The sequence below is a fragment of the Robertmurraya korlensis NBRC 107688 genome, assembly GCF_001591645.1.
Classification (GTDB): Bacteria; Bacillota; Bacilli; order Bacillales; family Cytobacillaceae; genus Robertmurraya_A.
The window spans coordinates 115,343-200,174 of record NZ_BCVH01000008.1 but is presented as its reverse complement, the minus strand read 5'-3'; the positions used below and the strand labels follow the sequence as shown (position 1 = coordinate 200,174).

The following is an 84,832-nucleotide window of genomic DNA, read 5'->3' as shown; positions in this document are numbered from 1 at the left end:
CTACGGTATTGATTACTGTGACTTCACCAATACTGCTCCAAGGCGGTAAATGCATCTGCTGCGTTAGGAAGATTCCAGCCCACGTCTTCCCTCTCTGTTAACCGTTCAGTTGCACTCATGTCCTTTTCATTGCAAACGTAATTGTAATTTATTAGTTAATATATAGAATATTTTTCCTTTCGTCAACATCTTTAAGGATTTTTTAAGGTTCACTCGTAATAATGAACCTTACATAAATGCTTTTCATATCGAGGAGGTAAAAGATTTGAAGAAATGGATTTCTATTGGAGTTGTCGTGATTCTATTAGCTGGGGGAGGATTTTGGTTTTATAAAAGCAATCAAACAGTTGCTACAGCTGAAACACAAATCATGACATCAACCGTACAAAGAGGAGACATTGAAGTACAAGTAAGTGGTTCTGGAACAGTTGCTTCCATTAATAGTAACGATGTGGCTGCAGCCTCTGGCGGAGAAGTGGACGAAGTTCTTGTTAGCATAAATGAGGTCGTCGAAGAAGGAACAGAGTTAGTTACTTTTACCGATGGAAGTGATCCGATTACAGCTCCACATACAGGAACGGTTACCACTCTTGATGTGGAAGCGGGAGACAACCTACAGAACGGACAAGTTGTTGCACATATTACAGACTATGCAACTCTTCAAACTGTTATTTCTGTAGATGAATTAGATATTGCTAGTATGAAAGCAGGACAAACAGCAAAAATAACCGCAAGTGCGTATCCTAATGAGACATTTACAGGTACTGTTACAAAGGTCTCTAAAGAAGGGACCTCTACAAATGGTGTTTCTAGCTTTGAGGTAACTGTTCAGTTTGACGATTCTAAGGAGCTTTTAATAGGAATGTCCACTGAAGTAAATATCACAACAGAAAGCAAGCAAAGTGTTCTTTTTGTACCAATTGAAGCTGTAAAAATTAATGGGAATGAAAGGTATGTCATTATCCAAGAGTCTGAGACTAGTGAAAATGAGGAAGCCGTTACGACCCAACAGGCTGTAGAAACAGGAATCAACGATGACCAAAGTATTGAAATTGTTTCTGGACTAGAAGAAGGACAAATTGTTCAGTTAGCTATTACTGTTTCTTCAGGCAGTGACTCTACAACCAATCGTGGTTCAATGAGAGACTTCTCTGGATCAGGCGGAGCAAGTGGCTTCCCTAGTGGTGGCGCGGGTACACCTCCTACTGATAGAGCAGGAAAAGGCGGCGAGTAATATGGGAAATCCAGTCATTGAAATCATTCAAATGTCCAAATCATACGAACTAGGCGGCGAAACGGTCAAAGCACTACAAGAGGTCTCCCTTCTAATTCATGAAGGGGACTTCCTTTCTATCATTGGTCCCTCAGGTTCAGGTAAATCTACCTTTATGAATATGATCGGCTGCCTTGACAAACCGGATTCCGGTGATTATTTACTTGACGGAAAAAAGGTCAACAACATGAAGGAACATGAGCTTGCTGGCATAAGGAATGTAAAAATCGGGTTCATATTTCAGAACTTTAATCTATTAAATAAATTGACAGCCCTTGAAAATGTGGAACTTCCTCTTGTATATCGAGGATTAAGTGTAAAGGAACGTAGGGAAAAAGCAATTAATAGCCTAGAAAGAGTAGGCCTTGGTGAACGAATCCATCATATGCCTACACAACTTTCAGGTGGACAGCAGCAAAGGGTTGCCATAGCAAGAGCCTTAGCAGGAGATCCTCCTGTGCTTCTTGCTGACGAGCCTACTGGTGCACTTGACAGTAAAACTAGTAAAGAGTTATTAGAGATGTTAAAAGAGTTAAACAAACGCGGACAAACGATTGTCATTATTACCCATGACTTAGAGGTTGCAAAGGAAACCAATCGAATCGTTCGAATCCATGATGGACAGCTTTACGAAAACGGAGGTGATTGGTTTGAACCTAGTCGAATCTATCAAAATGGCACTCAAGAGTATCAAGAGCAATAAAATCCGAGCCATTTTAACGATGTTAGGAATTATTATCGGGGTTGCCTCTGTAATCACACTTGTAGGGGTTGGACAAGGCTCCTCTCAGTCTGTAACGGAGGAAATCGGAAGCTTAGGAACAAACCTGATTACCTTGAGTGTAAATGATACGGAATCAGTTCAATTAAAGGACGATCAAATTCTCGAATTTCAAGAATTAAATGGTATATCAGAGGTTGCCCCTGTTGTTACTGGACGTATAAATGCAAAAAATCAGGAAAACACTGCACAAGTATCAATAACAGGTACCACGGCTTCTTACTTATCCGTTAGAAATTTAATCTTAAGTCAGGGTCGATTCATTACCGATATGGATGATGAACTACGACAGAAGGTGGTCGTCCTTGGATCAACTACTGCAGACACTTTGTTTCCATATGAAAACCCAGTTGGACAGAGTGTACAAATTGAAGGTGTATCATTCCAAGTAGTGGGAGTCCTAGAGTCTGTTGGTACCTCTCTCGGTACGAGTGGGGATAATGTTATTATCGCTCCCCTTTCAACCACTCAGAGAATAACACAGAGTACGGCAATTGGAACCGTCTACTTTCAAGCTGAGAGCGAAGACTATGTAAATCGTGCCATGTTCCAAGTACAAGGTGTGATGACTACCCTTTTCCCGAATTCAAGTGACTATTATTCTGTATCAAGTCAGGAGGATTTAATGGAGACAATGACCTCTGTTTCCGATACAATGACCCTTATGCTTGGTGGTATAGCTAGCATCTCCTTGCTTGTAGGCGGAATTGGAATTATGAATATCATGCTCGTTTCAGTTTCTGAGCGAACGAAAGAAATTGGAATACGAAAGGCCATTGGAGCCAATCGAAAATCAATACTATTACAATTTTTAATAGAGGCCGTTGTTTTAAGTACACTCGGAGGTTTAATCGGAGTTGTCATTGGATTAGGAGTATCAAAACTAATGGAAATATTCTCTAGCATCACCATTTCTTACTCCCCATCCGTTACATTACTCGCTTTCCTATTTTCCCTATTAATAGGAGTCGTTTTTGGGGTGTTCCCTGCTAACAAAGCATCAAAACTAAATCCGATTCAAGCGCTTCGTCAGGAATAACCTATCACTGGCTGTGAATAGCATGGCCAGATGATATTTTACGAGAAACTATGAAATGAGGTGCAACATGCATATAAAAAAAGGACTAAACGTAGCAATTGTTGGATCCATGATTACCTTCGCAACTTTTTCTGCTTCCCCAATTAATCACGCAAGTGCCGAGGAAAACATAACAGCAGAAAGCAAAACACAATTGTCAGCACTCGAAATTTCTGAGTTTGAGCTCGATCAGTCATTTTCGAAAGATGTAACGACCTACACAGCAACTGTTTCAAATGATATAAATAGCATGAGTTTACTTCTGGACACTGACATTGATGGCACCCTTTTATCTGTAAATGGAGAAGAAGTTACAAGCAAAGAGCAGCTGATTTATTCACTTAATACAGGTGAAAATATTTTTACCATAACGCTCACAAATGGTAGTGAAGTAACTACATATACCCTAACCATTTTTCGAGCATTAAATGAAAATAGCAGTCTATCTAATCTTACTATTTCTAGTGGAAATCTTAACTTTACTCCTCCTATTACAAGTTACTCAGTTGATGTAGAAAATTCCATAAGCTCGGTAACTATTAAACCAGAAACCTCAGTTGACACATCTACTGTTCAAGTGGCAGGGAGTTCTGTGAATCCCCAGAAAGGACATACCATTGAACTACCTGTAGGCAAAACCACCGTGTCATTCGTTATTACAGCAGAAAACGGAAACGAGTCTACCTATACTGTTACGATCACAAGAGCGGCCAAGGTAAACAACTCTACTAATACGAATACGGCTGACAATACAAAAACCGATACCAATCAATCTTCAACAACAACTAAGGAACAATCAACTATTACCAATCTTGTATCAAATTCACAATCTGGATCTGGATCCGTACGAACATCATCGACTGTTCAGGAAGCTTCGACAAGTAGTACAGGAGCACAAGCGGAAACTTCAACTACTGCTAATCTATCAGCATTAGCAGTTTCATCAGGAACATGGAATAAAACCTTTGATTCAGATACCTACACATACCATATTGCTGTAGGTACAGACGTAACTAGTGTTACGATTACGGCAACAACTGATGAAAGTGATGCAGAGGTTGAAATCGAGGGAAGCACGGGTACAACAGTTGCTCTACCTGATCAAGCAAGAACTGCGATCTCCATATCCGTTACAAATGGAGATGACCATAAAACATATGTATTAGTTTTTGATAAAGAGATTGAAGAAGTAGAAACTACTGAAATCTCTAATACTGATGAGACTACCGAAGCAGCGGTATCAAATACGACCAATTCTACTGCTGCCCAGTCAAACATGTCAGAAAATCAACGAGGACAAACTAAACAAACAATACAAACATCCGATCAAACATCAGAAAGTTCAGGGTCATTTTGGAACTGGATAAAATCTTTATTTAATTTGTAATAAAAAAACGCAAGTGACCCCTAAAAAGCCGCTTGCGTTTTTTGCTATATGGTTGTAACTATTTTTAGCGAATTATGATAATTCTCCACGAAGTTTTTGATATTTCCTCGGAAATTAGCGCCATTTCCCGGCAACAGCTTCAATATCCTTTGGTGATGTTCGACAACACCCTCCAATTAATCGAGCCCCAGCTTCATACCACTCTTTTGATTTCGACTCGAGTGTATTGCATGATTCTTGACCGTGCCAAGTTTTTGTCTCGGGGTCATAGGTTTCCCCAGAGTTTGGGTAAACAATTACTGGTTTTTCTGTGTGGTTACGCAAATTGCTAATGGCCCCTGTCACATAATCTAATGGAGCACAGTTTAAACCAACAGCGGCAATCTGTTCATTTTCATTTGCCAGTTCAGCACATTCTTGTAACAGCGTGCCTTCACTTATTGAATTTTCGTCCTTCAAAGAGAAGGACAGCCAGGCATAAGTATTAGGGAACTCCTTTAACAAAGAAATTAATACTTTTGCCTCCTGAATAGAAGGAATGGTTTCCAATGCAAGGATATCCGCTCCAGCCTCAATAAGTGCTTCCATTCTTTGACGGTGAAAATCTCTAAGTGTTTCATCACTTACCCCGTAGTTCCCAACATACTCTGAGCCATCTGCTAAGTACGCACCATAAGGACCAACGGAAGCTGCAACCAATGGTTTTGGTCTATAAACTTGAAGCTCGTCTTGCCAGAAGTCATCTCTTGCGCTCTTTGCTAGCTCTACCGTCTTCTTTATTAATTCCAATGCTTCTTTTTCCTGTATGCCCCGCTTAGCAAATCCCTCTACTGTTGCTTGATAGCTGGCTGTTATCGCACAATCTGCACCTGCTCGAAAATAGTCTAGATGTACTTGATAGATTAACTGCGGATTCTCAAGTAACACACGAGCAGACCATAAAGGATCATCCAAATTGCACCCGTGTGATTCAAGCTCAGTAGCCATTGCTCCATCTAATATGATAAGTGAATGCTCTTGTAAAATAGCATCTATTGGGTTCATTTTCTTCAATATATATGACTCCTTTCCTTCCCTATATCTGATAGAAATTTTTTCAACCTTACCAATCTATAAAACTATTGTCAAGAAAATTCCGAATAAAAAAAGGGTATTCAAAGTTACTACCGTTACCTTGGATACCCTATGATGATCTTTATAATGTTTTTACTTCTAGAACATCTTCTCCGCGTGCAGCTTTAACTTTTTCAACATATTGCTTTGCATACTCTGTAATAAGATCATAATCTCCAGTCTTGGCTGGTGCTAATAGATTTCCACCTACCCCGACTGCTACACAGCCGTTTTTAATCCATTGATCCACATTTTCTAGGCTAACACCACCAGTAGGCATGATATTCACTTGCGGAAGTGGTGCTTTTACGCCCTTTATAAAATCAGGGCCAAAGTTGTTTCCTGGAAATAACTTTACAATATCTACACCAGACTCAAGAGCTCGTTTCATCTCAGTTATTGTCATACAGCCAGGCATATATGGTACTTGATAGAGGTTACATAGTTTTGCCGTTTCCTCATCAAAGGATGGGCTGACTACAAACTGTGCACCTGCAAGAATGGCTATTCTAGCGGTGGTTGAATCAAGAACAGTCCCAGCCCCAATCACAACATCATTCCGTTCTTTATATAGAGAGGCTAACTCCTTAATTACTTCATCCGCTTCTTTGACAGTAAAGGTTACTTCTATCCCCTTAATTCCGCCACGGACACATGCTTCTGAGATTGTTACAGCTTCTTCCTTCGTATCCGCTCTAACTACCGCTACCACTCCACACTCCGAAACTTTTGATAGAACACTGATTTTGTTCATGTGAATCCCCACTTTTCATCTATTTTATGAAACATTTTTTATTAAATTTACAAAACTCTATAGCTGCCGTATCATATAGTAGAACAGCGTTTTATTTTTATAAAAACATTATTTTACATATATAAACCAAAGAAAGAGGTAACCGACTGTGTCTAACGTCCAATCAGTAGAAAGAGCATTAACTATTTTGAATAAGCTTTCAGATTATCCCGATGGAATTCAAATTGCTCGTTTATCTGAGCAGGTAGGTCTATCGAAAAGTACCGTCCACAGACTTTTAGCTACATTATCGAATATGAACTACGTCGTAAAAGATTCGGAATCTGACAAGTATAAGCTTGGGTTGCAAGTTCTATTTCTCTCAAGGAATATATTAAATAACAATGATATTGTTAGTACTGCTAAACCCTATCTAGAAAAGCTATCACGTGAAGTAAATGAAACTGTCCACTTATGCATTGAAGACCGCGGTGAAATTGTTTATATTGATAAAATTGAAAGTAATCAAACCATCCGAATGTATTCACGTGTTGGTAACCGTGCACCGATGTACTGTACCGCTGTCGGAAAAGTTTTATATTCCGGTATGGAAACAGGGCATTTTGAAGAATTACTATCAAAGGTCAATTTTATCCCTAAAACAGAATCAACCATTACCACTCCTAAGGGACTTCGAGAAGAAATTACTAAGATTAAGAAACAAAAATATGCGTTAGATAATATAGAAAATGAAGAAGGAATACGATGTATTGCTGCTCCAATTTATAACCATACAGGTAAGATTATTGCTAGTTTTAGTATTTCTGGGCCAAGCAATCGTGTGACAATGGACAAGATTAACGATGTGTTAATTGAAAAAATGCGACAAACAAGTTTGGATATCTCTAGAAATCTAGGTTATATTGGTTCTTAATAGTGGTATTCCCTTCCCTTTATAGGAAGGGAATTTCTTTACTACTTTATATTTGTAGTTTTGGTCTCCATGAACGATCTTAACTTTGCTCGATCTGGTAACCCATCATTATCTCCAGGTGACATAACAGCTAATGCTCCTATTGCTGTTCCACGTTGCACAGCGTCTTCCAATTGATGTCCTTCTAATAAAGCACTCATTACACCGACAGCAAATCCATCTCCAGCACCTACCGTGTCAACGACTTTCTCTACGGGGAAGCCTTCTGTATAAAACTGCCTTCCTTCCGTACTAGTGAAAGCACCTTTGGCACCTAGCTTGATGACAACTGTTTTTACACCAGCAGCATGATAAAATTGTGCAATCTCTGCCTCATCAACAAATCCAGTTAATAATTTCCCTTCAGCAATACCAGGAAGAACGATATCCGCCTGACAAGCTAAATCATTTATAACTTTGATCATTTCTTTCTGGTCTGACCAAAGACCTAGTCGTAAATTAGGGTCAAAGGAAATTTGAACACCATTTGCACGAGCTTCTTTTATTAACTCGTAAACGGCTGCTCTACATTCATCTGATAATGCCGGTGGAATACCTGTTAAATGGATAAGATTAAGGCCATTCCAATTTATATTCTTTATAGTATTAACACTCATATGGGAAGCGGCAGAGTTTTTCCGAGCAGAGAACACTTCGGGATCCCCTTCTTCTACCTTTTGCTTCCATTGCATTCCAGTTAGATAGTTTGACTCATATGTGACATACGTTGTATCAATTCCATTCTGTTGAAGGAATTGTTTAATACTTTTTCCAAAAGGGTCCAATCCCAATTGGGTGACATAGGTAACTTCATGCCCTAGTCGTGCCATTCCAATCGAAAAGTTCACCTCTGCTCCCGCAACGTACCGACCAAATTGTTTCACTTCTTCTAAAGAACCACCCTGCTCTGCTACGAAGAGAGCCATAGGTTCACCAATAGTAATGATTTTACTCATACTTATACCTACTCCCCTTTATTGAAAGGAGACATACTGTGTATATGTCTCCCTTGGCTACTTTTAAACAGCAGTTACGTTGATTTCTTCTTCTTTTACATTCCCTTTATTTTTCTTCTTCATATATTTGGACCAATAAGCTGTAATGATTGGAACTAAAATGGAGGTGACAATCACTGAAGCTGCAACCAAAGCAGTAGCTGATTGTGCTACATCCATAAATTCAGGCTTCATATTGGCTATAATCATCGGATTAGCTACTGCTGCACCTGCTGTACTTGAAGCAGCAATACCAGCCGTACCATTTCCTCCGCCAATATACTTATCCGCTAAGATTAATGGAATACCAGTAACTATGATTACAAGAATACCTAGGATAATTCCGCCTAGACCTGTTTTTGCAATGACCGTTAAATCGATTGTGTTTCCTAACGCAAATCCAAAGAAAGGAATCATCGTGTGTGTTGCTTTACTAAAGAAATCTTTTAAATCACTATCTAAATTTCCAAGGACAAATCCAACAAGGAATGGTAATACTGCACCTACGAATACGTGTGGTTCAAATGCAGCTAATCCAGTTGAACCAAGAATTAACATCGTTACTAATGGACCTGATTCAAGTGACATTAAAACGAATGCACCCGCTTCTTCCTTGCTTCCATACTGTTGCATGATTGAAGCGTATAATCCACCGTTTGTCATATCCATTGCTGCTATTAAAGCAAGCACTGAGAACCCTGCAAATAAACCGGTTTGTATACCTCCTGCAGGCATAAACATTGAAGCAATAATGGCAACAACCCATGCAACCGCTATTTTCGTTAATACTAATGTTCCAGATTTTCTTAACACTGTACCCGTTGCTTTTATATTGATTCCTGCACCCATACAGAAAAACCATACGGCTAAAATAGGAACCGTTCCTGTCATTAACCCGTTTGTAAACGATCCAAAATACTCTCCTGAGGTTGGAGCAAGTGTGTGTATAATTGCACCTAAAAATAGAGGAACAAGCATTAATCCACCAGGGATTTTTTCTATTGACTTCATGATTTTCATTTTGCATTACCTTACCTTTTCCATTTTTTATATAGGTAAATTTCAAGCAAAAGAAGTCGAGATGATTGATAAATTGTCAATTTTATGCTATCTTTGAGTTCCAATAAACAATTCGAAATGTTACAGGTGGTCATTCCAAAGGTCTGCCAACCTTTGGCCGCCTTAACGTTTCATCTCATTTTCTTCTGTGTGTATATCCCTATAACTCCACTTTGAGTACTACTTTTCTCACCTTTTGTTTTTCTTGAGCAATTAAGCCTGTCATATGAGAATCCTCTGGGAAGCAAATCATGACATCCCCAGGGTTCATTGTAATTTCAGAGAGAATGCTTCCTTCTAGGAATATCGCATCCTTCTCCGCATCATACTCTTCCTTCACTTGCTGGCGGTCAATATGATCAAACGCAATTTTCTCTTGACCTTCTAAAATAAAATGGATATCTAAAAATTTTCTATGGGCTTCCCAAAAGCAGCTTTCTTCCTCTTTTGTTTCGTATTCATTTAGGAAGAAAAATGAGTCATTTGCCACTTCATGACGTCCAGCCGCATACTGAGTAAAGTCCTCATCTTTTAGGAATTCTAGCTTTGATAGAATCTTTTCATTTATAAGTCCCATTTCTCTCACATTTTCTAACTTGCCTATTATCAAAAATATCCCTCCTTTCTATAGTGATGGTGATGGATGGTCTTATCGAGCTAACCATCCACCGTCAATTGCTAAAATATGTCCATTCATGTAGTCTGAAGCTCTACTAGATAAGAACACGACTACACCCATAAGGTCTGAAGGGTCTGCCCATCTTCCAGCAGGGATACGTGAAAGAATTTCTGCATTACGTTGCTCATCTGCACGAATAGGTGCTGTATTTGCTGTAGCAATGTAACCTGGTGCAATTGCATTAATTTGAACATTGTATTGCCCTAGTTCATTAGCAAACGCTTTCGTTATACCCGCAACGGCATGCTTACTTGCTGTATACGGAGGAACAAATTTCCCACCTTGGAATGAAAGCATCGAGCAAATGTTAACAATTTTTCCACTCTTCTGTTCAACCATAACCTTTGCCACTTCTTGGCTTAGTAAATATACAGAATTTAGATTGATTTCCATTACCGCATCCCAATCTTCCACTTTGTACTCTAGCAATGGAGCACGTCTGATGGTACCTGCATTATTTACTAAAATATCAATCTTTCCATAAACACTTAAACACTCTTCTACGACCTTCTTTAGGTTCTCTCTCTTCGTTAAGTCTGCTTGGTGGAAGTGAACTTTTCTTCCTGTCTCCTCAACAAGTGCTCTTGTTTCATCCCAATCTGTATCATAGGAAACGATGAACAAGTCTGCTCCTGCCTTTGCTAGTGCAGCTGCATATCCTTGACCAAGTCCCGTATTACCTCCAGTAACAATGGCCACCTTATCTGTTAAGCTGAAAAAATCTAATGAAAAGTCTTGTAAACTCATTACTTAGTACACCCCTATAACATATTTTTTTGATTACTAGATTCTTAATCGTTACTAATTATTTCAACTGATCCATGGTCACTTGATCCATGTCATTGTAGGTTTTATTCTCTCCTGCCATTGCCCAGATAAAAGTATAATTACTTGTTGCTGCCCCACAGTGAATAGACCAAGGAGGTGAGATAACGGCTTGTTCATTTTTCATAACGATATGCCTTGTTTCAGTTGGTTCACCCATGAAATGGAACATTCTTGCATTTTCGTCCAGATCAATGTATAGATACGTTTCCATTCTACGGTCATGCGTGTGAGTTGGCATGGAGTTCCAAACGCTACCCGTATTTAATTGAGTCATTCCCATCACTACCTGACAGCTTTGGATTCCCTCATTGTGAATCATTCGACGAATCACACGGTCATTCGCACTCTCAAGTGCTCCTAATCGGTCACCCTCAATTGACTTAAATGAAACATGCTGTACAGGATACTCTTTGTGAGCTGAGGCTGAGAATAAATAATATTTTGCTGGACTATCAGCTGATTCACTAGTAAAAAGAAGTTCTTTTTTTCCTAATCCTACATACAAGCAATCTTTATTCTCCATGTCATAAGATTCACCGTCTACAGTAATTTTCCCGTTGCCTCCAACGTTAAAGATTCCCACTTCTCTACGCTCTAAAAAGTAGTTAGCCTTAATTTGATCGTATCCACCTAAAGAGATTGTTTCATTTGTTGGTGTAATACCACCGATAATGACACGGTCCTCCATTGAGTAGGTAAGCTTGATCTCACCAGGAACAAATAAGTCTTCAACAAGATAATGCTTTCTAAGTTCTTCCGTAGTGAATGTTTTTGCATGATCAGGATGGGTTGAGTATCTAATTTCCAAAGTATTTCATCTCCTCTATAAGTTGTTCCACATCGTGGTATGTTGTTCCATAATTTAATTATAGCGGTTTCAAATAAAAAATGGCAACCTTAATTTGGCGAAAATATGAACATTTTTAAATCCTAATAAAATAAAAAAGAGCCATCCAATTTGGATAGCTCGATAAATCTATATTTTATAATACCTTCTCTAAAAAATCTTTCGCTCTTGCTGTCTTTGGATTACTAAAAAACTCGGCCGGACTTGCGTCTTCAAGTAATACCCCACCATCAAGAAATAATACTCTGTCAGCCACTTCACGTGCAAAGCCCATTTCATGGGTAACGATAGCCATCGTCATCCCTGACTTTGCTAAGTCCTTCATTACATTCAGAACCTCTTTAACCATTTCAGGGTCAAGCGCAGATGTTGGCTCATCAAATAGCATTAAATTTGGTTCCATTGCAAGGGCACGAGCGATGGCAACACGTTGTTTTTGACCACCTGACAGGTTACTAGGAAATGCTTTTTCCTTTTCTGTCAGTCCCACTTTCGCAAGTAGGTTACGCGCTTTATCTTCAGCTACTTGTCGAGATTCCCCTTTTACCTTGATTGGAGCGTACGTTAAATTGTCTAGTACATTTAAATGTGGGAACAAATTAAAGTGCTGAAAAACCATTCCAATTTGTTGGCGAACCTTTAATATATTTGTATTTTTATCTGGAATGCTCTTACCATCTATAGACACTGTACCTTTCGTTGGCACCTCTAGTAAGTTGATACAACGGAGAAAAGTAGATTTACCTGAGCCAGATGGTCCAATGATCGAAACAACTTCACCACTATTAATGTTAGTGGTAATACCTTTTAATACTTCATTATCACCGAATTGTTTATAGAGGTTTTCAATCTTAATCACTGAACTTCATCCTCCTTTCAACAATTTTACCAATGATCGTTAATACCATAACGAGTAACCAGTAAATGAATCCTACAAAAATTAATGGTTCAAAGTTTCGATAAATATCAGCACCCACTACTTGAGCTCGACGCATAAGATCTAAATACCCAATTGTCGAGACAATCGCTGATTCTTTTGTTAATGTAATAAATTCATTCATAAGTGCAGGTAAAATGTTTTTTAAAGCCTGTGGTAAAATAATGTCCTTCATCATCAAACGATAAGGGACTCCAAGTGCTTGCGCAGCTTCTGTTTGTCCCTTGTCAACTGCTTGAATTCCCGCACGAATAATTTCTGATACATATGCCGAGGAATTCAGACCAAAAGCAAGAATCGCTGACAAGAATGGAGAAATGTCGTAACCAGTTAACTGTGGAATCGCAAAATAAATAATCATCAACTGCAAAATTAATGGGGTCCCCCGGAAAATAGATGTATAAGCATCCCCGAACCAGTTTAATGCTTTTATTTTTGATATTTTACATAAAGCTAATCCCGTTCCTAAAATAAAACCAAATATAATTGATATGATGACAAACTGTAATGTAACCCATATTCCTTCTAAGATAAAAGGAATATAAGGCACAATTTGGTTAAAATCCAAATTCATGCCTTACACCTCACTTTAATATTTTTCTATTTCAACTTATTCCTCAGATAACCATTTTTCTTTTAATTCTTCTAGCTTTCCGTTCTCTTCCATTGCCTTTAGGACTTTGTTAACATCGTCCACTAGTTCACTTCCCTTTGGAAAAGCAACCGCCATTCCTGGTGAGCTTGTAGTAGGATCGTCAAATCCTCCTAAACCTTGCTCATTAATATAACCTGTTGCAACTGACTTATCCATGTATGCTACATCAATCCGATTAGCTAGTAATTCTTGAATTAGAATCGTCGCGTTATCAACAGCCTTAATTTCAAACTTCATCGTTTCTTGAAGCTTACGAGCACCTTCTTCTTGAATCGTACCTAACTGTACACCAACTGTTTTTCCTTCTAAATTATCAATCGTTTTAATCTCAGAATCCTTTAGAGTTAAGAACATTTCTCCTGAATGGTGGTATTGGGTAGAGAAGTCTACATTTTGTGCACGCTTTTCAGTAGCAGACATTCCTGATAACACTAGATCCACACGATTCGCTTGTAGTGCACCAATTAGTCCATCGAATTTCATATCTTCAATTTTAAGTTCATATCCTAATTCTTCTGCAATGTATTTTGCTAAATCAATATCAAAGCCTTCTACTTCTCCAGAAGTATTTCTAGATTCAAATGGAGCAAAATCTGCAGATGTTCCCATTGTTAAAACTTTTTTATCAGCTTCTGCATCAGCGTTTCCAGCATCGTTGTTTTGGCCACATGCTGCTAATACTAACGTTAAAATTAATGTAATAAGTAGACCGAACTTTTTCATGTTATTTCCTCCGTTTGTTTATATGATTTATACGAATAATTATTCAACTAAATGTATAATAACACATACGTATGATTATGAAAAGTAGCTTTTTTAATATAAAAATATTCAGATTACTTTACTATTTAAATCAATGATTTTATTATTTCAATGAAATAATGAGCTTATCCATTCTTTCTTTTCGCTTCCTGAAATTCGTTTACCACTTTTTCAAAAACCTCTTTACTCATTAGTAATTCATAACCAGTGGAAGCAAGAGCAAGCGCACCTTTACTCAGGACTTGATGAGAATTTTCAGTAATTGTTATATCTGCAAACTCTTTTGTATGGGCAACGAGGCCAGGTGAGTCTAGTCCTATATAAGGGTGGATGGCAGGAACAACATGGCTTACATTCCCCATATCAATTGATCCATATGTGTCCTTAGCTTTTAATACCTTTTCCACTCCAGTGGCTAGAAGGTTCTCTGTAAAAAGGTCGGACAGTGCTTGATTTGTCACCATATTATCGTAGCTAAGCTCATAGTTCGTAATTTCCACTTCTGCTCCTGTTACCAATGCTGCACCATGGGCAATATTTTTCACTTTCTGAACGACTTCATCTAAATAACTACGGTTTTTCGCACGAACATAAAATTGGGCAACTGCTTTATCAGGAACGATATTCGCTGCAATCCCACCTTCTTTAATGATTCCATGAATTCGGACATCTGATGTCACATGCTGACGAAGTGCATTAATACCGTTAAATAGCTGGAGTACTGCATCAAGTGCATTGATACCTTTCTCTGGTGAAGCCGCGGCATGACTTGACTGACCAGAATAAGCAAATTGAATCGCATCCATTGCTAAGGAATCTCCACTTTCATAAGACTCATCGGCTGGATGCAAAATCATAGCCACGTCAATATCATCAAATATCCCTTGTTCTGCCATTGGAACCTTTGCTCCATTTGTTTCTTCAGCAGGAGTCCCAAGAACAATGACTCGTCCACCCATCTCATCAACCATTTTGCTTAACAAGACCCCAGCACCTACACTCATTGTACCTATCATATTATGGCCACATCCGTGTCCCACACCTGGCAGTGCATCGTATTCCGATAAATAAGCAATTGTTGGTCCCTCTTTTTTGCTGTCGTATACCGCTTTAAAGGCAGTGGGCCGCTCAACAATTCCTGTTTCTACTTCGAAATGATGCTCCTTTAAAAAAGCGACTAGTTTTTGCATGGATTGGTATTCTTGATCACCTAGTTCAGGGTTGCGATATAAGGAATCACTTATTTCCCACAGCTTATTTTGTATTGCCTCTAAGTTTTGTTTAAGTTGATTATTCATAACTAACACTCCTTTATATTGTAAGAGAGATTTATTCATAAAATCACATAGTGTTTAATAATTATGCAAAACTTTTACTATTTTTCTAATATAATATATATCGCCCTAAAATTCTAGTATATTTATAAGTAATTATTACTAAATATACAAAACCCTCTTCCTTTTAGAGGAAAGAGGGTTTTTAATTCCAAGAAACTCGCTTAAAAAAATTTGTATCTAGCTTCCGTAATTTTATTTTGTTGTTCGTTCGTACTGGCGGTGGTAGTTTCATATTGTTTATGACTAGTTTCATTAGAATCAGACTGAAAATAGAAGCATGGAATTAATAATAAGATTAACGCACAAATGAAGATGAGCAAGAAATTTCCCCATTTCAAATGATTCACCCCCTTGACATTAGCCTATTCACGTAGGGGGAAAACCGTTTGGGCGGAACGATACTTTAGACAAACAAAAGGGTATCCCAACACATAAATATGTTGTGGATACCCTTTTCACTAAAAATTCAATTGGTTAACTTTATAAATATCTCTTCGATGAACCAATAACTTAAGCCTGGATGAATGACCATTAGAATCGACCTGATTGTGAACAACTGGAGTTACTCCTAGTACCATAGGGGTCGGCATCTCTTTTTTCAACTGACAACGTATATTTTCAGATTTTAATAGTTTGTATTTATCTCTTATTGCTTCTTCTGAGCGAAGGTCTGAGCTGACCATGATGGTTTTCCATGTCAACTTTGACCAAATCATCCACCCTATTAAAAGGATACTAAGCGACGCAATTACAGTGAGCCCTTCCACTTTAACGCCTCCTTCCTGAGTGTTAAAGTTTTCATACCCGAGTACTATCAGAGGTTAAACCTTATTCTAGAAAGTGTTCAAGCCTAAAAATCCCTTCACTTTTTGAGTAAAGGGATTTTATTTCATCAAATTAGATTTCTGTAATAGCATCTAATGCAATTTTCATTCCTGCATCTATTGCTTTGGCAACTATCTCGTTATGGGGGTTATATTCCTCTCGAAGTTCTGCATCCGCAAATCCATCAATAGCTAAAATAGCTCCTGCTTTGACCGCTTTTAAAGAAGAGATGACGAAAAGAGCAGAGTTTTCCATTTCAACCGCCACAATACCCGCTTTTTTATACAGTTGGTGAGGGAATTCAAGAACACCGGAATAAAACGCATCAAGGGTCAGTGTCATTCCTTCTTTTACAACAAGGTCGTTCACAGTCGATGTTGCCGTTTCAGTTAACGCCTCCACTATTTTGCGATCTGCAACTGCGGGGAAGCCTGGAGGGACAATTTGTCTCGTTAATCCATCACAGCTTACTGCAGCTGTACTGATTACCAGACTCCCAGGCTGTAGTTCTTTTTGATATGAGCCAGCTGTTCCGACCCGAATGATTGATTGCACACCACCCATGATTAGTTCTTCAAAGCAGACGGCTGCACCTGGTGCTCCCACTCCATGACTAACCACAGCTACTTTGGTTCCTTTCCAGAACCCAGCATAACTATGATATTCACGGTTCTCACCTATCTGGGTTGGGGTGTCCATTAGTTCAGCTATGATTTTCGCACGGGCCTGATCTCCACATACAATGACTCGCTCAGGTAAGCTATCACTGGACAATTTAAGGTTCGGTAAAAAGTTAGTCAAAATCTTTTCTCTCCCATTCATCTTCAGGAATAGGAAGATCTTCTCCGGAAAACCTTTCCTCTTTAAATGGATCTCCATTTAGATGAAATCCATTTTGCTCCCAAAACCCTGGCTTATTCTCGGTTATAAACTCTATTCCCCTAATCCACTTTACACTTTTCCAAAAATATAAATGTGGAATGACAAGTCTTAACGGCCACCCGTGCTTATCAGTAAGTGGCTTACCATCAAAAGAATAAGCTAGAAGCACGTCATCACGTAATAAATCCGATAATTTCACATTTGCTGTATAATCATGATCCCCATGCAGCATGACGTATTCACTCTTAGGAGTTACATTTACGTGTCTTAAGAAGTCAGTAAATTTCACTCCTGTGAACTCACTATCAAATCTTGACCAGCGAGTAACACAGTGAATATCAGATGTTAACGTCGTTTCTGGCATTTCCATAATCTGATCAAACTTGAGGACCACTTCTAGATCAACCTCACCAAAGACTTTTAAATCCCACTTTTCCAAATCATAAACAGGAACGTCTCCTTCATGCAGAATCGGAAAACGTTCAGTTAATGCTTGTCCGGAAGGCAGTCGTTTTTCATGCTTTGAATCCGCTATTGGTACTCTTGTTCGTTTAATTCTATCTGCCTTACTTAAGTTCATTTGTTTTCACTCCTTGTTCTATCTAGAACTTTGCTGCCCAGATGCTTGTGAGTCTACCCCACGATCCTTTAGGAAGAACATCGCGATTATGGTAATGACATACGGTAGCATGGCTGTAAATTGCGTCGGCATGGAAAAGCCTTGTAGCCTTATACTCATCGCATCCATTAGACCAAATAACAAGCTCGAACCGATCATGCCAATCGGGTGTGATTGACCTAACATCATAGCTACTAAAGCGATAAATCCTCTTCCAGCAGTCATCCCCTCTGTAAACATGGTGACTTGCCCAAGTGAAAGCTGTGCACCTGCTAGACCGCATAAAACTCCACTTGCAATAATTGCTCCATACTGAAGGGTTGTAACCTTCAATCCTAAGCTTCTCGCTGCTGCTTCATTTTTTCCAACAGCTAAAATTCTGAATCCAAGAACTGTTTTAAACAAGAAAATATATAAAAGAATGGCTGCTATAAAGGCAGTGTACACAAGTGGGGAATGCCCTGAAAGAAACCTTCCAATCATAGGGATGTTCTCTATAAATGGTAGATCCCACTTAGGAAGTCCATTCATATCCTTATCATAAAAGGCTCCCTTAACTTGAAAAATAGCACGGAGGCCAAAAGTAGTTAAGCCAAGAACCAAAAAGTTAATCGCAATTCCAGCTACAATGGGATTGGCCTTAAACTTGATAGTGGCTAGACCAAATAATAAAGAAACAAGAACGGCTCCGAAAGCTCCTGTTAAAACCGCGACAATCACATTTCCGCTATAATAGTTACCTACAATAGCTGAGAAGGCACCTGCTAAAATTAAGCCCTCAAGACCGACATTAAAAATTCCAACTCGAGCACATAACGCTCCACCTAAGGCTGCCAAAAGAATGGGGCTAACCATACGGATAGCAGAAGCAAAAAAGGAATAATCAAACAGCTCCATTTATGTCACTCGCTTTCTTTTTAACTTTCCACCAGTTTAAGGTGAACTTTGCAGTAACGAATAAGATAAGAACGCCTTGAATCACACTTGCAATCTCTAATGGTACTTCTGTGTTCCGTTCCATTCCCATCGCACCCGTTTGTAAGGCTGCGAGCAAAATAGCAGCTGCTGCAGTACCCAATGGATTGGAGTTTGCTAACAAGGCTGCCATGAGCCCAGTCCAAGCGTAGCCTGGTACGGTTAGTGCCCCTTCTACATAGCGGTATTGAGAACCTAAAACTTCAACTGTCCCAGCTAACCCCGATATTCCTCCGCTAAAAAACATGCTAAAGAGGAGAACCTTACTTTTATTAATGCCACCGTATTCAGCAAAGAAAGGGTTTTTTCCTAGCATTCTCACTTCATATCCTGAAGAAGTAAATTGAAGAGCCACATAGAGGACCACAGCGCCAATAACAGCTATTACAAATCCCATATGAACGCTCATTCCTGTGAACAGTTTTGGAAGCCAAACTGCTTGATCAATCATAGGCGTCTGAGCTAAGGCTGCAGAACCCGACTTATCCTGGAAGGGTTCTGCAACCAAATATCCTGCGAATAAAACTGCTACATAGTTTAATAGAAGGGTAGAAATCAGTAGCTGAACTTTATATTTCACTTCCATCCATCCTGCTAATAAGGACCATAATCCACCGGCTAGAAAGCCAGCAAGGAACGCAGATAACAATTTTACGAACCCAGATCCGGGTACATAAAGGGATGCAAGCGCGGCACATACAGCTCCCAATACCATCTGACCTTCCGCACCCATATTGAACACACCGGCACGAAAAGCGATAGCTAACCCCAATCCAACCAATATAATAGGAGTAGCACGAGCGAGAGTAGCTGTTAAAAAGTAGAAGTTTCCAAACGCTCCATCCCACATAACTTTGTACGTATCAATGACAGACTCCCCTATAAGGGCTATGGCAAGTGCTCCAGTGAAAAGTCCAATCAGCACCGCTAGTAACGGTTGCGATAAAGGCTTAAGCAGTTGTTGTATTTTTCGTTGAAGATTCATCTTCTTTTCCTCCTGCCATCAGTACACTTAAACGTTCTTCTGTTGCATCTCTTCTATTAAGAATATCGACGATTTTCCCTTCAAACATGACGGCAATCCGGTCTGATAACAATAGAATTTCTGATAGCTCCGAAGATACTAGTAAAATCCCATCCCCACGGTTTCGCTTTTCAAGAATGGCTTCATGGATATATTCCATGGCCCCTATATCCACACCACGAGTGGGTTCAGCAGCAATAAGAAAATCGGTTTCAAATCCAAGTTCACGAGCAACGATTAGTTTTTGTAGGTTTCCACCCGAAAGATTTCCTGATTTGTCGTCTAGAGATTTAGCCTTTATCTCGAATCGGTCAATCCAACCTTTTACGACCCCACGAAACGATTTTTTCAGTATAAATGAATACTTGTTAAAGGCTTTTTTATTGTAATATCCCATCATTCCAGTTTCTTCTATAGTCGCTTCTTTTGCAGCTCCCCATAAAAAACGATCCTCTGGAATATGAGCCAACCCCTCATTCCTTCTAAACGCTACTGATTTACCAGTTAAATTCGTACTGCCTAACCGTATATCACCCTGATCCACTGATGTTAAGCCAGTAATCGCTTGAATAAGCTCCGATTGGCCGTTTCCAGACACCCCCGCAATTCCGACTATTTCCCCGCGATGAACAGTTAAAGAGAGCTGGTCCAATACAGGTTTTGAGCCCTTTCCTTTTATCGAAATAGCTTCCACCTCTAGCAAAGGCTCTCCCTTTAATTGATTACGCTCTGAAAGCTGTTGGAGCTCTCTTCCGACCATCATCTTAGCCAGTTCATCAATGGATGTATCTACCTTTTTTACGTTCCCGGTGACTCGACCATTTCGTAACACGGTCACATGATCGGCTACCTTCATAACTTCTGGCAACTTATGAGTAATAAGAATAATACTCTTTCCTTGATCAGCAAGATAACGAATTGTTTTTAATAGCTCATCCACTTCAAAAGGGGTTAATACAGCTGTAGGCTCATCTAGAATAATAATTTCCGCACCTTGGTAAAGTACTTTTAAAATTTCAATCCGTTGCTGCTCTCCGACTGAACAATCTCCCGCTTTTTTACTAGGATTAACAGGAATTTTATATTGATCACTCAGCTTTTGAACTTGTTCAGATGCTAATTTTCTATTGAAAAACCCATTATTGATAGGTTCATGACCTATCACAATATTTTCGGTAACGGTGAAATCACTAAATAACATAAAATGCTGATGTACCATTCCTATTCCTTGTTTGATTGAATCTCGAGGACCATAGAATTGGGTTTGATCTCCATTAAGCTTGATTTCTCCACTTGTTGGCTGTTCTAAACCATAAAGCATCCGCATGAGCGTGGTTTTACCAGCACCATTTTCACCAACAATGGCAAGAACCTCTCCTTTTTTAAGTTGAATGGAAATGCCATCATTTGCAAGGAAATCACCATATTTCTTTGTCATTTCCTTCATCTCTAAGCGATAAGTCATTGTTTTCCCCCCTGTAAAAATGGAAACCGACTACACTATGCAGTCGGTTTGATTTTTTCAGTTTTTACTCACTTAATGGATTCTCAACTACTTTATTACCAGCAATGATCTCTTCATAAAGTGCTTTTACTTGATCAATCGCTTCCTGACCAACAAAAGAATGAAGTGGAGTCTTGCTTTCATGCGTAACATATGTCAAGCCAACGCCTTTTTCCTTTAAACCATACTCAACCACTCCAGGTTCAAAGCTACCATTTGCAAAAGCCTTTACCGTTTCATATGCTGCAGCATCTGTACCTTTAAGCTGCGATAGAACCACATGCTCAGGATCTACTTCTGTGCGATCCACATCTTGTCCTGACGTATAGAATCCTTGTTCTTTCGCTGCTTCAAATACTCCTAGATCACCAACTGCTGAAGCTCCTGCAATAAAGTCTGCTCCTTTAGATGCTTGAAGCAAAGCTAGTTCCTTTGCTTTAGCAGGATCTGAGAAGCTTCCCACATAATTTACTAGAAACTCAGCTTCAGGATTCGTTTCTTTAAGCCCCTGTTCGAAAGCTACCGTCCACTTTTTCATTAATGGAATATCCATTGCAACAACCATACCAACTTTGTCTGTCTTAGTTGACAGTCCTGCAGCTGCTCCTAAAAGATACGCTGCTTCATGTTCACGGAAGTTAACACTTTGAACATTTGGTAAGTCTACTACTGTATCAATAATTGCAAACTGACGATCTGGATTTTCTGCTGCTACCTTTTTAAGCGCATCTTCTGATTCAAAAGAAGATGTAATAATCAAATCATACCCTTCAGCAACTGCCACACGAAGATTTTCTTCAATAGCCGAGTGATCAGTTGACTCAATGGTCTTTAACTCCACTGCGAGTTCCTCTGCAGCTAGTTTCGCTCCTTCATCCATTTGTTGGAAGAATGGGTTCACACCCATTTTCTCAGGTAAAACTAAAGCAATCCTTTTCTTTTCTTCGTTAGTTGAACTATTATTATTCTTCGATTCTTCTGCGCCACCACAACCTGCAACTAGTAGAATCAATGCTAAAATTAATACTGAAAATAACTTTTTCATGACGTTCCCCCTGTTTGTTTTCATCATATGCATATTTAATACCTGATTAATAATCTACCAAATTACAACCAAAATAACAACAAAAAATCGAACGTTTTTATATAATTTTATATAATCGTTCGTGTTTTATCCAAATATTTAATTTTCAGACAATTTTTAACAATTAAAAAACACCTTATTTGGTCTTACCCATAAAGGTGTTCTTCAATTACTTATTCTTCAGTATACAAAATTTTTTCAATCTCAGCCACAGGAATAGGTCTACTAAAATGATAGCCTTGCATCAAATGACACTTCATCTTTTCTAATATTTCCTTTTGTTTATCCGTTTCTACCCCTTCAGCAATTACTTCTACCTTTAAACGTTTTCCTAGGGTGATAATGGTTTGTAGAATGGCCTTATATGCTGCATGATGTTCCATTTCTACTAAAAACTCCCTTGGAATCTTCAATTCTGTTATTGGCAACTTCGGTAGATAAGAAAGAGAGGAGTAACCTGTACCAAAATCATCAATCGATAGATTGACACCTAACTTTCTGATGGCTTCTAGTTTGGTTAATGTTTCATTCATATTGCTCATTGCCACTGCCTCAGTGATCTCTATGTTAAGTAGGTCTGGCTTAAGTTTTGTTTCATCTAAAACACGCTTAATCATTTCAACAAGATCAGCTGATTGAAACTGCTTCGGAGAAATATTAACAGAAACCCTTAGTTGCTCCCCCCACTGCTTTCCCTGTTTACACGTTTCTCTTAGCACCCATTCTCCAATTGGGATGATAAGGTCTGTATCTTCCGCTATGGAAATAAAATCACCGGGATACAATAATCCTAACTTAGGGTGCTGCCACCGAATTAATGCCTCCACACCATACATTCGATTTTCTAAAGTATGAAACTGTGGCTGGTAGTGTAATACCAATTCATTATTGTGAATGGCTTTACTAAGCTCACTCCCTAATAAAAACATATTTCTTGAATCGGACTCCATTTTCGGCTCAAAAATTTTGAATTGATTTTTCCCATTGTTTTTTGCTTGATACATCGCTAAGTCAGCCTTTTTCATTAGAGAAATAGCCGTTTCTGTGCTCCCAGGCTCAAAGATCGATATCCCAATACTCGGTGTGGCTAAAAACTCATAATCTCTTATTAAGTAAGGCTCACCTAATACACTGCAAACAGATTCAGCTAAGGTAACAATATCATCACGATTACCAATATTATTAAATAGTATCGAGAATTCATCACCACCTTGCCTTGCGATAATGGCTCGATCTCCGACACAATCCGTAAGACGCCTAGACATATCTACAAGTAACTCATCCCCTGCATCATGACCTAAAGTATCGTTAATATTTTTAAAACGGTCTAAATCAATATACATAACCGCTAACATCTTATTTTCATAAGTATTGTCTTTGATTTCCGAATCTAAAACGTTCTCGAACAAAGCTCTGTTAGGCAACCCTGTTAGGAGGTCATGATACGCCATAAAATTAATTCTATCTATACTTTCCTTTACTTCCGTAATATCTTTACCAATTCCATATATACCTTCAATCTTACTATTAACGACAATAGGCACAAGAGTGATAACTACAGAATAAACACTCCCGGTTGCACTGTTTAAAGTTACGTCGAATACCTGTGGTTCATTTTTAATTTTTGAAAAATGAGTTACCACTCGATTAAGGTCTTTTGGATCGATAAACTGATAAAAAGACTTTCCAACTAGCTGAACCGTTTCCATCCCAACAATATGGGCGCATGACGCATTGGCACTTTGAAAGGTCCCATTCAAGCGGAGCGAGAACACTGCATCTGGATGGTATTTAAATAGAGACATATACCGTTCTGTACTTATAGACAAGTTTTTATTGTTTTGTTCATATTTCAAAAGTAATCGGTTATTTTCTATAAGGATAAGAATAAGTCGAACAATGATTAAAAAAACGATAAAAGTCATACTTAACGTAAAAAGAGTAAATTCAATTTCTTCTATTTTATAAAACAGGAAGAGAAGTGCCAATAAGGAAGTATAGAGAATAATTAATCTCCATAACCCAACCTTTGAAGGGCTCTCTGTATCTGATTGCCGCTTTTCAACTGGCTTCTTATAAAAACTTGAAAATCCAACTAATAATAGAGCTAGCGTAAATAATGGATCAAGTAAGGTACCCGTCTCATATTTTTCTCGAAGCATCAAATAAACGTAACCAGAATCAGCAAGTACTTGAAACACTAAACCCAACAGAATATAAAATAAAGCATTCCTCTTACCAGAATTAGTGGAATCAAAATATAGTATCAGTGCACTAAATAATAAAATTAAATCTCCAATCGGATACCCGAGTGAAACGAAAAGGTAGAAACCTGTTACCTCTGGGTCAACAATCAAGCTTTTCATGATGAAATGATAGCTGAGTGTTGAGGCTGATACCATGAGAATAAGTACTTCAAACACCCACCGCAGTAACCGATGGATTGTATTCACTTTATAAAAGTAATAGCCTAGTGCAATTAAATAAAAAATAATTTGAAGCATATAAAAGATATCTGGAGATCCAGGATAAGGAACATGAACAAACAAGTAACTCTCATAGTACATCCACAGTATTTCGGCTAGAAAATAATTAAACGTTCCCAAACAAAGAAAGAGCCAGAAATAATCCCTTTTCCCCTGACTTCTTAAGAATCTAGTAAACAACCAGATACTAGCAATCATTGGTCCAATCGTGGAAATAAGATTTCTACTAACTACTATCAACCGAATAGTGGGATCTCCGAACAAGATAAGAATATAGTACAAAAGTATGTAACTCAAAATAAAAACGCCAATGGATTTCTGTTGTATTACCTTCATGTATTCACCCCTCTAGGCGTAAAGTCCTGCCTTTTATTATACTCTTAATAGAAGTTCTCTAGTAGGTTCAATATTAGATTTTTTAAATTTTGATCAGAAGTATTTACCAAAAATATAATACTTAGCTAAGAAAGGGGATTTATGGATAACTCTACTTTTGGGTAAACTATAGGTAAAGTGAATGAAGTGTGGTGAACTCATTGTTTTTAATCTTTGATTTTCTAAATCTCCCCATTTTGTATACGGTTTCTTTGGATGAAGTTATAGAGGTGGAGAAGAAATATTTTGAAACTCTTCGTGAATATTGGCGGGACCATAACTACTTAACCTTTGACTGGTGGCTACTCGTCCTATTAAGTATTTTATCGCCGATTGTTTGGTGGAAAACCGTTGATACAAAAAGGATTACCGAAATTACTGCTTTTGGTTTGTTTTACGGTGTTACGGCTATTATCTTAGATTCTATTGGAAGCAGCATGCTTGTTTGGGTATACCCAGTCCGTCTTACTCCTTACCTATATCCTCAATACTATCCTTATGATGTAGGAGTCGTGATCGTCCCATTTATGTATGTGTATCAACGGTGGGGAAATAGCATTAAATCGTTCCTTATAGCAACAGGACTTCTATCTGCATTTCTTGCTTTTGTTGCAGAACCAATAATGGAGTGGTTAGGTATTTATAAAGAATTAAAATGGGAAAATATATACTCATTTCCGATCTATTGGTTAATAGGCCTCATTTGTTGGGTTATTATTAAACGATTTAAAAAACTCGAAAGTAAATCATAAGAACCCCCTCTTAGGAGGGGGTTCTAGACAGTGAACCTTGTATTTAGCTTTATAATTCCTTTGTCATAAATACACTATTTGGATCTTCTTTGTAATCAGCAAAAGGATCACAATACGTAAACCCAAACATAACATACAATCTTTTGGCTGCTTCAAAAGCCTCCATTGAACCTGTTTCTAAGCTTAGTCTTTTATAGCCACGCTTCTTTGCTTCTGCAATAAGGTGTTCAAGCAACTGTCTTGCTACCCCTTTTCTCAAATGTTTGGAAGAGGTCTTCATTGACTTCACTTCCCCATGTTGAGGATCAAGCTCTTTCAGTGCGGCACATCCAAGTAACTCTGTCCCTTCCCACGCACTCCAAAACGTTATATCGGGTTGTCTCAGTTTTTCTAAATCAAGCGCATGAATACTTTCAGGTGGGGAATGTAAAGTCATGCTATGAAGATGATCACCTATTAATTCAGCAATCTCAGAACCTCTTAAATCATCAATTCTAATATCCATCTTTCTCACTCCCTATGCCTAATCTAAATCTCATTATCAACATTAAAGCATAAAAAAGGCCCTTCTTTAAGGGCTATTTCACTTCTCTTCATAAAAAAACCTACCTATTTGGCAGCTAATCATTTATATATAATATCATCTCTAAGTGACGCGACTTTAGTTAAAGCCGTATCGATGTCTTCTTCACTTACCCCAAAATGGGCAAGAGCATCGTGGAGATGCTTTGCAATTGCATCAAAGTGAGCTGGTTGCAGATTCATTCCTTGGTGGGCTTTTGCCATTGATTGCCCCGAATATTGATTTGGACCCCCTAAGGCAAAGCTGATAAATTTGGTTTGATGGCGTCGTTGTTTTTCCATATCAATATCTTTAAAAAAATGACTTACTGAATCATCCTTTAGAACCAACTCAGAATAAAAATAATCTACTACCTTTGCAATAGCCTCTTCTCCACCAACTTTTTCATAAAGTGTTTGTTCCATGAACACCCTCCTTTTTATTCCAACATAGGTATTTTCCATGTAATCTAACAAATTATTCATCAATGGTGATAGGTACTAACGCAGGAAAGACAAAGAAAAAACAAACCCACAAAAATAGTGAGTTTGCCTCCCAAATTAACTAAAGAATAAATCTAATATATTCGATGTTGAGGAAGAATGCTTATTATAAAACTCTGAGTAACCACAGTTTTTACAATACACGACAATGAACTGGTTATGCTGAATATCAAACATCTTCGATAAACCTGTTCCTGTCATAGCAACTTCCTTTTGTGCCGCATCACGGCTCCCACATTTCACACAGCCCTGTCCAGACATACTAAAACCCCTCTCTTTTGCCAGGTTATATTTATTGATACGATTAATTTGGCCTAAGGTTTCAGAAAAAGGATATTATTAAAAAAATGAAAACTTATTCGCTTTAAATAGTTACCTTTAACTCTTTCACGAATACAGCTTGACCTGTGATTTCAATATCATTATTAGAAACAGTTACTACTACCCGACCATCTTTATCTATTTCTTGGCCCTGTTCAACTATTAGTGTTAGAGGCTGTGTCGGGCGATTCTTTATGTATCTAGCATAATAAGCTCCCATTACTCCTGATCCAGTGCCCGTTACTGGGTCCTCAATCGTACCTGAAAATGGGGAGGAAAAATGCCGAGCATGCATATGTGCGTTTTGATCATAGGTTTCTAAGCAAAAAGGATGAACGGATGATGTAGGTAGGTCTTGTAAAACAGAAGGAAACATCTGATTATTGGGTTTCATTCTTTTAAATTCTGCTAATTTTTTTATAGGTACTAACAGAGTCCAAGTTCCGGTACTACCATATAAAATCGGAAGTTCAGTCTCAATATCATCTTCAGTCAATCCAATAGATGCAGCTAGCTCCTTCCTTGAACCTGTAAATTTCAAAAACTGTGGAGGTGCCTGTTTCATCGTTATGGAGATGTCTCCATTGGTTGAAGATTGAATACGTATCGGTAAAATGCCTGCCTTCGTTTCAATTGTTAATTCTTCTTTATCACCTAATAGACCCTTTGTTTTCAAGGCGTATATTGTTGCCATTGTTCCATGACCACATAAGTTCATTTCATGACCAGGAGTGAAATATCGAATTTGGAGATCCGCTTTATCTGAAAGGACTGGAAAAGAGGTTTCATTAAAACCAATTTCCAAGGCGATTTGTTGCATCTCCTCGGTAGAAAGGCCAGTTTCCATAACAACCCCCGCTGGATTCCCCTTATTTACTTCTTTACTAAAAACATCATAGTGAAATGCTATTATCTTCTTCAATTATATCCTCCTAACTTTTACTACTTAATTTGTACCATTCCATCTCCCCATTACTACGGTGTTATAATATTTCCCATCTGAGAGTAGCTTGTCATTCTTTAAAACTCCCTCACTTGTAAATCCGAACTTTTTATATAAATCAATAGCTTTAGAATTCGCTTCTAACACATGAAGAGTTATTTTCTTAATTCCACTTCTGTCTGCCCAACTGATAGACTCCTTTAATAAATTTTTTCCGATCCCATAACCCCAGAAATCCTTTAACACGCATACACCAAACTCTACTTTATGGGCTACTCTCTTTAAATAAGTACCTTCGCATCTAGAATATCCGACAATGCGACCATCTACCAAAGCTACTAAAAAGATGTTTCTGCTATTCTCTGAATCACTTTTTATTAGTTGCTTAAAACCAGTGATACTTATGAAACCCTCTCCCCTTTCTCTATCCATATATTCAGTTTCTCCATCTATCCGTGGCCTTAATTCCGACAAAGTCTCGGCATCCGATTCAATCGCTGACCTAATGGTATATGTTAGTCCATTCACATTGTATTCTTGGTGTTTTATTATCACGATTACCTTCCCCCTGTATATTATTACAAATACATCCTAATAATTGGTTTTTATTTAATATATTCTTAATATGTTATTAACTTCGTGTTAAACAGCATCTTATATAATGACTCTTGAAAGATATTTAAGGAGGATTGAATATGTTTTTAAAAAAGCTATCAGTTAATAAGTTAATTTCAATTGATTATTATTCAAACGGTTCCTTGAAAACAATTAAAGGGCGTGTCTACAAACTCGATCTACTAAAACAATCTCTTTTACTTAAAGATGAGACACACAAACCCTTTACTATTCAATTATCGGGCATCAGACATATTTATTAACTTCCACTACGAAACACCTTCTAAATGACTTAATCCTAGTGTTCACCATAGACCTTACTACCTCGACCTCTTCTTAGAAGAAAGTAGTGGAAGGTTAGCCCTTCCTCCTCTCACTTCCTTTTTCCAGTCTCAAATTTCATTACCCTTTCTCTTAGAAATTTGTAACATGGTATTAGCATTTGCTTAAAACTCATAGGTAACCTGAGCCTTCTTAGCCTCATAGCCACCATATGCCTCGTGCAATCATTTAACTCGTTTTGTTCGGAACCACCTATATCATGAAAACTTTTAGTTTCTTTCCACAATTAGGGAATGTTTTGCTTTTATTCTTAAGACAAGCTTTTTCATATTAAATTTCCATCGGTAATCCAACCTTTACCATAATATAGAAATGGCCACTATTCATCCCCTTGACGAACCTAATAATAAGCAAACGGTTTCTGTATCCAGTCTAATTGAACAATAAAATACTATAAGGAAAAATATACGGAGCATCCCTGTGAAGTTCCTTTTATTCTTTTTTTAGAAAATAGTTAACAGGAAATACTTTGATTCTTTCTCCAACTATACTCCACAAAAAAAACGCACGGTAAGCTAAGCTTTTCGTGCGTCTTATCTAGGACCAAAGATTTCTGCAGGCATACCGTAACGGCATCTAAAGTTACATCGATCTTTTACTGATATCTTTAAATCATGGAGAGGACGACTGAGTTGATCTGAAACATGTGCATTTGTGTTGGTCACTGTTCAATCCTCCAATCTCCAAAGTTTTTAACAATCATTATACTTATAAATTTAATTGGGAAACAAATTATGCACCAATAATACGTTCTTGATGTGTGTATACATTAAATCCATGACCACGAATAAATCCAACAGCTGTAATACCTAGTTCTTCAGCCAAATCAAGCGCTAGATTAGTAGGAGCTGATTTAGATAGTACAATTCCTACTCCAATTTTTGCTGCCTTTAACAATATTTCTGAAGAAATCCGCCCACTAAATACAATAATTTTATCCTTCAACGAAATCCGATTCATTAAGCAATAACCAAAGATTTTGTCTAAAGCATTGTGGCGGCCAATATCCGCCCGTGCAACTACGATCCCATCCTTTGTACACAAAGCCGAATTGTGAACACCGCCCGTTTGCTGAAAGTGTGATGAACTTTCTTGCATAAGCTTCATCAGCTTTTGACAGTCTTGGCCTGTAATGGTGGTCTTACTCAGCACCGTTTTTGCTGTTTTCATATCATTGTAAAAGTAAAACTGACGTCCTTTCCCACAGCATGAACCAATAAAACGTTTGGAGTGATGGTAGTTTTGCATTACCTTCTTGGTAACTAGCTCCACATATGCAAACCCTTTAGAGTCATCAATTGTTAATGATTTTATTTCATCATACCTTCGAATCACACCTTCTGAAGCTAAAAAACCAACAACAAGTTCTTCCATATCAGCAGGGGTACAGACCATGGTGGCAAATTCCTGACCATCTAACATTACCGTTAGAGGGAATTCAACAGCAATATCATCTTCTTCCTCAAAATAATCCTGTCCATCAAATCTCATGATACTCCTTGAGGTGGTCACTTCGTCAAATTCGTTTTCCATTTCTGCCCTCCTAAAAATCAGTTAACTTCTGTTTCTAAATCTGAAATTGATTTCTCAAGGTATTGTGTATCTTTACGTGCATTAAAGCGCTCTGCTTTCTCTACTATTACTGCAATATTATAATCTGGAATTCCAGCAAACTTTTCATATTTTCCTTTTGGCAATAAGAAGTTTCCTTCTGGGAAGTGAACACCTAGGTTACCAGGTGTGATGTCGGCATACTTCGCACGTCCTTGAAACACTCCATGCTTGTTGTAAACAACAATCCCTTCTCCATCTGAAATACGATGTAATCGAGCTTCCTCCCCATTAATCAAGACATCGTAACGGTCAGAACCATTTAAAGGATCCTTTTCGCTAAACACCATTGAGTTGAATTGCTTTCCACGACGGGTTGTTAAAAGAAATTGACCTTCTTTTTTACCCATATCAGGAATATCTACATTAATTAACGTTGCTTTACCATCCGGAGTTGGACAAATCCCATCTTCACAAAGCCATGCGCCACCCCATTGGAACACATCACCTTTTTTCTTCAGGTGTTGGATACCGTCGTAATTTGGATTCGCTAATGCGATTTCGTCTCGAATGGCCTGGGCATCTTTAAAATCTACCAGATGTGCCATAGTAGGATTTATCCGCTTTGCTAGATCAATATAGATTTTCCATTCTTCACGTGCTTCCATAATACGATTCTTGTTTCCTTCAATCTCTGGAGAGAAGTAGACCATTCTTTCCGTTGATGTTGACGTTCCGCCACCTTCTTGTTCATATCTTGTTTTAGCCGGTAAAACGATAACGGCTTCTTGTGCATCTACTAGAGTAGAAGTGTTTAGGATAATATCTTGGTGGACACGAATATCTAACTGAGATAATGCTTTCTCTACAAATATTGGATCAGGCATGGTTTCTAAGAAGTTCCCACCACTTAAATAATATAACTTTACCTTTCTTTCATGATCTTCTGGAAGCATAATATTTTCAAGAGTGACACCAACTATATCCCCTTGCCAACGGGGAAGGTTAAAGCCCCACAGCTTTTCAATACGATCTATATTCTCACCGTAAAAATCTCCACCCGGTAAGACAAATGGATCTGCACCCATTTCCCCAGAACCTTGTACAGAGGAGTGACCACGAAACGGCATTAAACCGGAGTGCTTGCGGCCTAGAAAACCGCGTAATAAAGCTAGATTAGCCACTTGGGAGATGTTGTCAGTTGCAAATGAATGCATCGTTAAACCAAGTGCCCATGCAAATACAGCATTTTTTGCTTTTGCTAAAATTACTGCAAGATCAATGATTCGTTCTTTTGTAACACCGGATGATTCTATGATATGTTCCCACGTTTGCTCTTGTACCTTTGCTTTTAATTCTTCATATCCATTCACATGTTCTTTTACAAACTGATGATTAATAGCAGAACCATGTTGCTTTGCTTCCATATCAAACCAGTGCTTCATAATCCCATGCATAAATGCAATGTCTCCACCGATGTTTACTTGATAAAAATCATCGGCTAGCTTGGTTCCAAATAGAGCTGATTCAGGATTGGAAGGTATCCAATAATTTTCCATTGCCGGCTCACGGTATGGATTAATAACAATAATTTTCGTCCCCTTTTTCTTAGCTTCTAGCATGTATTTCGAAGATACCGGTGAAGCATTTGATGCCACACTACCCCAGAAAAGAAGAACATCCGTACCAATCCAATCTAAATAATTAGATGTGGATGCCCCTACACCAATTGAACGTTTTAACGCCGTTTTACTTGGAGAGTGACAAATTCGTGAAGCGTTATCGATATTATTCGCCCCTAAAAAGCGAGAAACTTTTGCTGCTACATAATAGTTTTCATTGGTGATTCCACGTGATGTTAAGTAGAAAGCATATTGCTTAGGATTTAGCCTTTTCATCTTTTCGGCAATCATATCCATTGCATCATCCCATGTAATACGTGAAAACTTACGCTCACCTTTGCGACGAATCATCGGATATGGGATACGGCCAAGTTTTCGAAGTTCCGTACTGTCATATTTTTTAAGTTCGTCAATATCAGCATGAAGAATCTCTGGTTTAATTGCTGGCATAGTATTTAGTCGCAGGACATTTAAACGGGTCGTACACAGATGTGGACCGGTTAAGGTTTGGTCATATAAGCCAGATACCCCAAGTGCACAGCCGTCACAAACTCCCTCTGTAATGATACGAGTTGCATAACCTAAATTGTCTTTATTATCGTAAGCTACCTTCATCGTATCGCGAATATGTTTCGGTTTAATCTTTCCTAATCCAAATGGAATGGGACTAACCCAGTACTTAGGTGCGGGTAATAAGGCTTTCTTTTGCGGTCCTGGATGTTTTGTTTTCCCCATAACTCTTTCCTCCATTACACTTTTTTCAAATAAAAAACCACCAGAAGAATTCTTCCTCTTTATTAGGACGAAAAACTTCAGGTGGTTAGTCTTTAACAGGTGCGCTGCCAAGTTCCAACAATACAAAACTGATTGTTATAGTTACGATTGATCAAATAGTAAATTTCTCTTCAATGTTATCTTCAAATACAAAGATCGACATACCAATATCTAACTCAATATCTATATCGACAAACACACGGACGAATTTCGTTCCAAGCAACTCTTCCATCTCTGTAGGATGATTTTTTTTATAAATCTCCTTCACCATTTCTGTGCGGGCAGCGCGGAGCATTTGACGACCATCTTCCGCTGTGGCAATGAATTTTTCAATAGGGGACAGATTCCCCTCCAGTTCACAGATGGCCCAGTTTTTTGAGAATTTGGTTCGGACTTTGCTTGGACCCTTTCCCATATGCTTTTTGCGATAGGCTCGAACTATATTGCTAAACTCGGCTTCGTACTTATTCACTCTTTTTCAACTCACTTACCTTTTTTTTCCTATCTTACACTAAATTTATTAGATGTTATACAGCCTTTTGGGATTCGCCTAACTTTCCAGCATTTTCTACTTTTAACCTTTTAATATCAAATCTTATTAAAATGGAAATTACTAACGCTACTACAAATAATCCTGAGAAAAATGTTAGACTTCCTGCATAGCTGCCCGTTGTATCCTTAATCCATGCTGCGAATAGTGGACCAACTAGACCAGCAGCAGCCCATGCTGTTAGGATATACCCGTGGATGGCTCCAAGTTGTTTTGTACCAAACAAGTCTCCGATATATGCTGGAATAGATGCAAAACCTCCGCCATAGCAAGTATAAACGACAATAAGCATGGCCATAAATAACCATTGAATGGATACTTGTGGTAAAAAATAGAACATGATTATTTGTAGAACAAAAAATGCTGTGTAGGTATTCGGACGTCCAATATAATCAGATAATGAAGCCCAACCAATTCGACCTAAGCCATTAAAGATACCGATTGCACCAACTAATGCGGCTGCAGCTGCCATGTCAATGCCGATGCTTTCCATTGCTAGTGGTTTCGCTACTGCTAAGATGGCTATGCCACAAGTTATGTTGATGAAAAGCATGAGCCACAGATACCAAAAACGCTTCGTTTTAACTGCCTCATTTGCCGTTAACTGTGATAATTCCGTTGCAGGCCTTGCTTTACCACTTTCAATTTTCGCTTTAAAACCTTCTGGTAACCAACCTTCAGCAGGCTTCTCTAAATATAATGAAGAAAGAGTCATAATAGCAAAATATGATAAACCTAAAATATAAAATGTGTTCGCTATACCTACAGATTCAATCAATGAGTTCATAATTGGACTTGAAATGGCTGCGGCAAAACCAAAACCCATGATCGCAAGTCCAGTTGCTAAACCTCTTCGATCAGGAAACCATTTTACTAAAGTGGAAACAGGTGCGATGTAACCAACTCCAAGTCCAATCCCACCAAGTGCTCCGTAAAACACATAAAGCATGTACTTTGAACCAATATCCACCGCTAAACCAGAACCCGTTATACCAATTCCAAAGAAAATAGCTGCTAGTAATCCTGCCTTTTTGGGACCATACTTTTCAACAAAGTGTCCCAAAAAGGCAGCTGAGAGACCTAAAAATAGGATAGCAATACTAAAAGTTAGTGCTACCTCTGAATCCGACCACCCAAACATGTCCTTTAAGGGAGCGGTAAAATTACTCCATGCATATACCGAACCAATGGAAATATGTATTCCAACTGCGGATAATGCAATAAGCCAACGATTTTTTGTTGTTTTCATTTGTTTTCCCCCTAGATAGTCGCATAGATGCTCCAAAGAAAACAAAAAACCGTCGTAATTAATCCAATATTAGACTCCTATATAAGGAACCTTCATTGAATCATTACGACGGCTTGCCTTATACAGGAGCGCTGTTAAGTACCAACTGTCATAAAACGAAAAAAGAAATTCTTTAACCGATCAACAGGGTCGCTGTTTTCGTATTAAAGATTAATTGTCATAATTATTATTATTCACAAATATGTCACATATGACTATTTAAACTTATCACGAAAGCGCATCCATGACAATAGTTTTTACCTATTTTTAATTTGTTTATAATGATAAACTACTGGACTACTATTTTATCAATGATATTAAAAAATGCTCCAGGTACACCTGGAGCATCTTTCTAAAAGACCTTCTCGTCTCGATATTTATCTAGAATCATAGTAAACTCTTCCATATGTTCTAAAAACAAATCGGTTAGTACTGGATCAAAATGTTGTCCTCTTTCTTCTTTGAAGAGCTTTACAATACGATCCATTTCCCAAGCCGGTTTGTATACCCTTTGACTAGATAGTGCATCAAAAACATCAGCAATCGCTGTTAATCGTCCGTATAGATGAATCTCTTCCCCTTTTAAACCTTGTGGATAGCCTGTGCCGTTATATTTTTCATGATGCTGTAAAGCAATAATCGCAGCCGTCTTCATAATTTGACGGTTAGAATGCTTCAACATTTCATATCCTACCACAGCATGACTTTTCATAATTTCATATTCTTTTTCCGTCAATTTTCCCGGTTTGTTTAGTATGTCATCGCTAATTCCAATCTTCCCTACATCGTGCATGGGACTCGCCAAACGAATGAGTTCCGCTTCTGCCTCTGACAAACCACATTTTATTGCTAGTAGACTTGAAAACTCAGCCACTCTCTTAACATGGTATCCAGTTTCTTTCGAGCGAGTTTCTGCAATCTCTCCTAAGGTAAATATAATTTCACGCTGCGTGCTTTCAATCTCATCATTCAGTTGGAGATTTTCGAGTGATGCCGCCACATTGGCTACATAAATCTCCATCAAGCTTCGATCCCATTCATTCAATACTCTATCGCAAGAAAGATGCAAACAATAGCTTTGAGTGTCCTTACTTTTCAGGAAAAGAGTACAGGATTGTTCGTTAAACACATGCTTTTGTAAAGTAAATGCTTCTGTTACTTCTAAAGGAACAACAATAGATTTGTCCCCTATTTCAGCAATCGTTCTTACTTTGTCTCCTTTGTAAGTAAACACTGCTCCACTGCAAGTATGCTCTTGTAATTTTAAAATATTCGCTAGTTGTGTCATTGCTTCTCTTGCAAAGATAGGTTGCGTATGAATTTGATTTAGCTGAGCAGACGAATAGATTATGTCTTCCAACCCTCTTTTATTCGCATCAATAATATGTAAATCTCGATACGACCGTAAAGCCACAATCAACGTTGAATAAAGCTTCTGTGATGTAAGCTCTGTTTTTTCCTTATAGTCATTTATATCGTATTCCATAATCACTTGCTTCTCTGGAGCTTGTCCTGGTTGGCCCGTCCGCAAAATGATTCTCATTAACGGGTTACCTAGCTCCTGCCGAATGTATTGAATAACCGTTAAGCCGGAATGATCGTCCTCCATCACTACATCTAGTAAAATTACTGCGATATCTTGTTCCTTTGCAAGTAGATGTTTCGCTTCTTCTGCAGAATAAGCTTGCAGGAACGACAATGGCTTTCCTTCAAACTCTACATCTGAAAGGACAAACTTCGTAACCTGATGTACCTCTTCTTCATCGTCTACGATAAGAATTTTCCACTTATTATCTACATTTTGTTTAACTGGTTCTAAGTCGTCTTCTTCCTGAAATAACAGCTCGTCATGGTCTAGTGTCAAGTTCTTTTTCCCCCAGAGGTAAATTAATCATAAAAGTCGTTCCTTCATTATGCATACTTTCGCAAGTAATCGTTCCACCTAACGTTTGTGTGACAAGATTATAGACAATATGCATACCTAATCCTGTTCCCCCGTTTGCTCGATTTGTTGTGAAAAAGGGATCGAATATTTTCTTCTTCACTTCTGGCAACATCCCTTTTCCATTATCACGATATTCTAAAATAAGCTGGGATGTTTTCGTCACCTTAATGAGGATGGTTCCTTTATCCTTATTAAACGCATGCGTAAGTGAATTTATTATTAGGTTTGTAAATATTTGCGAAAACACACCAGGATAACTAGTAATTAAAATGTCTTCAGATACCTCAAGCTTTACATCTACATGGCTGCTTTTCATGCTCGGGCCTAGACTAAAGATAATTTCCTCGAGATACCCCTTTACACCAAATTCTCTCTTCACTTCACTTGTTTGATCGACAGCTACTTGCTTGAAGCCCTTCACCAGTTCAGATGCCCTCTTAAGATTGTTGGAGATAATTTGAGTGGATTCATTAGCAGCACTTAAATAACCAGTTAAGTCAGATTTTTTCAGCTTATTCTCCTCTAACACGTTAAGCATTTCTTTCGTTTTTTGCTGCAGAAACGAGTTTGCCGTCACACTTACTCCTACAGGTGTATTAATTTCGTGGGCTACACCCGCTACTAATGCCCCTAAAGCAGCCATTTTTTCCGATTCCACTAATTGCTTTTGTGTAAGCTGTAAATCTTCTAATGTCACTTGAAGATTGAGTGTTCTTTCTTGTACAGTCTTTTCTAGCTCCGTAGACCACTTCGCTTGTTTTAACGAAAGTTCTTCAACCGACCTAAATGCCTTTGAAAATTTAATAGATAGCAAGAATGCTTGAGCAAAAATAAAGCTAAACAAGCCGAACTTTGCCATATCAAAGGTCGAGATTACTTGGTTATAGTGTAGGACATCATTGACCACAGTTAATGCAAGAACTAGGAACATCATACAGCTGAATAGAGCTCCTTCTCGTTTCTTGATAGCTGCCTTTATAAAAACAAATACCACATACGGAGCTAAGATAAGTAACATAATATGAGAAAGCTTTAACACATGCGTAAACACAACGGCTGGTGTTAACATGACAAAACCACTCATAAGTATATAAAATGTAACTCCTATTTTCACCATGGTTTTATTGATATCACTAGGAAACAAACACTGTACATAGAGCAGAAACATCGCCGGACCCATGTATTGACCAATGTATTCTAGTTTTTTATATAGTTCAAAAGGGAGATTAGGTATTACTTCATTTATATATACCTCACCTAAAAACAAGGAACGTAATCCAATCAATAAACAAAACGCACCAAAATATAAAGGGGATTTATCTTTTCTTCTAATGACAAAAAGTCCCAGATGATACAAACCAATTATGACAATACTTCCAGCAACAAAAAGTTCCTTTGCTAATCGATTGTTCCAGTATTGAATCAGATCTTCTCCAGATCCCATACTTATCGAATCCCATAATCCTCCTGTTGTCTGAACATAATTGGAAACCTGAATCGTTATCTCGTTCACACGTTTTACCTGGAAAAGCACTACTTTGGGTTCATACTTTCCCTCCATTACCTCACGAGAAATCCCAACCTTACCTGCTGAGGCCAGAAGCTCACCATTCACGTACAATCGGTAGGCTGATTCAATTCCAAATGGAAGGTAAAGCCCCATCGTTCTCCCCCGTTGATCCTCATTTAACACTACCTTCAACCGGTACGTTGCATGACCTTTTCCACTTAATTCATTTTTTCCAACACTTTGATTCCCCCAAAAGCTCGGAACATGGATATATCCTGTTTTTTGTTCACTTTTTATATCAGAAAGAAGCTGTCCCCAATAAAACTCCCATTCCCCGTTCAATTTAATCGTGTCACCATCTGTGAAGGAATATTCACCTAGGTTAATAGTCCCACCTTCCGCTTCGGGCACTTTATTCGTACAACCAGCAAGTATGCAGGTTAGAAAAATAGAGACTAACAAAATCATCCATTTATTAAATGTCATATAGGTAAACTTCCTTAATATTTATAAGACTTTTATACCATACTTATATGTTTTTAGAAAACACAAAATATTGGAGCAACCTAAAAGAGGAACTTCAGTGAATAAAGACCATACTTTTAGAGAACTTTATGCTTTATATCTTCTTCTCTGTCATTGAAATTTTATAATAGGTGATGCAAGTGTCTTTTCGAGGTGATGCTCATAAACTGTACATCAAGCTTACAAAGGTTTGGAAACATGATAAGCCATTAGGCCAAGTAAAGGAATTAGTGGAGATTCAAGAAATTCGATCGTTTTATCAATCGATTGAAACAGCAACTTTACAATTAATATATTATCGTATGATTAAGGAAAAACAGGGATCTGGAATCATCCCTATTTTTGTTACCTCCGTTCCGTGGTTTTTCTTTCTCTTTTCAAAGCAATTACAAGCGTTTCTTTTTAAAGAAGGAAGTTTTCTTTTTCTCACTTTCAGTATTTTCTATATTCTAACTCTGACCATAAGTGTTATTATTCATTTTCGGGAAAAGGCATGGGCAGCGGTACATATTGAAATTATCCAAGATATTGTAGGTGAAAGGAAAGAAGGAGACATTTCATGATTTATTCCCTAAATACCGTAATTCCAACATAAACACCTGCAAGAAAGATGGTCGTAATAACAATAATATGAAACACAATCCAAGCCCAGTTTCCGTACTTAAATGCTTCAGAGTTAATTGGTTTCCTTAAATGGCTGGGGATCATTTTCCCACCTAAAAGCTCAAATAATAAATAATTCAGCCACCATAAAGTGTAACTATCCCATAAGTCCCATTCGGGTTTAAAAGCAAAAATCTCAGTTTGTTTTAAAATCACTTCGGCTAGTACCCCAATGTGGACAATTCCCCAGTAGAACGGTATTTTCCAAACCCATCTTACTGGGCTATACCTTATCCCAAACATAGCAATTAAGGGGAATACAGTTGAAACCAATCCATATGGAATAAGGAACCCTTTATGCAGAATATTATTAGGAAATGTGTAAAAATCTAGGAACGTAAACATGTAACATAATAAATTTCCAGAAATTACACTAATTAAATAAATGGCGCCATATCGCTTCCAGTCCAGTCGTATGAAATATAAACACCCTGCTGCACCCAGTACGATGATAATTAAAAAGATGATTTCTTTACTATTCATTGTCTTCACCAAATTTAGTATTTTAGAATCATTCTACCCCTCTACTAAGTGAAGTAACCGACTGTTCTTAAAATAAAAAGGTTGACACTCCATTAGTGACAACCTTTTACCTCATTACTATTTCCAACGATAATTTGTCTAATAAATGTTCCCTTTTTCACGATACAGCGGTCGACAATTTGGAACCCCGCATGTTCAATAATAGAGTCAATGGGTTCTATTGTGACGATCACGATTTTATTCGCGAAGGAATAGGCACTTTGAAGCAATTCTAGCTGTTCTTGTGGGGAGATAACAGAACAAAGATTATATGGCATATCAATAATCGCCACATCATAGCTTCCCGTTACCTTCCTAATGTCCCTAAATAGAACTTCACAACGGTACCCAAAATGGGCGATATTTTCACGTGTTCCAGGAAGAATAAGGGGATTCACATCACTCCCGACAATATCGATTCCCATAGATAAGGCCTCGACGAGAACCGTTCCAATCCCGCAGCAAGGGTCAATGGCCTTTACACCTTCTGGGTTCGGAACAGCAATGTTGGCAACTGCCCGTGCAACTCGGGTGCTTAACGCGGTCGAATATTCATTTGGCTTTTTTTGGTGCTGTAACCATACAGCTTCACCCTTATGATAATAACCAAATACCCATTTTTCATTAACTCTTACAATTCCGAACGAGATCTCAGGATGTTTTAAGTCCGGCTCTCCTGGCACATGTAGAGCCACTTCTCGCTCTACTCTTCTTCGTTGTTCAAAGGCTACTTTTTTTAATGAAAAAGTCTTTAAGTAAATGACTCTATAGGTTTCAGAAAGTGGAGGTAAACTTTTCACCTTGCTAATTATTTCTTCCAACTCACTGCCTTCAAAAATAATATCTATTCGATCCCGAATAAACGGGCTTCTGCTTGGATCAATTTTAATATTACTTTCTATAATATATTCTTCAGAGTCCTGTCCAAAAAAAGAACGCATTTCTAAGGCACAGAGCTCCACTTCATCTTCTTGACATGAATAATTGTAAAGGTATTTCTGTCCATTCTCGTTAGTATTATTCACGCTTCTCAACCCCTATAAAAAAATAAACAACTCATTTTAGTATACACCTTAATTTAGCCAATGTTTATTTTTGATTAGGAAAGTGTTGTTTTTCTCAACTTTTAAAAATTATTTGCGATTATATACGATTGCGATTTGAATCTATGACCGCCTTCTAAACTGATGTAACTATTATTCTATTGAATACGTCTAAATACTGGGCTACACTTCCATTAGTACATATATTTTACAGAGGTGAATCATTTGTTCAACACTCAAATAAAACAAAATACAAATCCCCCACCTAGTATTGAAAATAAACTAGATACAGGGAAACGACTTGATTATTTAGATACTCTGAAGGTCGCTCTTACCTGCCTTGTTGTTGCCCACCATGCTGGTCAACCTTATGGTGGCTCAGGAGGATTTTGGTATTACCAACCACCAAATGGTCCAGAAATTGAGCTTGGTAGATTCTTTGCTGTTAATGCGGGGTTTTTTATGAGCTTGTTTTTCCTCATTTCAGCATATTTTTTGCCTTCCTCTCTAAGAAAAAAAGGATGGAAAAATTTCCTAAGTGATCGATTTATTCGGCTCGGTATCCCAGCACTTTTTGGTTTTCTTATTATCGTCCCAATTATGATGTACCAGTATTACTTGCATTACCGCCCCTATCCCGATCTTTCGTTTTGGTCATACTACATTAATGTTTATTTCGGATTAAGCGGACAACCTGAGAATTGGTCAGGACCTAGTTGGCCCGACCTACAGTTTGCTCATCTTTGGTTTCTTGAACACCTACTATTTTATGCTTGTATTTATACGATAATTAGCAGATGGACTGGAAAAAGAAATGCTGTGGTTACACCCAAACCACTCAGTCTATTATCCATCTTTTTATTCGCAGTAGTTGTTGCCTTGTTAACTTTTGTTACACGTATTAAATATCCAATTGATCATTGGGAGGGCTTCCTCGGCTTTATTCAGGCGGAGTACGCTCATGTCCCTCAATACGCTAGCTTCTTTATCGCTGGAGTGATAGCATCAAGGAGGAATTGGTTTACCACTCTTTCCAATAAAGTAGGAATAACGTGGTTTATTATCGGGGGGGTTCTGGCAGGAATGTACTATCTTGGTTTCATTACTGTTGCGACTCGATACGGCTTTACAACAGGAAACCTTATTTATTCTTTTTATGAAACCTTTTTGTGTACAGGATTATGTATAGGATTGATCTACCTTTTTAAAATCATTGCTAACCACACGACATCTTTTACAAAGACCTTATCTGCTAACTCTTATGCTGTCTACATTATTCATGTACCGGTCTTGGTTACCTTGCAATACTGGATTGAGAGCTATGATATTTCTATGATTTCACAATTCTTATTCGTTACGTTGTTTGGCATTATCTTCAGTTTTGTTATTAGTCATTTCTTTTTACGTAAGCTCCCCTTAATCAAACAAATACTTTAACAAGAGAAAAACCGCTTCATATTTGAGCGGTTTTCTCAATTTCCTAATAACTCCACAAACTCTTGCTCACCAATTACTTTTATAGCCATGCCTTTTTCGATTAGAGCATATGCCTTTTCTTCCTTGGTACTAATTCCACTAGCTCCTACGATCGTTTTGTCCTGCTTTCCAACGATTAAATAATGAGTTTTACCACTCACTCCACTCTTAATTGTTCCACCAGCATTGACCACTCTTTGCATTGCTTCCTTACGATCAAGCTTCATATCACCGGTAAAAACAATATTTTTTCCGAAAAAAGGATGCTCTTCATTAAAGGTTTGAACATTGGCAGAAATCTCGGAAATAACCACTTTGGTAAAGGTCTTTTTCTTCTTTTTTTGTTTAAAATACGTTTGTGGTTTTAGCTCGGAAAACTTCTTAATGGGAATGCTTCTATATGTTTTGCAATACGATTGAAGTGATTGTTTATTTTTAACTGTTACACAAGTAGCCACTAATTCCGCGCAAGCTCTTGCATCGTGCAAGGCATTGTGATGATTTTCTAAAGTGATATTAAAATGATGTAACCTTTCTACTAAAGAATTCCCCACCTTTTCTCTACAAGACTTCGCACTCAGAGGAATGCTACAAATAAATTCAAACTCAGGGATTTCAAGAGCATATTCCATTAGACAACAATAGAGAACACTCATGTCAAATTGAGCATTATGAGCAACAATTGTCGCTCCTTCGAAGTGGTGTTTGATCTCCTCCCAAATCTCATGGAACTTTCTTTCATTCCTTACATCCTCCACGGTCAAACCGTGAATTTTTGTTGTTTCCTCGAGAAATGTTAAAGTTGGAGGTTGGATTAAAAAATATTTTTCTTCAACAACTTGATTATCCTTTACAAAGACCATTCCTAGTGAACAAGCGCTACTCATCGCATTATTCGCAATTTCAAAATCGATTGCAATAAAATCCACCTTAAAGAACCTCCTTCATATCCATTTTTACTACCATCAATTTTACAGTGTCACTAGCATTTCCTCTACCATAAATGACTTCCTTTTCTATATTATTTCCTTCCATATAATTAACAGAAAAAAGCCCTTTTGGAAGGACTTTTTAAAAAACAAACCTCTTCTGTACATAATAGCTAACCATAAACAGGATTCCTTCCGTAAAGCTCTTACTAGTAAAGAGCGAGAGATTAACTGTGTCGTTAAATATAGAAATCATCAAATAGTTACTGATTAATATAAATCCAGCTAAGCTATAGTATTTGAGAATCGGCTTTGCATGGGATTGCTTTTTCCTATTAAAAACGAGGTTTTTGTTAATTACATAATTGATTAAGGAACTGATCACTCTCGCACCTATAACGGAGAATAATATATTGTTAGTTAGCCAGTGCAATAAGAAAAACAAGATAAAGTCAATTACACCACATGATAGGGAAGATAAACTAAACTTTAGTATAGGGAGATAGATCCGAATAGAATCGTGGATAGGGCGGAAATGGCTACCCTGATTGTTATTTTCATAGACCGTTTGAATGGGCAAGCTAGAAATGCGATAACCAGCAGTTTTCGCCTCAAGTAATTGATTCATCTCATATTCATACCGTTTCCCCTTAATGTCAATCAGCCACGGTAGCATGTCAACGGAAAATCCCCTAAGTCCCGTCTGGGTATCGTCAATTCTATATCCAGCTACAATGGAGAAAATGGTTCTAGTTACTTTATTCCCTATTAAGCTCTTTACTGGAACCTCGCCTAGAAATTCCCTAGCCCCTAATACAATAGTTTGAGGCTGTGCAGATAACTCTTGCGCTACACGCTGAATATCTTCCCATTGATGCTGCCCGTCGCAATCTGCACACACCACCCCTTCTTCATTTGGATAGTTCATTCGAATATAGGCAAAGGCTGTTTTCAGCGCAGCTCCCTTCCCTTGGTTTGTCTCGTGGGTTAACACTATGCAGCCTCTCTCGGCAGCCTGTTCAAAAATACCTTCACACTTACCCGAACTACCGTCATTTACAATTAGTACCTGATAGCTGCTTTTTTGTTGGATTTCTTTTATTAACTGAAGCATTGTCTCGGTTGGCTCATACGCAGGAATAACGATAATCACTTCATTCACCTCTCTTACTGGATATAGATAATATCACTTACGCCACGTTCCTCACCTGTACCTCGTGGATTATTAATGACTTCTCCCATAAAGTACATCGTTGACGAACCGCCACCGTCGAGATTATAGGCTTCAGTAGCCCCTAAATCTTCAAACACTTGAGCAAACTCACCTAAGGTCAAGCCTTTTGAATACCCCTTACTTCTTCCGTCAACGACGACGAACACATAATGATTTTCAGATATGATACCTACCCCTGTTCTCGGGTTTGAGTCTTCAATGGAACGGTTTCCAAAATTCTTATCAATGCTCACATCTCCAAAATCCTCAATCGCCACTGAATTCTTAACGAGAGCAGGTCCAAAAGAGAAGGTTTGCGTTACTCCTTCTGCAATCAATTCTTCTGCAGAAGTTTCTGTCTCCTCATAAATTTCCATAGACCCATCCTCATAAAATGCTAACCCCGTACGTGCCGGATTATCTCGAAAGATTTGCCCATTACGAATCGTTATCCCGTCTTCACGAAATCCATAATAATCACCGTTAATCGCAAAAATCGCGTTATTATTACTTGCAATTTCGGAAGTTACTTGCACGATGTTATTACCAAACTGATTATTAGCAAATGCTGACTTTAAACTACTTGAATCTGTTAAGTGGACGTCCGCTACGTAGTACACAACCTGATCACTTCCTGAACCAGTCACTACTTTCTCAATTTCAATCGACTTTGTATCACTCGTATAACTCATATCATCCGCTTCATAGGTCTCGTCCACCGTTATAGTAGATTCGGTTGTTGAGTTCGTTGTTTCGGAACTCACAAGTGCATTTTCTACCTCAACATGCTCAATTAGATAACGGTTCGCTAATAAATATAGAATTAGTGCAACACTTGTAATGACTATTGAGATGATTACTATAAGTTTTCTCTTTTTCAAGATGAGGACAACCTCCTTTGCTTCTCTTACGCTTTATCTAGGAAAATTATAGTCAGCAAATATGGCGTAACTATGTCCAAAGAAGGAAGAAACGGAGAAACAAATGGTAATAAAAATAGCCCATTCAGTTGTTTACTGAATGAGTCCTTTTCCTTTGTTCTTTGAAATAAATAAATCAACTATGAATCACTTTTTCCCACTAACATACAATGTATAAAAAGTTCCCTAGGAGGTGTTACCACTGATTCATACAGTTAAAGCAGGCGAAACTCTTAATCAAATTGCAAAGGATTATCGTACCCCACTAGCAACCATTCTTCGAGCTAATCCATCCATTAATCCAAATCTCATTTATCCCGGACAATCGATCAATATCCCAGGAGTCCCTTCACCCGAGAGTAGTCCTTATCGAATTGATGTTTCTGTTAATGACCGCATTCTTCGACTATTTAGAAATGGTGTTCTTCAAAAACAGTATCCTATTGCGGTAGGGAGAATGCTTTTTGCGACACCTTTAGGTAATTACATCATTCTAAATAAAGCCCCAAACCCAGGAGGCCCATTTGGAACCATGTGGATGAGCTTATCTAAACAACACTATGGTATACACGGTACAAATGACCCTAGCTCTATTGGGAAAGCTGTCTCAAAAGGCTGTATTCGTATGTACAATAAAGATGTAGAGGAATTAGCGAGGATTGTCCCAAACGGTACGGCGGTAACTATTCACCCATAAGCCAGGGAAAGATAGGACCATAATACAGATAGGGTTAACAGTCTTTAAAGAGCTCTCTTTCGTACCACATATTATATAAATGATTAATATAACCATTTTAAATTATTTGTAGCTAAATATATTAATACCTATACAAGCTTGTACTCCTTACATATTGATATTGTAAGGAGGTGAAAAATAATGTCATCCAGTTGTGAAAGACTAGCTAGAATTATAGGTGGTACTGCTCAAGTCTCAAATGGAGTATGTGTAGTTTCAAGACTAAGAAACATTGATGCTTCGATCCTAGATAGAAGAACAAGATCTCCATTAGCTTTACCGTTTGCATTATCATTTGAGAACCAACAAAATGGGAGAACACTCAATCTAGGTGAAACAGTCATTCTTCAAAAGGAAATTAATCCTTTTATATCAGCTCTCCGAAAGAGAGGTATAATCGTTACAGCTCTACACAACCATTGGTTATTCGATGAACCAAGACTAATGTATATACACTGGGAAAAAATTGATAATCCTTTTGAATTTGCTAGAGATAGCTTTGAGGCAGCTTTAGAAGCAGGCTTATTTTAAATTTTAATTTTAGCTCTCAATTTAGAGAGCTTTTTTTGGGGATAATAATATGGATTTTTGCTTTATGACTTTGGGGGGATTAGTAAGACTGGTAGTTTTTTTGTCGTTCTAAAAAAGAGGATATCTCTTATAGTGCGCACGATATCCTCATACTAGTATGTCTATCGTAAAAAAGTGAGTGACGAGCTAATTCCATATAAATGATTTTGGTCCGCCCATAAAATGAAATAATTATAGAAAGTGTCTCCGATTTGAATCGGCGCTGGATAGCGGACAATTAGCGCGGCTTGCCCTTTCATTTCAGGTGGTTGATCTTCTGACGGAAAAATATAGCAAGCTTCCTGTGTCTGAATGTTTGTTTGTATAATAAGTGGTTTAGTACCGTATGGAAGTAGTTGGTGGAAAGCTTCATTTTGGCAAACATTCTGGATGGTTTCCTCCGAAAGTATCGTGGAAACTTGAAAAAATCCATCAGGTCCCTCATATCTTTCATCGTTCACTCGTCTCCAGCTTGCAGGATACTCAAATTGCACATTGTACGTAGAATTAGTATAGGTCCTCTTTAAGGATGAAAGTGGCATAGGTGACCATTGCAATGAGGAGATTTGAATCCCTTCAAGTAACTTAATAGGAACAGGATGACGTAAATCCATTACCCACATTTCCCTTCCTACTCCTTCCCCGTTACATCCAGATAGAAAGCCAAGTTTCTTTCCATCGGGCGACCAAGTAACAGGTGTTGCATAGCAAGACGATATCGCTCTCGTCCGGTCATTCTCCCCTTTCCTGCCTGTGGTTCGAATGAATGAGAAATAGCCTACATCTTCAAAGGCTGTCGCACTATAAGCAATCGTTGAGGAATCCAGAGACCATACCGGATAATAATTTTTTGCAAGCGGTCCTCCCTTTACCTCGGTAATCTGTCCACTTGAAAGGTCGATCGTATAGATAATAGAAATGCTTACGCCTGGACTCGTATACAAGACAGATGAACCATCTGGGGATAAGCGAACATTGTTCAATCTGCCGCCCGTATTTTCTGTAATTTTCTGTTTGTCGGTACCGTCTGTCCTAATAAGATAAAGCTGACTAATCCCCCTTTCATCAGGTGCTTGATAAAGAAGCTGCCTTCCATTAGGAAACCATTGAACATCAGTAGCATTTACTGCCGCGATTCGCTGAACCTGATTGGTTGAAACTTGGTACAAGATGATTTGATTATTCTTTACATAAGCAAGCCTTTGGCTGTCTGGGGACCAATCTAAAAAGATTCCTTCCCCCTCAGTGAATTGATCAATCCTTGAAATGCCGCCATCCCGAATGTTCAGTATGAACAAGATACCGTCCCTTCCTACAAAGGCAATCTTTCGACTATCCGGTGACCAAAAGGGAGTGCTATAAGATTCTCCTAATCCAGTAGTAAGCTGAACATTCGCTCCGCTCACAAGACTATACACCCAAATATCATAGCTTCCTCCACGATTTGAGGTATAGGCGATCAAACCAGGATTCCCAGGTGGAGCATAAGGAATCCTTAATCGCATTCCTGGAGAAAGATCGTAGTTAGGAAGCTGGTTCACCTGCCGAATCAATTCGTAGTTACTTTGCCCCCTTGTGGTCACGTTATATCTGTTTGCTATTTGATATAGAGTATCACCAGACTGAACGACATAGAATGGGTTACCAGGAGGTACATTTAACAGCTGACCCACTTGTATCGTAAAGGGCGGTTGTAGTTGATTTGCTTGGATAATTACAGACTGTGGTACACCAAACGTTTGAGCGATGCTAAAAATCGTATCCCCTGATTTTCCCCGAACTCTATTCACTCCTGGTGGGACTGAAAGCTGCTGTCCTACATAAATCATGTAGGGTGGCTGTATATTATTTGCGGCAGCAAGAGATTCATAGGGAAGCTTCCACCGACTCGCAATCTGGAAAATCGTATCCCCCGGGCGGACAGTGTAAAATATTTGCATAAACACTCCTCCAATCAACTAATCCTTTACCTGCCTATATGCTATTCATGAATAGAAGTAAAGATTCTTTCTCTTTCTTCTTCTTTTCACGCAAAAAAGCTGGCTGAGAATCTCTGCCAGCTGGATATATTTTTTTTGTAAATTCCCTTCCTTTTAATAACTAGCCGCTTCATCCTTTACGACAAGCACCTTCTTCTCCCATACTCTGCTTCTCCATCTAAAATACATAATAATTCCCCTTAGCCACTCATCAACAATAAAGGCAACCCAGACTCCATAAAGTCCCCATTCGAAGTGAATACCAAGCACATATGCTATTGGTACACCAATGAACCACATCGAGATAACTCCCACTTTTACTGAGAAGGTTGCATCACCTGTTGCCCTCAGCGCATTAATTACTAAAAGGTTAAACGTTCTTCCTGGTTCTAGGATTAAACAAAGCAGCAACAATTGACTCCCAACATAAATGATCTCATTGTTATCTGTAAAAATGCTCATTAATGGAACTCTAAACACTGCAACAAGAATTGCGATAATGATTGTAATAATAAAACTTGACTTTAAGCTCTTTAGTAGTTGACGATAGGCTCCATCGAAGTCCCCCGCACCAACTCGATAACCGATTAAGATTTGGGTTCCTTGTCCCATGGCTAATCCAAATAACAAAATAAACGTCATTATGTTCCAGGTGTAGACTCGAGTCGTTAAGGCTGCTGCCCCCATTAAAGCAGTAATTGCAGTGATTGCCATCTGACTCGTGTTATAACATAACTGTTCACTTGCTGCTGGCACACCAATTCGTAGGATCTTTTTAATCTTAGAAGCATCAAAATGAATATAATCCTTAACCTCCACCTTGATTGGAAGTCTTTTATACATAAGATAAACAGCAATGCCTAACGCAATAGCTCTACTGACTGCAGTTGAAACGGCTACTCCTTCTACCCCAAATACAGGTAAGCCGAATAAGCCATATATAACTAATGCATTTCCTATTAAGTGTATGATGTTCATGATAATGGATACAAACATTGCATCCCTCGTAAACCCGTAAGCTCGTAAAATGGAGGACACAGTGCCAAGCAATGCTTGTAGAAACAAAGTAGCACCAACAATTGAGAGGTAGGAATGCCCTATAGTTGCTAAGTGTTCTTCGAGCTTAAATAGATCGAGCAGTGGCCCTTGAAAAATAAACATTAATCCACTCATTACTAAGCCAATTAATAGGTTTATTGTGATAGAAATACCCGCAGTCTCTTTTGCCTCTAACTTCATTCCAGCCCCTAAGTACTGAGAAATTAGAACAGCCGTCCCAGTCGAGGTAAAGGCAAAAATCAATATCGCAAAGAAAACCAATTGATTCGCCACACCGACTGCTGCAACGGCATCATCAGAAATATGAGCGAGCATAATGGTATCCGTACTTCCCATAATTGTCTGTAAGAATAATTCAATAAAAATCGGCCAAGTGATGGCTCGTAAGGTTAGTTTCTGCAGTTCATTCGATGCAAGTGATTTTCCCATAGTTAATACCTTCTTTTATTTATAATTGGAGTAAATAGCCATAGAAAAAATTCATATCAAAAATGATATGAATTCCTTCCTATAGCCCTATAAAAATTACTCAGGTTTACCAAAGTACGGTGTTCCATCTTCTTTCCATGTAAACACTTGAGCACGTGTATGTCGATTTGGGTCGTACAATGGGTCACCAACAATCTCTGTATAAGTTCTTGCGTGATAAACAAGAATATCTTGAGAGCCATCCTCTGAAACCGTAAAGCTATTATGGCCTGGACCATATTGGCCCGCTTCACGATTCGTTTGAAATACTGGCTTATCTGATTTTGTCCAAGAGTTAGGATCCAATAGATTACTTGTCTCATCTGCTGAAATTAATCCCATGCAGTAGTTTTCATCTGTGGCACTTCCTGAATAAGAAATGAAGATTTTTCCATTTCTTTTAATTACAGCAGCACCCTCATTTACCCAAAAGCCGATCGTTTCCCAATCATATTCTGGTTTCGTAATCATTACCTGAGGACTTTTAATCGTCCAAGGATTTTCAAGAGGAGCAATGTACAAATTCGAGTTCCCTTGAATATTTGGGTCCTTCTGAGCCCACACCAGGTACTGCTGTCCATTATGCTCAAACGAAGTTGCGTCAAGGGCAAAGGATTCCCAATCAGTCTTAATTTGTCCCTTTTCCTCCCACTCACCTTCTAATGGGTTAGCAGACTTGTTTTCAATGACAAACATACGATGATCGAACAAACCGTTGATGATTTCCTTCGATTTTGCTGCTGCAAAATAAATGTACCAGGCACCGTTAATATAGTGAAGCTCAGGAGCCCAAATTAGTGAACTCATCGGTCCAGTCTCGTGCTTTCTCCAAGCTACCACTGGTTCTGCCTCAGCAATACCATGTAATGTCTTTGACCTTCGAACCTCAATCCGGTCGTATTCAGGAACAGAAGCTGTAAAGTAATAGTAACCATCCGTATGCTTGTAAACCCATGGATCTGCTCTTTGTTCTAGAATAAGATTTTTATCTTCTGTTTTTACCATCATGTTCTCCTCCGATTCCTCTACTTTACATCCTTCACTGGTACACCAAAGTTTGGTGTTCCATCTTCATTCCATGTAAAAATCTGTGCGCGAGTGTGTCGATTATGATCCCACAGCGGATCTCCTTCAATTTCTTTGTAATCTCTCGCGTGGTAAATGAGGATATCCTGTGTTCCATCCTCTGAAACAGTGAAGCTATTATGTCCTGGTCCATATTGACCGTTTTCCTCACTGGTCTGGAAAACAGGTTGATTTGTCTTCTTCCATGAAGCTGGGTCAAGTAAATCACTATCTTCGTCTGCTGTTAATAGACCCATACAATAGTTGTAGTCAGTTTTACTAGCAGAGTACGTGATAAAAATCTTACCGTTTCTCTTTAAAACTGCCGCTCCCTCATTCACAAGGAATCCGATTGTTTCCCAGTCATATTCAGGTTTTGTAATCATGATCTGTGGTCCCTCAATTTCCCACGGACTCACCATTTTTGCTATATAAAGATTAGAGTTTCCTTCAATATTAGGGTCACGCTGTGCCCAAACATAATATCTTACTCCCTTGTGTTCGAAAGTAGTGGCATCAAGCGAGAACGACTCCCAGTCTGTCTTCACTTGACCTTTTTCTACCCACTCACCCTCTAATGGGTTAGCAGATTCATTTTCAAGGACATACATACGGTGGTCAAAAATATCGTCCGCTCTTGCAGCGGCGTAGTAGATATACCACTTGCCATCAATAAAATGAAGCTCCGGCGCCCATATATGAGCACTCATTGGTCCTGACTCGTATTTGCGCCAAGCAACAACGGGTTCAGCCTCTCCCAGTCCTTGAATGGTTTTTGCTCTTCTCAATTCAATTAAATCAAATTCAGGTACAGAAGCTGTAAAGTAATAGTAGCCGTCTGTGTGCTTATACACCCATGGGTCTGCTCTTTGTAATAGTATTGGATTTTTTAGTGTATCTACCTTTTGCATCGTATTCACCTTTCCTTTTAAACGAATTGAGGACTAACTTTGGCTACTTCATTCAAAAATTTCAAAGCCGTAAAGCGGTTACGAAGATGGTGTGCATCCTGTAAGCTTTGGTTTACTAATTGTTCACCTATTCCAAGCTCAGCTGGAGTGCTTACTCCACCTAGTTTTACTAATATCTCCCGAAGCACTTCCGGCTGAGGAATTTCCTCATAAACTCTCTTAATCTCATCTAAATTCTGTATTATTTTATTGGTTATCTGCTGCTCTTCTATCTGATCCAAGCTTTCACTGCTATCCATGAAATCCAAGAAATTCCGTTTATAAATTTCTGAGAGTAGGATGGTGGCCACCGATACTTTTGCACCGTGAAGTACAGCTGGTCGACCTTGTTTTAAAAACTCCATCTCCCAGTAATGTGATAGATGATGCTCACCACCAGAAGCAGGGTGTGATTGCCCAAATAATAGCATGGCTAATCCTGACTTGATTAAAGCCTCTATTAATATTCGAACACCAAGAGCATCTCCGGCTTCAATGTCCTCTACATGTTCCACACATGCTTCTAGTGCATCTCTAGTAATTTGTGCAGAAAGGGGACAATACGGTTCTCCTCCTGCTAAGTGACCTAACTTCCAATCGGCAAGGGAGGTATACTTTGCCATCATATCCCCGAATCCAGCAGCAATCATTTCTTTTGGTGCTGCAGTTAGAATGGAAAGATCTGCGAAAACAGCAACAGGTGAACACATTTGAAAAGTTGTTTTTACTCCCCGGACAATTAGTGGTGCACCTAATGAGGTGAATCCATCAACGGACGGAGCGGATGGGACCGAAACAAAAGGAAGCTTCAGTTTGGTTGCACAAAAGCGAGTAATATCATGGATGGTCCCTGCACCAAACGCAATAAGTACATCCGCTTTGGCTGGTATATCAAGCAATGCTTGAACCAAACTTTTCTCATCAGCAACGACATCGTTATTCTCATCTGGTTTTAAAATGGTAACCGAGAAGGCTATCTGCCTTTCCTTTAGAGATTCTGCTAACTGTTCTACTCCTGCCTTATACGTTTGTGCGTCAGCTATAATGACTACCTTTTGAAACTCTTTACTCTTGATATAATGAGCGGCTTCCTTTAATGCATGATTTCCTATTTTAATTACTTCAATGGGGATGGGATTATGATGATTTCCGCAATCACATTGTCGGCTTAAGGTCATGACGTCTGCGATATAATTCTCCATCTTATTTTCCCTCCTATTTGGATATTAAAATGTTCCAAATTTATAAGTGGTAGCCTTTGTTACTTCTACATCTTTTTCAATCCAACAACTAGGGTATTCGGGATGATGAACCGCATCTGGAAGTCCCTGCGTTTCTAAACATAATCCTAAATATTTACGGGCTGGTACACCCCTGATTTCTCCATTCTCCTGAATCTGAGTTCCAGAATATAGAACCACAGCTACTTCATCTGTTTCAATGGTTAAACTACGACCACTTTGTTCTTCCTTTAAAACAATTTCATGATCGTGGTTAGTATCCAAAATAAATGGATGATCATAACCTTCGCCTGCCAGTTTATTTTGTGAAAAGGATGACTCAGCGCCTTCACGAATACTATGTGCAGCTTTGAAATCAAATGGAGTCCCCTGTACGTCAGCTACCCTTAATGGTAAAAGCTCGTCGTTTAACTCAAGATATTTACTGCTCTTTAATTGAAGAGAATGGTCTAATGTATCACGCTGTAAGTTTCCACTTAAATTAAAATAAGAGTGGTTCGTCATATTTAAAACTGTCTTTTGATCTGATTTGGCTGTATAGCGGATTGTTAGCTCATTTTGGTTATTTAATGTATATAGTACCGAAACATTTAGATTTCCTGGGTATCCCTCTTCTCCATCAGGACTAAAATAAGAAAACTGTACGCCGGCTTCACCTTCACGTTCAATAACCTCTGCATCCCAAATCACCTTATCAAAGCCCTTAAGGCCTCCATGTAGGTGATTCCCGTTATTATTTTTAGCTAGAGGATACGTTACACCATCAAGTTCAAAAGACGCACCAGCAATTCTTCCGGCAAATCTACCAATAACAGCACCTAGATAATAGGAGTCTGTTAGATACTCATCTACCGAGTCATACCCGATGACTACATTTTCAAGAGTTCCATCGCGGTCTGGCGTCATAATTTTTGTAATAATACATCCAAGAGTCATACAACTCACACTCATACCATGGTCATTTTCGAGCGTATATAAATCTACTGTTTCTTCATTTATATGACCAAAGAATTCCTTCACAACTTTCATATGTTCCCACCCTTTCTAAGAACGATAAAATAAATGATTCCATATCACCACATAGGATGATATGGAAAACAATCGTTAATTTTTCTTTGCTAGACGGATTACATTCCAAGATAGCTTTGGTAGTATGGTAGAAACCCTACCGTTATTAATGCTAGCGTTTCCATTTGAGTGCGGTGTAACAGGGGTACCTTGAGCAGAGTTCGTCTGCTTAATATCATCATTTTCTAAAACGATATGCTCAATAACCTCATAACCATCGAAATTTCGAATATCGACTTGTAAGTCTAATCCTTCTTCTAGATGACGATTCACAGCAAAAATAGTTAACGTTTCCTCTTCTTCATTATATACTGCTGTAGACTCTAGGAAAGGAACATCTGTGAAATCTTTACTATCATATTTTTCACTAGAAATGATTGGATTTAATGCCACGCCACGACCGTATACAGATGTGTGCATGTAAGGATAGAAAATCGTTTGCTTCCAAGCAACACCGTTGTCTTCCGTCATAATTGGAGCAATAACGTTTACTAGTTGGGCCAGACATGCGATCTTAAGTCGATCTGCATGCTTAAGCATGGTAATTAACATGCATCCTACTAAAAGGGCATCTTCAAAATTATAAATATCCTCTAGCTGTGGTGGCGCAATGCTCCAAGGCTCGATTTTTTTATCAGCCTCATTGCTGTGGTACCATACATTCCACTCATCAAAGGCCAAGTGGATTTTCTTTTTACTATGTTTTTTCGCTTTTATATAATCACAGATTGATATAACCGAACGGATGAAGTCATCCATTTCTAATGACAATGCTAAATAATTGGCAATATCATTATCCCGATTGCCGTAGTACTGATGTAGAGAAATAAATTCTACATGATCATAAGTAAAATCAAGAACCGTTGCTTCCCATTCAGCAAACGTCGGCATGTTTCGATGTGAGCTTCCACAAGCAACTAGCTCAATACTCGGATCCACCCATTTCATTGCTTTGGCTGTTTCTTGGGCAAGTCTACCGTATTCAGCAGCTGTCTTATGTCCAATCTGCCATGGGCCATCCATTTCATTCCCAAGGCACCAAGTCTTTATTTTGTAAGGATCTTTATACCCATGAGAGATACGAAGATCGCTATAATACGAGCCTCCAGGATGATTACAGTACTCTACTAAATTACGAGCGGCGTCAATTCCTCTTGTGCCAAGGTTCACTGCCATATTTACTTCAGCATTCGCAAGCTTCGCCCACTGCATAAATTCATTGGTACCCATTTCATTTGTTTCGGTTGTTCTCCATGCCAATTCTAATCGTCTTGGGCGTTGTTCAACTGGACCGACACCATCCTCCCAGTTATAACCTGAAACAAAGTTTCCGCCTGGATAACGAACTAGTGGTACCTGAAGCTCCTTTACCATTTCTAATACATCTTGACGGAATCCATTTTCATCGGCAGTCGGATGACCTGGCTCATATATTCCCCCGTACACCGCACGCCCTAGATGTTCGATAAAAGATCCATAAATTCGATTGTCAATTTCAGAGATTTTAAAGTCTTTTTCTAAAATCATTTTCGCTTTATTTTTCATGGTATCTATTCCTTTCTGATTTCATACAGAGTATCGGGAATTACATGCTCTTTAAGTACATTGACTATTTAACTAACCTTTTCCCACTTCGGCTTCCCAGCAAAGGGACAGCTTTTGTTTTTAAACTTCGCTCGATAGCGGACAATACATCCGCTATGAGCACAAGTTGAACCATATTGTAAGGAAGGGCATTCTTCACAAATTTGCAGTCGTTCCTTGTATACCTCTTCTGAAACGATGAGTGAAGGTTGCTCTTCTGCTTCTAAAATTAGTTCCTCTATAACTTCCTCGCTAACAATGACGCTTTCGACGCAGCCTTTACATAAGCTCTTCTCGCTCATGAGATGCACCGCCTATTCTACGGATAAAGTAACTACACTCATTGCTGGCAACTTGATAGATAACTTATTATTTTCCACTGTGAAGCTAGTAAACTCTTCTGGTTTTACAACTTCCGGCTGTTCAAATGTATTATGAGCGTCCATGCTAGTTGCAGTAAGAATGGTACCCGCTACTTTTGAAGTTCCAGCATTTACACCACGAAGGTCAAGTTCTAAAATTGATTCGTTTTGATGATCAATATTACATAAGCTCACATGAATCTTCCCGTCAGCATTTTTAGAGGCAGAAGCTGTTACTTGTGGAAGCTTTTCCCCGTTATATTCGTACTCACCGAATGTTGTGTCTACTGCGATACGTTCTGCATCTTGATGAACTTTGTACATATCAAATACATGGTACGTTGGCGTGAGAATCATTTTTTCGCCTTCTGTCAAAATCATCGCTTGTAATACGTTAACGGTTTGAGCGATATTCGTCATTTGAACCCGGTCATTATGCTCATGGAAAATATTAAAATGTAAGCCAGCAACTAGTGCGTCACGAATCGTATTTTGTTGATATAAAAAACCTGGGTTTGTTCCTGGTTCCACATCAAACCATGTGCCCCATTCATCGATGATCATGCCTATACGCTTATCTGGGTCATACTTATCCATAATTGTGCTGTGCTTTGAGATTAATGTATCCATATGAAGAGCTTTTTTCATCGTAATGAACCACTCGTCTTCAGGGAAATCCGTTGCAGAGCCTTTACCTAACCAGAAATCACCAGGAATGGTGTAATAGTGAAGACTTAAGCCGTCCATTAACCAATGAGCATTTTTCATCAATACTTCGGTCCAATTGTAGTCATCTACGTTGGCACCACCGGCTATTTTATAAATCTTGTTTTGGCCATAATTTCTGACGTAGGTTTGATAACGGCGATACAGGTCCGCATAGTATTCTGGTCGCATGTTACCACCACAGCCCCAGTTTTCATTACCGACACCAAAATACTTCATGTTCCAAGGCTCATCTCTACCATTTTCGCGACGCCAGTTTGCCATTGGTGATTCGCCTTCGAAGGTCATATATTCAACCCACTCAGACATTTCTTGTACCGTTCCACTACCCACGTTTCCACAAATATATGGCTCACACTCTAGCAATTCACAAAGGAGCATAAATTCATGAGTTCCGAAGTGGTTGTTTTCGACGACTCCACCCCAATGCGTGTTGACCATACGCTTACGGTTTTCCTTTGGACCAATTCCATCCTTCCAATGGTATTCATCAGCAAAACAACCTCCCGGCCATCGAAGAACCGGAACCTTTAGTTGCTTAAGAGCTGCTAATACATCGTTACGAATTCCCTTTGTATTAGGAATCGAAGAAACTTCTCCTACCCAAATTCCTTCATATATACATCTGCCAAGATGCTCAGCAAAATGGCCATAAATATTTTTATTAATTTTCCCTTTTGTTACGTCTGCATGAACGATTACACGATTACTCATGGATTTACCTCCTAAAGACGTGCCTTAATTTTATTTACGATGCTTTCTGCCGTAAAGCCATATTCTTTTGCAATTTTATCTCCAGGTGCTGATGCGCCGAATGTTGGAATCCCAATGATTAAGCCGTCTCTTCCTACATACTGTGCCCAACCTAATGGAGAACCCAGTTCAATGGCAACATCAAGCTTGCTGTCAGGTGACAAAATTGAATTTTGATATTCTCTTGATTGCTTATTAAACAACTCCCAAGAAGGCATGCTAATCACTCGAGCTGAAATTCCTTCATTGTCTAGTTCTGACTTTACTTGGAGGGCTAGGTTTACCTCAGACCCTGTAGCCAGTAGTTGAACCGTTGGAATCTCTTTGTCAGCATCTGCCGCAATATATGCACCTTTTGCTATTTCTTCGTTCGCTGTATCAGCATCAATATTTACAGTTAGGTTTTGTCGAGTTAACACAAGCACAACAGGACCTTCTTGATTTTGCACCGCATATTTCCACGCTGCTGCCGTTTCGTTTGCATCTGCTGGTCGAAGGACTGTTACATTAGGAATTCCTCTAAGCGCGGATAATTGCTCAATTGGCTCATGTGTTGAACCATCTTCCCCTACAAAAATACTATCGTGAGTAAATACAAAAATAGCTGGAAGATTCATAAGAGCAGATAGTCGAATAGCTGGTTTTAAGTAGTCTGAGAAAACAAAGAAGGTTGAACCAAAAGGTCTTACTCCTCCGTGCAGCGCCATTCCATTGACTGCCGCTCCCATGGCGAACTCTCTTACACCAAAATACACATTACGACCTTCGTAACTTTCGCTTGAGAATCTTCCCAAGTCCTTTAGGTGCGTCATAGTGGACGACTCTAAGTCAGCTGATCCGCCAAATACATTTGGTATTCTTTGGGCTAAACCGTTTAACACCTGACCAGAGGCAATTCGTGTTGAAACAGAAGAGCCTTTTTCATACACAGGGACGTTTTGATCCCAACCTTCTGGTAGCTCACCTTTCAAGTCTCGCTCCAGTTGAATAGCTAGTTCAGGATAAGTTTCCTTATATTGACTCAACAAGGCATCCCATTCTTGATTAGCCACGATTCCACGTTCTTTAACCTCATTCCAATATTCCCTTACTTCTTCAGGTACAAAGAAATCTTCCTGTGGCCAGCCTAGAAATTCCTTCGTTAATTTGACCTCTTCTACTCCGAGTGGAGATCCGTGCGTCCCTTGATGTCCAGACTTCCCACCTTTGTTCGGACTTCCATATCCTAGTGTTGTCTTTACTTCAATCAAGGTAGGTTGAGTTGTATCCTTTTTTGCTTCTAATAAGGCTAGTTCAATCGCCTCTAGATTATTCTCCTCTTCTACTCGAAGCACTTGCCAGCCATACGCTTCAAATCTCTTTTGAACATCTTCGGAGAATGATAGATGCGCCTCTCCATCTAATGTAATATTGTTAGAATCATATATAACAACTAATTTACCTAGCTTTAAATGACCAGCAAGAGAAGCAGCTTCCGCTGAAACACCTTCCATCAAATCACCGTCGCCACAAATGGCATATGTATAGTGGTTAACTAGCGAGAACCCTTCCCTATTATAAACAGAAGATAAGTGAGCCTCCGCCATTGCCATTCCTACACCCATCGCAATTCCTTGACCTAATGGACCTGTTGTTGCATCTATACCTGGTGTATGCCCGAATTCAGGGTGACCAGGTGTTTTGCTTCCCCATTGTCTAAATTGCTTAAGATCTTCCAAGGAAACATCATAGCCACTTAAATGTAAAAGACTATACAACAGCATCGACCCGTGTCCTGCCGATAGGACAAAGCGGTCACGATTAAACCATGTAGGGTTTGCTGGGTTGTAATTCATAATCTTTGACCATAACACATGACCTGCAGGAGCCATTCCCATTGGCATACCTGGGTGACCTGATTTCGCTTTTTCGATTGCGTCAATGGCTAGTGTACGAATCGCATTGACAGCTACATGCTCTACTGTTTGTTTATCAACTGTTTTATTCAAGGGTGTTCCTCCTCTTTCTTACAATTGGAGGCTATTATTTCTAATAGCCCCACCTAGATTTATTAGATTTTTATCGGTAAATAACTTCGTTCCAGCGTAATTCATTGTTAAAGTCATTTGTTTTTGTATCGTTATTAATGACAACCATTTCAATACCTGTTAGCTCAGCAAAGTCTCTTAATTGTTCTGTTGTGACCTTGTAAGAATAGCAAGTATGATGAGCTCCTCCAGCTTGAATCCAGTTTTCAACCGCTTGGCTTAGAGAAGGTTGAGTTTTCCAAAGTACTCGTGCCACTGGAAGGTTTGGCATTTCTTTTTCCAGCTGAACTGCATCCACTTCATTCACTAGAAGGCGGAAACGGTGCCCTAAGTCAATGATAGAAGCATTTAGCGCTAAACCACCCATTCCATCAAACACGATTCTTGCAGGATCTTCCTTACCACCAATACCTAACGGATGAACTTCAATTCTAGGACGTGTAGCAGATATCGTTGGGCATACTTCTAGCATATGTGCACCAAGGACCATTTCATTTCCTGGCTCAAAATGGTATGTGTAATCTTCCATGAATGATGTTTGCTCATTTCCAGCAATAATCTTCATTAAACGTACCAATGCAGCCGTTTTCCAATCCCCTTCACCCGCAAAGCCGTACCCTTGTTCCATTAATCGTTGAACAGCTAAGCCTGGTAGCTGACGCATACCGTGAAGATCTTCAAATGTAGTGGTGAAAGCTGAATAACCACCTTCTTCTAAGAACGCCTTCATTCCTAGTTCAATTCTTGCTTGGTAACGAATAGATTCTCTAACAGGACCATCCGTTAATCCTTCTGGAACGATTGTATATTTTTCTTCATATTCAGCCATTAGTTGGTCAAGTTCTTGTTCAGAGACATCATTCATTCGTTGAACAAGGTCACCTACACCATATCCATTCACTGTCCAACCAAATTTAATTTGTGCCTCAACCTTGTCGCCTTCAGTAACTGCCACTTGACGCATATTGTCTCCGAAACGAGCAACCTTCAAGTTCTGGCTTTCTGAATAAGCTGCTGCTGTTCTCATCCAGCTTCCTACGCGCTCTTTTACCTCTTGGTTTTCCCAGTGGCCTACAACCACCTTACGCTTAACATTTAATCTACTTGTAATGAATCCATGCTCACGGTCACCATGCGCTGATTGGTTTAAGTTCATGAAATCCATATCAATCGAATCCCATGGAATATCACGGTTAAATTGTGTAGCAAGGTGCAGGAATGGCTTTTGTAATGCCGATAACCCTGCAATCCACATTTTTGAAGGAGAGAATGTATGCATCCAAGTGATAATACCTGCACAATTATCGTCCGCATTCGCTTCTAGCATCACTTTACGGATGGCATCTGCGTCTTTTACAACAGATTTAAATACTAGTTTGTAAGGAACATCTGCATCTAAGCCTTCTACAATGGCACGTGAGTTACTTTCCACTGCTTTTAACACTTCTTCTCCGTACAATAATTGACTTCCTGTAATAAACCAAAATTCATAAGCTTTTGTCGTTAACAAGGTAAATCCCCCTAAATAGAAAATGTATTGGTAGAATCATAGAAATAAACAAGTTATACGTACAAGTAATGTTATTTTTGTCCGTAATACGCCTTTGCTCCATGCTTACGTAAATAGTGTTTATCTAGGATAGCTTGTGCAATCGGGCGAACACCTGGGTTTAACTGATACGCTTGCAGTGCCATTTTAGCCACTTCCTCAAGAACCACTGCATTATGTACCGCCTGGTGTGCATCCTTCCCCCAGCTAAACGGTGCATGGTTTGCCACTAGTACCCCTGGAATGGCGACTGGATCGATTCCTCCAACTGCGAAAGTCTCGATAATAACATTGCCCGTTTCCAGCTCGTAGGCACGATCAATTTCTTCTTTTGTCATCTCTCTTGTACATGGAATTTCTCCGTAAAAATAATCCGCATGTGTTGTTCCTAAAGCTGGGATGGAACGCCCTGCTTGAGCCCAACTTGTAGCCCAAGGGGAGTGAGTATGAACGATTCCCCCAATAGAAGGAAATGCACGATATAGCGCTAGATGAGTGGGAGTATCTGAAGAAGGTCGTAAATTACCTTCAACGATATTTCCTTCTAGATCAACAACTACGAGGTCTTCTGCTTTTAACTCCTCGTACGGTATACCACTTGGCTTTATGACCACCAGATTTTCATCCCGATCAATACCACTCACATTGCCCCAAGTGAAAGTTACTAAGCCATGCCTCGGAAGGTCTAAATTGGCCTGTAACACCTCTTGCTTTAGTTGTTCTAGCATACTGTTTCCTCCTTCTTTTCTGAGGAACTAGCATTCTTAAGCTTTTTCAACGTTTTCATGACATTGTTCTCTCCGCGACCGAAGTAGTCATAAAGGCGAGCATACTCGCTGTATAACACATTATAAACAGCTGCATTCTTAAGCTTCGGTTGGTAATACTCATCCTTCACTCGGCCCATTTCATTTGCTGCATCAGTGATGGTGTCATAACCTCCGCGCTCTTTTCCTGCTGCAACGGCTCCAAACATCGCAGAACCAAGTGCAGGTGTCTGAGATGAAGCAGAGATTTTAATATCCATATTTAAAACATCAGAATAAATTTGCATCATCAATGAGTTTTTCTCAGCAATACCACCAGCTGCGTATACTTCATTCACTGGTACACCATTTTCTCTAAATGTCTCAACAATCATTCTAGTGCCATACGCTGTTGCTTCAATTAGTGCTCGGTAAATTTCTTCTGGCTTTGTTAGAAGGGTTGCTCCTAATAAAACACCTGTTAAGTCTGCGTCCACAAGAGTTGAACGATTTCCGTTCCACCAATCTAGAGCAAGTAGTCCACTTTGCCCCACATTCAGCTGGCTTGCCTTTTCAGTGAGCAACTGGTGAATGTTAACTCCTTTTGCATTCGCCTCATCATGGTAGCTTTCAGGTACACAGTTTTCTGTAAACCACTCAAAATGATCACCCACACAAGATTGCCCTGCCTCATATCCCATAAAGCCAGGAAGAACACCATCCTCAACGACACCACACATACCCGGAACAATTCGTTCTTCTTCTCCTAGTAAAATATGACAAGTTGACGTTCCCATAATCATTAATAGTTTTCCAGCTTCCGTGATACCTACAGCTGGGACTGCCACGTGTGCATCCACGTTTGCAACTGCTACAGCTGTGCCAGGTTTTAACCCTGTAAGCTTGGCAGCAGCTTCCGTAATTTCTCCTGCTTTAGCACCAATTGGAAGTATTTTAGTAGATAGCTTTTCTTCCACTACATTTTCTAACCTAGGATCTAGTGCTTTAAAGAAATCCTTCGAAGGATATCCTTCTTGCTTATGCCAGATGGCTTTATATCCAGCCGTACAGCTATTACGGTTAATTTCACCTGTTAACTGGTAAATGACCCAGTCTGTTGCTTCTAAAATTTGATCCGCCGCTTCATAAATATCCGGTGCCTCATTAAGGATTTGCCATACCTTTGGAACCATCCACTCGGAGGAGATCTTTCCACCATAACGCTTTAGGAATGCTTCCCCACGCTGTTCAGCAATTTCATTCAAACGATTGGCTTCATCCTGTGCTGCATGATGTTTCCATAACTTGACATAGCTATGTGGATTTGCACGATATTCTGGCTTTAAGCATAACGGAGTTCCGAATTTATCAATTGGTAATACCGTACAAGCCGTAAAATCAATCCCTACCCCAACTACATCCTCAGGTGAAACTTGAGCTTTCTCTAACACTTCTGGAATCGTAATCTGTAAAACTTCTAAATAATCTGTTGGATGCTGAAGTGCCCAGTCGTGCTCTAACTTCGTCGTTCCATCTGGTAAAAACTCATCCATCACACCATGTGTATAGGGTTTAACAGCGGTTGCTACTTCCTTGCCTGTTCCAATCTCGACAAGTACTGCTCTTCCCGACTGTGTTCCATAATCAACACCAATTGAATACTTAACCATTTTCATCACCCTGCCTTAGAAAGAATGCGTTTACAATAAGGTAAAAAAGATGATCCGAGGTTTGACTTTTCAATCATCATCGGATTAAATTGTAACTTTCCCTGCTTAGAATATAATGTTATGCGTACAAGATGAGTTGGATTTTATATGTAATCCTTTACAATCAACCTTACAAGTTGACTGTTTTTAATCTATTCCCTCTCAACTTGTACGCATAACCTTTAACTTGATTGTACCACCTATCCTTATTTTTTCAATGGTATTTATTAAAAAATATTTAAGTTTATTTGACAAAATTGTTTAAAAATCAGTTCTTTATCATACGGACAGCAAATACTTTCGGCACTTTATAGCCTTCATGTGCCTTAAATTGGATTCGTGCACTTGTCTTGTTCTCTGTTACCGAACGAGGAATCTCATACCGTACAAGTACAAACTTGTTCATTTCCTCTAGTTCTATTACTCCCTCTTTCAACAGATACCCATCTATACTTAAATCAAAGGACCTCTTCGTTTCAATTTCTTGTGTATACATAACAATTAGCGATTGTGATGCCTCGGAATCTACCGTTAATAAGAAAGTAAAATACCCACTTGGCCATGTATCTCTATACTTCCGATTCGACTCAACACCTAATCCAACATGTTCTCCCTCAAAATCATGATCTCGTTCTGGCTGCATTTCACCAGGTTGGAAAAAATCAACGGTTTTTTGCTGAAGTTCACGTTCTTTTTCAAGAGAAGTTTTATATGCTAGTTCGGTCTGTTGCCACTCACTTTCGGAAAAAACATCCCAATATACAGTTGTACTTCGGTCATGCATTAAATAGAAAGGATACAGTTCCACGTTTCTTGGGTAGCCAATTTTCTCCATAATGTACTGATGATTCTTTTCAGCAACTGACTTTACATAATTTGTGATCGTAGAATGATTGGTCACAAGCACAGGTGTAAACAGCAAGTCCTTCGATTTTCCTTCCTCATTTATCGAGCCTAGATCCCCTGCCAACACAAGAGGACCACTCATAAAGGCAATTCGATTCGGGTTATCGTTCATCTTCTCTAGTCGTAGGGTCATGGGCATGACTAATTCAATCGTGTCTCCCTGCTGCCAAGTTCGTTCAATCGTAATGAAACTCGAAGGCTTGTTGTTATGAAGATACATTTCCCCGTTCACATAAACACACATTCCTTGTTCTGCCCAATATGGGTACCGAACCGAAAGAGCAAATTCCTTCGAATTCTCACAATCGATTGTTAAAGTTACTCTTCCATTATTGGGATAATCAGTAGATTGCTGAAGCGTGACCCCCATCTCCGTCCAGTCTAGCTTCGATGGAATATACTGATTAATATACAATGAGTTCTCCCCATAGAAATAGATATTATTTCCATAGCTTGAGTGATTCTCCATTCCAGACCCAACACAACAGGTAAAATCATTAAACTTTGAATTGTATACTTTGTGACCGCCCATATCGAGTGAGACAAAATACGTAACTGTTCCTTCAGTTGGATGCTGAGACGCTAGTATGTGATTGTATAAAACCCGCTCATAAAAATCTCCCTGAATCGCTAAAGGATTCCATTGAAATAGATGTTTTGTCAGCTTTAGCATGTTGTACGAATTACAAGTTTCACAAGTAAACGCACCAAGTCGATCACTTAACTTGTTTGGCTCTCCAAAATGTTCATTCATACTATTTCCACCAATAACATAGGAATGGTGGCTGGTGACTTGGTTCCAAAAAAATTCAGCAATCGTTCGGTATGATTCATTCTGAGAGACCTCGTACTGACGGGCAGCCCCTACTATTTTTGGAATCTGTGTATTTGCATGTCTCCCTGCTAATTGATCCAATCCATTTGCGAGAGGATTGAGTACCTCTTCATGATGAAATTGCTCGGATAAACTCCAGAAACGATCATCTCCTGTATCAACAGCTAAGTCCGCTAACACCTCGGACATACCACCAAATTCACAATGTAAAACGGCTTGTATTTGCTCATGCGTTAAATAAGAAAAAATGTCTACTAACCACAAACCTAGTTTCTCTTCTACTTGAAGCGCCTTTTTACTATTTGCTAAATGAAAGGCATCTCTTAATCCTGCAAATACTTTATGAATAGAATACAAAGGAACCCAGCCACCGTTTAAATCAAAACCTTGCGAGCGAATGTCACCTGATTTTATTTCCTCAAACAGCTCTTTTCCACGTGGCACACCTCCAACATACCCATTGCCATTCGCAATTTGACATTCCGCTAACTCTTCTACTATATAATTCACACGATCTAAAAATCTCTCATCCTCTGTAGAAGCAAACATCATCGCACAACCAGACAAGTAGTGTCCAAGAGTATGCCCCGATATCCCTTGTGCTTCCCAACCATCGTAATTTTCAGCCTTTGGCTCTAAACCTGCATACTCTCTAAAACGGGAGAGTAACCGGTCAGGTTCAAGTTGCAATAGATACTCCTTATTTAATTCCATCGCCGCTTTAAGTGGTCCACCAGTAACCTTTACACGATTTAACTTAAATGCTTTTACCTCCATTTCCTCCACTCCCATCTACTACTCTACTTTTTTTCCAATGATGACATTTCCCTGTTTATCTTTCCCCGTAAAGACAAGTGTTGGATTCCAATTCTCCCAATCCCAAGCTGGTAATATGATAATCTCACAAAGTCTTTCGTCCAAATGAACTTCAAAAATATTGTCTTTTTTATACTCCCATACCCCTTCACCCTTAGCAGGAAGTGTGATAGAACGCGAAGGAATCAGTTCATGTTCATTTTTATCCATCCAAATATATTCCCAATTTCCATACATAAGTTCCGGATCAACTGGCTGTTCCTCTTCACCCGCATATCTTTCAGGAGAAACGAGTGGCCAACCATCCTCAGTCCATACAATCTTTCTCACATGTAAGTAATGCCAATGGGGATCCTTCTCTCCTCTTGCATGATGAACGATATAATAGTTATCACCATCTTGTAAAACCGAATTATGACCCGGTGCAATCCAGCCTTCCTTATCGCCAAATTTATATCCACCTAATATCTTCATTCCTACTTCGTTTGGTGGAAGTTCTAAATTGGTCATTTCATTCCCATCATAGTCAAGATAAGGACCCTCAATAGAATGAGACCTTCCCACGCGAATATGATAATTCTTAAATAACGAATCATAGGAAACGAATAAGTAATATTCATCAAACTCAGGATGATAGACAATATAAGGTCCTTCAATCGCAGCCTCTACACTGGTATGCCTTTTTGCAACTAGTGTTTCTTCACTTCCTGCGCGTTTTTTCCCTGTTGCCGGATCAACAGGGAAAACATACAATCCACCAAAGAAGCTTCCATAGACTAACCACGGATTTCCATCACGGTCAAACGTAATATTCGGATCAATCGCGTTGGGCCCAGGTACATCCTGCTGCGATTTCACTACCTCTCCTTGATCCTGCCATGGCCCTTCAATACTATGACTTGTTGCAACTCCAATAAACGACTGAGTTTTTCCGAATTGTGAAGCGGCATAGTACAGATAGTAGGTGTCACCGAACTTGGCTACTTCCGGTGCCCAGAGACCCTTAGCCCCCGTCCAATCGTAAGCATCTTTTGGAATTTCATCAAACGCATGACCGACAAATTCCCATTCTACTAAATCCTTTGATTTCCTTATTTGAACCCCACCAGTTGCAGGTCCACCATATTTCGCATCAGTCGAAAATACATAATAGGTATCGCCATCCTTGAAGCTAGCTGGGTCATGAGCATTGTTGATATTCCACTTACTTTCATCGTGAATAATTGATTCATCATATAATTTATACTTAATTGGTTCTTTAGGAAATTTCATCCTAATCACTCTCCTTTATTTTGCTTTTTTCCCCAGAGGGCCGTTCCTTCTTCATTCATCCCGGTAAAAACAAGGGTTTCATTCCAATTTTCCCAGTCCCATCCCGGTAGTACTTTTATGGTATAGTCCCAATAATCCTCAGGAGCAACTCCTGGATCGTAGATTGATAAGGTAAGTGTATTGTCACCAGATAATTCCCAGTTGCTCTTTCCACTTTCATCCTCTATCTTTCCATTCGAAAGGAAGGTAAGTTTCCGGGAAATTTGCATGGTGTCGTCATATCGCGGAAGGAGAATTTGCTCCCAGTCTCCAATGATGTGCCGCTCTTCAATTTTCTGTTCTTTTTCACCCGCATATCTCTCTGGAGATACAACTGGCCACCCATCCTCTGTCCATACGATTTTTCTCACATGTAAATGAGACCAGAATAATTCCTCACCTGCTCTTGCTTGATGGATTAAATAATAATTCCCATCATCCTCTAGCAAGCCATTATGACCAGTTCCAATCCATCCACTATCTTTGCCAAAAGCATACGATCCAACAATTTTATTACCGGTATCAAAGGAATCATCTGACGAATCAACCATATCGTTTTCGTTGAAGTCTAGATAAGGACCTGTGATATTCTTCGACCGAGCGGTCCTGACGTTATACGTATCCTCCAACCATTCATAGGAAACGGTTAAATAGTAATACTCTGTGTCTGGATTATAGATGATTTCCGGAGCTTCAATTCCATAGCTCATATTTTTTCGTTGGGCAATTAATGTCCCTTCTGCAGTAGGATCTTCTAATTTCCCTGTTTGCGGATCCATTTTTGTGATAAAAATGCCACCAAAATATGACCCATAAACCATCCATGGCTGTCCTTCAGTATCAAACGTGATATCAGGATCGATGGCATTTACCGTGTACTCATCACCTTCCTGCGTTTTAAAAACAGCTCCTTCATCCTTCCAGGGCCCCTCCAATGAGTCACTTGTCGCTAAACCGATATACGAAGTTCGCTTTCCAACTGAGGAGACGGAATAGTACAAGTAAAACTTATCATTCATTTCAACAACATTTGGCGCCCAATACGTCGTCCCACCAGTCCATTCCCACGCTTCATTTGAGACTTGATCAAATACTCGACCAACAAACTCCCAGTGAATTAGATCCTTCGACTTACGTATTTGAATACCGGGTGTCGGTGGTGCACCGACCATGTAATCAGTCGAGTACACATAATACCAATCCCCATTTTTGATAATGGCCCCGTCGTGGGTAAAATTTGTCGTCCACTCCTCTTCTTTGTAAATGATGTCATTCATTACTTTAGGAATAACCCTTTCTGAAGGAGGAGAAGGAAGGCTTAGCCCCGATAGATCATTTGTATTTGGTTTCATGTTTCTAGGCGTAATCAATAGGGCAAACATTAGTAACATGGCTATACCTATTGCTAGATAAATTCTCTTTTGTTTGTTCACTGTTGTGGCTCCCAACAAATAAAATATGAAAAAAAATGCACTTATCCGTGTATCCCTCGATAAGTGCCTTTCCATTTTTTTGTTATTCAATTTTTCAATCAAAATATTCCCGGTATTTTGATTTGCATTTTTTGAATCAATGTATCAACCTTTTACTCCTGAAATAGCAATCGATTCGATTATCTGCTTTTGGAAGATAATAAATACGATTAACATTGGTAGTAACGCAACTACTGATGCCGCCATGATTAATGGATAATCACTTTGGATTGCATACGATGCGTTAAAGTTTGCAATTACTAACTGCAAGGTTTGTTTCTCTGGTGAATTCAAGTAAAGAATCGGACCTAAGTAGTCATTCCAGATCCCCATAAACCATAGGATTAACTGAGCAGCAACCGCTGGTTTAATTAATGGAAAGATAATCTTATAAAAGATTTGGAAATACGAGCATCCATCAATTTTTGCAGCTTCAATAATGGAATTAGGAACGCTATTCAAGTATTGTCGTAAGAAGAAAATCATGAACAAATTCCCAAATAGTCCAGGTACGATTAATGGTAATAAACTATCTACCCAACCGATACTTGAAAACATAATGAACTGTGGAATCATGAGCACCGGATAAGGAATCATAACCGATGCAAAAAGCATAATAAAGATTTTATTTTTCCCATTGAACTTCAGCTTCGCAAATGCAAAAGCTGCTAAACTCGAAGTAAGAGTACCAATAATGGTTACTGATAATGCCACAATTAAACTGTTACCAATCCCCGATAAAAGTGGCCCCATATCCCAAATTTCAAGATATTTAGAAAAGGAGATATCTTTCGGTATCCATACAGGAGGTAGAGCAAAAACGTCTTCCTTCGATTTAAGTGACGTAGAGAACATCCATAAGAGTGGAGCTACCATAAAAATCGCTCCGAAACTTAGGAAGGCAAAAACAAATATATTGGTAATTCTATCTTTCTTTTTTTCAGACATTGGTTCAGCTTTTACTTCCTTTTTTACAACTGCAACTTCCATTGTTAAAAGCCCCTTTCTATTAGTCTTTTTATTATCCTAGTCTTAATCCAAATCAAAGGAAGATTTTTCGTTCATCTTAAATTGGATTAGGGTAATAATAAAGATGAAGAGTCCTAATACCAAGGCCATTGCAGATGCATAACCTAATTGGAAGTTACCAAATGCTTTTTGCCAAATGTAGAAAACAACTGATGCTGAACTATATTCAGGACCACCAGTAGGTGTCATAACATTAATCTCAGTGAAGATTTGCGCTCCACCAATAATATTTGTAACGATAATAAAGAATGTTACTGGTTTTACCATTGGAAGCGTGATATGCCAAAAGGCTTGAAAAGCGTTTGCTCCATCCAATTTCGCAGCTTCATAGAACGTTTTAGGTACACTCTGTAGTGCTGCTAAGTAAAGCAACATGGTATATCCTAATCCTTTCCACACAGCCATAATAATTAAAGCTGGTTTTACCGTAGCTGTATTTTGCAACCAGTTAGGACCCTCAATCCCAATAAGATCTAAAAATTGGTTAACTAAACCATAATCTCCGTTATACGCCCACTGCCAAAGAATAGAAACCGCAGCAATGGAGGAAATGACAGGAATATAGTAAAGAACACGGAAGGTATTCGTTCCAAAGATCCCTCTATTGAGAGCTAGAGCCAGTAATAGCGCTAGCACAATTCCAATTGGAATACCTAGCATCATAAAAAATGTGTTATACATCGACTTGTAAAAGTACTCGTCTTTAAATAAATTTATGAAGTTTTCAAAGCCGATAAACTCCATTTGTCCTAGACCATTCCAATTCGTAAAGGCTCCATACATTGAATAAATAAGAGGAACCATTGCAAAAATGAGGAATCCTAAGACTGGTGCTGCAATAAACAAATAGGCATATCTTTGTTCTGTGCGATACAGCTTGGATGTCGCTTTCATCTTTCCTCACCCTTTCAGCAAAAGCATGAATTCACATGCTTCCTTTTGGTACAAATAACAATTTGAATTAAAGATGTAAATGATGCTAGCTTATGATTCTATGAACCTAGCACCATTTACACTAATTAGACTACCATTAAAACATGATTATTTAGTAGCTTGCTTCTCTTGTGCAATTGCTGCATCTAAAAGCTTTTGCATTTTTGGTTGTGCTTCTTTTACGTAGTCTTCAACAGTTGTCTTACCATCTAAAACTGGTTGGATATTTTTGAAGAACTCATCGTACCATTCAGCAGTATACGTTTTTTCAGCTGGGAATCCACGACCGTAGTCATTAATGATATCAAGGAATTCCTGTTTATTCTCAGGTTTGATTGAAGCGTCAGCAGCCCATGCATCAGCAACTTCAACACTGTTTGGTAATTGTACTTGTGCATCAACTAACGCTTGTTGTCCCTCTTGGTCAGCAGATAAGAACATTGCTAATTCAGCTGCTTCTTTAGCATGTTTCGTTGTTGCTCCAACACCGATACCTAAAGATCCAACCCAAGCCGAAGCTTTACCAGTAGAACCTGCAGGCCAAGGAAGTAGATCGTATTCAAACTTTAATTGTTCTTCGAATGCAGCCATATCCCATGGTCCAACTGGGAAGAACGCTAATTGACCCTTTAACCATCTTTGGTACGTATCTAATGTTTGAGCGTCACCAATAGAAGGAGTAATTTGGTGTTTGTTTTGTTGGTCTACAAAGAATTGTAATGCTTCGATAAACTTCGGATCGTCGATTGTAACCTTCGTTCCATCTTCGTTAATCCAGTCTGCGCCGTTACTCCAAACAAACGGTTGTAATGCCCAGTTTACGTTAAATCCAGTTCCATACTGATCCATTTTGCCATCGCCATCATTATCTTTCGTTAATTGCTTAGCAACATCAATGAATTCATCCCAAGTGTATGGCTTGTCTTTATCAGGAAGTGGAATTCCTGCTTCTTCAAACATTGTTTTGTTGTAACCTAGAGCGAAAGGTCCTAAATCTTTTGGTAATCCATAGATTGAACCTTGACCTAATGTTTCACCATCAAAACGGTACTTATTAACCCCAGCTTCCCAAATGTCATCAATTTTCACGTCAGTTGATCCTTCAACTTGTTCCGTAATATCTAATAATACTCCAGAGTTCACATATGCTTTTACTTGTGCTGGGTTATAGAAGAAAACATCTGGAATCTTACGTCCAGCAATTGCTGATTTTAACTTCGTATCATATTGATCAGGAGCTGTTTGAACCATTGTAACTTTTACATCCTTGTTCGCTTCTTCATATCTCTTTACAGTAGCTTTATAAGCTGCTAGTTCTTCAGGATTTCCTCTAAACATAAAAGTAAGTTCAACCTTACCGTCACTGCTAGCAGATTCTTTACCTGAGCAACCGCTAAGAACTGCACCTATGATCATAATTGCAAGAAGCATTAATACACCGAATTTTTTAGATGATTTAAACAAGTTAACCCCTCCATCTTAACCTATTGTAGTTATAAATGATTGAAATCAAGAAAACTATTTGTAAGCGTAATCACTTTGCTTAAAAAAATAATAGCTTATTCCCTACTGTAAGAACAGTCTTTTTTATATGTACGTACATGTTAGGGAATCACATATAAATCCCTCCTAATAAAATGGTAGTTTGCAAGTAAAAGCAATTGACCCTCGAGAGTTTTTCTCTTTGAAAGCGTATTCTCTACAATTAAAATAGTAATATACCTGTTCGTACATGTCAACGTGATTTTTCAAAAAAATTATTATTATGTCCGTACGTGTTCACATTTCTTTATATAATATACTTGTATGGAATAGTTTTTTTCCTTTTTATTTGATACAATGGTATTATTAGATATATGTTGTACGTATAAGTTTGTTAAATATTGTACATGGAATGGAAAGCGGTGATACCTCAGTGGCGCAACAAAAAACGAAATACAACATGGTTAAGGAAAAGATCGTGGAGTGGATTGAAACGGGGAAGGTAAACCCTGGGGAAAAAATTTATTCTGAAAATGAACTTGTCCAGATATTTGGAGTAAGTAGACATACGGTACGACAAGCGGTAGGAGATTTAGTGCATGAAGGTCTACTGTATCGTGAACAAGGAGCAGGTACCTTCTGCTCGCACAGACCAAAACAATCACAACAACCGCATCATCTTTCCTCTTCGAATACGAATGGTAAAAATATTGGAGTTATTACAACTTATATTTCAGATTATATTTTTCCATCTATTATTAAAGGAATTGAATCATATCTGACCACTCAAGGGTATTCATTAACTTTTTCTTGCACAGATAATAATGTGGAAAAAGAAAAGCAATGTTTACAAACGATGTTGGGCAGAAATATTGATGGGCTTATTGTTGAACCTACGAAGAGTAGTAATTACAATCCGAATATTAATTACTATCTTGAGCTTGAACAAAATAATATCCCTTATCTGATGATTAACCAATTTTACTCCCAGCTTATGCCTCCTCATATCATCATGAATGATGAGCGCGGAGGGTTTATTGCAACCGAACATCTTATCAAATTAGGTCATGAAAAAATTATTGGTCTGTTTAAAACCGATGACCTTCAAGGGGTACACCGCATGCAAGGCTTCATTCGGGCTTTCCGAGAGCACGGGGTAACGTTTTTCCCTGAAATGGTTATTACCTATTCAACTGAAGACGTTTATAGCAAAACATTAAATCAACTTGAGGAATTCTTCTCTATGGATGAAAAACCAACCGCAATTGTCTGCTACAACGACCAGTTAGCGGTAAGTATATTAGATGTTCTTCGTAAACTGGACTTAAAAGTACCAGAAGATGTTTCCATTGTTGGATACGATGATTCATTTTTAGCTGAAGCAACAGAAGTGAAATTAACCTCTGTTACTCACCCGAAAATGGAAATGGGAATTGAAGCTGCCAAGTGGATTGTCTCAGCAGTTGAAAAGAAAGAAATGCCACCTTCTAAGGTATATGAACCAGAACTAGTTGTCCGAAACTCCACTATGCAGTTAAAAAAAACTAGTTTGATTTAGCAAATGACCCTTGTCTCTTAAGACAAGGGTCATTTTTTTTGAACGATGGCTTGTAGGATTAGTACAACTTCAGTAACAAAGCTCCATGCGCTGGGAGCTCACACTCAATTGTATCCGTTACTTTACCTAGTTCCTCCTGGTTCCAGAGATCTCGTGCTTGTTTATCATTAGAAATCCCTAACTGGTCGAGTGATGTTTTCACCTTTGCCTCCTCATCCCTCAGATTAAACAGGGCTGTATATAGGTTTCCTTCGCTGTCCTTTGCACTCCAAACCACAAGATCATCCTCTCGAGAAACAAGTTGGTTGCAATAGGATTCTTTGTGCATCTTCAATACCTCAGTATTTGTAAGGAGAGAAAGAGTCCATTCATCATTGTCACGTAAGTCTCCACCAAACATTAAAGGCGACCGAAAAATTGACCAAAGTGTCATCATTGTCATCTGTTCATCTTTCGTGAAGCGAGTCCAGCGGTCTCCTCCCCCACCATCAACCGACCGAATTCCAATATGTCCTAATGGCAGCATGTCGCAATCTGGCCAATGTCCTTCACCGACATAATTGCTCCACTTTTCACAACGCTCAAACATTCCGTACAGAAGATCCCAATGATCCCAGAAGTCGTCCGTCATCCTCCACATATTTGCATATTCAATTAAACGATCCGCAAATTCAGTCGGAGCAGGTCCAGGTGACAGACTAAGAACGATATCTCTTCCACAGTGATCGATGGCCTTACGGATTAGTTCCATCTCCTCTTTATGAAAGTAATAAAGCCTTGATGCCGCAATATCGTCTACCTTAACAAAGTCCACTCCCCACTCCGCGTACATATCAAAAAGAGAATTATAATATTCCTGAGCACCTTCTTTTGAAGCATCAATTCCATACATATCTGTATTCCATGGGCATATGGAGTTAGGGTGAGCAATATCTCGTGCGCGAACCGTTGTCCCAAGAATCGGTGTGTTGGCATGTACCGCCTGGCGAGGAATCCCTCGCATCATATGAATTCCAAATTTCAAGCCTTGTTGATGTACGTAATCAGCTAATGGCTTAAATCCCTGTCCGTTCTCAGCAGAAGGAAAACGATTCACAGCTGGTATAAGTCTTGAATATTCATCCATTTCTAGTGGAACAAACGGACGATAAATAGATGAGGTGGCTCCTGCTTCGTACCATTGAATATCGACTACAATATATTCCCACCCATATTGCCTCAGGTGTTGAGCCATATAGTCTGCATTGCCTTTAACTTCTTCCTCTCTAACCGTTGCACCATAACAGTCCCAGCTATTCCAACCTAGTGGTGGCGTCTTCGCAAATGTGTGATGTTTCATCCTTCATACCGTCCTTCATGTAATTATTTTGCTCTTATCTTGAATAATAAAGGACTGACATCATCACATCTATCATAATATTTTGCCTTCAGTTGTAGAATAATGCTCTTAGCTAAAGCGAATTTCGTTCATGAGTAGCAAATCTTTACCTGTACGAAATTCTCCAGGGGAGAAACCAACCCATGAACGAAATACCTTAATAAAATAACTACTGCTTGAATATCCGATTTGTTCAGCTATCTCCTCTATTGAACATTCTGTGGTTCGTAGAAGATTAATTGCTTTTTCAATCCGTACCTTTGTTACATACTCCATGGGAGCAAGACCTGTACTCTTCTTAAATAATCTACCAAAATGATATTTTGATAGTTGAATGTGAGCAGCTATTTCCTCCAGACTCTGCAATGAGTGATATTCCTCATTTAACAAACGAACCGCTTGGGTAATTTTATCGGGCCAGTCTTCTATTCCTTTTTTACTCCTCATCCCATACCGATAGAGCTCCATAACAAATTGATAAACAATAGAAGACGCCCGAAATCCATCCGTAATTTGGTTTTTAGCTGCTGCTACATACGTACTATGAAGAAAGCGAATCGGAGAGCTATCCACCTCGAATACCGGTGTTCTCCCTAGCATTTCAATTATTTCGTCCCACTCTTTTTCGATTTTAGTAGGACGAAAAAGAATAAAATAAAACTCCCACTCTTCACTTTCCTTCGGTAAATAGTATCGATGAATACTAGGAATTTCCACCAGAAACCCTCGTCCCGGCTCTACCCTATGGAGTTGTCCATTAATGTCGATCTCCCCAAAGCCAGCTACGGTATATTGGAAAAGATATAGTGGGCCATCCTTCCGTTTTAACCCATCCCAATCATAGCTTTCTTCACGTACCTTTTGATGGCCTACAGCAAATAACTGATAAAAGGAAGTATGTAATGTGTCAAGAAACCGAAATCCATACACCTCATTACTCATCTAAAACCCCTACCTACAAGTAATTTATACGTACTCCAAAATGGTTGTTAGTTTGTGGATAACTGCTAGGGGCTCATGATTCGTCTCCGGCTCTCTTTTCCGATGATTAAACCAAAGTGACTTCCAGCCAGCTTTTGATGAACCAACAATATCATTTTCCCAAGAGTCACCAACATAGAGCAATTCGTGAGGCAACAGGTTTACACTGTTTCTCACGTGATGGAAGATGTCTGGATTAGGCTTCGCCACCCCTACTCCATCTGAAACATAGATAAGATGCCTAGGGATATGATCTGTCAGTTGCAAGGAAGTAATTTTGTTGTGTTGATGCTCTACAGGGCCATTTGTAATCATCCCAACGAGTAGCCCCCTCTCCTTCAGTGCTCCTAGTAAACCGGGTACTTCTGGGAACAATTTAAGATGTTTTTGATTATACTCATATTGTTTTTGAAACAAGTTTGCTAATTCAGAATCAATCGTCATATCTAGACTTTTCATTGCCATAATAACCCTTCTCGTTCGAAGGTCACTGAGAGGTGTTTTACCTTCTACATAATCCTTCCATAACAAATCACTAGCCTCTCTAAACTTTATATATAATGCGTTCATCGTTAATTGAGAAGCTACTTCTGGAAAAAGCTTTTTTACAGTCTGTTCAAAAGAGTGTTGTGAGTCATGTAATGTATCATCCAAATCAAAAAATACTGCTTGAATAGTCATACCCTTCTCCTTTCCTATTACCACTATTATAACCTTCTCCCTAATCAGCCAAAAATTCCAGCTTTTTTTATGAACAGGAATGTGCTATTTTTAGGTTAATGCTAGAAAATATGAAAACCTGGGTGAAAACATATGAAATATGAAAACAATCTCTTTTTTAGATTACTAGAAATTGTAACCGCTTTTTTCCAACTTAATATTCTATGGCTTTTATTCTGTCTACCAGTAGTCACCATTTTCCCTGCTACTGTTGCCATGTACTGCGTAACACGACAGTGGATTATTCACAAGGACTATAGTGTTTTTCGCTCCTTTATGAAGTTTTTTAAGGAAAACTTCAAACAAAGCTTTGTTTTAGGATTGCTCTGGCTGTTCTTGTCCGGACTACTTTTCTTAGACTTTTCTTTAATGAGGAGCCTCGGTTCCATGCAAACTATTTTTTTCTCAGTTTTTTTACTCATTGCAGTGGTTATGCTTATTACAACGGTTTTTATTTTTCCAATTATGGCCCACTATGAAATGAAAAGGACGACAATTGTGAAAAACTCATTCTTTTTTTCACTAAGGTTCTTTTTGACTACTATTTTAGCGGTCATTTGTATCGTGATTACTGGAGTCATACTTTATTTCTGGCCGATTTCGTTTATCTTTATTTTCTCCACTTGTGCTTTTTGTATTTCATACTTGTGCAATCGTGTTTTTCAAAAGATCCAAAATCAAGTCACAACTGTATAACTCAAAAAGAAAATGGCAGTTATCATAACTGTCATTTTCTTTCTGATTATCGTAGAGGCGCGAAATCCTTTACCTCTTCAATTATATATTCGATTCTCTCAAGAACTTCTGTAGTAAGCTCTACCTCAACAGCTTTCATATTTTCCTCAATTTGCGAAGGTTTACTTGCTCCAATGATAGCTGAACTAATTTCTTTATGACGTAAAACCCATGCTAACGCTAGCTGACTTAAGGTTAATCCCAATTCGCTTGCTAGGTTATTTAATTTACCAACAACCTCTAGCACATCATTTCTAAAGTAACTATTAATTACTTGATTAGTAGAGTCATTAGCTGCCCGGCTGTCAGAAGGCTTATTTGCACCAAGTTTATATTTACCAGTTAACACCCCTTGCGCTAATGGCGAGAAGACGACTTGCCCGATTCCATGGTTTCTACAAACGTCTATCACCTTATCCTCCTCGATGTATCTTTCAAACATATTATAAATGGGTTGGTTAGAAATAAGTGGGCGAAATTTATGTTCCTTTTGAATATTCACAGCTGCATCAATTTGTTGAGCACTCCATTCACTAACTCCTGTGTACAAGACCTTCCCTTGTCTAACTAAATCATCTAGCGCGTAAAGAGTTTCTTCTATCGGAACCTCTGAATCAAAACGATGGCACTGATACAGGTCAATGTAATCGAGACCTAAGCGTTTTAAACTTGCTTCGCACTGTTCAAAAATATGCTTTCTGGAAAGTCCCCGCTCATTCGGTCCTTCTCCCATTGGAAAAAACAACTTTGTAGCTACCACATAGCTGCTACGTTGATAATTTTTTAGTGCTTCACCAAGAACTTCCTCTGCTTTGCCATTGTTATATGCATTCGCCGTATCAAAGAAGTTAATCCCCAATTCATAGGCTTTATGTATACATTCAAATGCCTTTTTGTTGTCCACAGCTGTTCCAAATGTTAACCAGCTTCCTAATCCTAATTCACTAACCTTTAATCCACTGTTACCAAGTCTGCGATATTTCATTTTCCGTTTCCCTCCAGTAGTTTATTGAACTTGTACGTATCTTTTTTCTCACATCCATGAAAGCCCTTACTGACAATTTACCATAAATTTTCATAGTTTAAAGAAAAATTTATTTTTTAAAGGAAAAAAGGGGATCATCGTAATAAAAAAACGGGCATAAAATCTCCTCGATTTTATACCCGCTTTATTTTTATGCTTGTGTTTCTTGTAACCTTTTTACAGATACTTGACTCGGAACCTCAACTAGCTTTGCCATAGCAATTGCTAACACACAGATAAACCCTGCTAGCAAGAAGGCGTAAGTGAAAGGAAGAGACTTCACAACGATAGGTCCAACAAAGGCTGATAGACCATATGCTTGATACATAAATCCATAGTTACTACCTAGGTTTCTTACACCAAAGTAATCTGCTGTTACTGATGGGAATAGTGCTAGAAATCCACCAAAGCAAAATCCAATTAAGGATACTGCCATTAAAAATAATGGATAGTTCATCATTCCTGTACTCATATAAAACATGATAACAGCTGTTAACCCATAAATTGCCATTAGTGTATTTTTCCGTCCAAAACGATCGGATAATTTACCTAATACAATTCGCCCTGCTGCATTAAACAGAGCAATCACCATTACTGCATTGCCTGCTTGTTCAAGTTCTAAGTTTGCCATATCTACACCAATGTCAACAGCAAAGCTAATCACCATCAATCCAGATACACTGCCAAATAAGAACATAAACCATAGCAGGTAAAACTGGTGGGTACGGAGCATTTGCTTCGGGGTAAACTGATTGTTTGTATCTATATGTGTTTTAGGTAGATTGTTAGCTTCCTGCTGTACAGGTTGATATTTCAACACCTGTTCTTCTGTTGGATTTTTCAATAACTGTGCACCAGCAATCACTAACACTAAATAAATAATACCTAGATACATAAAGGAAGAAGAAACCCCTGACAATTCAATAAAATATCCTATCAATGGCTTATATATAAGACCACCTAGTCCAAATCCTGCAACAGCCACTCCACTAATAAACCCTCTTTTATCTGGAAACCACTTTACACATGCAGATAGTGGGCAAACATAGGTCATACCAATCCCAATTCCACCTATAACACCGTAAAAGAGATAAAGCTGAACTAGTGAGGTCGCTTGACTTGATAACATTAACCCAATCCCCAGTAACAAGCCTCCGATTGTTGCTACCCACCTAGGACCAATTTGATCCTGTAACCTTCCAGCAAAGATCGTAGCAAACGCAAAAACGGCAATCGTAATTGAAAAAGTTACAACAACATCTTCTCTTGCCCAACCAAATTTATCAATCAGGGGCTGATTAAATAAACTCCAAGCATACACTGCTCCTAAATTAATTTGTATGAGAACAGCACCTAACACGACTAACCAACGATTCATTGGATAGAACCTCCTTGTTTAAGATATCAAACTCGCAAAAAAAAAGAGACCAACGGTGATGAATACCCATCAACGTTGGCCTCTTTTGCACTCACAATTATGTGTGTTTACATTAGCAACCAAAATTATTTTCAAATGATTCTATAAATTTATGATTTCTCTCCTCCTTGTCCTTGGACATTGAAAAGAGCTGTCATAATTCTATCTATTATAATTCCGTTTGGTTCGTTGGTCAAGAATATTTCGAAATTAACCGCTGGAATCTCTTATTTTTCCTTCAGATTCTCTAAGTACTTTATTGCTTCAGCTAAAGTAGCAACCGGAACAATTTCTAGGTCATATCCCCCTTTCTCCACTTCATCTAAAGCGTTCTTTTCATTGGAGTCGAGTTCAGACAAATCTTTTGGAACAAAGAAAATATCTATCCCTTGTAAAGAAGCGGATGTAACTTTATGTCTAATTCCTCCAATCTGACCCACATTCCCTTTGTGGTCAATGGTACCAGTTCCAGCAATCTCATATCCCTTCGTAAGGTCTTTTGCAACAAGCTGCTTATAAATTTCTAAAGAAAACATTAATCCAGCAGAAGGTCCACCTATATCCTCACTCTTTAGTTCAACCTGTCTTGCCAAGTCTATTATAAAATCTTCTTCAGGTGTGATTCCAAGTCCAATTCGATTTGATTCTTCCCCAAATGGGATAATTTCAACTGTTTTTTCACGTATCTTACCATTTCTTGTTATTTTTAGAGAAACGGTATCTCCTGCTTCTTTATTCTGTTCAATATAATTGATGAATTCATTTCGTTCCGATACCTTCGTTCCATCCACTTCCGTAATAATATCTCCAACCTTTAAAATTCCTTTTGCTTTTGATTGCTCTGCGATTCCATAAACAAAAATACCGTTATTTTCCATATGTAAATCTTCCCCTGCTTCTGAAAAACTTGAGACAATCGCATTCTGCTTAGAATCTCTCATCATGAAAGAAAGGAGAGTATCGTATTCTTGATTTGTTAAATCGCTCCTGACTTCGGTAGCTTTTTTAATTTCTGTATGGGGAGCTAACAGTCCGTATGCTAAGTAATAAATATTACCCGCTTCTATAGAAAGAACGGTCGTTAAGTAAAAGTTTCCTTTCTCGTCTATATATCCATCCTCGACATTAACCATTGCAGTTAAATCTTCCGTAGTGCCAGGTTGATACAAATAATAAGGTGTTGGAATAAAACCCACAATTATTAAAATAAAGAGAATGAAAAATGTGATCTTGATGCGCTTCGATATACGTTTCATGGTTCACCTACTATAAAATTTTTTGCTCTAATTCAGCAAAGAGATATTCGACACAATCTGTCAAAATACCTTTTTTCTTATTTATATAATGTGAACATAAAAAACCTACTGCTAGTGTGTGGCCTTATATAGACTGTTTGTTTTCAACTGAAGAAACTCTTTATCTAAATCGTGAAGTCTATTGTTGTCATAAAACTTATATGTAATGTATGAGGAAAATCCCCATAGTATTTGTTTATTTTCCTTAGAGCTTTTCTGGGCTGTCATGATTAATGCATCAAAGATTACCCCCAATACAGACAAATCCTTTCTTTCTGTAATATCAAATTCATAAAAGGTAAAATAGAGGAGGTTTTCTAAGTTTTCCATAGGTATGAATAATCTAGCCTTCTCATTTTTATCTTTAAATAGCCTATGTCCTTCTAGTATAGGTGAAACCTCTGAGAGTATCTTCCCAATATTACGAATACAATGTTTAGCCGTGAATGGATCATTGATTGCAGGCGAAGTAGCTCTCAAAGCAATCTCTACTAGCTTCTGAATGGAAAAAGACATATCCTGCGTGGTACTTCTCTGATGGCTCACAGTGACATGGCTTTCACATTGATGGAGTATTTGGTCATCTATCAATCCTATATCACTGTAAATAGTAAAAAGGGTACTTCCCTCTGTAATAAATTCTCCAATTTTACAATTTATTTCAATATATAGATTCTCCCTTGAGGCAAATAAAATCATCTCATCTATCTCAATTTTTTGAATGTAACCTGTGTTTTTATTTTCATAGGTTTTTTTATACGTATAAGGATTAATGAAATCTTTGACAATAAATAGTTCTCCTCTTGTTATCCTGTCTTTTACCATATGACTTGAGCGGAACGTTTCATTTGTTAACTTTTCAATCAGAAAATCAACTTGTATTGACTTCCCGATATAATGAATGAAATGGATAAAAAAGAGTAAACAAATGATTGCAAAAAATACTCCTAACACTGCAGAAATGACATATTCATGATCAATCGATTTTCTCATAAACAATAAGCTATAAATCGAATAAACAAATCCTCCTAAAAATATCCCTAGCACCCTCATCGTCGTTTTGGCTGTCATAAAATTGGGAAGTGCTCTTGGAGAAAATTGAGAGGAATAGGTTGTAAGAACAACCATGATAATAGAAAATGTAAATGTCGTCATTGTTAATAACGCTGAAGACAATGTGGCTAAAATAGTAATAGCTAGCTCCACACTGGTAAGTAAAATCTCAGGCATATATTGGACAAAATGTTTTAAGTAGTATGTATCTATAGTGGTAGTAATAATTGCAAAACTAAGTCCTAGTCCACTATACAAACTGGGTAATAACCAAAGGCTATTCTTAACTTTGTTCGTTAACTTTTTCATCATGGTAGACTTCCCTCGTTTAACAAATCATTATCCTCTCAGTTTTGCCATTCACTCATGATCTAAACGACCTTTAGGGAAATTTAAAACCCCTTCGCTAAGGCGAAGGGGACATGATCACAATCCATACTCTTTAATTTTGTTGTATAACGTACCTCTTGATATACCTAATAGGTTTGCGGCCGCACTTTTATTCCCATATGTCTTTCTTAATGCATTCTCTATTTCTACCACTTCTATCTTTCTTGCTTCCATTTCTTGTGTCGTTTCTTTTAATGTCATGCTTTTCTTCTCAACCACTTTAATAATATTTTCTGGTATCTCATCAATGGTAATCAGTGATTGATCTGATAATATGATAAATCGTTCTACTACATTTCGAAGCTCTCTTACATTCCCAGGCCAATCATATTCAACTAATATCTTCATCACTTTTGAATCAATTTCAGGAGTCGCTTTGTGGTAGCTGGAACAAAATTCACTAACATAGTGTCTAATAAGCGGGATGATATCCTCGGTTCTTTCACGCAAAGGAGGAATGTTAATGGTAATAACTGATAAGTGATAATATAGCTTTTCATTAAAATCACCCTCTTTGACTACATCCTCCAGCGATAAAGTTGAAGATGAAGCTACAATACGAGTGTTTGTCGTGATTTCTTCTGTTCCACCTACACGATAAAATGAATGGTTTACTAAATATTCTAATAATTTTTCTTGGAGTGGCAATGTCATCTTATCAATGTCTTCGATAAAGAGTGTTCCATTATACGCTTGTTCAATTTTTCCTATTTGTTTGCCTTGCCTTTCTTCCTCAAATGCATCGTTCTGAAAGCCAAATAACTCAATTTCTAACAGGGCAGGAGGAATCACCGAGCAGTTAACGGTTACATACGGGCCTGTGCTTTTAGAGCCTCCATAATGAATCGCTTGAGCAAGCATCTCTTTACCGGCACCCGATTCTCCTTTTAACAGAACAGGAATATCAGCATGGGCCACTTTTTGTGCCATCCCAATGGCTTCTTTTATTTTTTTTGAATTACCCACAATAGAGGAATAAGGATGATCTTGGTGAACAAGTACTGGCAATGAAGAGGTTAATTCTTCATTCAAACGTATAATTTTTGTAATATCTCTCTCAATTGCTATTCCACCTTCAATTTGATTATTCATAATGATAGGTGAGGCATTTATTAATACATGATT

Annotated in this window: 77 protein-coding genes and 1 pseudogene (1 of these 78 only partly in view); 14 read left to right on the top strand and 64 right to left on the bottom strand. The window is 38.6% G+C overall.

Translation table 11 applies throughout. The features are described from left to right. The first annotated feature begins 265 nt into the window (after nt 1-265). The 4 genes from BKO01S_RS13095 (at nt 266) to BKO01S_RS13080 (ending at nt 4,519) form a co-directional block, all read left to right on the top strand. Nucleotides 266-1,234, top strand: coding sequence for an efflux RND transporter periplasmic adaptor subunit (locus tag BKO01S_RS13095; protein WP_066054466.1), 969 nt, complete (start codon nt 266-268; stop codon nt 1,232-1,234). A 1-nt stretch (nt 1,235) separates the two neighbouring features. Continuing rightward, nucleotides 1,236-1,976 (top strand): ABC transporter ATP-binding protein, encoded by a 741-nt coding sequence (locus tag BKO01S_RS13090; RefSeq protein ID WP_066054465.1) that lies wholly within the window; start codon nt 1,236-1,238, stop codon nt 1,974-1,976. After that, on the top strand, nt 1,924-3,093 hold the full coding sequence (locus BKO01S_RS13085) for an ABC transporter permease (RefSeq protein WP_232311231.1): 1,170 nt from the start codon (nt 1,924-1,926) through the stop codon (nt 3,091-3,093). Before BKO01S_RS13090 ends, BKO01S_RS13085 begins: the two co-directional genes overlap by 53 nt. A 67-nt stretch (nt 3,094-3,160) precedes the next feature. After that, nucleotides 3,161-4,519, top strand: a complete 1,359-nt coding sequence (locus BKO01S_RS13080) for a cadherin-like beta sandwich domain-containing protein (RefSeq protein ID WP_066054460.1) — start codon at nt 3,161-3,163, stop codon at nt 4,517-4,519. 114 nt (nt 4,520-4,633) lie between these two features. Here BKO01S_RS13080 and mmuM read toward each other — a convergent pair whose 3' ends face one another. Both mmuM and BKO01S_RS13070 read right to left on the bottom strand, forming a co-directional pair. Then, a complete protein-coding gene (mmuM, locus tag BKO01S_RS13075) occupies nt 4,634-5,575 on the bottom strand; it encodes a homocysteine S-methyltransferase (protein ID WP_198158816.1) in 942 nt (313 codons plus the stop codon). Between the two features lie 139 nt (nt 5,576-5,714). Then, nucleotides 5,715-6,386, bottom strand: coding sequence for a bifunctional 4-hydroxy-2-oxoglutarate aldolase/2-dehydro-3-deoxy-phosphogluconate aldolase (locus BKO01S_RS13070; protein ID WP_066054458.1), 672 nt, complete (start codon nt 6,384-6,386; stop codon nt 5,715-5,717). A 148-nt stretch (nt 6,387-6,534) separates the two neighbouring features. Between BKO01S_RS13070 and BKO01S_RS13065 the strand changes: the two genes are divergently transcribed. Further along, complete coding sequence (locus tag BKO01S_RS13065) at nt 6,535-7,299, top strand: IclR family transcriptional regulator (protein ID WP_066054455.1); 765 nt, start codon at nt 6,535-6,537, stop codon at nt 7,297-7,299. 41 nt (nt 7,300-7,340) lie between these two features. On the opposite strand, the gene BKO01S_RS13060 is transcribed toward BKO01S_RS13065, so the two are convergent. From BKO01S_RS13060 to BKO01S_RS12980, 18 genes are all read right to left on the bottom strand, one after another. Continuing rightward, complete coding sequence (locus tag BKO01S_RS13060; RefSeq protein WP_066054453.1) at nt 7,341-8,294, bottom strand: sugar kinase; 954 nt, start codon at nt 8,292-8,294, stop codon at nt 7,341-7,343. A 63-nt stretch (nt 8,295-8,357) separates the two neighbouring features. Beyond that, complete coding sequence (gene kdgT, locus BKO01S_RS13055) at nt 8,358-9,353, bottom strand: 2-keto-3-deoxygluconate transporter (protein ID WP_066054451.1); 996 nt, start codon at nt 9,351-9,353, stop codon at nt 8,358-8,360. 199 nt (nt 9,354-9,552) lie between these two features. After that, entirely contained in the window at nt 9,553-10,002 is a 450-nt protein-coding gene (locus tag BKO01S_RS13050) for a NanQ anomerase/TabA/YiaL family protein (RefSeq protein ID WP_066054447.1), read from the bottom strand. Nucleotides 10,003-10,041: 39 nt separating this feature from the next. Continuing rightward, entirely contained in the window at nt 10,042-10,818 is a 777-nt protein-coding gene (gene kduD, locus BKO01S_RS13045; protein WP_066054445.1) for a 2-dehydro-3-deoxy-D-gluconate 5-dehydrogenase KduD, read from the bottom strand. Nucleotides 10,819-10,876: 58 nt separating this feature from the next. After that, nucleotides 10,877-11,707: a 5-dehydro-4-deoxy-D-glucuronate isomerase gene (kduI, locus tag BKO01S_RS13040; RefSeq protein ID WP_066054441.1), complete on the bottom strand. Its 831-nt coding sequence runs from the start codon at nt 11,705-11,707 to the stop codon at nt 10,877-10,879. A 175-nt stretch (nt 11,708-11,882) separates the two neighbouring features. Further along, the gene (locus BKO01S_RS13035; protein WP_066054439.1) at nt 11,883-12,605 is read right to left on the bottom strand and encodes an amino acid ABC transporter ATP-binding protein; all 723 of its coding nucleotides are present in this window, start codon (nt 12,603-12,605) and stop codon (nt 11,883-11,885) included. Continuing rightward, nucleotides 12,598-13,257 (bottom strand): amino acid ABC transporter permease, encoded by a 660-nt coding sequence (locus tag BKO01S_RS13030; protein WP_066054436.1) that lies wholly within the window; start codon nt 13,255-13,257, stop codon nt 12,598-12,600. Before BKO01S_RS13030 ends, BKO01S_RS13035 begins: the two co-directional genes overlap by 8 nt. A 36-nt stretch (nt 13,258-13,293) precedes the next feature. Beyond that, a complete protein-coding gene (locus BKO01S_RS13025; protein WP_066054435.1) occupies nt 13,294-14,061 on the bottom strand; it encodes a transporter substrate-binding domain-containing protein in 768 nt (255 codons plus the stop codon). A gap of 164 nt (nt 14,062-14,225) precedes the next feature. Continuing rightward, entirely contained in the window at nt 14,226-15,398 is a 1,173-nt protein-coding gene (locus tag BKO01S_RS13020) for a M20 family metallopeptidase (RefSeq protein WP_066054433.1), read from the bottom strand. A 200-nt stretch (nt 15,399-15,598) separates the two neighbouring features. Next, nucleotides 15,599-15,775 carry a hypothetical protein gene (locus BKO01S_RS24410; RefSeq protein WP_157077367.1) on the bottom strand — a complete coding sequence of 59 codons (177 nt, stop codon included), beginning with the start codon at nt 15,773-15,775 and terminating at the stop codon, nt 15,599-15,601. 120 nt (nt 15,776-15,895) lie between these two features. Continuing rightward, entirely contained in the window at nt 15,896-16,204 is a 309-nt protein-coding gene (locus tag BKO01S_RS13015; RefSeq protein WP_066054432.1) for a hypothetical protein, read from the bottom strand. Between the two features lie 130 nt (nt 16,205-16,334). Continuing rightward, entirely contained in the window at nt 16,335-17,063 is a 729-nt protein-coding gene (locus tag BKO01S_RS13010) for a nucleoside phosphorylase (RefSeq protein ID WP_232311230.1), read from the bottom strand. After that, nucleotides 17,056-17,724: a sulfite oxidase-like oxidoreductase gene (locus tag BKO01S_RS13005; RefSeq protein WP_066054428.1), complete on the bottom strand. Its 669-nt coding sequence runs from the start codon at nt 17,722-17,724 to the stop codon at nt 17,056-17,058. The genes BKO01S_RS13010 and BKO01S_RS13005 overlap by 8 nt, the downstream gene beginning before the upstream one ends. 18 nt (nt 17,725-17,742) lie before the next feature. Continuing rightward, complete coding sequence (locus tag BKO01S_RS13000) at nt 17,743-18,660, bottom strand: ABC transporter permease (protein WP_066054425.1); 918 nt, start codon at nt 18,658-18,660, stop codon at nt 17,743-17,745. Beyond that, nucleotides 18,647-19,723 carry an ABC transporter permease gene (locus BKO01S_RS12995; RefSeq protein ID WP_066054422.1) on the bottom strand — a complete coding sequence of 359 codons (1,077 nt, stop codon included), beginning with the start codon at nt 19,721-19,723 and terminating at the stop codon, nt 18,647-18,649. Before BKO01S_RS12995 ends, BKO01S_RS13000 begins: the two co-directional genes overlap by 14 nt. Beyond that, entirely contained in the window at nt 19,689-21,227 is a 1,539-nt protein-coding gene (locus BKO01S_RS12990; protein ID WP_066054421.1) for an ABC transporter ATP-binding protein, read from the bottom strand. Before BKO01S_RS12990 ends, BKO01S_RS12995 begins: the two co-directional genes overlap by 35 nt. A gap of 64 nt (nt 21,228-21,291) precedes the next feature. Then, a complete protein-coding gene (locus tag BKO01S_RS12985; RefSeq protein WP_066054419.1) occupies nt 21,292-22,311 on the bottom strand; it encodes a BMP family protein in 1,020 nt (339 codons plus the stop codon). A gap of 212 nt (nt 22,312-22,523) precedes the next feature. Further along, nucleotides 22,524-25,172, bottom strand: coding sequence for a sensor domain-containing protein (locus BKO01S_RS12980; RefSeq protein WP_066054417.1), 2,649 nt, complete (start codon nt 25,170-25,172; stop codon nt 22,524-22,526). A gap of 188 nt (nt 25,173-25,360) precedes the next feature. Here BKO01S_RS12980 and BKO01S_RS12975 point away from each other — a divergent pair, with 188 nt between their 5' ends. After that, nucleotides 25,361-25,963: a CBO0543 family protein gene (locus BKO01S_RS12975; RefSeq protein ID WP_157077366.1), complete on the top strand. Its 603-nt coding sequence runs from the start codon at nt 25,361-25,363 to the stop codon at nt 25,961-25,963. Nucleotides 25,964-26,012: 49 nt separating this feature from the next. On the opposite strand, the gene BKO01S_RS12970 is transcribed toward BKO01S_RS12975, so the two are convergent. The 5 genes from BKO01S_RS12970 to BKO01S_RS12950 form a co-directional block, all read right to left on the bottom strand. Further along, nucleotides 26,013-26,468, bottom strand: coding sequence for a GNAT family N-acetyltransferase (locus BKO01S_RS12970; RefSeq protein WP_066054413.1), 456 nt, complete (start codon nt 26,466-26,468; stop codon nt 26,013-26,015). Nucleotides 26,469-26,587: 119 nt separating this feature from the next. Further along, a complete protein-coding gene (locus tag BKO01S_RS12965) occupies nt 26,588-26,950 on the bottom strand; it encodes a group I truncated hemoglobin (RefSeq protein ID WP_066054412.1) in 363 nt (120 codons plus the stop codon). 135 nt (nt 26,951-27,085) lie between these two features. Continuing rightward, nucleotides 27,086-27,289 (bottom strand): zinc ribbon domain-containing protein, encoded by a 204-nt coding sequence (locus BKO01S_RS12960; protein ID WP_066054409.1) that lies wholly within the window; start codon nt 27,287-27,289, stop codon nt 27,086-27,088. 103 nt (nt 27,290-27,392) lie between these two features. After that, nucleotides 27,393-28,271: a PhzF family phenazine biosynthesis protein gene (locus BKO01S_RS12955; protein ID WP_066054407.1), complete on the bottom strand. Its 879-nt coding sequence runs from the start codon at nt 28,269-28,271 to the stop codon at nt 27,393-27,395. Nucleotides 28,272-28,295: 24 nt separating this feature from the next. Further along, entirely contained in the window at nt 28,296-28,847 is a 552-nt protein-coding gene (locus BKO01S_RS12950; protein ID WP_066054405.1) for a GNAT family N-acetyltransferase, read from the bottom strand. Nucleotides 28,848-28,987: 140 nt separating this feature from the next. Between BKO01S_RS12950 and BKO01S_RS12945 the strand changes: the two genes are divergently transcribed. Further along, the gene (locus tag BKO01S_RS12945; protein WP_066054400.1) at nt 28,988-29,170 is read left to right on the top strand and encodes a YolD-like family protein; all 183 of its coding nucleotides are present in this window, start codon (nt 28,988-28,990) and stop codon (nt 29,168-29,170) included. A 391-nt stretch (nt 29,171-29,561) separates the two neighbouring features. Then, entirely contained in the window at nt 29,562-29,636 is a 75-nt protein-coding gene (locus tag BKO01S_RS25215) for a small, acid-soluble spore protein, H family (RefSeq protein WP_157077370.1), read from the top strand. A 152-nt stretch (nt 29,637-29,788) separates the two neighbouring features. Here BKO01S_RS25215 and BKO01S_RS24400 read toward each other — a convergent pair. The 7 genes and pseudogenes from BKO01S_RS24400 to BKO01S_RS12915 form a co-directional block, all read right to left on the bottom strand. Then, nucleotides 29,789-29,914 (bottom strand): annotated as a pseudogene (locus BKO01S_RS24400) (GTP 3',8-cyclase MoaA); the annotation flags it as partial. Between the two features lie 67 nt (nt 29,915-29,981). Further along, on the bottom strand, nt 29,982-30,782 hold the full coding sequence (gene fdhD / locus BKO01S_RS12940) for a formate dehydrogenase accessory sulfurtransferase FdhD (RefSeq protein WP_066054398.1): 801 nt from the start codon (nt 30,780-30,782) through the stop codon (nt 29,982-29,984). A gap of 17 nt (nt 30,783-30,799) precedes the next feature. Continuing rightward, entirely contained in the window at nt 30,800-33,157 is a 2,358-nt protein-coding gene (locus BKO01S_RS12935; protein WP_066054395.1) for an FdhF/YdeP family oxidoreductase, read from the bottom strand. A 151-nt stretch (nt 33,158-33,308) separates the two neighbouring features. After that, nucleotides 33,309-33,668 carry a Na-translocating system protein MpsC family protein gene (locus tag BKO01S_RS12930; protein ID WP_066054392.1) on the bottom strand — a complete coding sequence of 120 codons (360 nt, stop codon included), beginning with the start codon at nt 33,666-33,668 and terminating at the stop codon, nt 33,309-33,311. 55 nt (nt 33,669-33,723) lie between these two features. Continuing rightward, nucleotides 33,724-34,995, bottom strand: coding sequence for an L-lactate MFS transporter (locus BKO01S_RS12925; RefSeq protein WP_066054390.1), 1,272 nt, complete (start codon nt 34,993-34,995; stop codon nt 33,724-33,726). A gap of 391 nt (nt 34,996-35,386) precedes the next feature. Then, entirely contained in the window at nt 35,387-36,898 is a 1,512-nt protein-coding gene (locus tag BKO01S_RS12920) for a response regulator (protein WP_066054387.1), read from the bottom strand. Then, the gene (locus tag BKO01S_RS12915) at nt 36,882-38,975 is read right to left on the bottom strand and encodes a sensor histidine kinase (RefSeq protein ID WP_066054386.1); all 2,094 of its coding nucleotides are present in this window, start codon (nt 38,973-38,975) and stop codon (nt 36,882-36,884) included. Before BKO01S_RS12915 ends, BKO01S_RS12920 begins: the two co-directional genes overlap by 17 nt. A 179-nt stretch (nt 38,976-39,154) precedes the next feature. Between BKO01S_RS12915 and BKO01S_RS12910 the strand changes: the two genes are divergently transcribed. After that, nucleotides 39,155-39,577: a hypothetical protein gene (locus tag BKO01S_RS12910; protein WP_439951044.1), complete on the top strand. Its 423-nt coding sequence runs from the start codon at nt 39,155-39,157 to the stop codon at nt 39,575-39,577. 1 nt (nt 39,578) lies between these two features. On the opposite strand, the gene BKO01S_RS12905 is transcribed toward BKO01S_RS12910, so the two are convergent. Next, the gene (locus BKO01S_RS12905; RefSeq protein WP_066054382.1) at nt 39,579-40,160 is read right to left on the bottom strand and encodes a CBO0543 family protein; all 582 of its coding nucleotides are present in this window, start codon (nt 40,158-40,160) and stop codon (nt 39,579-39,581) included. A 92-nt stretch (nt 40,161-40,252) separates the two neighbouring features. Further along, nucleotides 40,253-41,224, bottom strand: coding sequence for a TRM11 family SAM-dependent methyltransferase (locus BKO01S_RS12900; RefSeq protein WP_066054381.1), 972 nt, complete (start codon nt 41,222-41,224; stop codon nt 40,253-40,255). Between the two features lie 243 nt (nt 41,225-41,467). On the opposite strand from BKO01S_RS12900, the gene BKO01S_RS12895 reads away from it, so the two are divergent. Continuing rightward, nucleotides 41,468-42,679, top strand: a complete 1,212-nt coding sequence (locus tag BKO01S_RS12895; protein ID WP_066054379.1) for an acyltransferase family protein — start codon at nt 41,468-41,470, stop codon at nt 42,677-42,679. A gap of 35 nt (nt 42,680-42,714) precedes the next feature. On the opposite strand, the gene BKO01S_RS12890 is transcribed toward BKO01S_RS12895, so the two are convergent. From BKO01S_RS12890 to BKO01S_RS12880, 3 genes are all read right to left on the bottom strand, one after another. Then, nucleotides 42,715-43,647: an exonuclease domain-containing protein gene (locus BKO01S_RS12890; RefSeq protein ID WP_066054377.1), complete on the bottom strand. Its 933-nt coding sequence runs from the start codon at nt 43,645-43,647 to the stop codon at nt 42,715-42,717. A 142-nt stretch (nt 43,648-43,789) separates the two neighbouring features. Continuing rightward, nucleotides 43,790-44,800 carry a bifunctional glycosyltransferase family 2/GtrA family protein gene (locus tag BKO01S_RS12885; protein WP_066054375.1) on the bottom strand — a complete coding sequence of 337 codons (1,011 nt, stop codon included), beginning with the start codon at nt 44,798-44,800 and terminating at the stop codon, nt 43,790-43,792. Between the two features lie 14 nt (nt 44,801-44,814). Next, complete coding sequence (locus BKO01S_RS12880) at nt 44,815-45,741, bottom strand: phosphodiester glycosidase family protein (protein ID WP_066054373.1); 927 nt, start codon at nt 45,739-45,741, stop codon at nt 44,815-44,817. A 241-nt stretch (nt 45,742-45,982) separates the two neighbouring features. Here BKO01S_RS12880 and BKO01S_RS12875 point away from each other — a divergent pair, with 241 nt between their 5' ends. Both BKO01S_RS12875 and BKO01S_RS12870 read left to right on the top strand, forming a co-directional pair. Further along, entirely contained in the window at nt 45,983-46,477 is a 495-nt protein-coding gene (locus BKO01S_RS12875; RefSeq protein ID WP_066054487.1) for a L,D-transpeptidase family protein, read from the top strand. Nucleotides 46,478-46,657: 180 nt separating this feature from the next. Beyond that, nucleotides 46,658-47,047, top strand: a complete 390-nt coding sequence (locus BKO01S_RS12870; RefSeq protein WP_066054372.1) for a DUF1259 domain-containing protein — start codon at nt 46,658-46,660, stop codon at nt 47,045-47,047. A 161-nt stretch (nt 47,048-47,208) separates the two neighbouring features. Here the strand turns inward: BKO01S_RS12870 and BKO01S_RS12865 are convergent, their stop codons facing one another. The 19 genes from BKO01S_RS12865 to BKO01S_RS12775 all read right to left on the bottom strand — a co-directional run bounded on the left by BKO01S_RS12865 (nt 47,209) and on the right by BKO01S_RS12775 (nt 73,105). Further along, nucleotides 47,209-49,026 carry a LysM peptidoglycan-binding domain-containing protein gene (locus tag BKO01S_RS12865; protein ID WP_066054370.1) on the bottom strand — a complete coding sequence of 606 codons (1,818 nt, stop codon included), beginning with the start codon at nt 49,024-49,026 and terminating at the stop codon, nt 47,209-47,211. Nucleotides 49,027-49,179: 153 nt separating this feature from the next. Further along, entirely contained in the window at nt 49,180-50,553 is a 1,374-nt protein-coding gene (locus BKO01S_RS12860; RefSeq protein ID WP_066054369.1) for an MATE family efflux transporter, read from the bottom strand. 96 nt (nt 50,554-50,649) lie between these two features. Continuing rightward, entirely contained in the window at nt 50,650-51,600 is a 951-nt protein-coding gene (locus BKO01S_RS12855; RefSeq protein WP_066054367.1) for a glycoside hydrolase family 43 protein, read from the bottom strand. Between the two features lie 17 nt (nt 51,601-51,617). Continuing rightward, a complete protein-coding gene (locus BKO01S_RS12850) occupies nt 51,618-52,568 on the bottom strand; it encodes a glycoside hydrolase family 43 protein (protein ID WP_066054366.1) in 951 nt (316 codons plus the stop codon). A 17-nt stretch (nt 52,569-52,585) separates the two neighbouring features. Continuing rightward, complete coding sequence (locus BKO01S_RS12845; protein WP_066054365.1) at nt 52,586-53,809, bottom strand: sn-glycerol-1-phosphate dehydrogenase; 1,224 nt, start codon at nt 53,807-53,809, stop codon at nt 52,586-52,588. Between the two features lie 24 nt (nt 53,810-53,833). Beyond that, a complete protein-coding gene (locus tag BKO01S_RS12840; protein WP_066054363.1) occupies nt 53,834-54,877 on the bottom strand; it encodes an aldose epimerase family protein in 1,044 nt (347 codons plus the stop codon). Between the two features lie 75 nt (nt 54,878-54,952). Beyond that, entirely contained in the window at nt 54,953-56,461 is a 1,509-nt protein-coding gene (gene arfA / locus BKO01S_RS12835; protein WP_066054361.1) for an arabinosylfuranosidase ArfA, read from the bottom strand. 68 nt (nt 56,462-56,529) lie between these two features. Further along, nucleotides 56,530-56,802: a DUF6171 family protein gene (locus tag BKO01S_RS12830; RefSeq protein WP_066054359.1), complete on the bottom strand. Its 273-nt coding sequence runs from the start codon at nt 56,800-56,802 to the stop codon at nt 56,530-56,532. 12 nt (nt 56,803-56,814) lie between these two features. After that, nucleotides 56,815-58,302: an alpha-N-arabinofuranosidase gene (locus BKO01S_RS12825; protein ID WP_066054357.1), complete on the bottom strand. Its 1,488-nt coding sequence runs from the start codon at nt 58,300-58,302 to the stop codon at nt 56,815-56,817. Nucleotides 58,303-58,313: 11 nt separating this feature from the next. Next, nucleotides 58,314-60,329: a transketolase gene (tkt, locus tag BKO01S_RS12820; protein WP_066054353.1), complete on the bottom strand. Its 2,016-nt coding sequence runs from the start codon at nt 60,327-60,329 to the stop codon at nt 58,314-58,316. 70 nt (nt 60,330-60,399) lie between these two features. Continuing rightward, a complete protein-coding gene (gene araA / locus BKO01S_RS12815) occupies nt 60,400-61,878 on the bottom strand; it encodes an L-arabinose isomerase (protein ID WP_066054351.1) in 1,479 nt (492 codons plus the stop codon). 71 nt (nt 61,879-61,949) lie between these two features. Continuing rightward, the gene (gene araD, locus BKO01S_RS12810) at nt 61,950-62,645 is read right to left on the bottom strand and encodes an L-ribulose-5-phosphate 4-epimerase (protein ID WP_066054349.1); all 696 of its coding nucleotides are present in this window, start codon (nt 62,643-62,645) and stop codon (nt 61,950-61,952) included. Then, nucleotides 62,639-64,339 (bottom strand): ribulokinase, encoded by a 1,701-nt coding sequence (gene araB / locus BKO01S_RS12805; protein WP_066054347.1) that lies wholly within the window; start codon nt 64,337-64,339, stop codon nt 62,639-62,641. The genes araD and araB overlap by 7 nt, the downstream gene beginning before the upstream one ends. A gap of 301 nt (nt 64,340-64,640) precedes the next feature. Further along, nucleotides 64,641-66,890 carry a glycoside hydrolase family 127 protein gene (locus tag BKO01S_RS12800; RefSeq protein WP_066054486.1) on the bottom strand — a complete coding sequence of 750 codons (2,250 nt, stop codon included), beginning with the start codon at nt 66,888-66,890 and terminating at the stop codon, nt 64,641-64,643. 18 nt (nt 66,891-66,908) lie between these two features. Next, a complete protein-coding gene (locus BKO01S_RS12795; RefSeq protein WP_066054341.1) occupies nt 66,909-68,201 on the bottom strand; it encodes an arabinan endo-1,5-alpha-L-arabinosidase in 1,293 nt (430 codons plus the stop codon). 5 nt (nt 68,202-68,206) lie between these two features. Next, nucleotides 68,207-69,673 (bottom strand): arabinan endo-1,5-alpha-L-arabinosidase, encoded by a 1,467-nt coding sequence (locus BKO01S_RS12790; RefSeq protein ID WP_066054337.1) that lies wholly within the window; start codon nt 69,671-69,673, stop codon nt 68,207-68,209. Nucleotides 69,674-69,817: 144 nt separating this feature from the next. Next, a complete protein-coding gene (locus BKO01S_RS12785; protein WP_084362070.1) occupies nt 69,818-70,660 on the bottom strand; it encodes a carbohydrate ABC transporter permease in 843 nt (280 codons plus the stop codon). Nucleotides 70,661-70,744: 84 nt separating this feature from the next. Next, nucleotides 70,745-71,635, bottom strand: coding sequence for a carbohydrate ABC transporter permease (locus BKO01S_RS12780; RefSeq protein ID WP_066054332.1), 891 nt, complete (start codon nt 71,633-71,635; stop codon nt 70,745-70,747). A gap of 147 nt (nt 71,636-71,782) precedes the next feature. Then, nucleotides 71,783-73,105, bottom strand: coding sequence for an ABC transporter substrate-binding protein (locus BKO01S_RS12775; protein ID WP_066054485.1), 1,323 nt, complete (start codon nt 73,103-73,105; stop codon nt 71,783-71,785). A gap of 463 nt (nt 73,106-73,568) precedes the next feature. On the opposite strand from BKO01S_RS12775, the gene BKO01S_RS12770 reads away from it, so the two are divergent. Next, nucleotides 73,569-74,714 carry a GntR family transcriptional regulator gene (locus BKO01S_RS12770; RefSeq protein ID WP_066054483.1) on the top strand — a complete coding sequence of 382 codons (1,146 nt, stop codon included), beginning with the start codon at nt 73,569-73,571 and terminating at the stop codon, nt 74,712-74,714. Nucleotides 74,715-74,772: 58 nt separating this feature from the next. Here BKO01S_RS12770 and BKO01S_RS12765 read toward each other — a convergent pair whose 3' ends face one another. From BKO01S_RS12765 to BKO01S_RS12755, 3 genes are all read right to left on the bottom strand, one after another. Further along, nucleotides 74,773-76,053, bottom strand: coding sequence for a glycoside hydrolase family 27 protein (locus BKO01S_RS12765; RefSeq protein WP_066054330.1), 1,281 nt, complete (start codon nt 76,051-76,053; stop codon nt 74,773-74,775). A gap of 108 nt (nt 76,054-76,161) precedes the next feature. Further along, nucleotides 76,162-77,034, bottom strand: a complete 873-nt coding sequence (locus BKO01S_RS12760; protein WP_066054329.1) for a helix-turn-helix transcriptional regulator — start codon at nt 77,032-77,034, stop codon at nt 76,162-76,164. 24 nt (nt 77,035-77,058) lie between these two features. Beyond that, on the bottom strand, nt 77,059-77,754 hold the full coding sequence (locus tag BKO01S_RS12755; RefSeq protein ID WP_157077365.1) for an HAD family hydrolase: 696 nt from the start codon (nt 77,752-77,754) through the stop codon (nt 77,059-77,061). A gap of 132 nt (nt 77,755-77,886) precedes the next feature. Between BKO01S_RS12755 and BKO01S_RS12750 the strand changes: the two genes are divergently transcribed. Continuing rightward, nucleotides 77,887-78,489 carry a YesL family protein gene (locus tag BKO01S_RS12750; protein ID WP_066054321.1) on the top strand — a complete coding sequence of 201 codons (603 nt, stop codon included), beginning with the start codon at nt 77,887-77,889 and terminating at the stop codon, nt 78,487-78,489. 46 nt (nt 78,490-78,535) lie between these two features. On the opposite strand, the gene BKO01S_RS12745 is transcribed toward BKO01S_RS12750, so the two are convergent. From BKO01S_RS12745 to BKO01S_RS12725, 5 genes are all read right to left on the bottom strand, one after another. Beyond that, the gene (locus BKO01S_RS12745; RefSeq protein ID WP_066054320.1) at nt 78,536-79,513 is read right to left on the bottom strand and encodes an aldo/keto reductase family protein; all 978 of its coding nucleotides are present in this window, start codon (nt 79,511-79,513) and stop codon (nt 78,536-78,538) included. Between the two features lie 190 nt (nt 79,514-79,703). Then, nucleotides 79,704-80,930 carry an L-lactate MFS transporter gene (locus BKO01S_RS12740; RefSeq protein WP_066054318.1) on the bottom strand — a complete coding sequence of 409 codons (1,227 nt, stop codon included), beginning with the start codon at nt 80,928-80,930 and terminating at the stop codon, nt 79,704-79,706. Nucleotides 80,931-81,196: 266 nt separating this feature from the next. After that, a complete protein-coding gene (locus tag BKO01S_RS12735; protein WP_066054317.1) occupies nt 81,197-82,225 on the bottom strand; it encodes a SepM family pheromone-processing serine protease in 1,029 nt (342 codons plus the stop codon). Between the two features lie 111 nt (nt 82,226-82,336). Further along, on the bottom strand, nt 82,337-83,629 hold the full coding sequence (locus tag BKO01S_RS12730) for a DUF2254 domain-containing protein (protein WP_066054315.1): 1,293 nt from the start codon (nt 83,627-83,629) through the stop codon (nt 82,337-82,339). 114 nt (nt 83,630-83,743) lie between these two features. Beyond that, on the bottom strand, nt 83,744-84,832 hold the 3' portion of the coding sequence (locus tag BKO01S_RS12725; protein WP_066054313.1) for a sigma-54 interaction domain-containing protein. It continues 609 nt past the right edge of the window; 1,089 of the gene's 1,698 nt are visible here — the last part of the coding sequence; the start codon falls outside the window, past its right edge — the gene reads right to left on this strand; its stop codon occupies nt 83,744-83,746.

Excerpts from the sequence above, each read along its gene's own strand:
- BKO01S_RS13090 (WP_066054465.1), top strand. The coding sequence starts at position 1,236 with ATGGGAAATCCAGTCATTGAAATCATTCAAATGTCCAAATCATACGAA.
- BKO01S_RS13080 (WP_066054460.1), top strand. The coding sequence starts at position 3,161 with ATGCATATAAAAAAAGGACTAAACGTAGCAATTGTTGGATCCATGATT.
- BKO01S_RS13070 (WP_066054458.1), bottom strand. The coding sequence starts at position 6,386 with ATGAACAAAATCAGTGTTCTATCAAAAGTTTCGGAGTGTGGAGTGGTA.
- BKO01S_RS13060 (WP_066054453.1), bottom strand. The coding sequence starts at position 8,294 with ATGAGTAAAATCATTACTATTGGTGAACCTATGGCTCTCTTCGTAGCA.
- kdgT (WP_066054451.1), bottom strand. The coding sequence starts at position 9,353 with ATGAAAATCATGAAGTCAATAGAAAAAATCCCTGGTGGATTAATGCTT.
- kduD (WP_066054445.1), bottom strand. The coding sequence starts at position 10,818 with ATGAGTTTACAAGACTTTTCATTAGATTTTTTCAGCTTAACAGATAAG.
- BKO01S_RS13030 (WP_066054436.1), bottom strand. The coding sequence starts at position 13,257 with ATGAATTTGGATTTTAACCAAATTGTGCCTTATATTCCTTTTATCTTA.
- BKO01S_RS13025 (WP_066054435.1), bottom strand. The coding sequence starts at position 14,061 with ATGAAAAAGTTCGGTCTACTTATTACATTAATTTTAACGTTAGTATTA.
- BKO01S_RS13020 (WP_066054433.1), bottom strand. The coding sequence starts at position 15,398 with ATGAATAATCAACTTAAACAAAACTTAGAGGCAATACAAAATAAGCTG.
- BKO01S_RS13005 (WP_066054428.1), bottom strand. The coding sequence starts at position 17,724 with ATGAACTTAAGTAAGGCAGATAGAATTAAACGAACAAGAGTACCAATA.
- BKO01S_RS13000 (WP_066054425.1), bottom strand. The coding sequence starts at position 18,660 with ATGGAGCTGTTTGATTATTCCTTTTTTGCTTCTGCTATCCGTATGGTT.
- BKO01S_RS12995 (WP_066054422.1), bottom strand. The coding sequence starts at position 19,723 with ATGAATCTTCAACGAAAAATACAACAACTGCTTAAGCCTTTATCGCAA.
- BKO01S_RS12990 (WP_066054421.1), bottom strand. The coding sequence starts at position 21,227 with ATGACTTATCGCTTAGAGATGAAGGAAATGACAAAGAAATATGGTGAT.
- BKO01S_RS12985 (WP_066054419.1), bottom strand. The coding sequence starts at position 22,311 with ATGAAAAAGTTATTTTCAGTATTAATTTTAGCATTGATTCTACTAGTT.
- BKO01S_RS12980 (WP_066054417.1), bottom strand. The coding sequence starts at position 25,172 with ATGAAGGTAATACAACAGAAATCCATTGGCGTTTTTATTTTGAGTTAC.
- BKO01S_RS12970 (WP_066054413.1), bottom strand. The coding sequence starts at position 26,468 with ATGGATATTAGAATTGATGATTTAAGAGGTTCTGAGATTGCTGAATTA.
- BKO01S_RS12965 (WP_066054412.1), bottom strand. The coding sequence starts at position 26,950 with ATGGAACAAACACTTTATGAAAAAGTTGGTGGAGAAGAGGCTATTGCA.
- BKO01S_RS12960 (WP_066054409.1), bottom strand. The coding sequence starts at position 27,289 with ATGTCTGGACAGGGCTGTGTGAAATGTGGGAGCCGTGATGCGGCACAA.
- BKO01S_RS12945 (WP_066054400.1), top strand. The coding sequence starts at position 28,988 with ATGTTTTTAAAAAAGCTATCAGTTAATAAGTTAATTTCAATTGATTAT.
- fdhD (WP_066054398.1), bottom strand. The coding sequence starts at position 30,782 with ATGGAAAACGAATTTGACGAAGTGACCACCTCAAGGAGTATCATGAGA.
- BKO01S_RS12935 (WP_066054395.1), bottom strand. The coding sequence starts at position 33,157 with ATGGGGAAAACAAAACATCCAGGACCGCAAAAGAAAGCCTTATTACCC.
- BKO01S_RS12925 (WP_066054390.1), bottom strand. The coding sequence starts at position 34,995 with ATGAAAACAACAAAAAATCGTTGGCTTATTGCATTATCCGCAGTTGGA.
- BKO01S_RS12915 (WP_066054386.1), bottom strand. The coding sequence starts at position 38,975 with ATGACATTTAATAAATGGATGATTTTGTTAGTCTCTATTTTTCTAACC.
- BKO01S_RS12905 (WP_066054382.1), bottom strand. The coding sequence starts at position 40,160 with ATGAATAGTAAAGAAATCATCTTTTTAATTATCATCGTACTGGGTGCA.
- BKO01S_RS12870 (WP_066054372.1), top strand. The coding sequence starts at position 46,658 with ATGTCATCCAGTTGTGAAAGACTAGCTAGAATTATAGGTGGTACTGCT.
- BKO01S_RS12865 (WP_066054370.1), bottom strand. The coding sequence starts at position 49,026 with ATGCAAATATTTTACACTGTCCGCCCGGGGGATACGATTTTCCAGATT.
- BKO01S_RS12860 (WP_066054369.1), bottom strand. The coding sequence starts at position 50,553 with ATGGGAAAATCACTTGCATCGAATGAACTGCAGAAACTAACCTTACGA.
- BKO01S_RS12855 (WP_066054367.1), bottom strand. The coding sequence starts at position 51,600 with ATGATGGTAAAAACAGAAGATAAAAATCTTATTCTAGAACAAAGAGCA.
- BKO01S_RS12850 (WP_066054366.1), bottom strand. The coding sequence starts at position 52,568 with ATGCAAAAGGTAGATACACTAAAAAATCCAATACTATTACAAAGAGCA.
- BKO01S_RS12845 (WP_066054365.1), bottom strand. The coding sequence starts at position 53,809 with ATGGAGAATTATATCGCAGACGTCATGACCTTAAGCCGACAATGTGAT.
- BKO01S_RS12840 (WP_066054363.1), bottom strand. The coding sequence starts at position 54,877 with ATGAAAGTTGTGAAGGAATTCTTTGGTCATATAAATGAAGAAACAGTA.
- arfA (WP_066054361.1), bottom strand. The coding sequence starts at position 56,461 with ATGAAAAATAAAGCGAAAATGATTTTAGAAAAAGACTTTAAAATCTCT.
- BKO01S_RS12830 (WP_066054359.1), bottom strand. The coding sequence starts at position 56,802 with ATGAGCGAGAAGAGCTTATGTAAAGGCTGCGTCGAAAGCGTCATTGTT.
- BKO01S_RS12825 (WP_066054357.1), bottom strand. The coding sequence starts at position 58,302 with ATGAGTAATCGTGTAATCGTTCATGCAGACGTAACAAAAGGGAAAATT.
- araD (WP_066054349.1), bottom strand. The coding sequence starts at position 62,645 with ATGCTAGAACAACTAAAGCAAGAGGTGTTACAGGCCAATTTAGACCTT.
- araB (WP_066054347.1), bottom strand. The coding sequence starts at position 64,339 with ATGAAAATGGTTAAGTATTCAATTGGTGTTGATTATGGAACACAGTCG.
- BKO01S_RS12800 (WP_066054486.1), bottom strand. The coding sequence starts at position 66,890 with ATGGAGGTAAAAGCATTTAAGTTAAATCGTGTAAAGGTTACTGGTGGA.
- BKO01S_RS12795 (WP_066054341.1), bottom strand. The coding sequence starts at position 68,201 with ATGAAATTTCCTAAAGAACCAATTAAGTATAAATTATATGATGAATCA.
- BKO01S_RS12785 (WP_084362070.1), bottom strand. The coding sequence starts at position 70,660 with ATGTCTGAAAAAAAGAAAGATAGAATTACCAATATATTTGTTTTTGCC.
- BKO01S_RS12780 (WP_066054332.1), bottom strand. The coding sequence starts at position 71,635 with ATGAAAGCGACATCCAAGCTGTATCGCACAGAACAAAGATATGCCTAT.
- BKO01S_RS12775 (WP_066054485.1), bottom strand. The coding sequence starts at position 73,105 with ATGCTTCTTGCAATTATGATCATAGGTGCAGTTCTTAGCGGTTGCTCA.
- BKO01S_RS12770 (WP_066054483.1), top strand. The coding sequence starts at position 73,569 with ATGGAAAGCGGTGATACCTCAGTGGCGCAACAAAAAACGAAATACAAC.
- BKO01S_RS12765 (WP_066054330.1), bottom strand. The coding sequence starts at position 76,053 with ATGAAACATCACACATTTGCGAAGACGCCACCACTAGGTTGGAATAGC.
- BKO01S_RS12760 (WP_066054329.1), bottom strand. The coding sequence starts at position 77,034 with ATGAGTAATGAGGTGTATGGATTTCGGTTTCTTGACACATTACATACT.
- BKO01S_RS12755 (WP_157077365.1), bottom strand. The coding sequence starts at position 77,754 with ATGACTATTCAAGCAGTATTTTTTGATTTGGATGATACATTACATGAC.
- BKO01S_RS12750 (WP_066054321.1), top strand. The coding sequence starts at position 77,887 with ATGAAATATGAAAACAATCTCTTTTTTAGATTACTAGAAATTGTAACC.
- BKO01S_RS12745 (WP_066054320.1), bottom strand. The coding sequence starts at position 79,513 with ATGAAATATCGCAGACTTGGTAACAGTGGATTAAAGGTTAGTGAATTA.
- BKO01S_RS12740 (WP_066054318.1), bottom strand. The coding sequence starts at position 80,930 with ATGAATCGTTGGTTAGTCGTGTTAGGTGCTGTTCTCATACAAATTAAT.
- BKO01S_RS12735 (WP_066054317.1), bottom strand. The coding sequence starts at position 82,225 with ATGAAACGTATATCGAAGCGCATCAAGATCACATTTTTCATTCTCTTT.
- BKO01S_RS12730 (WP_066054315.1), bottom strand. The coding sequence starts at position 83,629 with ATGATGAAAAAGTTAACGAACAAAGTTAAGAATAGCCTTTGGTTATTA.